At 60.3% G+C, this 114,980-nt stretch carries 80 protein-coding genes and 37 pseudogenes (1 of these 117 only partly in view); 68 read left to right on the top strand and 49 right to left on the bottom strand.

Annotation, left to right across the window (positions count from 1 at the left end; translation table 11 throughout):
• The 5 genes and pseudogenes from JEY66_RS43885 to JEY66_RS43865 form a co-directional block, all read right to left on the bottom strand.
• Positions 1 to 544 (bottom strand): annotated as a pseudogene (locus tag JEY66_RS43885) (DUF1419 domain-containing protein); it reaches 56 nt to the left of the window's first position.
• Positions 545 to 874: 330 nt separating this feature from the next.
• Positions 875 to 1,444: pseudogene (locus JEY66_RS43880) on the bottom strand (DUF3991 and toprim domain-containing protein); the annotation flags it as partial.
• A 23-nt stretch (positions 1,445 to 1,467) separates the two neighbouring features.
• On the bottom strand, positions 1,468 to 2,307 hold the full coding sequence (locus tag JEY66_RS43875; protein WP_018273825.1) for an IS5 family transposase: 840 nt from the start codon (positions 2,305 to 2,307) through the stop codon (positions 1,468 to 1,470).
• 99 nt (positions 2,308 to 2,406) lie between these two features.
• Positions 2,407 to 2,700, bottom strand: a pseudogene (locus tag JEY66_RS43870) (hypothetical protein); the annotation flags it as partial.
• Between the two features lie 204 nt (positions 2,701 to 2,904).
• Positions 2,905 to 3,081, bottom strand: a complete 177-nt coding sequence (locus JEY66_RS43865) for a hypothetical protein (protein WP_018273826.1) — start codon at positions 3,079 to 3,081, stop codon at positions 2,905 to 2,907.
• 706 nt (positions 3,082 to 3,787) lie between these two features.
• On the opposite strand from JEY66_RS43865, the pseudogene JEY66_RS45750 reads away from it, so the two are divergent.
• Positions 3,788 to 4,044 (top strand): annotated as a pseudogene (locus tag JEY66_RS45750) (WGR domain-containing protein).
• A 79-nt stretch (positions 4,045 to 4,123) separates the two neighbouring features.
• On the opposite strand, the gene JEY66_RS43855 reads toward JEY66_RS45750, so the two are convergent.
• The gene (locus JEY66_RS43855; RefSeq protein WP_026193409.1) at positions 4,124 to 4,852 is read right to left on the bottom strand and encodes an autoinducer binding domain-containing protein; all 729 of its coding nucleotides are present in this window, start codon (positions 4,850 to 4,852) and stop codon (positions 4,124 to 4,126) included.
• Between the two features lie 402 nt (positions 4,853 to 5,254).
• Here JEY66_RS43855 and JEY66_RS43850 point away from each other — a divergent pair, with 402 nt between their 5' ends.
• The 14 genes from JEY66_RS43850 to JEY66_RS43785 all read left to right on the top strand — a co-directional run bounded on the left by JEY66_RS43850 (position 5,255) and on the right by JEY66_RS43785 (position 18,656).
• Positions 5,255 to 5,890, top strand: a complete 636-nt coding sequence (locus JEY66_RS43850) for an acyl-homoserine-lactone synthase (protein WP_018273828.1) — start codon at positions 5,255 to 5,257, stop codon at positions 5,888 to 5,890.
• 39 nt (positions 5,891 to 5,929) lie between these two features.
• Positions 5,930 to 6,499 (top strand): lysozyme family protein, encoded by a 570-nt coding sequence (locus JEY66_RS43845; RefSeq protein ID WP_026193410.1) that lies wholly within the window; start codon positions 5,930 to 5,932, stop codon positions 6,497 to 6,499.
• Positions 6,500 to 6,576: 77 nt separating this feature from the next.
• Complete coding sequence (locus tag JEY66_RS43840) at positions 6,577 to 6,873, top strand: TrbC/VirB2 family protein (RefSeq protein WP_026193411.1); 297 nt, start codon at positions 6,577 to 6,579, stop codon at positions 6,871 to 6,873.
• Entirely contained in the window at positions 6,873 to 7,211 is a 339-nt protein-coding gene (locus JEY66_RS43835) for a VirB3 family type IV secretion system protein (RefSeq protein WP_018273831.1), read from the top strand. Before JEY66_RS43840 ends, JEY66_RS43835 begins: the two co-directional genes overlap by 1 nt.
• Entirely contained in the window at positions 7,204 to 9,570 is a 2,367-nt protein-coding gene (locus JEY66_RS43830) for a VirB4 family type IV secretion/conjugal transfer ATPase (RefSeq protein ID WP_018273832.1), read from the top strand. The genes JEY66_RS43835 and JEY66_RS43830 overlap by 8 nt, the downstream gene beginning before the upstream one ends.
• Positions 9,567 to 10,289 (top strand): P-type DNA transfer protein VirB5, encoded by a 723-nt coding sequence (virB5, locus tag JEY66_RS43825; protein WP_018273833.1) that lies wholly within the window; start codon positions 9,567 to 9,569, stop codon positions 10,287 to 10,289. Before JEY66_RS43830 ends, virB5 begins: the two co-directional genes overlap by 4 nt.
• Positions 10,286 to 10,534 carry an EexN family lipoprotein gene (locus JEY66_RS43820; protein ID WP_018273834.1) on the top strand — a complete coding sequence of 83 codons (249 nt, stop codon included), beginning with the start codon at positions 10,286 to 10,288 and terminating at the stop codon, positions 10,532 to 10,534. Before virB5 ends, JEY66_RS43820 begins: the two co-directional genes overlap by 4 nt.
• 11 nt (positions 10,535 to 10,545) lie before the next feature.
• Complete coding sequence (locus tag JEY66_RS43815; RefSeq protein ID WP_018273835.1) at positions 10,546 to 11,532, top strand: TrbL/VirB6 family protein; 987 nt, start codon at positions 10,546 to 10,548, stop codon at positions 11,530 to 11,532.
• 345 nt (positions 11,533 to 11,877) lie between these two features.
• Positions 11,878 to 12,549 (top strand): VirB8 family type IV secretion system protein, encoded by a 672-nt coding sequence (locus JEY66_RS43810; RefSeq protein WP_018273837.1) that lies wholly within the window; start codon positions 11,878 to 11,880, stop codon positions 12,547 to 12,549.
• Positions 12,546 to 13,397, top strand: a complete 852-nt coding sequence (virB9, locus tag JEY66_RS43805; protein ID WP_018273838.1) for a P-type conjugative transfer protein VirB9 — start codon at positions 12,546 to 12,548, stop codon at positions 13,395 to 13,397. The genes JEY66_RS43810 and virB9 overlap by 4 nt, the downstream gene beginning before the upstream one ends.
• Positions 13,398 to 13,408: 11 nt before the next feature.
• Positions 13,409 to 14,554, top strand: coding sequence for a type IV secretion system protein VirB10 (gene virB10 / locus JEY66_RS43800; RefSeq protein WP_026193413.1), 1,146 nt, complete (start codon positions 13,409 to 13,411; stop codon positions 14,552 to 14,554).
• A complete protein-coding gene (gene virB11, locus JEY66_RS43795; protein WP_018273840.1) occupies positions 14,551 to 15,582 on the top strand; it encodes a P-type DNA transfer ATPase VirB11 in 1,032 nt (343 codons plus the stop codon). Before virB10 ends, virB11 begins: the two co-directional genes overlap by 4 nt.
• The gene (locus JEY66_RS43790) at positions 15,548 to 17,494 is read left to right on the top strand and encodes a type IV secretory system conjugative DNA transfer family protein (protein ID WP_209911848.1); all 1,947 of its coding nucleotides are present in this window, start codon (positions 15,548 to 15,550) and stop codon (positions 17,492 to 17,494) included. Before virB11 ends, JEY66_RS43790 begins: the two co-directional genes overlap by 35 nt.
• Positions 17,478 to 18,656: an LPD7 domain-containing protein gene (locus JEY66_RS43785; protein ID WP_080650466.1), complete on the top strand. Its 1,179-nt coding sequence runs from the start codon at positions 17,478 to 17,480 to the stop codon at positions 18,654 to 18,656. The genes JEY66_RS43790 and JEY66_RS43785 overlap by 17 nt, the downstream gene beginning before the upstream one ends.
• A gap of 370 nt (positions 18,657 to 19,026) precedes the next feature.
• Here the strand turns inward: JEY66_RS43785 and JEY66_RS43780 are convergent.
• Positions 19,027 to 19,320 (bottom strand): annotated as a pseudogene (locus tag JEY66_RS43780) (class I SAM-dependent methyltransferase); the annotation flags it as partial.
• Positions 19,321 to 19,437: 117 nt separating this feature from the next.
• On the opposite strand from JEY66_RS43780, the gene JEY66_RS43775 reads away from it, so the two are divergent.
• The 4 genes from JEY66_RS43775 to JEY66_RS43760 all read left to right on the top strand — a co-directional run bounded on the left by JEY66_RS43775 (position 19,438) and on the right by JEY66_RS43760 (position 21,323).
• Positions 19,438 to 19,716 (top strand): amidohydrolase family protein, encoded by a 279-nt coding sequence (locus JEY66_RS43775; protein WP_245376584.1) that lies wholly within the window; start codon positions 19,438 to 19,440, stop codon positions 19,714 to 19,716.
• Positions 19,701 to 19,865: a hypothetical protein gene (locus tag JEY66_RS43770; RefSeq protein ID WP_244439256.1), complete on the top strand. Its 165-nt coding sequence runs from the start codon at positions 19,701 to 19,703 to the stop codon at positions 19,863 to 19,865. Before JEY66_RS43775 ends, JEY66_RS43770 begins: the two co-directional genes overlap by 16 nt.
• Before the next feature lie 18 nt (positions 19,866 to 19,883).
• Positions 19,884 to 20,306, top strand: a complete 423-nt coding sequence (locus tag JEY66_RS45650) for a Rieske (2Fe-2S) protein (RefSeq protein ID WP_018273849.1) — start codon at positions 19,884 to 19,886, stop codon at positions 20,304 to 20,306.
• Between the two features lie 876 nt (positions 20,307 to 21,182).
• On the top strand, positions 21,183 to 21,323 hold the full coding sequence (locus JEY66_RS43760) for a MobA/MobL family protein (protein ID WP_244620954.1): 141 nt from the start codon (positions 21,183 to 21,185) through the stop codon (positions 21,321 to 21,323).
• 493 nt (positions 21,324 to 21,816) lie between these two features.
• On the opposite strand, the gene JEY66_RS43755 is transcribed toward JEY66_RS43760, so the two are convergent.
• A protein-coding gene (locus JEY66_RS43755; protein ID WP_086023025.1) for an IS3-like element ISRj2 family transposase occupies positions 21,817 to 22,946 on the bottom strand; the annotation gives its coding sequence in 2 pieces (ribosomal slippage) (positions 21,817 to 22,694 and positions 22,694 to 22,946; 1,131 coding nt in all).
• A 1,105-nt stretch (positions 22,947 to 24,051) separates the two neighbouring features.
• On the opposite strand from JEY66_RS43755, the pseudogene JEY66_RS43750 reads away from it, so the two are divergent.
• A pseudogene (locus JEY66_RS43750) lies at positions 24,052 to 24,241 on the top strand (IS66 family transposase); the annotation flags it as partial.
• Positions 24,242 to 24,813: 572 nt separating this feature from the next.
• On the opposite strand, the pseudogene JEY66_RS45645 reads toward JEY66_RS43750, so the two are convergent.
• Positions 24,814 to 24,987 (bottom strand): annotated as a pseudogene (locus tag JEY66_RS45645) (transposase); the annotation flags it as partial.
• A gap of 251 nt (positions 24,988 to 25,238) precedes the next feature.
• Between JEY66_RS45645 and JEY66_RS43740 the strand changes: the two are divergent.
• On the top strand, positions 25,239 to 26,438 hold the full coding sequence (locus tag JEY66_RS43740; protein WP_141382228.1) for a hypothetical protein: 1,200 nt from the start codon (positions 25,239 to 25,241) through the stop codon (positions 26,436 to 26,438).
• A 349-nt stretch (positions 26,439 to 26,787) separates the two neighbouring features.
• Here the strand turns inward: JEY66_RS43740 and JEY66_RS43735 are convergent, their stop codons facing one another.
• The 4 genes and pseudogenes from JEY66_RS43735 to tnpA (JEY66_RS43720) form a co-directional block, all read right to left on the bottom strand.
• Positions 26,788 to 27,519, bottom strand: a complete 732-nt coding sequence (locus tag JEY66_RS43735) for an IS4 family transposase (RefSeq protein ID WP_390894020.1) — start codon at positions 27,517 to 27,519, stop codon at positions 26,788 to 26,790.
• Positions 27,520 to 27,566: 47 nt separating this feature from the next.
• Positions 27,567 to 28,329 (bottom strand): annotated as a pseudogene (locus JEY66_RS43730) (IS6 family transposase).
• Positions 28,330 to 28,618: 289 nt separating this feature from the next.
• Positions 28,619 to 28,768, bottom strand: a pseudogene (gene tnpB, locus JEY66_RS43725) (IS66 family insertion sequence element accessory protein TnpB); the annotation flags it as partial.
• Entirely contained in the window at positions 28,765 to 29,160 is a 396-nt protein-coding gene (gene tnpA, locus JEY66_RS43720; protein WP_018273744.1) for an IS66-like element accessory protein TnpA, read from the bottom strand. The gene tnpA (JEY66_RS43720) and the pseudogene tnpB (JEY66_RS43725), both read right to left, overlap by 4 nt.
• Positions 29,161 to 29,322: 162 nt before the next feature.
• Here tnpA (JEY66_RS43720) and tnpA (JEY66_RS45640) point away from each other — a divergent pair, with 162 nt between their 5' ends.
• From tnpA (JEY66_RS45640) to JEY66_RS43700, 4 genes are read left to right on the top strand one after another with little or no spacing between them, the layout of a single operon-like run.
• On the top strand, positions 29,323 to 29,745 hold the full coding sequence (tnpA, locus tag JEY66_RS45640; RefSeq protein ID WP_018273743.1) for an IS66-like element accessory protein TnpA: 423 nt from the start codon (positions 29,323 to 29,325) through the stop codon (positions 29,743 to 29,745).
• Positions 29,742 to 30,098 (top strand): IS66 family insertion sequence element accessory protein TnpB, encoded by a 357-nt coding sequence (tnpB, locus tag JEY66_RS43710; protein ID WP_018273742.1) that lies wholly within the window; start codon positions 29,742 to 29,744, stop codon positions 30,096 to 30,098. Before tnpA (JEY66_RS45640) ends, tnpB (JEY66_RS43710) begins: the two co-directional genes overlap by 4 nt.
• Before the next feature lie 50 nt (positions 30,099 to 30,148).
• Positions 30,149 to 31,444 carry an IS66 family transposase gene (locus JEY66_RS43705; protein WP_026193390.1) on the top strand — a complete coding sequence of 432 codons (1,296 nt, stop codon included), beginning with the start codon at positions 30,149 to 30,151 and terminating at the stop codon, positions 31,442 to 31,444.
• On the top strand, positions 31,441 to 32,091 hold the full coding sequence (locus JEY66_RS43700) for a UPF0149 family protein (protein ID WP_063712394.1): 651 nt from the start codon (positions 31,441 to 31,443) through the stop codon (positions 32,089 to 32,091). The genes JEY66_RS43705 and JEY66_RS43700 overlap by 4 nt, the downstream gene beginning before the upstream one ends.
• 839 nt (positions 32,092 to 32,930) lie before the next feature.
• Here JEY66_RS43700 and JEY66_RS43695 read toward each other — a convergent pair.
• Complete coding sequence (locus JEY66_RS43695; protein WP_026192128.1) at positions 32,931 to 33,995, bottom strand: IS630-like element ISRj1 family transposase; 1,065 nt, start codon at positions 33,993 to 33,995, stop codon at positions 32,931 to 32,933.
• 207 nt (positions 33,996 to 34,202) lie between these two features.
• Complete coding sequence (locus JEY66_RS43690) at positions 34,203 to 35,120, bottom strand: TauD/TfdA dioxygenase family protein (RefSeq protein WP_018273739.1); 918 nt, start codon at positions 35,118 to 35,120, stop codon at positions 34,203 to 34,205.
• Between the two features lie 241 nt (positions 35,121 to 35,361).
• Here JEY66_RS43690 and JEY66_RS43685 point away from each other — a divergent pair.
• Positions 35,362 to 35,619: pseudogene (locus tag JEY66_RS43685) on the top strand (transposase); the annotation flags it as partial.
• A gap of 239 nt (positions 35,620 to 35,858) precedes the next feature.
• Here the strand turns inward: JEY66_RS43685 and JEY66_RS43680 are convergent.
• Positions 35,859 to 36,908 (bottom strand): IS110 family RNA-guided transposase, encoded by a 1,050-nt coding sequence (locus JEY66_RS43680; protein ID WP_018273737.1) that lies wholly within the window; start codon positions 36,906 to 36,908, stop codon positions 35,859 to 35,861.
• Between the two features lie 72 nt (positions 36,909 to 36,980).
• Here JEY66_RS43680 and JEY66_RS43675 point away from each other — a divergent pair.
• The 4 genes and pseudogenes from JEY66_RS43675 to JEY66_RS43660 form a co-directional block, all read left to right on the top strand.
• Positions 36,981 to 37,727 (top strand): annotated as a pseudogene (locus JEY66_RS43675) (IS3 family transposase); the annotation flags it as partial.
• Between the two features lie 597 nt (positions 37,728 to 38,324).
• Positions 38,325 to 39,344 carry an IS110 family RNA-guided transposase gene (locus JEY66_RS43670; protein ID WP_018273734.1) on the top strand — a complete coding sequence of 340 codons (1,020 nt, stop codon included), beginning with the start codon at positions 38,325 to 38,327 and terminating at the stop codon, positions 39,342 to 39,344.
• Positions 39,345 to 39,580: 236 nt separating this feature from the next.
• Positions 39,581 to 40,751, top strand: a pseudogene (locus JEY66_RS43665) (IS3 family transposase).
• Positions 40,752 to 41,759: 1,008 nt separating this feature from the next.
• Complete coding sequence (locus JEY66_RS43660; protein WP_026193388.1) at positions 41,760 to 42,551, top strand: YopT-type cysteine protease domain-containing protein; 792 nt, start codon at positions 41,760 to 41,762, stop codon at positions 42,549 to 42,551.
• Between the two features lie 571 nt (positions 42,552 to 43,122).
• On the opposite strand, the pseudogene JEY66_RS43655 reads toward JEY66_RS43660, so the two are convergent.
• A pseudogene (locus tag JEY66_RS43655) lies at positions 43,123 to 43,242 on the bottom strand (IS5/IS1182 family transposase); the annotation flags it as partial.
• A 23-nt stretch (positions 43,243 to 43,265) separates the two neighbouring features.
• Positions 43,266 to 44,861, bottom strand: coding sequence for an IS66 family transposase (gene tnpC / locus JEY66_RS43650; RefSeq protein WP_209911844.1), 1,596 nt, complete (start codon positions 44,859 to 44,861; stop codon positions 43,266 to 43,268).
• Between the two features lie 528 nt (positions 44,862 to 45,389).
• On the opposite strand from tnpC (JEY66_RS43650), the gene JEY66_RS45250 reads away from it, so the two are divergent.
• The 3 genes and pseudogenes from JEY66_RS45250 to JEY66_RS43640 all read left to right on the top strand — a co-directional run bounded on the left by JEY66_RS45250 (position 45,390) and on the right by JEY66_RS43640 (position 46,670).
• Positions 45,390 to 45,689 carry a recombinase family protein gene (locus JEY66_RS45250; protein WP_026193387.1) on the top strand — a complete coding sequence of 100 codons (300 nt, stop codon included), beginning with the start codon at positions 45,390 to 45,392 and terminating at the stop codon, positions 45,687 to 45,689.
• Positions 45,640 to 46,227, top strand: a pseudogene (locus JEY66_RS43645) (recombinase family protein); the annotation flags it as partial. The gene JEY66_RS45250 and the pseudogene JEY66_RS43645, both read left to right, overlap by 50 nt.
• 98 nt (positions 46,228 to 46,325) lie before the next feature.
• Positions 46,326 to 46,670, top strand: coding sequence for a recombinase zinc ribbon domain-containing protein (locus tag JEY66_RS43640; RefSeq protein ID WP_157183492.1), 345 nt, complete (start codon positions 46,326 to 46,328; stop codon positions 46,668 to 46,670).
• Here JEY66_RS43640 and JEY66_RS43635 read toward each other — a convergent pair.
• The gene (locus JEY66_RS43635) at positions 46,556 to 48,241 is read right to left on the bottom strand and encodes an integrase catalytic domain-containing protein (protein ID WP_018273729.1); all 1,686 of its coding nucleotides are present in this window, start codon (positions 48,239 to 48,241) and stop codon (positions 46,556 to 46,558) included. The two genes, JEY66_RS43640 and JEY66_RS43635, sit on opposite strands and share 115 nt — an antisense overlap.
• A gap of 171 nt (positions 48,242 to 48,412) precedes the next feature.
• On the opposite strand from JEY66_RS43635, the pseudogene istA (JEY66_RS43630) reads away from it, so the two are divergent.
• The 3 pseudogenes from istA (JEY66_RS43630) to JEY66_RS43620 form a co-directional block, all read left to right on the top strand.
• Positions 48,413 to 50,003, top strand: a pseudogene (istA, locus tag JEY66_RS43630) (IS21 family transposase).
• Positions 49,912 to 50,633: pseudogene (istB, locus tag JEY66_RS43625) on the top strand (IS21-like element helper ATPase IstB); the annotation flags it as partial. The pseudogenes istA (JEY66_RS43630) and istB (JEY66_RS43625), both read left to right, overlap by 92 nt.
• Before the next feature lie 144 nt (positions 50,634 to 50,777).
• Positions 50,778 to 51,191, top strand: a pseudogene (locus JEY66_RS43620) (IS66 family transposase); the annotation flags it as partial.
• A 94-nt stretch (positions 51,192 to 51,285) separates the two neighbouring features.
• Here JEY66_RS43620 and JEY66_RS43615 read toward each other — a convergent pair.
• Positions 51,286 to 52,728, bottom strand: coding sequence for an IS4 family transposase (locus JEY66_RS43615; protein WP_018273693.1), 1,443 nt, complete (start codon positions 52,726 to 52,728; stop codon positions 51,286 to 51,288).
• 595 nt (positions 52,729 to 53,323) lie between these two features.
• Here JEY66_RS43615 and JEY66_RS43610 point away from each other — a divergent pair.
• The 5 genes from JEY66_RS43610 to JEY66_RS43590 all read left to right on the top strand — a co-directional run bounded on the left by JEY66_RS43610 (position 53,324) and on the right by JEY66_RS43590 (position 59,285).
• The gene (locus tag JEY66_RS43610) at positions 53,324 to 54,349 is read left to right on the top strand and encodes an aldo/keto reductase (protein WP_018273692.1); all 1,026 of its coding nucleotides are present in this window, start codon (positions 53,324 to 53,326) and stop codon (positions 54,347 to 54,349) included.
• A gap of 156 nt (positions 54,350 to 54,505) precedes the next feature.
• Complete coding sequence (locus tag JEY66_RS43605) at positions 54,506 to 54,706, top strand: hypothetical protein (RefSeq protein WP_141382175.1); 201 nt, start codon at positions 54,506 to 54,508, stop codon at positions 54,704 to 54,706.
• A gap of 41 nt (positions 54,707 to 54,747) precedes the next feature.
• Positions 54,748 to 57,483 (top strand): non-ribosomal peptide synthetase, encoded by a 2,736-nt coding sequence (locus tag JEY66_RS43600; protein WP_018273690.1) that lies wholly within the window; start codon positions 54,748 to 54,750, stop codon positions 57,481 to 57,483.
• Between the two features lie 145 nt (positions 57,484 to 57,628).
• Entirely contained in the window at positions 57,629 to 58,270 is a 642-nt protein-coding gene (locus JEY66_RS43595) for a nuclear transport factor 2 family protein (protein WP_018273689.1), read from the top strand.
• Positions 58,271 to 58,511: 241 nt separating this feature from the next.
• A complete protein-coding gene (locus tag JEY66_RS43590; RefSeq protein WP_080650491.1) occupies positions 58,512 to 59,285 on the top strand; it encodes a 3-oxoadipate:acetyl-CoA acetyltransferase in 774 nt (257 codons plus the stop codon).
• Here JEY66_RS43590 and JEY66_RS43585 read toward each other — a convergent pair.
• Positions 59,282 to 59,662, bottom strand: a pseudogene (locus JEY66_RS43585) (integrase core domain-containing protein); the annotation flags it as partial. The gene JEY66_RS43590 and the pseudogene JEY66_RS43585 overlap by 4 nt on opposite strands.
• A gap of 172 nt (positions 59,663 to 59,834) precedes the next feature.
• On the opposite strand from JEY66_RS43585, the gene istA (JEY66_RS43580) reads away from it, so the two are divergent.
• The 4 genes and pseudogenes from istA (JEY66_RS43580) to JEY66_RS43565 all read left to right on the top strand — a co-directional run bounded on the left by istA (JEY66_RS43580) (position 59,835) and on the right by JEY66_RS43565 (position 64,059).
• On the top strand, positions 59,835 to 61,376 hold the full coding sequence (istA, locus tag JEY66_RS43580) for an IS21-like element ISFK1 family transposase (protein WP_209911842.1): 1,542 nt from the start codon (positions 59,835 to 59,837) through the stop codon (positions 61,374 to 61,376).
• 18 nt (positions 61,377 to 61,394) lie between these two features.
• Positions 61,395 to 61,970 (top strand): annotated as a pseudogene (locus tag JEY66_RS43575) (ATP-binding protein); the annotation flags it as partial.
• 254 nt (positions 61,971 to 62,224) lie between these two features.
• Complete coding sequence (locus JEY66_RS43570; protein WP_198390667.1) at positions 62,225 to 63,238, top strand: tyrosine-type recombinase/integrase; 1,014 nt, start codon at positions 62,225 to 62,227, stop codon at positions 63,236 to 63,238.
• Positions 63,235 to 64,059 (top strand): site-specific integrase, encoded by an 825-nt coding sequence (locus JEY66_RS43565; RefSeq protein ID WP_080650455.1) that lies wholly within the window; start codon positions 63,235 to 63,237, stop codon positions 64,057 to 64,059. The genes JEY66_RS43570 and JEY66_RS43565 overlap by 4 nt, the downstream gene beginning before the upstream one ends.
• Before the next feature lie 35 nt (positions 64,060 to 64,094).
• On the opposite strand, the gene JEY66_RS43560 is transcribed toward JEY66_RS43565, so the two are convergent.
• Positions 64,095 to 65,224, bottom strand: a protein-coding gene (locus tag JEY66_RS43560; protein ID WP_209911838.1) for an IS3-like element ISRj2 family transposase whose coding sequence is annotated in 2 segments (ribosomal slippage) — positions 64,095 to 64,972 and positions 64,972 to 65,224 — 1,131 coding nt in all. Because the reading frame shifts where the segments join, the coding sequence is not laid out codon by codon here.
• Positions 65,225 to 65,576: 352 nt separating this feature from the next.
• Between JEY66_RS43560 and JEY66_RS43550 the strand changes: the two genes are divergently transcribed.
• Together JEY66_RS43550 and istB (JEY66_RS43545) are read left to right on the top strand one after the other, a co-directional pair.
• A complete protein-coding gene (locus JEY66_RS43550; RefSeq protein WP_018273679.1) occupies positions 65,577 to 66,602 on the top strand; it encodes a tyrosine-type recombinase/integrase in 1,026 nt (341 codons plus the stop codon).
• Positions 66,603 to 66,723: 121 nt separating this feature from the next.
• Positions 66,724 to 66,990 (top strand): annotated as a pseudogene (gene istB, locus JEY66_RS43545) (IS21-like element ISFK1 family helper ATPase IstB); the annotation flags it as partial.
• Between the two features lie 97 nt (positions 66,991 to 67,087).
• Here istB (JEY66_RS43545) and JEY66_RS43540 read toward each other — a convergent pair.
• The 6 genes and pseudogenes from JEY66_RS43540 to JEY66_RS43515 all read right to left on the bottom strand — a co-directional run.
• Positions 67,088 to 67,582, bottom strand: a pseudogene (locus tag JEY66_RS43540) (DDE-type integrase/transposase/recombinase); the annotation flags it as partial.
• 268 nt (positions 67,583 to 67,850) lie between these two features.
• Positions 67,851 to 68,096 (bottom strand): annotated as a pseudogene (locus JEY66_RS43535) (ATP-binding protein); the annotation flags it as partial.
• Positions 68,097 to 68,367: 271 nt separating this feature from the next.
• Positions 68,368 to 69,390 carry an IS110 family RNA-guided transposase gene (locus tag JEY66_RS43530; protein ID WP_026193373.1) on the bottom strand — a complete coding sequence of 341 codons (1,023 nt, stop codon included), beginning with the start codon at positions 69,388 to 69,390 and terminating at the stop codon, positions 68,368 to 68,370.
• A gap of 87 nt (positions 69,391 to 69,477) precedes the next feature.
• Positions 69,478 to 69,972, bottom strand: a pseudogene (locus JEY66_RS43525) (ATP-binding protein); the annotation flags it as partial.
• A 15-nt stretch (positions 69,973 to 69,987) separates the two neighbouring features.
• Positions 69,988 to 71,526: an IS21 family transposase gene (gene istA, locus JEY66_RS43520; RefSeq protein ID WP_018273674.1), complete on the bottom strand. Its 1,539-nt coding sequence runs from the start codon at positions 71,524 to 71,526 to the stop codon at positions 69,988 to 69,990.
• A gap of 194 nt (positions 71,527 to 71,720) precedes the next feature.
• Positions 71,721 to 71,867 (bottom strand): annotated as a pseudogene (locus tag JEY66_RS43515) (helix-turn-helix domain-containing protein); the annotation flags it as partial.
• Between the two features lie 66 nt (positions 71,868 to 71,933).
• Here JEY66_RS43515 and JEY66_RS43510 point away from each other — a divergent pair.
• Positions 71,934 to 72,335 (top strand): annotated as a pseudogene (locus tag JEY66_RS43510) (IS110 family transposase); the annotation flags it as partial.
• A gap of 73 nt (positions 72,336 to 72,408) precedes the next feature.
• On the opposite strand, the gene istB (JEY66_RS43505) reads toward JEY66_RS43510, so the two are convergent.
• The gene (gene istB, locus JEY66_RS43505; protein ID WP_018273672.1) at positions 72,409 to 73,176 is read right to left on the bottom strand and encodes an IS21-like element IS1631 family helper ATPase IstB; all 768 of its coding nucleotides are present in this window, start codon (positions 73,174 to 73,176) and stop codon (positions 72,409 to 72,411) included.
• Between the two features lie 4 nt (positions 73,177 to 73,180).
• Positions 73,181 to 74,920 (bottom strand): IS21 family transposase, encoded by a 1,740-nt coding sequence (gene istA / locus JEY66_RS43500; RefSeq protein ID WP_209911835.1) that lies wholly within the window; start codon positions 74,918 to 74,920, stop codon positions 73,181 to 73,183.
• Positions 74,921 to 75,026: 106 nt separating this feature from the next.
• Between istA (JEY66_RS43500) and JEY66_RS43495 the strand changes: the two are divergent.
• A pseudogene (locus JEY66_RS43495) lies at positions 75,027 to 75,662 on the top strand (IS110 family RNA-guided transposase); the annotation flags it as partial.
• Between the two features lie 242 nt (positions 75,663 to 75,904).
• Here JEY66_RS43495 and JEY66_RS43490 read toward each other — a convergent pair.
• Together JEY66_RS43490 and JEY66_RS43485 are read right to left on the bottom strand one after the other, a co-directional pair.
• Positions 75,905 to 76,258, bottom strand: a pseudogene (locus JEY66_RS43490) (transposase); the annotation flags it as partial.
• Positions 76,259 to 76,377: 119 nt separating this feature from the next.
• A complete protein-coding gene (locus tag JEY66_RS43485) occupies positions 76,378 to 77,247 on the bottom strand; it encodes an outer membrane protein (protein WP_041482989.1) in 870 nt (289 codons plus the stop codon).
• 435 nt (positions 77,248 to 77,682) lie between these two features.
• Here JEY66_RS43485 and JEY66_RS43480 point away from each other — a divergent pair, with 435 nt between their 5' ends.
• Complete coding sequence (locus JEY66_RS43480) at positions 77,683 to 77,880, top strand: ParA family protein (protein ID WP_245287121.1); 198 nt, start codon at positions 77,683 to 77,685, stop codon at positions 77,878 to 77,880.
• On the opposite strand, the pseudogene JEY66_RS43475 reads toward JEY66_RS43480, so the two are convergent.
• From JEY66_RS43475 to JEY66_RS43440, 8 genes and pseudogenes are all read right to left on the bottom strand, one after another.
• Positions 77,877 to 78,639, bottom strand: a pseudogene (locus JEY66_RS43475) (IS6 family transposase). The gene JEY66_RS43480 and the pseudogene JEY66_RS43475 sit on opposite strands and share 4 nt — an antisense overlap.
• Positions 78,640 to 78,690: 51 nt before the next feature.
• A pseudogene (locus JEY66_RS43470) lies at positions 78,691 to 79,212 on the bottom strand (ATP-dependent DNA ligase); the annotation flags it as partial.
• Positions 79,213 to 79,485: 273 nt separating this feature from the next.
• Positions 79,486 to 81,501 (bottom strand): squalene--hopene cyclase, encoded by a 2,016-nt coding sequence (gene shc / locus JEY66_RS43465; RefSeq protein WP_026193372.1) that lies wholly within the window; start codon positions 81,499 to 81,501, stop codon positions 79,486 to 79,488.
• Between the two features lie 780 nt (positions 81,502 to 82,281).
• Positions 82,282 to 82,527 carry a hypothetical protein gene (locus JEY66_RS43460; RefSeq protein ID WP_018273663.1) on the bottom strand — a complete coding sequence of 82 codons (246 nt, stop codon included), beginning with the start codon at positions 82,525 to 82,527 and terminating at the stop codon, positions 82,282 to 82,284.
• A gap of 321 nt (positions 82,528 to 82,848) precedes the next feature.
• Positions 82,849 to 83,586 (bottom strand): annotated as a pseudogene (locus JEY66_RS43455) (FAD-dependent monooxygenase); the annotation flags it as partial.
• A gap of 55 nt (positions 83,587 to 83,641) precedes the next feature.
• The gene (gene glyA, locus JEY66_RS43450) at positions 83,642 to 84,952 is read right to left on the bottom strand and encodes a serine hydroxymethyltransferase (RefSeq protein ID WP_018273661.1); all 1,311 of its coding nucleotides are present in this window, start codon (positions 84,950 to 84,952) and stop codon (positions 83,642 to 83,644) included.
• Positions 84,946 to 85,623, bottom strand: a pseudogene (locus tag JEY66_RS43445) (L-serine ammonia-lyase); the annotation flags it as partial. The pseudogene JEY66_RS43445 and the gene glyA, both read right to left, overlap by 7 nt.
• A gap of 884 nt (positions 85,624 to 86,507) precedes the next feature.
• Positions 86,508 to 86,846 (bottom strand): integrase core domain-containing protein, encoded by a 339-nt coding sequence (locus tag JEY66_RS43440; protein ID WP_080650449.1) that lies wholly within the window; start codon positions 86,844 to 86,846, stop codon positions 86,508 to 86,510.
• On the opposite strand from JEY66_RS43440, the pseudogene JEY66_RS43435 reads away from it, so the two are divergent.
• A pseudogene (locus JEY66_RS43435) lies at positions 86,839 to 87,305 on the top strand (helix-turn-helix domain-containing protein); the annotation flags it as partial. The gene JEY66_RS43440 and the pseudogene JEY66_RS43435 overlap by 8 nt on opposite strands.
• 371 nt (positions 87,306 to 87,676) lie before the next feature.
• Here JEY66_RS43435 and JEY66_RS43430 read toward each other — a convergent pair.
• Positions 87,677 to 88,806 (bottom strand): IS3-like element ISRj2 family transposase gene (locus tag JEY66_RS43430; RefSeq protein WP_085967151.1). Its coding sequence is split into 2 segments (ribosomal slippage): positions 87,677 to 88,554 and positions 88,554 to 88,806, totalling 1,131 coding nucleotides; the frame shifts between segments, so codons are not numbered across the junction.
• Between the two features lie 128 nt (positions 88,807 to 88,934).
• Between JEY66_RS43430 and JEY66_RS43425 the strand changes: the two genes are divergently transcribed.
• The 4 genes from JEY66_RS43425 (at position 88,935) to JEY66_RS43410 (ending at position 91,496) form a co-directional block, all read left to right on the top strand.
• Entirely contained in the window at positions 88,935 to 89,090 is a 156-nt protein-coding gene (locus JEY66_RS43425) for a DUF3768 domain-containing protein (protein ID WP_018273657.1), read from the top strand.
• 490 nt (positions 89,091 to 89,580) lie between these two features.
• A complete protein-coding gene (locus tag JEY66_RS43420) occupies positions 89,581 to 90,072 on the top strand; it encodes a hypothetical protein (RefSeq protein ID WP_080650447.1) in 492 nt (163 codons plus the stop codon).
• 51 nt (positions 90,073 to 90,123) lie between these two features.
• Complete coding sequence (ftsZ, locus tag JEY66_RS43415) at positions 90,124 to 91,260, top strand: cell division protein FtsZ (protein WP_018273655.1); 1,137 nt, start codon at positions 90,124 to 90,126, stop codon at positions 91,258 to 91,260.
• Positions 91,257 to 91,496, top strand: a complete 240-nt coding sequence (locus tag JEY66_RS43410) for a hypothetical protein (protein WP_026193370.1) — start codon at positions 91,257 to 91,259, stop codon at positions 91,494 to 91,496. Before ftsZ ends, JEY66_RS43410 begins: the two co-directional genes overlap by 4 nt.
• 343 nt (positions 91,497 to 91,839) lie before the next feature.
• Here the strand turns inward: JEY66_RS43410 and JEY66_RS43405 are convergent.
• Positions 91,840 to 92,352, bottom strand: a pseudogene (locus tag JEY66_RS43405) (transposase); the annotation flags it as partial.
• Between the two features lie 147 nt (positions 92,353 to 92,499).
• On the opposite strand from JEY66_RS43405, the gene JEY66_RS43400 reads away from it, so the two are divergent.
• Both JEY66_RS43400 and JEY66_RS43395 read left to right on the top strand, forming a co-directional pair.
• Positions 92,500 to 93,141 (top strand): hypothetical protein, encoded by a 642-nt coding sequence (locus JEY66_RS43400; RefSeq protein WP_141382222.1) that lies wholly within the window; start codon positions 92,500 to 92,502, stop codon positions 93,139 to 93,141.
• Between the two features lie 629 nt (positions 93,142 to 93,770).
• A complete protein-coding gene (locus tag JEY66_RS43395) occupies positions 93,771 to 94,352 on the top strand; it encodes a regulator of G-protein signaling domain-containing protein (protein WP_018273635.1) in 582 nt (193 codons plus the stop codon).
• 3 nt (positions 94,353 to 94,355) lie between these two features.
• Here the strand turns inward: JEY66_RS43395 and JEY66_RS43390 are convergent, their stop codons facing one another.
• The 3 genes from JEY66_RS43390 to JEY66_RS43380 form a co-directional block, all read right to left on the bottom strand.
• On the bottom strand, positions 94,356 to 95,624 hold the full coding sequence (locus JEY66_RS43390; protein ID WP_018273634.1) for an HNH endonuclease signature motif containing protein: 1,269 nt from the start codon (positions 95,622 to 95,624) through the stop codon (positions 94,356 to 94,358).
• The gene (locus JEY66_RS43385; protein WP_141382220.1) at positions 95,578 to 95,814 is read right to left on the bottom strand and encodes a hypothetical protein; all 237 of its coding nucleotides are present in this window, start codon (positions 95,812 to 95,814) and stop codon (positions 95,578 to 95,580) included. Before JEY66_RS43385 ends, JEY66_RS43390 begins: the two co-directional genes overlap by 47 nt.
• A gap of 349 nt (positions 95,815 to 96,163) precedes the next feature.
• Positions 96,164 to 97,075, bottom strand: a complete 912-nt coding sequence (locus JEY66_RS43380; protein WP_018273633.1) for an NF038122 family metalloprotease — start codon at positions 97,073 to 97,075, stop codon at positions 96,164 to 96,166.
• A 268-nt stretch (positions 97,076 to 97,343) separates the two neighbouring features.
• On the opposite strand from JEY66_RS43380, the gene JEY66_RS43375 reads away from it, so the two are divergent.
• The 4 genes and pseudogenes from JEY66_RS43375 to JEY66_RS43360 all read left to right on the top strand — a co-directional run bounded on the left by JEY66_RS43375 (position 97,344) and on the right by JEY66_RS43360 (position 100,586).
• Positions 97,344 to 98,687, top strand: a complete 1,344-nt coding sequence (locus JEY66_RS43375) for an IS1380-like element ISBdi2 family transposase (RefSeq protein ID WP_166342054.1) — start codon at positions 97,344 to 97,346, stop codon at positions 98,685 to 98,687.
• Positions 98,688 to 99,065: 378 nt separating this feature from the next.
• Positions 99,066 to 99,254: pseudogene (locus tag JEY66_RS43370) on the top strand (hypothetical protein); the annotation flags it as partial.
• Positions 99,255 to 99,416: 162 nt separating this feature from the next.
• Positions 99,417 to 99,590, top strand: a complete 174-nt coding sequence (locus JEY66_RS43365) for a ribbon-helix-helix domain-containing protein (protein ID WP_018273939.1) — start codon at positions 99,417 to 99,419, stop codon at positions 99,588 to 99,590.
• A 90-nt stretch (positions 99,591 to 99,680) separates the two neighbouring features.
• Positions 99,681 to 100,586, top strand: coding sequence for a helix-turn-helix domain-containing protein (locus JEY66_RS43360; protein ID WP_248887637.1), 906 nt, complete (start codon positions 99,681 to 99,683; stop codon positions 100,584 to 100,586).
• Positions 100,587 to 100,711: 125 nt separating this feature from the next.
• On the opposite strand, the gene JEY66_RS43355 is transcribed toward JEY66_RS43360, so the two are convergent.
• Positions 100,712 to 102,055, bottom strand: a complete 1,344-nt coding sequence (locus tag JEY66_RS43355) for an IS1380-like element ISBdi2 family transposase (RefSeq protein ID WP_018272321.1) — start codon at positions 102,053 to 102,055, stop codon at positions 100,712 to 100,714.
• Positions 102,056 to 103,413: 1,358 nt separating this feature from the next.
• On the opposite strand from JEY66_RS43355, the gene JEY66_RS43350 reads away from it, so the two are divergent.
• On the top strand, positions 103,414 to 103,620 hold the full coding sequence (locus JEY66_RS43350; protein WP_018273937.1) for a hypothetical protein: 207 nt from the start codon (positions 103,414 to 103,416) through the stop codon (positions 103,618 to 103,620).
• A complete protein-coding gene (locus JEY66_RS43345; RefSeq protein WP_018273936.1) occupies positions 103,617 to 104,075 on the top strand; it encodes a hypothetical protein in 459 nt (152 codons plus the stop codon). Before JEY66_RS43350 ends, JEY66_RS43345 begins: the two co-directional genes overlap by 4 nt.
• Positions 104,076 to 104,110: 35 nt before the next feature.
• On the opposite strand, the gene JEY66_RS43340 is transcribed toward JEY66_RS43345, so the two are convergent.
• Positions 104,111 to 105,240 (bottom strand): IS3-like element ISRj2 family transposase gene (locus tag JEY66_RS43340; protein ID WP_086023025.1). Its coding sequence is split into 2 segments (ribosomal slippage): positions 104,111 to 104,988 and positions 104,988 to 105,240, totalling 1,131 coding nucleotides; the frame shifts between segments, so codons are not numbered across the junction.
• A 98-nt stretch (positions 105,241 to 105,338) separates the two neighbouring features.
• On the opposite strand from JEY66_RS43340, the gene tnpA (JEY66_RS43335) reads away from it, so the two are divergent.
• The 4 genes from tnpA (JEY66_RS43335) to JEY66_RS43320 all read left to right on the top strand — a co-directional run bounded on the left by tnpA (JEY66_RS43335) (position 105,339) and on the right by JEY66_RS43320 (position 111,582).
• Positions 105,339 to 105,779 carry an IS66-like element accessory protein TnpA gene (gene tnpA, locus JEY66_RS43335; protein ID WP_035693717.1) on the top strand — a complete coding sequence of 147 codons (441 nt, stop codon included), beginning with the start codon at positions 105,339 to 105,341 and terminating at the stop codon, positions 105,777 to 105,779.
• Entirely contained in the window at positions 105,760 to 106,113 is a 354-nt protein-coding gene (gene tnpB, locus JEY66_RS43330) for an IS66 family insertion sequence element accessory protein TnpB (protein WP_018270214.1), read from the top strand. Before tnpA (JEY66_RS43335) ends, tnpB (JEY66_RS43330) begins: the two co-directional genes overlap by 20 nt.
• A 100-nt stretch (positions 106,114 to 106,213) precedes the next feature.
• Complete coding sequence (gene tnpC / locus JEY66_RS43325) at positions 106,214 to 107,812, top strand: IS66 family transposase (protein ID WP_018270215.1); 1,599 nt, start codon at positions 106,214 to 106,216, stop codon at positions 107,810 to 107,812.
• 533 nt (positions 107,813 to 108,345) lie between these two features.
• Positions 108,346 to 111,582 carry a C48 family peptidase gene (locus tag JEY66_RS43320; RefSeq protein ID WP_157183502.1) on the top strand — a complete coding sequence of 1,079 codons (3,237 nt, stop codon included), beginning with the start codon at positions 108,346 to 108,348 and terminating at the stop codon, positions 111,580 to 111,582.
• Between the two features lie 22 nt (positions 111,583 to 111,604).
• Here JEY66_RS43320 and JEY66_RS43315 read toward each other — a convergent pair.
• Positions 111,605 to 112,288 (bottom strand): annotated as a pseudogene (locus tag JEY66_RS43315) (IS110 family RNA-guided transposase); the annotation flags it as partial.
• A gap of 228 nt (positions 112,289 to 112,516) precedes the next feature.
• Here JEY66_RS43315 and JEY66_RS43310 point away from each other — a divergent pair.
• Positions 112,517 to 112,669, top strand: a pseudogene (locus JEY66_RS43310) (IS3 family transposase); the annotation flags it as partial.
• 311 nt (positions 112,670 to 112,980) lie between these two features.
• Here the strand turns inward: JEY66_RS43310 and htpG are convergent.
• Positions 112,981 to 114,857, bottom strand: a pseudogene (gene htpG / locus JEY66_RS43305) (molecular chaperone HtpG).
• Positions 114,858 to 114,980 lie beyond the last annotated feature (123 nt).

Here is a 114,980-nt window from a genome sequence, read left to right as displayed (position 1 = left end):
TCTCTGCCTCGGTGAGGTCGTCGAGCAGCTTCAGGACTGTGCCGCTCTGGCCGGCATAGACGAGTACGGTGCGGCGGCCGCGCATGCGGCCAGCGCTCGCCGGCGTAGCCGCGATAATCGTCATGCGTGCTCGACCAGATGTGCTCGAGCCGCTCGTCGCGCGTCATCGCGCGCACGGGCCGTGACTCGCGCTCGATGATCGCCGCCTTCATGCGCTCCGGCGACAGCCGATCGGAAAGATCGCAATAGCCATGGAACCAGCGCCGCCTTCCGTCGATGGCAAGCGCGAAGAAGATGCTGGTGACGCTGCCCGTCATGAATTCGCGCATCGCGAACATGTCGGCGCGCATGAACAGCGGTGGCAGGATATCGAGCATGTAGTCGTGCTCCCGCTCGTTGACTCAAACCACTCACCGGCGAAGAGATGTTGGCCTTCACCATCGGCCATCGCGGGGTCACCACGATGGCGGTTGAACAAGCGGTGCATCTCATGGCGCGTCGCGACGCCTTCCAAGACTTTGCGGATAATGGGTAAGGTGTGCATCGGCGGCTCCTCTTGGCCTAGCCGGACTGAAGCGCGAGCGATCCGCCTGATCTCTTCGTCACTTCAGCCCTTCATCACACCTCCTCGCCGGCCGCATCGAAGGTCCGGCGGGTCAAGGGCCGCGGAACGCGAGCGAAGCTTCACCCTTGATGCGCCGGCCGCGCATGCGGCAGCGCTCATTCCCATTTAATCTTCCCTCCCTCATTGTTCGATCGCCTTTTCCTTCGCTCAACGCCGAGGGATCAGAGACCCCACTCACGCGGTGGCCTTGGCGCGGTGCCACCACGCAGCCTGCGCGTCGCCCTTGCGAACCACATCAACAGGAAGCCATCAGGCCCTTAAATCCTCATTCCAGTCGCCGGCGCACGGCCGTAATCGGGCATACCGCGCACTTGCATCCGCGGCGATGGCACGAACACGGTCGGCGTAGATGTCGCCTTGCCGATTGTTGTCGGTTGCTGCCACGAGGTGGACGTTGGCGCGCTTGGCCAGGCCACGGATGGCTTCATCCGTTGCCGGGGACCAGCCGCCGCCAGTGCTGACATAAAGAGTGTCGGAACGCAGGTCCTCGATCGCGGCAAGGCTCATAGCGTCGATGGCCGCTTCAGTGATGCAGATCCGCTCGAACTCGGCTGGTCCGAAGCGGAATAGCTCCTTGGCGCCGTCCGTGGCGAAACCGCGCCATACAGGTCCACGCTCCTCCCAACCCGTGATCGCTCCGGCAGAATCGCGGTGCGCCGCCCACATGCTGCCCTGGGGGCCGTCTCTCAACCGATCGCAGGCGACGGCCTTCTTCAGGATGTCGGCCGGGAGCCCGCGCTCGCCGGTGAGATAGCGCCAAGCTGGCGAGCCGGGGCGCGGCCTGAAGCGATGTCCCCACCGCTCTACAATGGACGCAAGGGTCTTAGAGTCTGACTCAAAATTCATGACTTAACGTTGGCCGATCTGGCGATGCGGCGCAGCAGCTGTCGGGTTGATGCGACAAGGAGCCATGCTTCAGCCGAGGTGACGGAAGCCTCCCAATCCTTGGCGAGACGTCGGCAGCGGTTGAGCCATGCCAAGGTGCGTTCGACGACCCAGCGTCGGGCAACAATAACGAAGCCTTTTGCGTCATCCGGGCGTTTGACAATTTCAATCGTGGGCCCGTCGATTTTCCGGAGTGTGTGTTCAAGCTTTTCTCCGGCGCAGCCGCCGTCAGCAAACAAGTGTGCAATAGTCGGGTAACTCGCACACGCCAAAGTGACGACGGCCGGGGCACCGTCCCGATCCTGAACATTGGCCGGGTGCACGATGGCGCTCAGCAAATTTCCTTGTGTATCGGTGACGATGTGGCGCTTGCGACCTTTGATCTTCTTGCCCGCATCAAAGCCGCGTGGCCCTCCGCTCTCGGTCGTCTTGACTGATTGACTGTCGATGATCGCCGCCGTTGGTTGCGGCTCCCGTCCAGCAAGTCCACGCGCGATTTCAACCAAGGCTTCATTGATCAAATCCAACGCCCCGCTGTCGCGCAAGCCATAAGAATAGTACTGGACCGTCGTGAAGGGAGGAAAATCCTTCGGCAGAAGCGCCCATTGGCATCCAGTCGTCGCAATGTACTGGATCGCATCCCATACCGATCGCATGCAGGTCTTGCGCGGGCGACCGACCTTGCTCGGCCTTGGCATCAAAAGCTCGATCAAGGCCCATTCCGCATCCGTACAATCGCTTGCATAGCGGAGCTCTCGTCTGTCATGCTGACAGCGGGTGATTTCGGTCCAGGTCATCTGCTTCTCCGATGGCTTCGAACACCTCGAAGAATCACAACCTGCTGAAATCACCCAACTTTAGTTTCCGGTCGGCCTCTTAGGCTTTGCCGGGCGCTACCACGCTGGTGCAGCAGCAGGAAGGAAGCCAACCACATCAGCAACGCGCTCACATGCCTCGACGAAACCAAGGGCACCGAGGTGCGCGGCTAACGAAAACACGTCCCCTTTCGCCGGCGACAGGGGATCGAACCAGCCGCGGCCTTGGTGAATGACAATGACGATATTGCTCTCGCGGCGATATTTGATCGCGCGCCGGCTGCTTTCCTTGACGTCGACCTTCCAGCCGTCCTTCTCCAGCAGGGCGGCGCAGCCAACTTTTTTGCGCAGCTCTTCAATTTCTCTCTTGTCCATTTGTCTGCACCGGAGTCGCGCGGGCGACATCCGGCCCCTTCATCTGTTGGTCTCACTTGTTCCTAGCCTTGCGGCACATCCCCGACCGGCCGCGAAGCCTGCCGAATGCAAGGGCGCGCTGACCAACCGTCAGTCGCCGCATCATCGGCGCGGCGAAGCCTCCCTTGCAGCCGGCATGGCGCCAGCGGCAGCCGGTCACCCGGCTCAATGAGCCGGGCACCAGGGGGCGTATTCATGGACGATAGCGTCCTGATCGCCGTCGTATTCGCTGGAGACCATCACGCCGAATTCGCTCTCAGCCTGGAAAAGGATGACCGGCACCATCAGCGTGCGGCCCAGATCGAAGGCGTGGTTCTGAGCGAGGGTGAGATTGTGCGACATTGAAAGGCTCCCGTCTTGCGGCGGGGACCATCCCCGCTCGACAGGCGCCGAAGTGTTCGGGGGCGGCTGCGGTCACCTCGTAGGCGAAGCCGAAGAGGTCGCACGCTTGCGTAGCGAACCCCTTGCGGGTTGATCGTGGAAGGCCGCACCAGAACCAAGGAAAGCCCATTCGAGAGCGGGGTCGGTCCTTCACCGGAAGCATGGTGTGCCGAAGCGCACATGTTTCTTCCCGCGGATATAGTGTTGGTCTGATTGACACCGAGAACAGCCGCCGACGTTTTTTCCGGAGCGAAAGTGAATTTGTCCCACGTGAAGTTGCTGCGCGAAATTGGCGTTTCCGTTCGATGTCCTCAAGGCCATAGGCATCGCCTACATTTAGGGGTTAAAGCCAGACCGAATAGGCGGGAGCTTCCGATCGACTCAGCAGCTGTCTTGTACGGGGACTCGGGCCGTTTCGCGTCAGGGATGGCAGCCCGTAAGGGGGAAGACCCGCTCGCGCGGCTTCAGCGCAGCCTCCAGCCCGGCCCGCAGGGCGACGCCCACCTTCTTCGCAGTCAGAGGCGCACAACAGCCAATGCATTTTCCGAGACGGGTCGCGGAGCACCCTCAATGACTTTCATCACCGGTATTAAACTTCTGAATCGGGAGGCCTGATGGATTCGATAAATTAATTGGACGGCGATTTCGACAGTTGCGATTCTAGCGCATGTCCGAACTCACAGTGCCATACCTCGTGCTCCAACGTTGCGATCCGGCCCGCAATATGGCCAGGTTCTATGTACTCACGATCGAACCGACGCTGTTCGGTGATACGGCGCTTTGCGCGAATGGGGACGTCTCGGCCAACGCGGCCGCCGGCGGATGGATCTGTTTGCCGGGAGAGTTCAGGCCGTCGAAGAGCTCGACGCTTGGCTCGTACGCAAAACACGCTGTGGCTACGTACCAAAGAGTCCCGCGCCCTAGGTGCCAACGCCCAGTCTCCCAACCTGATTGAACAGTCGATCTTGGGCACATCTTACAAGCCGGACGGCTGTTTTGCGCATTACGGGAGCAATCCCTGCCGAAACGCGAGCGCCACAGCGTGCGGGAGGGTTAATGCAGCAAGATTTCGCCTGGCATTGTCCAGATGAAACTTCACACCCCGCGAGCTAACACCGAGGAGCTGGGCAATATCCTGCATCGTCTTGCCATCGGAGACCCAGGCGAGACACTGCCGCTCGCGTTGAGTCAGAGGGCAAACGATCTCGCCTGCTGCCGAGGTGCGTCCAATCCTGGCGCTCACATGCGCATGATAGGTGAGACCCACCATTTCCAACATCTCTTGGGAGGCCTCAATGAAACGATCAAGTCCCAGGCTGCGCTCGTCGACCGCAAGCGTAAACGCCGCGAACTGGTTTTGGCTCGAGGGAATGCGAACCGTCAGGCCGGTCCTGATCTTGAAACTCAGTGCATCGTCAAACAGACGGCGCTCTTTCGGCGACCTTGCGCTTCGCGCCTCACGGCCATCCCACAGGAATACTCGGCTCGTATTTCGCGGCTCCTGAAGAACGGGGTCGATGTTGTGATAGCCTTCCCGAAAATAGTGGCTAGTCCAGCTCTTTGGATAGGATGAGATCAGATTGGGGCCATTCGCGCGCTGACCAAAATAAGCGAACCATCGGAACCCCAAAGCATGCGCAGCTCGTTCCGCAACACGTCGAAAATCATCTTCTGTTTGGGCAGTGTGAAGACAATCGACAAATTCATCGCATGCTCTTTTGACATCTTTCATTGCGCCACTTCAGTCGTTTCTTAGTTCCCACAACGCGAATATTCTGACGATTCGCGTTTCACGTGCAGGTATTTATTGCTACGTTGCGGCAACTTTGCGGCACGAACAATTCGATATCGCGCTGTCGAAACTACAGCAGCAACGCGCACGTACGCCGGAGGAGAACAATCTCTGACTGCAGCCCTCAAAGCAAAATATTTTCTCCACTTGGTGGAACCCAAGGAATTTCATTCCCTGCGCTGTCAGACCTGCGCATCACGGAACTTATACATCGCCGCGCCATGCGAATACGGTTCGCGACCCAACAGATCCATAGCGCCCTGTCAGAACTGACAGCGCAACGCAGGGACCGTGGCTGCTTTCTTGATCTCGAAGCTGTGATTCGTAAGTTTGAGGTTAAGAATGAAGGTCATTGTGCGTAGCCGTGCGTCACTCCTGCACGACTCCGAACTAACGCTAGGAATGCATCGCCTGCGAAGGCGCGTGTTCAAGGATCGGCTCGACTGGGACGTCTCTGTCCGCGACGGATTAGAGATCGATCAGTACGACACCTTCGATCCGACTTATCTCCTGGCGCTTGAGAAGAGCTACGTTGTTGGTTGTGTTCGCCTGCTGCCCACCACCGGACGCAACATGCTGGCCGATACGTTCCCGGTGTTGCTGGATGGCAACCCGGCGCCGAGGGCGGCCACGATTTGGGAGAGCTCGCGCTTCTGCGTTGACACCAAGAGTGCGGCGGCAACAGTAGACAATGGTCTGCGCAAAGCGACTTTTCTGTTGTTCGCAGCCATGATCGAATGGGGGCAGCAGCACGATCTTCAGGCCATCGCAACGGTCACTGATCTGCGCATGGAACGCATACTGCGCCGGGCCGGATGGCATCTCGATCGCCTCGGCACGCCTCATCAAATCGGGACGACCAGCGCCGTCGCTGCATTGTTGCCGATCACCGAAGAGGCTCTCGGCGCGATCCGAGCGGCCGGGCAGATTTCGGGGTGTGCAATTGACGCGCCATCAAGCCTGGCGATCGCGGCCTAACATCGAACGTCCTCATCTCCCGACAAAAAGGCTCTCACAATGGATCCCGCTGCATTCGCGGCTCTGGTCGAACGATGCGCCCCGACCGCAATGGCTCGGCCGCTGACGGCCATCGTGCGGCAGGCGAGCTCGTTTGAGCCGCTACTCATTACAATTGAAGGGCGCAAGCCGATTCCTATTCAGGCCACTGAACGTGACGAAGCCATCCAGCTCGCGACCGAGGCCATCGCTAGCGGCCAGCAGGTCCGAACCGGTCTCGCCCAACTCGATGCTGAGGAAACAAAGAAGGCCGGGCTGACAGCTAGCACCACCTTCGATGCGTGCCAGCATATTGCTGGCCTCGGCAGATTGTTCGGTGTGCGACTGCAAGCGACGAACATGAAAAGCGCAGATCGCGACCAAGCGATCGCCAAGGTTGTCGCGAGCTTCGCGCCCAAGGCTTCCGGTCAAGTCTCCGAGCCCCGTGTCGAGCCGATGGCGACCGCCGGGCGTGATCGTCCCACCGGCGATACGACAATCAATCCACCCGCCGCCTCTGCCAGCGAGCGCCGGCCCTGGGACGTCTATCGCTCGGGACTAGGCACGTCAGCCTTTGTTTACGAACGATGAGAACGCCGTCTTTTCCTCTCAACTCAATGCTGAGGTCCGGGCTGGTGTCCGGCTGCAGTGCCAATCGGAGCCGTGCCATGACTTCTCCTCTAAAACAATCCGCTGCCTTGCTTTGCATGGGGGCCGTTCTCAGCATCGCGTTGGTTGAGCCGGCGCTGGCGCAGACCGCGAACATCGAAGGCGTGCTGCAAAACATCGTCAACATGCTGACCGGCAACGTCGCTCGGCTGCTGGCGACGCTGGCGGTCATCATTGTCGGCATCGGCTGGATGTTCGGCTATCTCGATCTGCGCAAGGCGGCCTATGTCGTGCTCGGCGTCGCCATCACGTTCGGCGCCTCCGAGGTGGTCTCGACCTTGACCGGGGGGCATTGATGATCGAGGCCACCCGTCTCACGGAGGACACCTTATTCCTTGCCTGTACGCGGCCCGCCATGGTCGCTGGCGTCACCATGGAGGCTATGGCGCTCAACGTGATGTTTTCCTGCATCCTGTTTCTGGCCGCTGGGAGCATCGTCTACGGCCTGGTCGCGATCCCAATCCATGGGCTTTGCCGCATCATCTGCCGGCACGACCCTAACATGTTCCGGATTCTGCTCGCCTGGATCGAAACCCGCGGGCGCGCGCGCAACGCCACATTCTGGGGCGGCTCGTCCTGCACGCCACTTAGACTCCTCCGGCGATATCGAACGAGGGGCCTCGGCTATGCGTAATAGGGCGCTTAAAACCCGGGAGATCGAGCCCGAAGCCTACCTGCCGTTCGGCCGGCATGTCACCGATACGGTGATCAGTCTTACAACCCGCGCCCTGCTGACGGTGATCCGGATTGACGGCACGTCGTTCGAGACCGCCGAGACATCGGATCTGAACGATCTTCATGGCAAGCTCAATCTCACCCTGCGCAATGTTGCAGATCCGCAACTCGCGCTCTGGACCCACTTGGTGCGCCGCCGAACGTCGGTCTACCCGGACGGTGCCTTCCGATCGACCTTTGCGGCGGGACTTGACGCACAATATCGCAAACGGCTTCAAAAAGAGGCGCTGTTTCGCAACGATCTCTATCTCACCCTGGTCTGGCATCCCGGCCGCGCCGCCACCGATACGGCGGCCGCCTTCTTTCGGCGGCTCGGCCGAAGCGCCGCGAATGCCGCCGAGGTGGACAGCGGGGCGCTGAAACGTCTGGACGATGCAACGCGAGATATCGTCGCGGCACTCGACCGCTATGGCGCCCGTGCGGCCGGATTGTTTGAGCGCGACGGCATCACCTTCTCAGAACCGATGGAGTTGCTCCACGCGCTCGCCTCCGGGGAATGGATTGCGATGCCATTGCCGCAAGGGCCGATCGGCCAGGCACTCTATTCAAACCGCGTCATCTTCGGCCGTGAAGCCCTCGAGATCCGCGGCGCCGGCGGGTCGCACTTCGCTGGTATGTTCGGCCTCAAGGAATATCCGGCGTCCACCCGGCCTGGCCTGTTGAACGCCCTTCTTTCCGCGCCGTTTGAGCTCATCGTCACGCAATCATTCGCGTTTTTGGCGAAGGCGGACGCCAAGACGGTTCTGACGCGCAAACAGAACCAATTGGTCTCAGCCCAGGATCCTGCCGCCTCGCAAATCGACGAGCTCTCTGACGCACTCGACGACCTCGAATCCAACCGGTTCGTGCTTGGAGACCATCACCTCTCGCTCCTGGTCTATGCCGATACGCCGTTGCAGCTGCAGCATCATATGAGCGTGGCACGGCGCGCACTCGCCGATGCGGGAGCCGTCGTCGCACGAGAAGACCTTGGACTTGAAGCCGCCTACTGGGCCCAGCTTCCCGGGCTGTTCAAATACCGGGCACGCACTGGCGCGATCAATTCAAGGAATTTCGCTGCGTTCTCGCCGTTCCACACCTATCCGACCGGACAGCCTGCGGGCAACCACTGGGGACCGGCGGTTGCGATGCTCAAGACCGCGTCCGGCGCGCCCTTCTATTTTTCCTTTCATTATGGCGACCTCGGCAACACCTTCATCTGTGGCCCTTCAGGGTCGGGCAAGACCGTCGTACAGAACTTCCTGCTGTCGCAGGCGGAGCGGCTTGGTGCGTCTTACGTCTTCTTCGACAAGGACCGAGGCGCGGAGATTTTCGTCCGCGCCGCCGGCGGCACCTATCTGACGCTCCACAACGGCGCCCCGACTGGCTGCGCGCCGCTCAAGGCGCTGGAGCTGACGCCAGCAAATCTTTCCTTCCTGGGCGAACTGGTCCGGAAATTGGTCACGCCAGACGACCGCCCACTGAGCGTGATCGAGGAGGAACGCATCGATTCGGGGCTGCGAGCGCTCGGTCAACTGCGGCAGTCGGAACGATCGTTCGGGACGCTGCGAGCTTTTCTCGGCCAGCAGGATCGCGAGGGCATTGGTGCGCGGCTCGAGCGATGGTGCCGGGGCGCTCCCTTCGGCTGGGTGCTGGATGGCGATCACGACGCCATCGGCCTCGACGCCCGGTTCATTGGTTTTGACATGACCGATCTCCTGGATCATCCCACCGTGCGCACGCCACTCATGATGTATTTGTTTCATCGCGTGGAGCGCCTGATCGATGGCCGGCGCCTGATCATCGACATCGACGAGTTCTGGAAGGCGCTTGGGGACGAGGCGTTTCGTGATCTCGCCAACAACAAGCTCAAGACCATCCGTAAGCAGAACGGCGTCATGGTGTTCGGGACGCAGTCGCCACGCGACGCGCTGGCCTCGCCGATCGCGCACACCATTGTCGAACAATGCCCGACCCAGATCTTCCTGCCGAACGCGCGGGGAACACGATCGGACTATGTCGACGGCTTCCATCTGACCGACACGGAATTCCGCCTGATCAAGGAGGAGCTCGCCCCCGAAAGCCGGCGCTTCCTGGTCAAACAAGGCCACAACTCGGTCGTGGCGGAACTCGACCTCGGCGGTTTCGACGACGCGCTCGCCGTCTTGTCCGGACGCACGGAAACCGTCGAGCTGCTCGACCGCATTCGCAAGCAAGTCGGCGACAACCCCGCGCAGTGGCTGTCGGTGTTTCACGCGGAGCGGAGGAAGGCCCAATGATGGTTCAGCGCATGCCGGCGGCTCTCGCCTGCCTCTCGGTTGTCACCCTTTTGATGGCCTCACCGGTCGGGGCCGAGATCGTATTCGACCCAAGCGTGTACGCGCGGCAGTTCGAGCAACTGACCGAACTGAAGAAGCAGGTCGACACCCTGACGTCGCAGCTCAAGGTCGCGCAAGACCAGTTGAGCCAAGCCAAGCAGCTCTACGACAGCTTCAACAAGCGGACGAACGCCAACGACATCGGCGCGCTCTTGAACACGCCACAGTTCCGCAAAGTCTTGCCCCAACAGTTCTCGGACATTGAACGTCTCGTCGCGGGGCAGGGCGGCGGCAACTTCGCCGACGCCATCAATCATTATCTATCGCAGAACCGCGCTTACGCCGGCAACAGCGGCAACTCGTACTACCAGAGCGAGCTCGATCGTATCGCCCGGCAGACGGGTGCGAAGCATTCAATGGGCCAAGCGGTATACGACACCGCCTCGCAGCGCATTGATGCGCTTGAGGAGCTCAGAGCACGCATCAGCTCGGCTACCGACGCCAAGGAGACCCTCGATCTGTCAGCACGGCTGCAGGCCGAACAGGCGCTGCTGCAGAACGACGTGCTCCGGATGCAGGGTCTGGCGATGATCCAGCAGGCCCGCGTGGACATGGATGGACAGCGGGAGCGGGAGAAACAGCGACAACTGGTCGATGAGATCAAGGCAGCCCTGCAATGAAGACGATTACTTCTATTCCGCTGTTGCTCGCCGCAACCATCAACCTCACGGGCTGCAACGAGGCCGACACCAGTCGTCCACCGAAAACAGTCGGCTGGTTTTTCGAACATCGCGACGAGCTTGCCGTGGCTCTCAAGGCGTGCCGCGACAACCCGGGTGAACTCGCAAAGACGCCAAACTGCGTCAACGCAAATGAAGCCCGCAACAAGGTCACCGTCCAAGAAATGAAAGACGCCCTGAGATAAGGATTGCCGCGATGGCCGTTAATGTCTTCGACAGCTTCTTGAAAGAGTTCGAGCAACCGATCACGGCATTTGTGTCGACCTCGGTTTCGAATCTTGCCTCCTACATCGATGGTCCGCTGCGCACCGCCGTGATGCTCTACGTTATCCTCTACGGTTTTGCTGTGATGCGTGGAGCGATTTCCGAGCCGATCATGGAATTCGCCTGGCGAGCGACGCGGATCGTGGTCGTGGTGCTACTGGCGACGAATTCCAGCGCTTTTCAGCAATACGTCACGAGTCTGTTCTTTGACTCTTTGCCGAAGGAGATCGGCAATGCGTTGGCGGGCTCTGGAGTGAATACCAGTTCCGGCGCTCCGTTCGATCAGCTTCTGTCCAAAGGGATTGACGTTGCCAACAAGATCTACGACCAGGCCGGCCTGACCAACATCGCGCCCGCACTGATTGCGGCCATTCTCCTGGTCTTTGTGGCCGTCGGATCGTTCCTGCAATTCGCAATTCTGCTCTACGCCAAAGTGGGTCTTGGCGTCGTGATCGCGCTCGGCCCGGTCTTCATTGCGCTGGGATTATTTGAGGCGACCCGCCCGTTTACAGAGGCCTGGCTACGGCAGGTCGCCAATTTCGTGATCCTGCTGGTGCTGGTGGTCGCTCTGGTCGGGCTGATGCTAACTACCGTCACCGGCTTCATCGACAGGTTCGCGGCAAACGCGGGAACGGCGGGCGAGCTGGTGGTCGCCTCGGTCGCCATCAGTGCCGTGCTGGGGCTGTCCGGATACATCGCGCTGCAATTGCCGATCATCGCAGGCGGTCTCGCCGGCGGTGGGGCGTCGCTCGCAAGTCGGTTGGTCACAAGCCCATTGATTGCCAATGCCACCGCCGCAGCCGGGGGGGCATATGCCGGCGCGCGCTGGTCGGCCAGCCGGGGTCTCGCGGCGATGAGAGCTGGTCGGCAGGGCGGCAGTATGCGGCGTACACGCTCACAGGGGACTACGGCCGCGTAAGCAATAGTTGCCGGCATCAGGCGACAGAAAATAACAGGGGCATCAGAATGATGTGGCGACGACTGTTCATCATTTGCGTCATTGCATGGCAGCTTGGCGGCTGCGCGAACTGGTCAAAGGGGCCGCCGTCATGTGATGGCCTGGCTCGGCGGCCGCTCAACCGCTCATTGTGGGACTGGGAGTCCGGCGCGCCATCAGCGACACCCGAGCCACCGGCTTCGCCGTCTGCACCCATCATCCGGAAGGGCGAAGCCAACCCGTCCGCAGCCTCGGCCCCTCTCGCCGCGTCCGGCCGCTGGGCCAACATTACGGCCTCTTACCACGCCTGCGGCAAGGAGGCCTGAGATGGTCGGGCATGATGACCTGAAAGCCTACTTCGACAATGCGCGGCGATGGGAACAGGATCTGCTGCTGTCGGCCCATCGCTCGCGGCGAACAGCGTGGGTGGTTGCCGCGGGCGCCAGCGCCTTGGCGATCGCCTCGGTCGGAGCGGTCGCAGCGCTGGCGCCGCTAAAGACGGTCCAGCCATTCGTCATCCGGGTCGATAATGCCACCGGCATTGTGGATACCGTGTCAGCTCTCAATTCGACTCCCGCGCGTTACGACGAAGCCGTCACCAAGTATTTCCTTGGACGTTACGTTCGCGCACGCGAGGGTTACAGCTACCCGGAAGCCGAAACCAATTTCCGCACGATTTCGCTGCTTTCAGGGCAGAGCGAACAGGCCCGCTTCGCAGCCTGGTACCGCGGCTCCAATCCCGAAAGCCCGCAAGTTGTCCAGGGCCGCTTCGGAGTCGCGACGGTGCGCATCAAGGCGATTTCGCTGCTCGCCGACAACGTCGCGTCTGTGCGTTTCATGAAGGAGAGCCGCAAGGGCGAGGAAGTCCATGTGACCCATTGGGTCTCGACCCTAACCTTCACTTACGCCAATGCGCCGATGTCGTCCGCCGACCGTCTGATCAATCCCCTCGGCTTTCTGGTTTCGGAATATCGCGCCGATCCGGAGTTCGTGCCATGAAACGTTTCGCGCTTTTGATGACTTTAGCCCTCGGCTTTGCCGGGCCCGTACTGGCGCTGCAGCAGCCAGCGCCGGGGCAACACGATGCGCGCGTACGCACTGTGACCTATGATCCAGCCAATGTGGTCCGCCTAAATGGCGTCATCCGCGCCTCGACCCAGGTCGTGTTTGCCGATGACGAGGAAATCGCGCATGTCGCGATTGGTGATGCGATCGCATGGGAAGTTGCGCCGGCGGGTTCGATCCTGTTCCTCAAGCCGCGCGAAAAGCACCCACCGACCAATCTGCAGGTCGTCACCACTCGGCCCGACGGGCGCAAGCGTTCCTATCAATTCGAGCTGTCGATCGCCGAGACGACGCTGGCGGACAGTTACTTCGTCGTCCGCTTTGCCTATCCCGGTGACGAGATCGAGCGCCGGCGCGTCGAGGCAGCTGCCCGGGGCGCCGAGCGGGAAGGCGCGCTGATCGACCAGACGTTTGACCTGCACCATGCGTATGGTGCCCGCAACTGGCGTTTTTCGGCCCAAGGCTCGGTCGACCTCGAACCCGAAGCCGTCTTCGACGACGGCAAGGAGACCACGTTCCGCTTCGCAGGCAATCGCGAGATCCCGGCGATCTACCTGATCAACTCGGATGGCTCTGAAAGTCTCGTCCCTAAGGATGTCCGAGGCGAGCTCGTGGTGGTCCACGCCACGGCTCGCGAATTTCGACTGCGCAAGGGCGACATCGTGCTCTGCATCTTCAACGAAGCGTTCGATGCGGTCGGCGTCAATCCCGGCACCAACACCACGAGTCCCTCGGTCGAACGGCGGGCGAAGAGGTCATCTCCAACCCTTAAGGCACGATAGGCGGGCGCAACATGACCGAGCATGAGAATGAGACGCTTGCCGGCGAACGTGGCATTACCCCGGTGGGAGGAGGGGACAATGGTCGAACAGCGATGCTCAAACGCGGCTTCGGTGCGCTCGCGCTCACCGCATTCGCCTTCCTGATCATCTGGGGGACTTGGAAAAGCGACAAGCCGGTGAGCGAGTCCGCCCGCAAGCTCATGATCCGCCAGGCGGCCGCCTTCGAGCCGGCCGCGGAGCCACCTGCCGCACCCATCACCACCGCGTCCATTCCGGTCGCACCCATTGCTGCCACACCGGCGGCCTCCGTGCCCGCCGCGGATCAGATGCTCGAAAGCGCGCGGCGCGCGCCAGTGCTTGCCTATAACAGGCCGCTCGCATCGGGGCGACCGCCCCGTGATGGCCTGACCGCAAGCGGTCCCGTCGATCCCTATGATTTTGGGCGGGCCGAGCCACGCAACGAGCTTGCCGATAAGCTGAAACCCACGCCAATCGAAGGCGTGCGCGCAGCCCGACTTCCCAATCGCAATCTTTTCGTCACCCAGGGCACGTCGATCCCTTGCGTGCTCGAGACCGCGATGTCCTCGGATGTGGCGGGGTTCGTCTCCTGCGTCGTGTTGCGCGATGTGATGTCGGATTCCGGCAACGTGGTGCTCATGGAAAAGGGCACGCAAGTCGTCGGGGAATATCGCGGCAATGTCCAGCGCGGCTCCAAACGGATGTTTGTGCTATGGGCTCGCGCCAAGACGCCGACGGGTGTGATCGTGGCGCTGGCCTCACCCGCCACCGATGCGCTCGGCCGCGCAGGGTTCGACGGCGACATCGACACGCATTTCTGGGAGCGCTTCGGCTCGGCGCTGTTGCTGTCGATCGTCAGCGATGCCTCCTCGATCGGGCGGCAGCAATTGCAAGACGGCTCGATCCAGATCAACAACACTGCTGGTGCGAGCAACACCGCCGCCGGCATCGCGGTCGAGCAGTCCATCAACATCCCGCCGACGTTGAACAAGAACCAGGGTGAGCTCGTGAATATCTTCGTCGCGCGCGACCTCGATTTCTCGTCTGTCTACCAACTCAAGCGGATCGAAAGCCGCACCCAGATTCTCGACCGTACCCTCCCCGGAGGCATTGTGGGCCCGGCTGTGGTGACGAAATGAGCGCAGGCGCATCGGTCAATCACGATGGCGGACGGTTGGTGCTGGCGCGCTACCTTGAGCCGCTGGCGCCATACCTCGCCGACAACACTCTCACTGAAATCATCGTCAACCGTCCAGGCGAGGTTTTCGTGGAGGGGCCTGACGGTTGGACCCGGCATGAAGCCGCAGCCCTCACCCAGACTTACCTCTCACATCTTGCAACCGCGGCCGCCAGTCACACCCGACAGGATATAGGGCCGGAATACCCGTTGGTCTCGACCAGTCTCATCGGCGAGCAGCGCTGCCAGATCGTCGTGCCGCCCGCGGTCCCCGCGGGCACGATCAGCCTCACGATCCGCAAGTCCTCGACATTGACCATGAACCTGGACGCCCTTGAGCGGGTAAAGTTGTTCGATGAGGTCCGCTCCGCGAGTGACGAGCTGGACGCCGACGAGCATCGACTGCTCGCCCTGAAGGAAGCCGGCCAATGGCGCGAGTTCCTTAAGCTTGCGGTGCGCACCCGCCGCAATATCCTGATCTCGGGGGCGACGGGTTCCGGCAAGACCACACTGTCCAAGGCACTGATTGCTGCGATCCCGGCGCACGAGCGCCTCATCACGATTGAAGACACCGCCGAGCTCGTCATCCCCCATCAGAATTGCGTCCGGCTCCTCTATGCCAAGGATGGGCAAGGTGTGGCCAAGATCGGCCCCCGCGAACTGCTGGAATCGTCCTTGCGCATGCGGCCTGACCGCATTCTGCTGCAGGAGCTGCGCGACGGCACCGCCTTCTTTTATCTCAGGAATGTGAATTCGGGGCACCCAGGATCGATCACGACAGTTCATGCCGATAGTGCGCGCCTTGCCTTCGAACAGATGACCTTGTTGGTCAAGGAAAGCGCGGAGGGACGTGACCTTCATCGCGACGATATCCGCTCGCTCTTGCTGCATCTCGTCGACGTCGTCGTCCAGATGCAGAAGCGCGACGGCCGTTACCGCATCTCGGAAATCTACTATGACCCCGTTCGCAAACGCGACCACGCCCATTAGGGCGGTGCAGGGCACGGCGCTTGCGTTTGCCGCTGGCGCAGTTTTCCTGCTGGTCGCCTCGAACGTTCTGCTGCTCGGGCTCAGGCTTCACGATGGCGGCTTTCACTGGTCGGAGATCGCCACAGGCTGGCCGCGTTATGGCGCGGACCCGCGCTTCGACCGTTGGCTGACGCTGTCGACCCTCACTGGTCTGATTGTGGTCTTTGGTCTGCTCGGCGCCATCCTCCGGCATCGTCCGCCACCGCTTCACGGCAAGGCCAGCTTAGCCTCCGAGCGCGAGATCAAGGCCGCCGGCCTGCGGTCCAAGGACGGTCTGCTGCTCGGCCGCAAAGATGGGAAAATGCTCTGCTTCGGCGGATCGGAACATGTCCTCCTCTATGCTCCGACGCGTGCCGGCAAGGGAGTTGGCTATGTCATTCCAAACTTGCTCAATTGGCCGGATTCGGTTGTTGCGTTGGATGTGAAGAAGGAGAACTGGGATCGCTCAGCCGGCTTTCGTGCGGCGCACGGGCAGGAGGTCCATTTGTTCGACCCGCTCGACGAAAACGGTCGCACCGCGCGCTATAATCCGCTTGGCTATGTGCGCAGCGATCCAGCCGACCTCTACGACGATCTGCAGCGGATTGCCGTGATGCTGTTTCCTGCCGAGAGCCGCGGCGACCCGTTCTGGTTCGAGGCGGCTCGTTCGGCCTTTGTGGCGATTGGCGGCTATGTTGCGGAGACGCCGGGTTTGCCATTGACGATCGGCGAAACACTGCGTCAGCTATCGGCCACACAGGATCTCAAGGCCCACTTCGACAGGATCATCGCCGACCGCAAGGCGGGTCCTTCACCGCTGTCGCGGCACTGTATCACGGCGTTGAACGACTTCCTCGCCGCCTCCGAGAACACCTTGAACTCGGTCCGCAAGACCGTGACGGCTCGGCTCGGTCTCTGGCTCAATCCCCGCATCGACGCCGCAACCTCGACTAATGATTTTGACCTGCGGCAGCTGAGACGGCGGCCCATGTCGATCTATCTCGGGGTGACGCCCGATAATCTCGACCGCATGGCGCCGCTCCTAAACCTGTTTTTTCAGCAGGTGGTCGATCTCAATACCCGCGAACTACCCGAACAAAACCCCAAACTCAATCGCAAGGTACTGCTATTGCTGGACGAATTCCCGGCGCTGGGCAATGTCAGCGTGCTGGCAAAATCGGTCGCCTTCATCGCCGGATACGGCATCCGCCTTCTCACCGTAATCCAGAGCCCGGCGCAGTTGCGGGCCATCTACGGGATTGACGCGGCCCGCAACTTCATGACCAACCACGCCGTCGAGGTCGTGTTTGCCCCGAAAGAGCAAGACGTGGCGAATGAACTCTCGGAGCGTATCGGCTACGACACCGTGAAAGCGCACAGCCGCAGTGGACCTAAGGGGCTTGCGATGCGCTCGACCAGCGAGACAGTCTCCGAGCATCGTCGCGCCCTGATGCTGCCGCAAGAGCTGAAACTTCTTCCGAAATCCAAGGCCTTTATCCTCGGCGCGGGTATTCCACCCATCATTGCCGACAAGATCATCTATTACGAGGACAAGGCGTTCCTGCAGCGATTGCTGCCGGCCCCGGTCCCGGAATTGCCCAAAGGGCGCTCAAATGCACTGCTCGACGCCGAACTCAAGGAGCTGCGCTCCGAGATTGCCGAGCTTCGCGCCGTATTCCGGGCTCGGCCCATGACCGACGACGATGTGGCCGACCCCTCCACGATTCCCGACAATGCCTCCTTCGACTTTGGTGACGTGAATGTCGACCTCGAAGGTCTCTCCGAAGACGACATGAAGGCCTGGACCCTGAACTACATCGATGCCCAGACCATCCCGCCGGCGCGACGGTCCGGCCGCAAGAAAAACGAGCCGCAGCATGAACGACACGCGTGACGAAAGCTGGGACTTCAGCCTTAGCCGGCAACATCGCACGGGGCGCGGTCCCGACGCGGACCGGGGAGGGGAGGACTCAGCAGCCAACTCAGCGCCGAGCGACAAGCCAGACGCTGCGACGGTCCAGCACAACCCATTGCCTGATCGTATCCGCCGCAAATACTATGTAGTGGCCAACGAGTCCGGCAAAGAAGGGCCGCACGGCGAAGCGCGGTTGTACGCGGATGAACGGGGCGAGTATCTCGCATTCAAGGTCACAGAAGATCGGCTGGTCACGCGGCTGGCCGCCGCCGAGGTCATCCGCGACATGGTCAATGTAGCGCAACATCGACAGTGGGACGCTCTCCACGTCCGCGGCTCCGTGGAATTCCGGCGCGAGGCCTGGCTTGAAGCCGGCGCGCGCGGTATCGAAGTCCAGGGTTATCAGCCGACTGTTCTCGATCGGCAGGCACTCTCCGATCGGCAGGAAGCCTTGGACCGAACACATCGACATACGCACGAGGTGGAGGTTCGTTCGGGTTCTGACAAAGACCGGCGCGGGGAGCGACTTGACTACGACAGAGGTGTCTCAGGACAATTGATCGAGGTCAGCCGGGCACCCTATCGCAATCGTGACGATGCCGAGACATCCGCCTACCTAGTCATCGAGCTTGACAACGGTCGGCAACATCAAGTGTGGGGCGTCGGGCTGGAACAGGCAACCGCCGATAGCAGGGCAAGACCCGGCGATCGCATCCAGGTGCGCAGGGATGGTGTCGACCGCGTCGCCAAAGACATCAAAGTCATAGACGCCGCGAGCGGGAGTGCGCGTATCGAACGACGGCAGGTGCCGCGCAACCGTTGGCGGGTGACGGCAGAGAAATTCCGTGCGGCAGATCGAAAGACAGCCGCACGTGATCCCGACCTCGCCGCAGCGCAATCACAACTCGTAGTCATTGAGAAAGCTTTAGAACGGGCATTTCCCGATGATAAGCGCGCCCGTCATAGCATCGTCGCAGCGGCCCGAGATCGGATTGCAAAACATCTACAGCAGGGGCGTTCGTTTCATCGAGCGTCAATCTTCGAACCCGCTCAAGACCAAGACCGATCCGGACGCGAAAAAGGTGACGCTCACCATAACCAGAATAGCGAGCGTGTTAGAATTCAGGAACGAGAACGCTGAAGCCGGCGACGGGGCCGTGGGAACGCTTTAGTCCCTTCGGTTCATAGAAGCTTAAATCCTGTCCCCGCCCGACCGCACTGACTTCTGCTGACCGTTGTCTGTATTCAACGTCAGCTGGACCGGCATTCCCCCGCCCCATATGTGATTGTGACGCGAGTGGCAGGGACGAAGATTCAATGCGTACAAGGTCTGAGAGCATGCGAGGCCGTCATTATGAAACTTCAGGGGCCTCGCCGCCATTGTCGCGCGGACCTACCAGACGAGTCCATCCAAAGCCGACTTCGGGCGGCAAGCAGAGTTGCGTCGATGTCTTCGAGGGGCTTGTTTGCCCCCGTGGGGAGGTCGACATGAAATCGGCGCCGGGGACCTTTCAGGGCTTCACGAACCGATAGGCAAAGCGATCGGTCTCGCCCTTCGTCGAGGGATCGAGCACCTTGATCGAGTGCGGATCGTCCTTGTTCGCGAGCATGGTGCTTTCCGCGTCCAGTACGAAGCCGGCCGCCTCCACCTCCTCGCGAACGGATGCAGACTCAATCCGATGCAAAGACTGGGCGTCGCTCGTGCCCGCCCCGACGGCGGCGGCGTCGGCCACGATGACGTAGGACTCACTGGGCTTCAGCCGCTCGTAGACAGTTCGATTGAAGTGGGCCGCCGTCGGTTTGCGCATCTGGTCCATCTCGACGAGAAGGAGGTGCACATTCTCGCAAGCACCGGTACCGGGATGGCGCATTGACTGCAATCCAACTGACGCCTCGGCTCCGGCGTCGCGCCCGCCGACGCGATGGCGCGCCTCGGTGGTGCCGTCTCGCTCGGTGTTGACGGAGCAGCCTCCAATGAAGCGCCGGATATGCTCTGCGAAATGCACAGCGCCTGGCACACCCACCGCGCAGTGAAGGGTGCGGGTGTCGTGACGGCCGAGGATGTCGTCCGCTGGGCGACCGCGGGCGGTGCCCGCGTGCTCGGCGTGCCCCATGTCGGCACGCTGGCGCCCGGGCAACAGGCCGACATCGCATCTTTAGTCTTGATGAGCCCTGGCACTTCGGCATGCACGACCCCTTGATTGCGCCGGCGACCTGCGGCGGCTCGCCCAAACTCCGCTATCTCCTGGTCGGCGGACGGATCGTCGTCGAGGACGGGGCCATTCCGGGGCTCGATCTGCAGACGATCAAAGCCGATGCCGCGCGCGTAGTCACGCGCCTGGCCGCCTAAGCTCGGGGGAACACCATCATGTTGAGCACCAAGCAGCCCGTGTTGCGCCGGTTCTGGTATGCGCTGATGCCGGTCGATCATCTCAAGGACGGGCCGAAGCCGTTCACATTGCTCGGCGAGCCGATCGTCCTGTTCCTCGATGCCAACGGCGAGCCCGCCGCGCTCGAAGATCGTTGCTGCCATCGCACCGCAAAGCTGTCGAAGGGCTGGTGCAACAACGGCAATATCGTCTGCGGTTATCACGGCTGGGAATATGATCGCGACGACGAGCTGTTGATGATCCCGCAATTTCCATTCGAGCAGCCGATCCCCGACGCGAAGGCGCGTTCATTCCGTGCCAAGACGCGATACGGCTGTGTATGGGTTGCCGTTGACGAGCCCTTGAGCGATATCCCTGATGTTCCCTCGTGCGCATGGGTAACGAGCGCGTACGTGCGATGATGGAATCGGTTGCCGCCGGAGCTGAAGAACTGAACTTCGGTGCGCGAAGTTTCCGAGGCGGATGATGCTCGGCTGCCTTCGAAAGCATGCCTGCGTCGATGCGGCCGACCGGCTGCCCCGCATCGGCCATCACACCACGTAACAAAGTTTGCAAATGCTGCGTCATGCGGTCGATCTGCTCCGGCGCCATCGACTGGCATCAAAATGCCAGCGGAAGCTCCCATCCAGAGCGCAAACCTCAAAGGTCAGCAAATCGCCGCATAGGGCTGGGCCAGCTCTGTGGCTCGTCATCAGATCGCCAGCGACGCGCCATCGCTGATTCCAAGGAAGTCGGGCGATCAGGTGAAGACGAACCGCCAGGACGTCATTTCCCTCGCCCGGCGCTTGAACCTGACGTTACGTCACGTCGTATGGAGATTGGCCTCTGGGCTTACAACGCGCGTCGGTCCACACATGCAGCCAGACCAACCTTCAACAACTAAGGGGTTCAAACGATGCTATTCTTCTTTTTGCTGTCGATCGCTTTCGCTGTCTTCGGCACAATTTACACCGTCAGCGCATGGCTCTCCCGCCGCCCGCGCAGCCGCAACTTCGTTCGTCCGACACAAACGCCTAAGCGGAGAGCGTTCTAAACTGACAATCAAGCAAGGTACCTCGTTGCGATACTCTCGATAAGGGAAAATGCCATTGTTGCCTCCTCCTGAACATTCCAGTTCGTGGTCGAGCGGGTGCTGTCGCGTGGCAGGTCGCGGACTGAGTCTATCACAATAAGCCGGGCAATCCGCATGTCCACCTCATGACGACGCTGCGGCCTCTCGGACGGATTCGGGCCAAAGCGGGTCCTGGTCATCAGTGAAGACGGGGCAGCCGCTGCGCATGAAATCCGGCAAGATCGCCTACCGGCTTGGGGCCGGCGCCAAGCAGGAGTTCCTCGAGCAGCGCAACGCTTGGCTCGACCTGCAGAATCAGCATCTCGCCCTGAACGGCCACGAGATTCGTGTCGATGGACGGTCCTAGGCCGAGCGCGGGATGGACGTCCTGCCGACCACCCATATCTGCGTCGCGGCCAAGGTCATCCAGCGCCGGGCAGAGCGCGAGGGACGTGATCCCAAGCTCGAGCGGCTGCGTGTCTTTGACGAGAACCGGGTCGAGACGTTGAGGCGGATCCAGTGTGAATCGACACCGAACATTGCCCCCGCACGCGCGAAGTCAATCAGGCACCACTTGGGACGCCGATCGGCGTCCGGACCCCACGCAGATTCACACCGTGACTCACGATCGTCTGAAATCTCTGCTCACGATCCCGCGAAACATGCAAGCTCCTCCGAATCGCTTGATTGCGAGAGCTCGACGATAACGGAGCTAGAGCTGGCCCCGGTTGTTTGGACAGCGCCCCGCTGGATTTAAGTGGATTCCTGCCGGGTTATGCTGAACGCGGGGCTTTACGGTTTTGTCGTTGCGTCGGGAGGGCGTAGCCCGACCAGAGCGACGACAAAACCGTCGGCGACGGTCATGCGGCCATCACCATAGCTTGCGTGCCGAAGTAAGCCTCGTCGGGCGTGCGCCCGTCAAGGCTCGAGTGAGGGCGTCCCTGATTGTAGAAGGCCAGATACTTGGCAATTGACGCTCGCGCCTCGGACACGCTGTCGTAGGCGCGGAGATAAACTTCTTCGTATTTGACCGTGCGCCAGAGCCGCTCGACAAACACGTTGTCGCGCCAGGCGCCCTTGCCGTCCATGCTGATGGCGATCTTCGCGTCCAGCAGCACATCGGTGAACTCGAGGCTGGTGAACTGGCTGCCCTGATCCGTGTTGAAAATCTCGGGCCTGCCGTGCTTCGCCAACGCCTCCTGGACCGCTTCGACGCAGAAGGCCGCCTCCATTGTGATCGAGACGCGATGGGCCAGGACCCGTCGGCTGAACACATCGACGACCGCCGCGAGATAGACGAAGCCACGCCGCATCGGAATGTAGGTGATGTCCATTGCCCACGCATGGTCGGGCCGCTCGATCTTCAATCCGCGCAACAGGTACGGGTAGATCTTGTGACCCGGAGCCGGCTTGCTCGTGTTCGGGCGACGATAGACCGCCTCGATCCCCATGCGCTTCATCAGCGTCGCGATGTGGCGGCGACCGGCGTATACCCCCTCCCGCCGCAGCAACGATCGCAGCATACGCGCTCCCGCGAAGGGATAATCGAGATGCAGCTCATCGAGCCGACGCATCAAGGCAAGGTCCTCGGCCGAAACTGGCCGAGGTTCATAGTAGACCGTGCTGCGAGCCAGCTTCAGGACCTTCGCCTGGCGCACGATAGAAAGATCATGACCGCGGTCGATCATCGCTTTGCGCTCAGCAGGCCCGCCTTGGTGAGCGCGCCGGACAAAAAATCGTTTTCCAACGCCAGCTCGCCGATCTTGGCATGTAACGCCTTCAAATCGACCGGCGTCTCGGCCGATGTCTTGTCATGCCCAAACACGCCGGCGGCGCCTTCCAGGAGCTGGTTTTTCCAGATCGTGATCTGGTTCGGATGAACATCAAACAGTTGCGCCAGCTCCGCCAGTGTCTTGTCTCCTTTGACCGCAGCCAAAGCAACCTTCGCCTTGAATGCCGGAGAATGCGTCCGGCGGCTCTTCTTCGTCATCTTCGCTCCTGATTCGCAGCAAGAATCCTCGCCGCTGTCAGGCAGAAAATCCACTCAAGCTACTGTCCGAATTTGCGGGGCCAGCTCTGCTGTCTGCCCCGAGCGCCGACCGCAATTACGTGATCGTTTGCAAATTTTGGACGCCATGGACTGACTTCCGTGGGCGGGACCACCATCTCTTGCGTCCCGAGACCGCCTTCGATGAACAAAGGGGCAATGGTGGCGGCGGCGTCCAGGTTGAAGGCGTGTTGTCTTACTTCATCAGGCGACTGGAGTGGCGTCGTCGGTAGGAGCCCCTTTTTGCTAAGTGAACCGATCAAGGCACCAGGAGCTGATCGGCCATGATCCCATCCCAGGCCGGCGATATGTGTGAAGTCTTCTCTAAAAGTCCTCCGCAGACACGCCGGCCTGCATGTCAACGGCGAGGTCTGACAACTGGCCTGGCAGATTCAGGTGGTTCGGCGCGTCGTTCAAGATGACCGTAGATGATGGCTCGGCCCTCGCAGCCCGCGATGGCGCCATTGCCTGTGTCCTCCCAAGGGTCCCATCCTGGTTGGTTGGAAATTGAAGGCATCATGGTCTCCGCGATATTGACCTCGGCGCTGCACCGGCGGATCGGAGATCCCTACGGGGCACTATCCGCGTCACTGATCTAGATCAAGTGACAGGCATCGCGTTTGGCTGGTCCTTTTCATTTCCACAACAGGGACCAAGACTTCGCGGCCCATCTCGCACGACTTTCCTCAAGTTCATGATCCGCGGGCTGAACGGAGTTCGACATATAGGTGACCCGATCGACCAGTGAATAGCTGGATAATGCTGGCGGCCCTTGCCGGCGCCCGTGCCATCGCCGAGCATGAAGCTCGACGGAAGCCTCAAGACCAACAAAACAACTTGGGAGCCGTGAAAAGAAATCGAGAACCTTCGCACGGGCAAGCTTCTTGCGAACGATCTCCCCATCCTCTGTGATCCAGTGGATTTGGAACCAACTTTTTGAGATATCCAGCCCAATTGTCATCATAGGCATAGCTTGTCCTCCTTGGGGGTACTCTCGCAGCTTATCAGAGCGGGGACCGTCCATCTCATTATGTGCGGGATGACCGGCGGTGGGCTGGCGCCGCCGGCTGTGGTCTATTACGCCTCGAGCGACCGACGGGGCGCGCATCCCCAGAAGCATCTGGCCGCCTTCGCTGCCATCCTGCAAGCCGATTGCTATAGCGGCTTCGAGCCGTTGTTCGACCCGCAAAAGAAAGCGATGCCGATCACGCCGGCATTCTGCTTTGCGCACCCTCGTCAATATTGCCGATCGCGAGTTCTGCCTTCACGAGCCAGCAGGCGAAGTGACGAGCAGAAGCCTCGTAGCCGCCCACTGTCAGGCAGGAATGTCCCTGCGCCCGTAGATCGGCCACAAACTCGTTACGAGCGGGGCGAGTTCGCTCGCATCCATGCTGCGCTGACAAATGCGGCGACTTTGTTTTGGCTTGGCCATCGTCGGCCTCCTCTCGTTGCCATTAAAACAGCGAAGGAGACCTCGAATTATGCTGAGTCAGAACCCTCCGGCTTCGGTGTAAGCTATTGATAGCAAGGAAAAACTGCGATCAGCTTACAGCCAACTCTGCATAATCACGTGCTCCACATAATTGCGGAAGTCGACTGGATGGCTGGCGAGGAACACCTTCACACCAAAGGGGATCATGCCGAACGGACCGCCCGGATCACCCGCTGCAAGTGCGCCTCGTCAACATCCACGCCGGCGCGCACGACCACCTCGCCAATCGCAATTTCGATCACTGCGCCTGCCACAGAAGCCACCACACCCTCGCAAACTCGAGGGCCGCGAGCGATAATGCCGCTCGGCCCGAGCATCACGGCGCCAGGCGAACAGCTGCGACGGGTGAATGCCGATCCGGCGGGCGATCGCCGATACGCTCGCGCCAAGCTCCAGCGCCTCTGTCACAACCTGCGCCTTGACCTCGTCCGACCAGCGTCGGCGAAGCTGACGCGGCGCTCCCTCAAGACGGTCGGCGACCGCTTCGATCATATGGAAGGTTCTAGTTCCAGAACTAGGCGCAGACATAGAAGCTCACATCGGCTCACAAACTCAGCAGCCGATAGCCGATCGCTCACCCACTCCGCCAGGCGGGGTCTCTTTGCTTTGAATTACCCACATCTGCCGCCTCAAGGCCGACACCGCTTTCTGTCATCGGAGGTCGTCAGCTTCTTGTAAGGTAAGCCCTCGCAATCTACCGGAATCAGAAGACCGGCTCTGCGGTTCTCAACGGGAGACGAGGCATGGATTCTATCGAGCGAGCTTTGGCTGCGCACAGCTTGCCAATAATCGTCGAAGAGGAAGAAATGCTGAGTTCGAGTACGGAAGCTTCCCCACCAGCCGGTCCAACGGACTCTCGCCAGCAGCGAAGCGCGCTGAGAATGGTCGAATCGTCGAACGGGGTGGACAATTCGCTGGGCAGTATGTCCCGGGAGTTCCGCGCGGTGCTGGCCGGGACACCGGAAGGTCTCCCGGATTCTCGCATGAATCGCCCCTATCGTGAGTCCGCGTTGGGTGACGGTCCTCGCCTTGTGCGCAACCCGTCACAGGGCCTCGCTAGCGACAGCTCTGAGGGCATTGTCAACCGCAACGCCATTTTAGATTCATCGGGCGGTTTTGCCTCAGAGGCTGACATTAACGATTATCGCCAGTGGTGCTTTGAGCGGTTGGCCAGCAGTAGGCAGGGAGCCCATCCACTGGCCTTGTCCGTTGCTTCGGCAGAGCGATCGCCGCTAGCGTTGCCTGACGATGCTCGCCGTGTGCCGCATGATGGGGCCCGTGAACCGACCATCCCAGGTCAGCAAGCCGCTTCATCGCCTTCCATCGGGCCTGGGCGCTTGGGGCGTCGAAGCGACACCATCGACAGTTTCGAGAACTTCATGGAGAGCCGAGACGACACTAGTGACAGCTTGAGTTTCGCTGCTTCAGAGGAGAACCTGCGTCGCCAGCGCACCCTCCTTGAGTTGGCTCGACTGGAGCCTTCCCGTGACAGAATACGCAGCGACGACCCAACGCTGCGCGAATTCGCCCACGCATTCGCGCTTCAGCGCGGCGAGCAACCTGGGCCGTCTGTTGTGGATCCGGCCGGCGAACTCGGCTTTCAGAATCAGGAAGCCGCCGGGCCATCGTCTTCCGCCGAGCCTTTACGCCATCGCCAGCGACTGGATCGCGCAGCAACAGGACCAATGAATAACTCCGGGAATCTGGATTTCGGGCCTGTTGTCGGCCCGAACTGGGTCCATCGTGATCAACCGGCACCTGATCCTCTGATCCGCCAATTGCGTGAGCGCGACTTGTTGCCAAGTTCGAGCCGGCGGCAGAGGAGCATCGACATCAATGGTGTGTCCTATACGGTCGTGAGGGGGCCGGGAGGACCGCGGGACATTCGCCTCTTCCGTAACCGGTATGTTCCGCCGCCGCAATCTCGTATCGCCACGCCGTGAGCAGCCCGCGCGGGCAACGCCTTGCACGCGGTGAGATACTGTGATCTGGCGGGGACTATCTCTACCGACCAACATCGAACCGGTCGCCGCGACCGAGGCAACATCATGGGTCGTTTAATCGCGCGAGGTCAATTTCGATCTTTCTTCGATCTCTGCATTCGTTTCGACGTAGCCGTGGCCGGTTGGCGCCCCGATCTTTGACCAAATGATCGAGAAGCTTGATTTCGGAATCCGTCAGCGCCGTTTGCGGCGGCGCATTCGGCGTGGAGCGATTGAGCATCGTCATCCAGAAGACGCGCGAGCTCACAATGCAGAAAACCGCGATCAGATTGACCAGACGCTCAGCGGTTCACAATTTCGAACCCTCCGCCTTGCAGCCCGATTTGAGGATCTTATGGAAGACTTCGATCTTCCACCGCAGCGCGTACCATTCGATCTTCTCGATGGCGTCCTTTCGCGATTGGACCGGGAGATCGGTGAGAACCTTCCACTCGATTTTCTTTCGCCGCTTCGGCGTTCCCCGCTCTTGAGCATGGATCACGGTCAGAGTGAGTGCGGGATATTTCTTCTGCTTGCCGATCGGCGGCAGAACTCGGAGCTTGCGGAAACGAATTTCGAGAAGTGCTTCATCCGGATCGCCTTTGTCGTTCTTGACCTTGATCCGGTGTAGGCCCTTGATCGTAACCTCGTCCATTTCATCGGCAATTGTATGATTGCCGTCCCCGGCAAGCCGATCAACGCAGGTTCGCACCAGGAAATGCGTTCCAATCTTCTCGGCCAGACAGAACAGCTCATAAATGTCGCTCTCGCGATCGCCGATATGAACGCATCGTCCGGGTGCAGCGAGAAGGTCGGACGCTTGCCGCAGATTTTCCAGCCAACGGACACTCTCCTTCTGTTCGATCGGAACCCGTGTCGGATTGATCTTGCGCTTCAGCGCCGTCGTCCCCTTGAACTTCTTGCGTGTCCAGAACTTGATTGCGGCCAGGCCGAGCGGAAGTCCATCGGTCGTCACGGCCAGGCTCGAATGCATCAGGATGCCGCACTGCGTGCGCCCCGCCGTCTTGCCCGTAAAGCCAATCAGATCCGGTTTCTCGCGCTTGAAGCTGAATTCCGGGCATCGTCAACTTAATCGACCGCCGAGCCGAAGGAGGCGATTCTCAAAGGTTCGAGATTCGGCGATAGCGCTTGTCGTGGAGATTTCGCGCCAAGTCGCAAAGGCTCGCTCGCGCGAAGCACGACGGAAGTCGGCGGTGACAGCTCCGGGATAGGGGATGTGGCAAAGGTTCGCGACCTGATCGTGAACTGACAGAAACCGTTGAGCCTGACGGGACGATTTGAAACGCTTCATGATCCGCTCGCGTCGCCGCGTCGGCTGATGAGAATTCTCGGCCCGATTGTTGAGAGCTTTGTGCTGGCGATGTTCGCCGTGAAAGCCCATCTTCGCCCTTGCAGCGCCGTACGAACGGAGCTTGTCCGTGATCATCACGCGCGGCGGCGTGCCGGCGGATTTCAAGAGCTTCTTCATGAGCCGCTGGGCAGCGCGCGAGTCTCTTCGGCGCTGGATCAAGACGTCGAGAACGAAGCCATTCTGGTCGACAGCGCGCCAGAGCCAATGTTGTTCGCCCGCGATCGAGATAACGACTTCGTCCAGATGCCATTTGTCACCGCGAGCGGGTGCGCGCTGGCGGATCCGATCGGAGAACGGCTTGCCGAATTTCCGTCCCCACTGGCGCACGGTTTCATAGGTCACGCCAATGCCACGCGCCGCCAGCATTTCCTCGACCATGCGCAAGCTTAAGGGAAACCGGAAATACAACCAAACGGCATAGCTGATGACTTCCGGCGAGAAGCGATGGCGGCGATAAAGAGGGTCCCGGGTGGTCGGCATGCCCGTCGTCAACCCCATCGGCCGCTCCAATTCGTTAACTTGACGGTACCCGTTGAGGCCCTCGATGCTGATCTCAGGCGAACCGAGCGTCATGCCGGCGCAGTAGCCTTCATCGAACATCCAGTTCGGAAGCTCGCGGGATAGCTCCGGTCGCTCGTGCGTGTAGATGCACGTCAAATCCTTGCCGCGCCGGAATGGCGACACCTGGAGCGTTCGCCCGTACAGCGGATGCCAAGGATACGTGATCGTCGCGGAACGAAAACCGTATGTAGAATGTCGAGAGTTGGCTGCGGCGACCGCGGAAGACAAACAAATGACCACTGAGCGGGTCTTTGTGCAGCACCTCCTGCACCTGGAGCGCTAACGACGGAAAGCCTCGGCGCATGTCCGTGTAGCCTGTCGCGAGCCACACTCGCGCGCCCGTCGGAACCGGGATCATCGGCGGACCAAAGCATCGAGAACGCGACGTAGCGCATCTCCATCAACGTCGCCATCGACCCGGATGCGGTGCCCGCTACCCAGATCAATCTCGATGATGCCATGGCTCTTCCGCCGACGCGCCGGCGCCAACGGCACTTCGGCCGCCTCCCGCGGCGGCACAGACGGCCCAATCTCGACCGGCACGAACGGCGCAATGCTCGCTGCACCATGCTTGCAAATCTCCTTACGCCACCTGAACAGTTGGCTCACATGAAGCCCGGCTACGCGAGCCACCTCGGAAACATTGGCGCCGGGTTCGAGCGATGCTGCAACAAGCCGCTCCTTCTCATCCTGTGACCATCGGCGCCGCCGCTCGACCGATGTGATTACCTCCGCCCTCGAAATCGTCATAGCGCTTCTCCTAGGATTACCCCTAGGACCTGCAGCGCTCGCGTTCGTCAAACAAGGCGGCCCTCAATGGAGGGATAGCGGTACGACGACCCCACCTCGTTTAGGTGGACGGGATGAGCGAGACTCGCGCGTGGATTTGACAACGCGAGGGACGCTCGTTCCATGCATCAAGACAGACATCAAGACGGGCATGATGCCGCCTCCTATCAGCGGATCGAGGTGATCACAGGGGAGAGGCGACGGCGCAGTTGGAGCGATGCGGAGAAGGCGCGGATCGTGGCCGAGAGTGCCGATCCGGAGACGAGCATTTCCGAGGTGGCTCGACGCAACGGGGTGAACCGGGGACTGCTCAGTGTGTGGCGGCGCCAGGCGCGGCTCGCGTCGAGCGAAGCGCCGCAGTTCGTGCAAGTCAGGCTCGAGGCCGCCGTCGAGGCGCAGCCGAACGCGATCGATAAGGCGCATGTTCTGACGGATCCGGCCGAGCGGATCGAGGTGATGATCGCGGGCGCGACGGTGCGCGTGCCCGTCGGCGTCGACGCCGCGACGCTGGAGCGCGTGCTGGCGGCGGTGAGATCGACGCGATGATCTCTTTCGGTCCAATGGTCCGTGTGTTCGTCGCGACGCAGCCGATTGACTTTCGTAAAGGCGTTCATGGCCTTGTCGCGCTGGTAGCGGAGGGATTAGGCGGCAAGCCCTACAGCGGTGACGTTTATGTCTTCCGATCGAAGCGATCGGATCGTTTGAAGCTACTGGTTTTTGACGGCTCGGGAATGGTTCTAGCGACGAAGTGGCTGGAGAATGGGGGCTTTGCCTGGCCACCTGTTCGCGAGGGTACGATGCCGGTGACGGGGGCGCAACTGGCGATGCTGATTGAAGGTCTTGCGGAGTGGTCGCGTGTGGTCCCGAAGGTGACGAAGCGGCCGACGAAGGTTGCCTGAAGCGTCTTGTTTTGCTGGCGATTGCGAGTGCGTTCGTGTAGCTCTGCGATATGGCGCTTCGCCCCGAAGATCTCCCCTCTGACCCTGCGGCTCTTGCCGAGATGGTGCTGGCTTTCGAAGGCGAGAACGATGATCTGCGCGCAGAGATCGCCACGTTGAAGAGCCTGATCTTCGGCGCACGATCGGAGCGCGCGGCGATCGTCTGCGCCGAACAGATCGCGTTTGATCTGGAACGGACCGCCGGCTCACAGCTCCCGGCCAATGACGACAAACCGGACGCGCCGCGGCCGGAGCGGCGCAAAGCGAAGCGCAACATCGGCGCGCTGCCGGCGCATCTGCCTCGGGTCGAGCGGGTGATCGAGCCGGCGTCCACGCTGTGCCCGTGCTGCACGGGTCAGATGCATCGGATCGGCGAGGAGAGCAGCGAAGCGCTCGATCGGGTTCCCGCGTGGCTGCGTGTGCTCCGCACGATCCGTCCAAAATACGCCTGCCGCTCCTGTGAGGGCCCGATTGTCCAGGCCCCGGCACCGGCGCGGCTCGTCGAGGGCGGCATGGCAACGACGGCGCTGATCGCGCATATCGCCGCGGCCAAATATGCCTGGCAATCGACGCTCTATCGCCAGACGCAGATCCTGGCGGGTCAGGGTGTCGTCGTCGACCGTCAGACGCTGGCGCGCTGGATGGGGAGCGCGGCGTGGCTGGTCAGGGGCCTCTACGATCTGCAACTGAAGACTATGCACGGCTTCGAGCGGCTGTTCTGCGACGAGACGCCGATGCCAGTGCTCGATCCGGGACGCGGCCGCACGAGGATCTGCCAGTTCTGGGCGCACGCGACGGACGATCGGGCGTGGAAGGGGCCGGCCGCGATCGAGGAGAGGATCCGCGGTCTCGATGCTGGGGAACGCCGCGCGACGCGACAGGCCGAGACGAAGCCGCTGATGGAGGCGTTGAGGGCCCGTCTGATCGCGGTGAAGGACGGGATCTCCCGCCGCTCGACGCTCATCAAGGCGATCGACTACATGCTCGAACGCTGGCAGGGCCTGACGACGTTCCTGGATGACGGGCGGCTCGAGCCGGACACCAACACGGTCGAACGATCGATCAGGCCAATTGCGATCGGAAAAAAGAACTCGTTGTTCAGTGGTGACGAAGGCGGGGGCGAGACCTGGGCGATACTCGCTTCGCTTCTTAACACAGCGAAATTGAATGGCCTCGACCCCGAGGCGTATCTCGTCGACGTTCTCGATCGCATGGTGAGCGGCGCCACGAAGACCAACCAGCTTCACGAACTTCTGGCCTGGAACTGGAAGGCCGCACGCGAAGCCGAAAAGCGGGCCGTGGCATGACGAAGCCGAAGCAAGGGCGGGGAACGCGAAAAGCACGCAAGACGACGATGGCGGACTATGCCATGTCGTTCGAACGGCTCGGGCAATGGATCAGCAAGCGCGCCAGGTCGCCGACGCTTCGGCATCCGCGGGCGACGTCGCTCTCCATGCTCGATGGCGCGGTGGCCGCGGTCGTCGCCGGGCCGGTCTCGATGGCGTCCGAGGAATGGGTGTGCCCGCTCCTCGGCGTAGATCCCGACGCCTTCAATCACGACACCGAGGAGTTCTCGGCAATCGCCGCCACGCTGATGCGCCACAACGCTATCAGCGAGACGCTGTCGACGAGACCGGAGAGCTTCGAGCCGCTGTTCGTGCGATCACCGGACGGCGAAGTCGACCCGCAGCCCTGGTGCATGGGCTTCTACGCCGTCATGAAGCTTCGGCTTCTCGTCTGGTCGCGGCTTCTCCCCCCGAATGGAACCGAACACCTTATGCTGCGGCCGATCTTGGTCCATTGCATCGACGACGCCGGTCGACCCTTGCTACCCCCGGCCCGGCGCACGCTGGGAACGCAGCCCATCATCCAAAACGCCTGGCGCAACATTCCAGCAACCGTCGAGGCCCTCCGGCAGTTCTGGATGCCTATACGCTTCAAGCGCGGTGCGTAGGCCGTCCGCACCAAGTCCGTGGCTCCGTGGGCCTCTCGTACCGTTTACAATGGAGGGATACGCAGCAGGTGTGGTTCGCCGGAAACCACTCCGATGTCGGCGGTAGCGGAAGCGGAGCTGGGTTGGATAGCGAACTTTTTCGACGGCATGTCATGATGACGGTGTCGCCCGGCGGCAGCGATGGGGGAGAGCAATCGTTCGACATAGGTCAGGAAGCGTCGCCATCCAGCGGACTGGTTAGACAAGCGGCGCGATTGCTATTCGCACTGTTTTCGTCGATGAAGACGAGGCGCTTAGGGTCAAGATCGACTTGCCCTTCGAACCACTCCTCACGCGCAGCATCTATCTCCGCGCCGTTGCTCGGTGGCGTGTGCTATCTTCTTTAAACGTGACTCTTCTGCGGTTAAAGAAGCGCAAGAGCGACGCGATGCCGGCCGATATTCTACGACGTTTCAAACGTTCTCGCATCCGGCGAGCGTGATATTTCGCGGTCATCGCCTCCACAATTAGCTGCGCGTGTGCTTCGATGCGCTGCGATTTGCGGTCGTAGCCCTGGACTTTAGTAACGAAATCGCCAACCCTGAGGCGACTGCGCCAACGGATCGCGCTGGCCGGGCTGACGCCAAAACGCTCGGCGCGCCTGTCGACAGGACAAGCCCCCGTCAATCGCAGCTACCACCCTTTGGTGAAGATCAACGGAAAGCACCTTGGTCATACATATGGCCCCTGCATCTGACTCGCGCCGTTTAAGGAATCACCTCAGATACATTCCGGTGGAAAAATGCTCCAGAGCAGCAATTTCGTTGAGCAAGCATTTCATTGGGGGCTAGTACCCGGAATCAGAGCTGAGTGATACGGCGGCCTTTGAAACGGCGTTGACGGACCTTTTTCTTGGTCCAGACGAAGGGCTCGGCTCTGTCGTTGTATGCGTTGACGTAGGCATCGATGTGTTCCTGAAGCTGCTTGAGGCTCGTGAAGGAGGTGCCGCTGAGCGACTGCCCCTGCAAGATGGAAAACCATACTTCGACCTGATTGAGCCATGACGCACTTGTCGGCGTGAAATGAAATTGCACGTTGGGGTGGGCCTTGAGCCAGTCCTCGTTCTTTTTATGGGTGTTGAGGTTGTCGAGGATGACGTGAAGCTTGCGGTTCGGAAAAGCCGCGGTGACGCTGTTCATGAAATCGAGAAACTCGACGCGGCGCCGGCGTTTTGAATGGGTCGCGATGATCTTTCCGGTGGCGACTTCGAGCGCCGCAAACAATGTTGTGGTGCCATGCCGCTTGTAATCGTGGCTTTGGCCGGTCAAGGCGCGGCCATTGGGCAACTTCAGATAACCCTGCGCTCGCTCCAAAGCCTGGATCGAGGGCTTCTCGTCCACGCACAGCACAATGGCCTTCGCCGGCGGCGCGACATAGAGGCCGACAACATCGGCGGCTTTGGCCGTAAAGTTCGGGTCGTTGCTCTCGCACCAGGACTTGCGAGCCACCAGGTCAATCTTGTGGCTGCGCAGGAACCGCCAGACATATTGGACATCGACATCGCCCAGCGCCTCGGCCAGCAGGGGGCCGGTCCAGCGCGCAAACCCTTGCGGTGGCGGCTTATCCAGCAGCTTCAGAATCCGCTTGTCGGTCGTCTTCGTATAGATCGGCTGCTTGCCAGGCCGCGGCTTGTCTTGCAGCCCTTCAAGGCCATGGTCGGCATAGCGATGCCGCCAAAGGCTGACAATCCGCGGCTGGACCCCAACTTCCTTGGCGATCGACCGGGTGCTGCGCCCATCCGCCGCCAACAGAACTATCCGCGCCCGCTTCAAATCGCGCTGCAACGTCACCGGTGAGCGACAGCACGCCTCAAGCACCTTGCGATCTTTCCTCGAAAGGTGGACTTCTCTTGCTTCGGGTATCATCCCGACCTTGAATCACGACTCACGTTCCAAGAAAAGTGGGTACTAGATCACGCGGATGCGCAACTAAGTTCGGGCGCGCGCCGTGAGTTAATGAACTCGCGGGATTTTGGATCAAAACTGTATTCTTGAAGTGCCGTGGTTCGGATACATTCATGCGAGGACATAGCTCACCAATTTCTACCGATTTTGTTGAAATTTGCGCATAAGCTAGACGACATTCCCTGACTGCTGCTTGACGCGCGCTACACTGCGCCGGCCGTTAACGCCGATGGGCACCTCACCGTCTATGGCCGCGCGACGGACAAGGCGAGGCTGGTCTCCGTAATCCTTGGCCGCATAATGCATGGTGGCTCGGTTGTCCCAGATCACAACGTCATCCTGCCTCCAATTCCAGCGCAGTGTGTTTTCGGGCGCGATGATGTGAGACTCGAATAAATCGAACAGCCTCTGGCCGTCATATTTCGGCACGTCAACAAAGCGTTTCGCATACATGCCGAGTACTAGCGCACGCTCGCCGGTCTCGGGGTGAACACGTACGAGCGGATGCTCGGTCTCGAGCCTCGCTTTAAGGACCTTTTCATAATGCTTCTTGTCAGCTTCGGTTGGCCGAGGAAATATAGCGGGATCGAACGCGTTGCTGTGAACAACCCAGAGGTCATCGGCAAGCCGCTGCAGCGGCGGCGGCAAATCGAGATATGCGGTCGTGGTGTTTGCCCATACCGTGTCGCCGCCGGTTGGTGGAATTACAACGCCTCGGAGCACTAAAATCTTGGGATAGGCCTCCATGTAGGCCATATCGATGTGCCAACAGTCAGCTCGGAGACCGCGCACCGCATCAATCTCGATCATCGAAATCGTTCCCTTGAGAGTACTCACCGTTGGAGTCGGTGGGAGAGCTTTCCCAAAGCGACACGCGAAGCGTTCCTGTTCGACGTCGTCCAGATGAGCCTGCTCGCGGAAGAAGATGACCTTGTATTCAAGCATCAGACCGTTGATCGCAGCGATGGTCTGCTCCGGCAAATCGCCCGACAGCTTGATATTCAGTATTTCAGCGCCTATACGCCCCGAGCGTTTGACGATATCGGCAGGTGAAATGACGCTATCGATCAAAGCCCGCTCACTCATGGCAGCATTCTCCAAATGGCTAGATGATTTGTTGGTCGTGTTGTTGTTTTTGGTACATACTGTTTCATGTCTCTATTTTCATTGCAGCTACCTTTCCTGGTGGTTGATCGTACCCATCAAAATGCAATGTGACCTGCCAGTGCGTATTTCCTCCAGAAGGGTGATCTGAGGCCGGCAAACTGGACCATTTTTGGCTAGAGTTGGCGCTGCATAAATCCCTCGGCTGGGAGGAGCGACGACGATGAAGGCCTCGAAGTTTTCGGACGCCCAGAAGGCGTTCATTCTCAAGCAGGGCAGCGACGGGGGCGCGGTGGCGCAGATCTGCCGCAAGGCCGGGATCAGCCAGGCGACCTACTTCAATTGGAAGAAGAAGTATGACGGTCTGCTGCCGACCGAGATGCGCCGGCTGAAGCAGCTCGAGGAGGAGAACGCCAAGCTGAAGAAGCTGGTGGCCGATCTGTCGCTCGACAAGGAGATGCTGCAGGACGTGATCCGCCGAAATGTATGGTCTGCCCCGCCTGTGCAAGGCTCTTGGGCGATCCGACCTCGACAGTCTGCGTAAATGTATCCGGCCTCTCGCGAGTGGGCTGCGGTTGCAGCCAGGCCATGATGAGATCAGCACGCCGCGTTCCCAGATAGCTAATCGGGCACTGGCCCGTTTTCGGCGAAGGGCTTACGCGGCGCCGATCAACCGTCTCGTCATCACTACCTCGAACCTCGCAGTCTGCTGCCCGGGCCCTACGGGAATGCGGGAAGCCGCCGCTCGTAGGTCGAGCCGGGCCGCGTGAGGATGACCCCGGCCACCCGCGCAATCTTTGCGGCCAGGGCCACAGTGACTTTGTTGGCATGCATGCGCTTCTCGAGGCCGGTCAACCACGAACCCAGGCGATCGGAAGTACGGTTCAGATGCATGACGCATGACCTTGCGCCGTGAATCAGCAGCCGTCTGAGGTAATGATTGCCTCTTTTGCTGATCCCAAGGAGGGTCGTCTTACCACCCGTTGAGTGTTCGCGAGGGACCAACCCAAGCCACGCGGCGAGGTCTTTGGCCCTTCGGAACTGACTAGCATTGCCGGCGCTCGCGACGAATGCCGTCGCCACCAGTGGGCCTATCCCGGGAACAGTCATGAGCCGCCGCGCTCGTTCGTCACTCGCCGCCAAAGCCTCGATTTCACGTGTGATCTCGGCGATGCGGTGCTCGACGTGCCCGAAGTCCTCGAACAGCCGACGAAGCGTGCGCCTCATCATCGGCGTCAGATCATTGCCCTCGTCGGTCAATACGCGAGGGAAGTCGGCTTTGAATTTGCCGATGCCCTGATGGATTGCGATCCCGTATTCGAGGCAAAACGCCCGCATTTGGCAGACGAGCTGAGTTCGCAGGGCAACCTTCTGATCTCGGATGCGGTGCAGCGCCTGGATATCGACCTGGGCTTCCAATTTGATCTCAACAAAGCGCATCGCGGGTCGGGTGGCGGCCTCGGCGATCGCTTCCGCATCGATGATATCGTTCTTGTTGGACTTCACGTAGGGCTTCACGAACTGCGCAGGAATCACTCGGACCACGTGCCCGAGCTGTTGTAACTTGCGTGCCAGCCATTGGGAGCCTGGGCAAGCCTCCATCGCGACGGCCGTACGCTGCGCGGCATCGAAGAACTGCAAAAGTGTGTCGCGGCGGAGCTTTACTTTTTGAATGACTCTACCGCCTGCGTCGGTTGCTACGACATGGAAAACATTCTTTCCGATATCGATGCCGAACACAGCGGCGGGCTGAGGCTTGTTGCGCAACATTTTCTGGTCCTTTCTCGGTCGAAAACTCGCCGCGCAGTATGCGCGGGTTCGGCGGGGCAGACCATCCCATTAGCTATGAGGCCTGGTCGGAAGCGCAAGCTCGTCGATGAGGTTTGTGGTGAGTGGCAGGTCTCGATCCGCAAGGCTTGTGAGGCCCTCGAGTTCGATCGATCGACCTACCACTACAAATCTCGCCGCTCCGGCCAGGCCGCCCTCGAAGCACGGATCAAGGAGATCTGCCATGTTCGCGTTCGCTACGGCTATCGCCGCGTCCACGTCCTGCTCCGCCGCGAGGGATGGCGTCATGGCCAGAACAAGACCCGTCGCATCTATCGCGAATTGGGCCTGCAATTGCGCAATAAATCGCCGAAGCGGAGGGTCAAGGCCAAGCTGCGCGATGACCGCAGGCCAGCGACGCGCGCCAACGAGACCTGGGCGATGGACTTTGTTCATGACCAGCTGGCAAATGGTGGCAAGCTCCGGGTGCTCACGATTATCGATATCTTCTTCCGCTTCTCGCCCGCCTTGGAGCCGCGGCTCACTTTCCGCGGCACCGATGTTGTCGAGGTGCTGGAAAGGGTTTGCAACGAAGTGGGCTTCCCGGCGACGATCCGCGTGGACCAAGGCAGCGAGATCGTGTCGCGTGACGTCGACCTCTGGGCCTACCAGCGCGGCGTCACGCTGAGCTTCTCACGCCCGGGCAAACCGACCGATAATGCTTTTATCGAAGCGTTCAATGGCCGCTTCCGGGCCGAATGCCTCAATGCCCATTGGTTCCTGTCGCTTGCGGACGCGCGGGAAAAGGTGGAGACTTGGCGCGCCGGCCACATTCGAGCCTTGACGGCGGCACTCCGGATCAAGCCTACTTCACCTCGCCGCCTATTCGCATGGCGGCCTAACCCCGGCAGAGGCTCCACTTAGCCATTCCGGGTACGTCGTGAACCACGACTTACCCGATTTCTGTGTAGAGCGACTGCCGCTCGCAGCGCGACTTCACCTCGAAGATTTCGCGCAAGAGGCCGCCGGCCTGGACCCCGAGATCAACATAGCTATCCATCGAAAATGGTCTCAAGCGGTAGCTGCAATGACCCGTGCTTTGCCCCGGGAATGTCCTATAGCCGATAATGGCGCAATCAACAGAGCTGCCGAACGAAACGTTCCGCCCATAAAAAACGAGCCAAGGTGCTTGTCGCGGAAAATTCGTGTGTTGTTATCACCCTGTTCAAGAGCGCTGACCTTGCCCCACGGGCTTAATCCAGTTTGAAGTTCGCTCTGGCCCACGACAAGGACCAGAGCATGAAGCGCAGCCGCTTTTCGGAAGAGATGGGGTATTCGGTCCCGATCGCCTAACCTATTTGCTGCGCGGCACGTTTTGACTGACGATCATGGACCAACTCTATCCGAAGGAGAAACGTCATGATCTACGTCGGCCTCGATGTTTCGCTGAATTCCGTTGCGGTATGTGCGGTGGACGAGACCGGAAAGCTTATCCGGGAGGGAACGACGTTGGCGGACGCGCCATCGATTGTGCAGTACCTCGAACCATGGGCTGGTCAAGTTGAACGGGTGGGCCTTGAGGCAGGACCGACGTCAGAATGGCTGACCGCAAATCTAATCGAACTGGGGCTGCCGGCCGTCAGTATGGAAGCCCGCCAAGTTAAGGCGGCGCTTTCGGCCATGCCGGTGAAGACCGATCGGAATGACGCCCGTGGGATCGCGCAGGTGGTGAGAACGGGATGGTTCAAGCCTGTTCACGTCAAGAGCATCGGCAGCCAAAGGGCGCGGACGCTGGCCGCGGCTCGCAAGCATATCATCCGCTCCATCGCTGCCACAGAGCAAGTCATCCGCGGACTTCTGCGTCCGCTCGGTCTCAAAGTCGGAATCGTCTCGCGGACTCTGTTCGCGGCGCGAGTTCGTGAGTTGGTCGGCGATGACGCCTTGCTGGAGGCGATCATGAATCCACTGCTTGCCGGACGCGAAGCGCTGATGCGGGAGTACGCCCGACTGCATCGTCTGGTTCTGAAGGCCGTGCGCAGTGACCCGGCTTGTCGGCTCTTGATGACGATGCCAGGGATCGGCCCGGTCTCTGCATTGACTTTCCGCTCCACTGTGGACGATCCCAGGCGATTCCTGCATTCCCAATCAGTCGGCGCCTATCTCGGGTTGACGCCCCGGCGATACCAATCTGGCGAGGTTGATCGGGTGGGACGGATCACAAAAGTCGGAGATGGAGAGACGCGCACAGCCCTGTTCGAAGCTGCCAACGTCGTTCTCAGGCCATCAACCCGATGGTCTCCGATGAAGGCCTGGGCGGTGCGTGTTGCCCACCGGCAAGGAAGCAAGCGTGCGAAGGTCGCGCTGGCCAGAAAGATGGCTGTCGTCCTTCACCGAATGTGGGTTGATGGAACCGAATTCCGATGGACGGCGGTGGCGTAAGGACGCCATCGTCATCCCAAGAGACGCCCGTCGCGGGGCGTGGGGATGGTCGAGTTCGTATGATCTGTCGTGGCGTCCGCCCTCCAGGTCGGGTGACTACGCCGAAGAGCTTGAACCGACCATTCAACCGAATCCCATCGTGTGGCGGCTTTGCCGACCACGAACAGAAGCAAGGTACCCGCGGCACGCGCTCTTAAGGGATTGACAAAAGCAGACCGAATACAGAAGCAGACCGAATACAGAAGCAGATCATCGGGATTTTGAAGGAGCACGAGGCCGGCGTTTCGGTCGTCGATCTGTGCCGCAAGTATGGCGTCAGCGACGCCAGCATCTACAAATGGAAGGCCAAGTTCGGCGGGATGGATGTCTCCGAGGCCAAGCGGCTGAGGACGCTGGAGGACGAGAACACGAAGCTGAAGCGGCTCCTGGCCGACGCCATGCTGGACAACGCGGCGCTGAAAGACCTCCTGGGAAAGAAGTGGTGACGCCCGCCGGGAAACGGAAAGCTGTCGTCCATCTGCGAGAGGCATTCGGGATGAGCGAACGGCGGGCGTGTAAAGCCATCGGCTGCTGCCGCATGACGATGAGATACCGGACGACCCGGGCTGACGATGCCAGCATTCGCCAGCGCATGAAGGCGATTGCCCATGAACGCCGCCGCTTCGGCTATCGGCGGCTGCATGTTCTGCTCAAGCGGGAGGGCTATCTGATCAACCACAAGAGACTCTTCCGGCTCTATCGGGAAGAGAAGCTGACGGTACGCCGCCGTGGCGGCCGCAAGCGAGCGATCGGGACCAGGGCGCCGATGCTGGTTCCGATAACGCCGAACGACAGGTGGTCGCTCGACTTTGTGTCGGATCAGCTGACCTGCGGCCGCCGCTTCCGCATCCTGACCGTCATCGATGATTGTGCCCGCGAGTGCCTGGCCCTGGTGGCCGACACCTCGCTCTCCGGCATCCGCGTGGCGCGGGAACTGGACCGGCTGACGATCGAGCGCGGCAAGCCGAAGATGGTGGTCAGCGACAACGGCAGCGAACTCACCAGCAACGCGATTCTGACATGGGCGGATCACAGCGGCGTCGAATGGCACTACATCGCGCCGGGCAAACCTATGCAGAACGCCTTCATCGAGAGCTTCAATGGGCGCTTGAGGGACGAACTCCTGAACGAGACGTTGTTCACGTCTCTGGCCAGGTTCGCATGGCTCTCGGATGCTGGCGGGCCGATTACAACGACACACGCCCACACTCGCAGCTCGGATGGAAAACCCCGTCCGAGTTCGCCATGACCTATCACCCGCGCCGGGATCTGGCGCTGCGCTATGCTGAGGGCTCCGCGCCAGCTCCCGTCGCTACCACCGCCCAAATGGGCAAATCCAACGACCGGGGCGAACTCAGGAATGGATAAAATTTGGGGGCAAGGTCAATCGTGATCTTAGTGACTGACGGCGCCTTTTCATCAGAAGTGACGACCGTGACCAATTCGTGTTTGCAGTCCCAGCAGTGTCAAAGATGCTGGACTTCGTGCGCATTGACCCGTTCATGCCCACTCGCGGTGGCTAGCACACAGCGAGGGCATTTTTTCGCGATGTCGCAGTGAGATTGGCGCCATGTCTATAAACCCTTAGGTGGTTTCTAGAAATTATCTAAGCGATGGTCCGCTAGTTGGGAGACGAGCAGCGCCAGGATTATCCGGGTGTCCGCTCCGGAGCAACATTCCGAATTCAAGCTTTATGGCCGAATTCTCCTGCTGGTCGAGACGATATTTATCTCGCACCCAACTGAAGCAGCGCGGGCGCTGCCAGAGAAGTTAGCGGCGGTGACCCGGCGCTGGCGGTGTCCGCAAGCGCTATCCATACCACGCGCGCCGGCAACTCCAACGGCTAGCCAACGCCTCAGCTTGCGACACTGACCTGCCCGCAGGACAGCCCCGGGCTTGCCGCCGGATTGTATCCTCCGAAAGACCCGCGGCGCACCTACCAGGATTGGTTGGTCACCATGCCGCCCGCGTCTGGACCCTCACCGCGCTGGGAAGGCGGGCGCAGATGGGTGGTTAGCCCTGAAAGGAGACGAGGCACACGTTGGCGCTGGACGCAATCCACGGTGCGTCGACAGAGTGCGAGACATGGCGACCGTATCCTCAACGCTCCGATGATCTCGTCATGGACAATGAATCAGGCTCGCGGGTCCGTGGCGAGCGCGTTTTTCAACAGCCTGCTGGGTCGAAACTCCCTTGCATCGCCCGAAAACTGACCTTGACTCTGTAAGATGTTGAGGCCGCGCAAAGGTTGCTTTCTAAGCTCGGCAACACCTACTCGTCAGCTCGCCGTCAGCTTGCCCGATCATCATTCGCAGCAGGGCCTAAGCGGCCCTAACTCACTGCGACGAAACGTACGGCAAGGGAAGGCCAAACGCCATGTACAACCGAATCAGTGATTCATCCACAGGTGCTAGCCAACCTTACGAACCGAGCCAGTCGGTAAACAGCGACAGCTTTAAGGAAAAGCTTGCCGATCTCGCGCTGCAGATGGACCTGCCGCACGGGGATCTGCCCGATGAAATGGGGTGCTGCGCCAGTAAGCCATATGCCTCGGATCCAGCCACCCCCAGCGCATCCTCTCCAGCGAGGCCGAGCACCTCCCTTTTCCAATACCGCACGGCCGAATTGCCGCAGGCGAATGCAGATAACATCTGCGTTGGGCTGACCGCAGGGTGGCTCAGCAATCTCCCGAACAGCCCGAGATCCCGAATGAATGCGCTAGTGCCCGGATCGGACGGGCACCACTCAGCGGCTCGGCTCCAGGAGCAGTATGAGGAGCTCTTGAAATCGTCGCGAAACGAGGGAGCGGAAAGTTCTGACGCCAATTTTAAGGCAAAAGCCACCGTGTTGAAGGACGGCGCGGGCTTGGAGGCATCCAAGAAAGGGAACACATACACGTTCGGCGATCCTACGAGCTTCTCGAGCATGCTGCACAAAATCACCGATGATGGATCGAAGTATCTGCTCAGCTTGGGTTTCGCCGAACGTGCAAGGCACTCGGTTGCGACATCGGCGTCGAACGGAAGCACGACGCTCTTCGATCCTAACTATGGAGAATTTACCGTTCCATCAGGCGAGATGGGTGCATTGTTCGAAAGTCTTGCCAATCGTTACAGGAACCCTAATGGGCTGCATTTGTCGACAATCACCACACAAAAGATACGATGACGCCGGGCGAGCCTGATGCGGGCTTGCCGTTCGGTCCGTAGGCGAACAGGATCGGAATTCTGGACAGCAAGACTTGAGGCCCGCTTCTAGGATACGGCCGGGGTTGTTTCAGCGAGCTCGATCGTCATGTCATGCGCTCCGGCAGCGGATGGCGGCGCCTTGATAGCCCCAGATCGGGCAGACTATGGTGCAGCCGGCGCGGTTCGGCTCAGTGATGACTCGCGTCGCCCCAGATCAGCACGTTTCTGTCTGCCTCGTCGTTCGAGCGCGGGATAGGCACGCGTAATGGCCGTCGCGGCTTTCGCGGTCGGCATCCGAGCAATTTCATTCAGTTAGCAGACCGGCTCACTTTCGACGTGTGCCAATATGCGAGAATAGAAGGTGAGAGCGATTGTCGTTGCGGCCGCGTCGCTGGCGGCATCGTCCCGCATTCGCTGAGAGCAGGCGATTGATGGACCATGTTTCCGCGGCCCGCCTGCCGAGTAGCATCCATGATTTGCCCTCATCTGCGCTTTAACTTCGAACGACGACGAGGCAGCAACTCCTCGGATGGTCTAGGTGGTGTGCACACTTATCGCCGCCATAGGATGGTGGCCGCGAGAGCGACAACGGCGCGGTAATTTCGAGCGGTCTTTTCAAAGCGGGTGGCGACGCGGCGGAACTGCTTGAGTTTGGAGCAGCAGCATTCGACGGTAAGCGGCAAGCTGAGGCCGTTCAGGCGGCGTGGTTCCATGGCATAAGCGCGTCGATTTTGCTGCTCGGCCAGCCGTTGGCAATGCGCTGAAGCGTTAGGCTAAGCCAGGCGAACGGATCGACGTTGTTCATTTTCGCTGTCTGCAGCAGTGTCGCGATGGTTGCCCAGGTTCGTCCGCCGCCGTCGCTGCCAGCGAAGAGGCTGTTCTTTCTCGTAATTGTTTGCGGTCTGATGGCGCGTTCGACGATGTTGGAGTCGAGCTCGATGCGACCATCGGTCAGGAATCGTTCGAAGATGGCACGGCGCGAGACGGCATAGCGGATCGCCTCAGCCAGTTTTGATTTGCCGGAGATCCGACGCAAGGTCTGCTGCCAGAGATCGAAGAGATCTGCGACGATCGCCGCGGAGGCTTGCTGGCGCGCGGCAACGCGAGTGTCGGGGCTTTGACCGCGCATCGTTTTCTCGATCTGCCAGAGCTTCGCCATCCGCTCGACCGTCGCCGTTGCCACTTCTGAGCTCCCTGCAACATGCAGCTCGTAGAACTTGCGTCTGCAGTGTGACCAGCAGCCAGCCAATGTGATGCAATCATTGCCGCGATCGGATCGCGCGAGCTTGTTATAGGCGGCATAGCCATCCACCTGCAGGATTCCGCGATAACCATTGAGATGGCGGACCGCGCATTCACCGGAGCGGCTGTCTTCGAAGCGATAAGCCACCATCGGGGGACCGTTGCGGCCAAACGTTCGATCATCCCTGGCATAGGCCCATAAATGGGCCGTCTTTGTCGATCCGGAGCCCGGAGCGAGCGTCGGCAAAGTGGTTTCGTCGGCAAAGACCCGTTCGGCCTTCTTGACCTCGCTGAAGACGTAGTCGGCCACGATCTCCAGCTCGAAGCCGAGCTTGCCCATCCATTGCGCCATCAACTGGCGGTCGAGTTCGACCTTGTCGCGGGCGTAGATAGCCTCCTGCCGGTAGAGCGGCAGGCCATCGGCATATTTGGCGACGGCGATCTGGGCCAGAAGCGCTTCCGTCGGAATGCCTGCTTCAATGATGTGGGCCGAGGCCGGCGCCTGGATCACGCCGTCCGCGTTCTTGAACGCGTACTTGGGACGGCGCGTGACGATCACACGGAACTTCGCCGGCACCATATCCAGGCGCTCCGACACGTCCTCGCCGATCAGCACTTTCTGCTTGCCGGCATGCTCAGCCAGCTCTTCCGGCTCAATGACAGTTTCGATCCGTTCCAGATGGGACGCAAAGCCCTTGCGCCGACGCGGTGCACGCTTGCCATCCGCCTGCGCACGCCCCTTGCGGACCTGGGCCTTGATGGCGGCGATGCCGGTCTCGATCTCCTCGAAGACGAAGGCCTGCTGTTCATCATCGCCGTTCGCCGAGCCGAGCTTTTCCGATCGTCGGCCGAACCGGGCGCGGTCGAAGGCCTTCAGGATCTGCGTCAGCCGCTCAATGCGCGCATCCGCGTCGGCGTTGCGCGCCTTCAGATCGGCGACTTCGCTCTCCAGGGCATCGGCGCGGGCCGCTTTCTCGGCCATGGCAAGTACCATGGCCTTCAGCGTCTCTATGTCATTCGGGAGGCTGAGATCGGGCGGCGGCGTCATTGACCCGACCAGAGCACATTTTGCTCCGTTTCTCTTGCCCTTTCAGCTCATTGATTCACTTCGCCGCAGCGCTTTTACCCAACAATCTCCGGCGGCTTGACCGCCGCGGTCCGGACCCGCTTCCAGTCCATCCCATCGACCGAGGGGATTGAGGAATGTCCCCAATAGTGAGTCTGACGAATCATTTCCGGAGGTGATCGAAGTTCGGGACCCCCACCATCCATTGTACGGCCGCTCATTTCGAGTGATCAGGAAGATCGGCCAGCGAGGCCGAGGCATTCCCGCTTCGTATGAAGTTGAGTTTCGCACGGGAAGCAGCCTCCTAATTCAGGCAACCGCAATCGAATATTATGGACAAGAAGCAAATCAGATTAAGCTGAGTATGGAGGCTCTACTCGAGCTTCTATCGACAGCGGATTGTTCCGAGGCACATGAGCATGGATCCAGCCGATCTTTGGTCGACGCTGACGCCCGCGCTCCGACGCCAGATCGTCGAAGACGTCGCCGCGATTTTGGCGGAGATCCCTCATGAAGTCCGAGTTGGTCACACCAAGCCACTTGGCGCGCAAAGCCGTAGTCTACATCCGGCAGTCGACGCCCCACCAGGTCGTAAGCAATCAGGAGGGCCTGCGCCTTCAATACGCGCTTCGCAAGCGCGCCCGCGAACTCGGATGGCGTGAAGCGGCCATCGACGTGATTGACGCCGATCTCGGGTTGAGCGGCGCGTCTACAGCGCATCGTAACGGCTTCAAAGAAGTCGTTGGCCGTCTTGGCCTGAGTGAAGTGGGGCTCGATCCTGTCGATCGACGCGACTCGCTTGGCGCGTAATTGTACCGACTGGTATCCGCTCCTGGATATCTGTGGTCTGCGTGGCTGTCTGATCGCCGACCGCGATGGTGTCTATGATCCGGGCACTCCCAACGGACGGTTGCTTCTCGGGCTGAAAGGTTCGATCTCCGAGCTTGAGCTACATACGATCCGCAGCCGGCTGACCGCCGGCCTGCTGGCTAAAGCCGAACGCGGCGAACTTGCGGTTATGCTGCCAATCGGGCTGATGCGGGACCCGAGCGGCGTGGTCGTTAAGGATCCCGACATAGCCGTGCAAGGGCGGCTCGGTCTCGTCTTCCAGCTGTTCCTGCAATTGCGCAGCGTTGCCAAGGTGATGCGGGCGTTGAACGAGCGTGACCTCGAACTGCCACGTCGTGATCGGCATGGCGATTTGTGTTGGACCCGCGCGACGCTGGCTGCGGTGGCGGCCGTCTTGAAGAACCCCGCATATGCGGGCGCCTTCGTCTATGGACGAACCCGCTTCCAGCCGCCGAAGCGGGAGGGCGCCCTGCCGCAAAAGGCTCCGCGGCCGATTGAGGAGTGGCGGATCGTCGTCAAAGATCGATATCCCGCCTATATCGACTGGCCAATTCATGAAAAATCCGAGCCGTCATCAGAGATAACCGAGCCGAATACATGCGCATCAAAACCCGAGGCGCGCCTCGCGATGGCGAGCTTCTGCTCCACGGCATCGCCTGGTGCGCACGATGTGGCCATAAGATGTACGTCCGCTACAAGGGGGGCGGCGAATATGTATGCAATCACCCGCGTACCCAGGAAGGCCAGCCAACCTGCCAACACATCCGGGCCGACCGTTGTGTTTCGGCATGGAATAAGGACCCCGCGTATTGCCGCATCTGCGAATGTTACCCTGATGGCGCCGTTGCAGCGGTCGATGCGATGTCGACTGATTGGCCGCGCCAGGTTGCTTTCCAAGCTTGCTCGGTGGGAGGGGCTGTGGGCGGGTCGGGCCCTACATAGCCCGAGCCGTCCACAACCCCGGACAATGGGGCAGCGGTGGTGGCGTCGCCGAGCGACTCCTCCGCGACCAACTGCTCGGCAGCCCTCCGTCTAAGCGCCCTCAGCAGACGCTGCACGATCGAATGCTGTCTCGTCCCGAACTCCTCGGGGTGTTTCTCGCTCAGCCGGCCGACGATGGCGAGTGCAGTCAGCTGCGGCTGCTCTGCGAGCCAGGCTTCGATCGCAGCAAGATGCGGGTCGAGCTTGGACGGCATGCGAACCCTGGTCTTATAGGGCCGACGGCTTCGCCGGTGCGTGGCACGCGGCTCGCCGGCCGTCACCGTCTTGCCGAGCGTCTTCGCAAACGTCGCCGCGGTCGCCGGCGCGGTGCTCGTGCAAGCGCGTTGCAGGCAGCGCGCCTGTCCGGCACGACGATCGACGCGATTGCCGAGTTCGTCCTGGGTTGCGCGAATCTCGGCCAACAGCGCGACCGGATCGAGCGAGCGATACTGATCGCGTAGCCGCCGCTTTACAGCCGCGGTCACCTTGGGATGGGCCAGCGCGCGCTGATAGGGCGTCAACGGAGCATGATAACGCTTGATCACTTTAGCCCCTTCGCGACGCTTCTCCTTCAGCTTGAACGACGGCTGGAAGAAGTTGACGTAGAGCCGTGCCGCAGCATAAAGGCGGCCCATCATACGCGCCGTCTCGACGCCATCGAAGCGGCCATAGCCCATGAGGCGGCGGACGACGGCACCATTCTTCTGCTCGACGAACGCCTGATCGTTCTTCTTATAGGCACGCGAGCGCGTCACCTCGAGCTTCTGTTGGCGGCACCCTGGCACGACGACATCGTTCATGAAGGCGCTGTCGTTGTCGAAGTCCACGCCGCGCAAGAGCCAGGGGAACAGGCTCTGTGCGCGGTTGATCGCCTCGGCAACCAGCGAGCCATCCCGCGTCAGCAACGGCAGGCACTCCGTCCAGCCCGTGGCGATATCGACCATCGTCAGGGTCTGGATGAACGAGCCAGCCACCGACGTGCCGCCATGGGCGACCATGTCGACCTCGCAGAAGCCCGGCGGCGGGCTGTTCCAGTCATTGAAGGTGCGGATCGGGACCTCGCGCCGGATTGCCGAATGGAACCCGGCACGGCGCCGCCTGCCGCCGCTCGCCGCGATCTTCACATCGACGAGCAGGCGATCGATGGTGGCGGCGCTGATAGCCAGAACACGGTCACGGTCCGACTGGCCAAGCTGCAATCGGCCATGTCGCTCAAGGGCAGGCAGCAAGGTCGGGATCATCACCTTGAGCCGCTTGCCGCACACCCGATCCGACGCCTCCCACAGCGCAGTCAGCGCGTCCTTGATCGTCGCGCCATATCTGCGTCTTCGCTTTCTTGTTGCCTCGACCTCGCCCGGTCCAACCGCCTCGCGTCGCCTGAGCGCGCGCACCGCATGCTTGCGATGCCAGCCAGTCGTCGCGCACAGCTCGTCGAGGATCCGTCCCTTCTCCGCTCGTTTGGCCGATCGGTAACGCTCCGTTACCACCGACACCACCTCGCGCCGCGCGCCCATGCTGATCTTTCCCGCCATAGACGCCACCGAACCAATTCGATGGCACCGACCCAATCATCGGCGAGAAGTTGTCCAGTAACATTCTGGGTGAGGCAATGCGCCCCGTTTTCGGGGTGATCGGCATCCAATCGGGACCCCGGGATAAGGGTCCACAGTGGCTTCCATCGAGTCATGGAAGCCGAGGTTGGGATGCTGGTGGTGGAGACGATTGGTAAGATCCGTCGCGCCTACTTTGTTGATGGTCGTCCGATCAAGGCGATCTGCCGAGAACTTGGCGTATCGCGGAAGGTGGTTCGCAAGGTCATTCGTTCTCAAGCGACGGAGTTCCGGTATGAGCGCGAGACACAGCCGCTCCCGAAGATGGGTCCCTGGAGTGCCGAGCTTGACCGGTTGCTGGCAGGGAATGAGAGTAAGGCGGCGCGGGAACGGCTGACGCTGATCCGGCTATTCGAAGAGCTTCGCGGCCTCGGTTATGCCGGCGGCTATGATGCGGTTCGTCGATACGCACGACGGTGGAGCAAGGAACGCGGCACCTCGACAGCGTCGGCGTATGTGCCGCTGAGCTTTGCCCCAGGCGAAGCCTACCAGTTCGACTGGAGCCACGAGGTCGTCCTGCTGAGCGGCACCACGGTGATGGTGAAGGCTGCGCATGTTCGGCTCTGTCACAGCCGCATGCTGTTCGTGCGGGCCTATCCGCGAGAGACGCAGGAGATGGTGTTCGACGCCCACGACCGGGCGTTCGCCCTGTTCAAGGGCACCTGCAGCCGCGGCATCTACGACAACATGAAGACCGCGGTGGAGACGATCTTTGTCGGTAAAGGCCGTCTCTACAATCGCCGCTTCCTGCAGATGTGCAGCCACTATCTGGTCGATCCGGTCGCCTGTACGCCAGCGTCGGGCTGGGAGAAGGGTCAGGTCGAGAACCAGGTCGGGCTGGTCCGGGAACGCTTCTTCACGCCGCGGCTGCGGTTCAAAACCCTCGACGAGTTAAACGCCTGGCTGCTCGACAAATGCATCGCCTACGCCAAGGCTCATCGCCATCCGGAGCTGACCGATCAGACGATCTGGGACGTGTTCGAAGCCGAACGCCCCAAACTCGTTCCCTATGCCGGCCGCTTCGACGGCTTCCATGCGGTGACGGCATCGGTCTCGAAGACCTGCCTGGTGCGCTTCGACAACAACAAGTACTCGGTCGCAGCCAGCGCAGTCGGACGACCGGTCGAGGTTCAAGCCTATGCCGATCGCATCGTGATCCGTCAGGATGGACGTATCGTTGCCGAGCACCCGCGATCATTCGGTCGCGGCGAGACGGTCTACGACCCTTGGCACTATGTGCCCGTGCTGGTGCGCAAGCCCGGTGCCTTGCGTAATGGCGCTCCCTTCAAGGACTGGGTGCTGCCCGCAGCGATTGAGCGTGTACGGCGCAAACTCGCCGGTGCCGACGATGGCAATCGACAGATGGTCGACATCCTCAATGCGGTGCTGACAGACGGATTGCCCGCGGTGGAAGCCGCCTGCGCCGAGGCGGTCGCTCATGGCGTTCATTCCGCCGATGTCGTTCTCAATATCCTGGCCCGTCAACGTGAACCCGCCCCACCGGCCAACATCATGACGCCGGCCGCACTGACGCTCCGTCATGCACCGATCGCCGATTGTGCCCGCTACGACAACCTCCGGAGGACCATCTGATGGAACGAACCCAAATCTTCGACCTCATGGGCGAACTCAAGCTCTACGGCATGAAGGCTGCCTTCGACGAGATCATGGCAACTGCCGTTAAGCGCCAGCACGAACCTCAGCGCATTGTCGGCGACCTGCTCAACGCCGAGATCAACGAGAAGCAAGCCAGGTCGATCAAATACCAGCTCACCATTGCCAAGCTGCCGCTCGCCAAGGACATCGCCGACTTCCAGTTCGACGGCACGCCGATCAATCAGACTCTCGTCAATGATCTCGCTGACGGCGGCTTCATCGCCCAACAACGCAACGTCGTGCTGGTTGGCGGCACCGGTACAGGCAAAACACACCTGCCATTGCCGTCGCCAGAAGTTGCATCCGCAATGGCGCTAGAGGACGCTTCTACAACGTCGTCGACCTCGTCAACCGGCTCGAGACCGAAACCCGCAACGGTCGGCAGGGACGGCTCGCCGAGCATCTGACCCGCATGGACTTCATCGTCCTCGACGAGCTGGGCTATCTGCCGTTCGCGCAATCCGGCGGTCAGCTCTTGTTCCATCTCATCAGTCGGCTCTACGAGCGCACCTCAGTCATTGTCACCACAAATCTTGCGTTCGGCGAATGGCCGAGCGTGTTCGGCGATGCCAAAATGACCACCGCGCTACTCGACCGATTGACCCATCACTGCGACATCGTCGAGACCGGCAACGACAGCTGGCGATTCAAAAGCCGCGACGATGTTCAAACAACCCGCGCTCGCGCCGTCTCCGCAACCCCGACCAGCTCCGACGACCCGAGCGCTACCAGCAGAGCACGCCGATCAAAGGGGTCCCTTTTGGAGGCCGATAGGGGGTCCCAGTCAAACGCCGATTGACAGCTGCTCGACGACATGCACGCGTGGCTGCAGCTCGAGCGAGAAACCCTCTCGCGATCCTCCGAGGTCCTGAAGCCCATGAATTACATGCTCAGGCGCTGGGCCGACTTCGCCCGATTCCTCGACGATGGCAGGATCTGCCTCAGCAATAACGCCGCTGAAAGAGCGTTGCGCGGCATTGCCTTGGGAAGGCGCAACTGGACCTTCGCCGGCAGCCTGCGCGGCGCTGACCGCGCCGCCATCATGCTGACGATGATCACGACCTGTCGCCTGAACGACGTCGATCCCAAGGCCTGGCTAGCCGACGTCCTAGCCCGTATCGCCGATCTTCCTGCATCGCGTCTGCACGAACTGCTGCCCTGGGAATGGAAGCTTCTGCGCCAAGTGGGCAACCCCGACGATCAGCAAGCCGGCTGATCCTTCACCCAACGCTGTCATACAGCTCGCCACGCCCGCGCGCATGCGTCTATCAGGCGGCCTTCGTCGTCTTACGATTACCCACATTTTTGAGTCAGAGTTTTGCTCCCGTTGCGATATCGATAAAGCGCGATAATCCGCGCCACATGATCAGATTCCCTGGTGGCGGATCGTTGGCGCGGGCGAGATAGCCGCCGAGCCTGGCGATCTTGATGAGATAATGCGACAATGTCTTTCGTTGTGTGCTGGCTGGATTCTTGTCTTTGACGAGCTGATCAAGCAATTGGATTTCAGCTTTGGTCAGCGCAAATTCCGGTGAGGCATTTGGCGCTGAACGATTAAGCATCGTCATCCAAAAAATGCGCCAGCTCACAATGCAAAATACCGAGATCAGATTCGTCAATCGCTGAGCAGTCCGCAGTTGCGAGTCCTCTGCCCGACAGCCGGATTTCAGTATCTTGTGGAAGACCTCGATCTTCCATCGCAGAGAATACCATTCGAGTTTCTCGATCGCATCCCCGCGCGATTGCACCGGAAGATCGGTCAGGAGTTTCCATTCAATCTTCTTTCTGTTCTTTGGCGCTCCTCTTTCATCAGCGTGGATCACTGTCAAAGTCAAGGCTGGATACCGCGACTGCTTGCCTGTCGGTGGCAGAATACGGATTTTACGATACCGGATTTCTAGAACAGCCTGGTCTGGATTGCCCTTGCTATCCCGGACTTCGATCCGGTGGAGACCTTTGGCCTCGTCCATTATCGTTGCAACGGTATGATCGCCATCGCCTGCCAGGCGATTGACACAGGTCCTTACCAAGAAATGCGTTCCAACCTCTTGGGCGGCGCAAAACAATTCATAAATATCGGCCTCACGATCACCGATATGGATGCACTGCGATGGCTTGTCGAAAAGCTCCGTGGATTGCTTGAGGTTCTCCAGCCACCGAATGCTCTCCTTGGTTTCAATGGGGATCCGTGTCAGGTTGACCTCGCGCCTGAGTGCCGCGACCCCTCTGAATTTCTTTCTGGTCCAAAATTTCACGGCGCTGAGCCCGAGCGGAAGGCCCTCGAGGGTCACCGCAAGGCTCGAATGCATCAATATTCCGCATGTCGTGTACGTTTGGGGTTTTCCGTCCAATCTTCGAGAGTTGCTCTTGGGGATGCGCTTAATCATCCCGATCAGATCCGGGCGCTCCCTTTGATAGGTGAATTCGGTCGTATCATGCAGGACAAGAAAAGGCCCTTTCGCAGCCGCGATACGTTCCCGCGTCGATTTAAAATGACGAGATAGGATATCGGCCTCGCTTACTCGTTCATTGGAGAAGAAACGATAGGCCGCCTTAGTATTCGCCCAGTCTTGGCAAACCATCGGAATGCTCTGTCCGATGTCTCCACCAATCTGCTTTAGCAGCATGCGAAATCTCTCGCCAAGTCGAGCGTCCTGGAATTCGCACAGCGCAGCTTCACGGTCAAACCAGGTCACCGCGTCAGACGCCAACCGATGCGCCTTCTCATCCCGGGCGCGTGAAGTCAGTCCCATAGAGCACCAATCAGGTGCCCATCAAAGAATCACAAGCGATTCTGGCGACTCAAGTTTTTCGGCTCACTGCACCTCAAAAAATGTGGGTAATCGTAAGCTTCGTCGTATGCGTACAATTTGTCTCATGGGTGCTGACGAGGAACAGCTGCTCAGTTCAGCAAATTGAGCGGCATGAAGTACCTCTGCAGCCCGTCTATATTGGGTCGCGTCAGTAAGGTAACTAACAGCTAAGAACCTATCAGTCTCATCTGGCATCGGTCGCGCTTAAACGCTTAGCGTGATAGCAACATGGCTACAGGTCGCCTCGCGGTGTCATCGCAGCGGAGGCAATTCACATCCGGCACAGTGCGCAATCGGGACCTGTGTTCATGCCCGGAGGGGGCAGACACGGATGACGCCTAAATTCAGGTGCGCCGACTTGTTGCAAGCTGCTGGCCTCACTGGAACATACAAGGCTCTCTTGTTTCAGTGGCTTGAAGACAGGTAGCACCAAATAGGTACCTACAATGAGACCGATGAGCGTTTCGAATCGTCAGACAAAAGACGTAATAAGCCCGGAGCCTAATAAGGAGCGCAAAAGAGAAAAAGTAAAGGGATGAAGCTGGTCTTTGTTGAAGCTCTGGACAGTCGAGTATCAAGCATCGGATTCGGCTCCGCTTCGCTTGGTTCGCGCATTGGTGTTCGCAAGGGGCTCAAGACGCTCGAACGCGCATACGAGGCCGGAATAACCTGGTACGATGTAGCGCCTTCGTATGGCGACGGGACGGCTGAATCGATCTGTGGCGAATTTGTATCCAGGAAGCGTGATAGCATCTACGTCTGCACAAAGGTCGGCATGCGCCCGACGAATACGTCCGCCGCCATGCGAGTGCTCATGCCGTTGGCACGAGCCGCCATTACGACATTTCCTGCGCTCCAAAGGTACGTCTACGGAATGCGGCCCGCGCCATTCAAGGTGCCGCTGTCCGGGGAGCTGATAACTACAAGCGTCGAGGAGAGCCTGAGGCGTCTTCGCACGGACTATGTCGATGTCCTTGCCCTGCATCGACCAACCGCCGAAGAAGTCGTTCGCGAGGATATCGTCCGGGCGGTGGAACGCGTGATCCGGGATGGGAAGGCTCGTGCCGTCTCGATCGCGGGAGATATCGAGGCAGGAATGAGAGGTCTCGATGAATCGTTACCCTATCGGCTTGTGCAGATCGCTAACGGCCTGTTCATGCCGAACCTCGAGAAATTGAAGGAGCGCGCGCTCCCGGGCAGAACGTTTGTAACGTACGGGACATTCTCGTCCCTCAATCGACTGGTCGCAAGAATAAATGCGCAGGAGGAAATCTCGAGGGCGCTTCACGACCTCGGGTACCGTGGCAATCCCGCTGAAGTCGCTGCCACATTTGTTGTGGACTACGCGTTCGCAACAAATTCAGCCGGAATCACGCTGTTTTCGATGCTTCACAAGGAGCACCTCGATTTCAATCTGTCGCGACTAGGGAATCATCTGACACGCGAGCAGCTCGATCCCGTCGTTGCCGCCCTCCTGGAGGGAGTGCCGAGGGCCGATCCAATGCCGCACTCGCCGCTTTCTCAAAAGAAAGGAGGATCCCATCACGTTTCGCGAGAATAGGGGATTTCGAGTCATGTGGATCATCATCAACGCTCTTTATGAAGAGTACTGCCAGGCAGTTTTGGACGAGATGCCGCGGGTCGATGCGGTGAAGTAGACGGCTGTCTAACGCCTTTTGGCCCACCGATGGTGGTCATCCGGAATCGGGAGGGTGACATGACGGCATTGGCTACTCGTATTATTGCCAAGGCGTCGGTCGAGGCGATTGCTGAGATTGAGACGCTCGTATCGCTCGCGCTGTTCTGCTTCGGCGGCCTGCTCGTGTCGGTGAGCATCACCGGCTCGCAAGGCGATCTTTCAGCCGAAGACACGCTCATCATGCAAACGAATGATGTTTACCCGATACCATTCAATTAACCTTTCGTGCCACCTCACGTATTCTTGGTACGGAGCAATGCATGGCGACACGCGGTGCAGAGCTGGATGCTCAGATGCCTTTGAAGGTGTTGGAAGACTCTGACGCTGGGATAGTCCGTTTCACACCTCGGTCAGGCGAGAGTGTTGTCAAAGGCATCGAGTGGAAGACGGTACCGGAACGGCTTCTGGATGATGGCGGCCCAAAGACTGCCTTCGAGGCGCTGCCGCTCGAATTTTCCAGCGTGCCAACGATCGAACATCTGGGCCGCATCGTTGAGCGTTATGCTGACAAGATCTGCATTGACGACGGAAAGCAGCAGCTCACATTTGGACAACTTCATGCGGCGGTGGTTAAGTTAGCCAAAGTCCTCTCGGCGCATGTACCTCCGGGGCAAGCGGTTGGCTTGCTGATGCCGAACTGCATCTGGGGTCCCGTTGCGATGCTCGCCTGCATGGCGGCGATGCGACCGTGCATTCCGCTCAACTATCGCGATCCGAACGGCCGGAACCTGGAATTCTCGACAGACGCAGCCCTTGCGACCCTAGTCGGCTGCGGGCCGAATGCGGCGGCAGAGTTCGCGCATATGCGCTGGATCGATATCACAGACGTCCCGGATCCGGGGAATGACTCCGCCGTCCCGCCACTTCCAGGCTCTGTCGATGACCCGGCCCTGATACTCTACACATCCGGAAGCACGGGCCGTCCGAAAGGTATCGTAAATAGCCAGCGCGCGCTTCTCCAGCGCGTATTGCAGTATGTGAACTCCGCTCATATAGCCGCGGACGATGTCTTCTTCCCGTTAAGCGGACCTGCCACGATCGCGGGCTGCAGGGAGATGCTGACTTCGCTGTTAATCGGCGCAAAGCTATTTGTTGTGGACATCGAAACCATTGGTCTTGGCGGCACGCGCCGAGCGATCGCATCGGAACGCGCGACGGTCATCTATTCCGTTCCGACGCTGCTCCGCGCGATGATCTCTGCAGGACAACGCGACGAATTCCAGTCGGTGCGAATTCTCAGGATTGGCGGCGAGAAGGTCCTGACGGCCGACATTGAGTTCTTTCGCCAGGCGATGCCGTCCGACTGCTATGTTCAGATCGGCTATTCCTCCACGGAGACCACCGGCTCTCAGTGGTTCCCCCCGGCCCGATTTGCCGACGCGGCCGTCACGGCGCCGGCAGGCTACCTGCTGCCGGGGATTTGTTATGCTGTAGTCGACGGCGATGGCGCTTCTGTCCCGCAAGGCGAGTGCGGCGAGCTTGTGATATCCAGCCCCTTCGTATCGCTTGGGCGATGGGAAAAGGGTTCGTTGGTTCCGTCTCGCATCGATCCCAATGACCATACACGCCGAATACATGCCACGGGTGATCTCGTCTTTCTTGATGATCAAGGAGTTATGCATGTCGTCGGTCGCAAAGACCGGCAGATCAAGATCAACGGAAGACGCCTTGAGCCTGCCGAGCTGGAGGTTGCGGTCCGTAAGATCCGTGGCGTCGCCGACGCGGTCGCCCTCGTCTCGGCGGCGGGCGCATTAGTGGTCTTCATCGCTCTTGACGCCGACTCCGGCATTGAATTTCCAGGCGCGATTTGGCAGTTCATCCGCAACGCCGTCCCGGCCTCGCTTCACCCCAAGCGGCTGCACCAAGTCGCGAACATCCCGCGCCTCGGAAGCGGAAAGGCTGATGCGGTCAGCTTGCTTGCCCGCGATGCGGCGCTTGCGGAGAGTCCTCCTGTCTTGCCGGCACCTCATTCAGCCGATGACTCGCGTCATGCGAAATTGGCCGTTGAGCAGATCTGGAGAAGGGTCCTCAACACACGGAACGCGGCGGGCCGATGGGATGAAGCGGGAGGCGATTCCCTCAGCCTTCTCCGTTTTGTGATGGAGTTGGAAGGTCTGGTCGGCAGGCAGCTTGATCTTAAGGCGTTCACCATAGACGCCGATGCCGACCGCATGGCTGCGGCAGTGACAGACGCGCTCGGGCAGAACACGGATCCCGATCTTCTCCAAGCAACCCGGCCACCGCTGTTTCTCGTGCCCGGTTCAATCGGATATGGTCCCAGCCTGAGCGCCTTCGGCGCTACATTTAGCGGGATTGCTCACGTCAACACGATCAGATATCCGGATCTCGGTGCGATGATCGCCGGGCAATCAACGATTGCGGACATGGCAGCGTACGCCATGGATCAGATCCGCCAAATCCAGCCCAGCGGCGACGTCAGACTCGTGAGCTATTCGCTTGGCGGCGCGGTTGCTTTCGAGATCGCCAGGCAATCGATAGCCGAGGGCAGGACGGTCGCGTTCTTTGGGGTATTGGACACCAATTTGGGAAGTGAGCGAGGCGGTTTTGGAGAAGCGATCAGCAGACTCGTTCAACGGATCTGGGATCACAGGGTCACCGTCTATAGAGTGGCGTGCCGTTCTCTTTCCAAGGCAATCATACGCCCGGGTCGGGGGCAGCTACTCGCGCGCGTTCTCGAGCGCAAGATATGGAAATATTTCCCGGCCACCCGCTTCATGCTTAAACTTGAAGGCGAGGAAGTTCTGCGCATGCGAGCCTTCCGAAACTGGACCAAGCAAGCTCATCATCAACTGCCGATTGCCGGGACAGTGTTTTCCTGCAGACGCCCGCGCCTCTCTCCCCGGCTCGGTTGGGATCGGCTGGTCGAGCAGCTCGAAGTCATTCCCATCAGCGGTGAACATCTGAACCTAATGATCGAGCCACACTTATCGATCAATCAACCGCTGATCGAGCGAGCTCTGATCGCGACCTACTGAAAACCTGCGGTCGGCGAATCGTACTCATGAAAGGGACAAATCTTTCGGCGATGCTGATTATGAGGGTTATTTCAGTTGAATGACGACGCGGGCGAGCTGGTCCTACGTGATCTGTTCTTGCAAATAAAGAGAGGAGGAAGTTTCGATGGCAGTCACAGAAGAGCTCATTGATCGCCTGGCTATCAGGGATCTTCTTGAAAACTGGACCGTGTGGCGCGACGCGGCCGATTGGGAGCGATTGAGCACGGTCTGGCATGAGGGGGGACGAATGATAACCACCTGGTTCCAAGGCACCGGTGACGAATTCATCAAGGTGAGCCGAGAACGATTCAATGGCGGCGTTCGCATCCTGCATTTTTTGGGAGGCAGCTCCATTGATATCGCAGGTGATCGCGCAATTGCGCAGACAAGAATGAGAATTAGCCAACGCGCCAAAGTGGAAAGCGTAGTTTGTGATGTCGTCTGCACGGGACGCTTTTACGATTTTCTTGAAAAGCGAGCGGAACGTTGGGGCTTTGTTCTACGCCAGCCGATTTATGAAAAAGATCGTATTGACCCCGTTGATCCGACGGCGACGTTAAAGCTCGATTGGACGCGATTGATGAGCTTCCCCGAGGGATATCGCCACCTTGCCTACCTGCAGGTAGGCATCGGTTATTCGGTCAAGGCCGACATGCCGGGCCTGACGGGGCCGGAAGTCGATGCGCTTTATATTAAAGGCGCTCATTGGCTGAAGGGCGAATCAATCGAAGTGATCGACGCCGAGACGCCGCGCCTCGCGGCTTAGCCGCTAGCGCAGCTGCCATCCTTCCGGGGTGCTCATGCAATCGGGTTGTCTACCAACCTTTGCCTTCGAGAGTGATCTTTGGGTCGGAGACGGTGAACCAATTCGGCGAAGAAGCAGTCGCGTTAGCTATGGGTGATCTGGACATGTTGCCACTCGATGCCTCGCAACTAGCTCCCGGGAGTATTGTCGCCGACGTAATCACGCATGAGACGAAACTGCTAATATGTGTTGTGGGATGACGATGACCACGCCTTGCATCATTACGGTCGCCATCACCGGCTCACTCCCGCAGAAGTCCGACAACCCGGCGGTGCCCATAACCGTTAGCGAGCAGATCGAGTCGACGCAGGCGGCTTTCGAGGCCGGCGCCACCTTGGTCCACGCGCATATGCGCAAGGACGATGGTTCACCCACATCCGACCCCGAGCGCTTTCGAAGGCTGGTCGAGGGCCTGCGTAAGCACTGTCCCGGCATGGTCATCCAGCTCTCGACGGGTGGCCGCTCCGGCGCCGGGCGCGAGCGTGGTGGCATGATCCCGCTCAAGCCTGATATGTGCTCGCTTTCCACCGGCTCGTGCAACTTCCCGACACGGGTCTACGAGAATAGCCCTGACTTGGTGGAGTGGCTCGCATCCGAGATGCGCACGTATGGTGTGAAGCCCGAGATCGAGGCATTTGATCTGTCGATGATCTTCAAGGCCGTCGAGATGCAAAAAGTCGACAAAATAAGAGGTTCGCTGCACGTTCAGTTTGTGATGGGCGTGAAGAACGCCATGCCGGTCGATCGCGAAGTATTCGACTTCTACATTGCCACGCTGAAGCGCCTCGCCCCGGACGCGACCTGGACGGGCGCTGGCATTGGGCGCGACCAGATCACGCTCAATCGCTGGTCGCTTGAGCTGGGCGGCCACTGTCGCACGGGTCTTGAAGACAATGTGTGTCCGTCGGCAGATGATTTGAGACTGATCAGGCGTTTCGAGAAGGGAGGCTCTGGCTCATCAGGGGTTAGAGTTTAAGCGGCCTGCAGTTGATGCTGCAAGCGGCGGTTTGCGATGGTTGTACGCTTGATGCGTTCACGCTCGGCGAGGATTATCTCCCCCCTGCCGAAGTAGACGTCAGCCGGCGTGAGGTTGTTCAGGCTCTCGTGATAGCGGACGTTGTTATAGTGCTCGACGAAGGCTTCGATCTGCCGTTCGAGATCGCCGGGCAGGTAGTAGTTCTCGAGTAGAATGCGGTTCTTCAGAGTCTGGTGCCAGCGTTCGATCTTTCCCTGAGTTTGAGGATGATACGGCGCCCCGCGCACATGCTCGATGCCCTTAACCTCAAGCCACTTGGCCAGATCGCCGGCAACGTAAGACGAGCCATTGTCTGAGAGAAGCCTTGGCCGGTGCATGCGCGTTTCGCGTGATCGTGAGCGCGGATTTCAGGGGATCGTGAGCAGAGATTTCAGACGATCGTGAGCAACGATTTCGCGGGATCGTGAGCAAGGCTTTCGGAGCCTTGCAGCGCTTCGGCCGACAACTCAACCGGCTTAGGGATGACCTCGTGGTTAACGAGGAAGTCCAATGCCTACCCAGAGATTGTCGATGCGCCGGATCAAGGAAGTCCTTCGGTTAAAACATTTTCAAGGCCTGCCAGAGCGGGCCATCGCGCGGAGCGTGGGCGTCAGCAACGGCGTTGTGCACAGCTACCTGAGCCGCGCCCGCTCTGCTGGGTTGAGCTGGCCGCTTCCGGAGGGAATGACCGATGAAGACCTGGAGCTTTTGCTTTTCCCGGCCCCACGACCAGCGTCTCAGAGCCCGCAGCGGCCGGTGCCCGACTGGAGCTACATCGATAAAGAGCTCCGCCGGCGCAACGTAACCCGTCGCCTGCTCTGGGAGGAGTATCGCGCCGTTAATCCCGACGGTTTCGGGTACACGTGGTTCTGCACTACCTACGAGGCCTGGAAGGGGCGGGTCCGACCTTCGATGCGGCAGATTCATCTGGGCGGCGAGAAGGTGTTCGTGGATTTCGCCGGCGACACCATCGACATCGTCGATCCCCTGACCGGGGAAGTGCAGCCGATGAAGCTGTTCGTCGCGGCGATGGGCGCTTCGAACTACACCTACGCCGAGGCCTGCCCCAGCGAGAGCTTGGCCGACTGGATCCGGGCCCACGTCAACTTGTTCACGTTTTTGAGCGGAACGCCGACGTTCGTGGTCTGCGACAACCTCAAAGCCGCCGTCAGCAACCCCGACCGCTACGATCCCGGCCTCAATCGCACTTATGCCGAGATGGCGAGCCATTACGGCACGGCCATTCTCGCCGCACGGCCGCGGCGCCCAAAAGACAAGGCGAAGGTCGAGGTCGCGGTGCAAATCGCCCAGCGCTGGATTCTGGCCCGGCTGCGCAATCAGCGCTTCTTTTCCCGGGCCGAGCTCAACGCCGCCATCAAGACACTCGTCGACGAACTCAATGCTCGTCAAATGCGTGGCTTCGGCTCAAGCCGCGCCGAACTGTTTGCCGAACTCGACAAACCCAAGCTAACCCCGCTGCCAGATCAGCCTTATGCCTTCGCACGCTGGAAGCGCTGCCGCCTCGCTCCCGATTATCATGTCGAGGTCGACGGCCATTGGTACTCCGCGCCGTATCGTCTGATTGGCGAGCTGGTCGATGCCCGTATCGACGATCGGACGGTCGAGATCTTCCACAAGGGCCAGCGGATCGCCAGCCATGCCCGCGCGCCCAACCGACGCGGACACACCACCGTCGCCGACCACATGCCCAGCGCCCATCGCCGCTACGGCAAATGGACCCCCGCCGCGGTGATCGCCGCCGGCGAGCGGATCGGTCCTTCGACAGCAGCGTTTTTCCAGGCCGTGATCGACGCCCGGCCCCATCCAGAACAAGGCTTTCGAACCTGCCTTGGCATTCTGGCGCTCGTCAAAAGCTACGGCGCCGAACGCCTCGACGCAGCCTGCCGGAGGGGCATCCTCATCAAGGCGCGCTCCGTCGCCTCGATTAGATCGATCCTCCAGAACGGCCTCGATCGCACGTTCTTCGACGAATCTTTCGAGCACCAGCCCCTGCGCCACGGCAACATCCGCGGACGCGACTACTTCCACTGAAGCAAGGAGAGACCCGGCATGCTTAACCACCCAACCCACGAACGGCTGATCGAGCTTGGCCTGACCGGAATGGCCAAGGCCTTCGAGGAGCAGCGCCGATCGCCCGATCTCGAAGCCCTGCCGTTCGAAGATCGCATCGGCCTGTTGGTCGACCGCGAAGCCGCCGAACGCGACACCAGGCGGCTCACCACGCGCCTCAAGATCGCCGCACTGCGCCAGACTGCTTGCGTCGAGGACGTCGATCTGCGCACCCCGCGGGGCATCGACCGCGCCGTTTTCGCCAAACTCGTCGAAGGTCGCTGGATCGATCGCCACGAGAATTTGCTCGTCACCGGGGCAACCGGCCTGGGCAAAAGTTGGTTAGCCTGCGCGCTCGGCCACAAGGCCTGCCGCGACAACCGATCAGTCCTCTATCATCGCGTTCCAAGGCTGTTCGAGGCGCTCGCGCGCGGAGACGGACGTTACGCCCGGCTCCTCAAAAGCCTCGGCCGCGCTCAGCTTCTGATTTTGGATTTATGTGCAGCACGCAGTGATGTGGAGCGATCTAGATTCTCCCCGCTATTAACAGCCGCTTCGACCGTCCCTACTCAACATAACTGACGACGGTAGCGTGGTTCTCTCTCGTTCATCCGAAGGAGGCAACCATGCTCGAACACTTATTCCGGAAGGTTCACGCGGGTTACACGGCATCGCCCAATGGCACTTTGTTGGAAGATTTCGCTACTTGGCTCATCTCGGCTGGCTACGCCCGATCTACGGCCTGCCACCACGTACGAGGCCTAAAGGAAGCTCTCGACCGGATGTGTTCAGCGCGGCTTGATTGCGATACCGGCGTTTCAGGACGGTTCTTGTCGCAAGCATTTGCCCCCGCGTCATTGCAAGGCACCCGACGCGCCGTTGAACGTTTTCTCATCGCGAGGCGGCTGTTCGTCAAAGAAGCAGTACCCGAGCCGTTCTCAGCACTTCTTGGTCGCTACAGACGGTATCTATCGGAGGTGCGTGGCCTTACCGGCGCGACCCTGGAACAGCACATCGCAACAGTGAAGAGCTTGCTCGCGTACGCTTTGCCAGCTGGCGCCCCGCTGCATGCGTTGTCAGCTGCCACAGTCGATCGGTTCGTAATGACCAAAGCGCGGCGCATTAAGCGACAAACCCTACAGCACGTTGTCGCTCGCCTCCGCGCCTTTCTTAGGTTTTGCTTCGACCACGGCGAGATTCGGCAACGGCTCGACGCAATTGACGCGCCGCGCGCCTACCGAGGTGAACGACCGCCTCGAGCTCTGGCTTGGCCGCTTGTAAAGCGGCTGCTGCGCTCCATCGACCGATCGGAGCGGCTTGGCTGGCGAGACTATGCGATCCTCCATTTGATGGCGCATTACGGCCTGCGGCCCTCCGAGATCATCGCACTGACGCTTGGCTCAATCGATTGGGATAGCCGCACGCTCCGCGTCAAGCAGTGCAAGACCAGATCAGATCTGGCGCTTCCTCTAGCCGAACAAACCATACGCATCCTCAGGCGCTATCTGCGCCGCGGCCGGCCCGGCGGGGCGCACCGCGAACTTTTCCTCCGCGCAAGCCCCCCGGTCGGTCCCCTCACGCACTACGCCATAGGCGATCTCTACCAGAAGCGCGCACGTCAGAGCGGTCTGCCGCTGCAGGATACATCCTCCTACTGCCTGCGCCATTCGTTTGCGATGCGTCTGCTCGATCGTGGTGTCGGCGTCAAGGTGATCGGTGATCTGCTCGGCCATCGAACTCTGGAGAGCACCTGTGTCTATCTCCGGCTGCAGACCGGGGCCCTGCGAGAGGTCGCGCTTCCTCTGCCAACGGCGACCATCGGCATCGAGGAGGACGCGGCATGAGCGCGACCTTATCGGCGATCCCGTTCAACCAAGTGGTGGACCGTTATTTGCAGAGGCAACGTTCACTCGGGCGCGGCTATGTTCATGAGGAGCGCGTAATCGACGCTCTGCGTCAATTTCTGGAGAAGAACACCTGTACTGACCTCGACCAAGCGCTCTTCGAGGGATGGTGCGTGTCACAAGGTCATCTTTCTGCAAACACGAGGCGCAATCGCCAGCGTATCGTGCGCAACTTTTGTCTCTATCGTCAGCGTACCGAGCCAAGTTGCTTCGTTCCGGATATCAATCGCTTCCCACGTCGGAGCCCCCATGCACCGCCGGTCATCTTTGGGGCGGCCGAAGTCGCCAGGATGTTGGCCATAGCCGATCATTTGGCTCCGACGTCAAGTTCGCCGCTGCGGCCAGCGGTGATGCGACTTGCCGTGGTCCTGCTCTACACCGCGGGGCTCCGTAGGGGCGAGCTGCTGCGTCTCACCTTGGCCGACGTCGATGCCCGCCATGGCATTTTGCACATTCGTGCGTCGAAGTTCCACAAGTCGCGGATCGTCCCGTTGTCGCCGGATGCCTGTCGGGAGCTGAGGTTGTACCTCAGGAAGCGGTTGCGATCACCTCTGAGCCATTCGGCGGATTCACCCTTGCTTTGCAATACCAAGGGGTGCGTGCGCGGCTACACAGGTACCGGCCTGCGGGAAGGAGTCCAAACGCTATTCAGAGCTGGCCCCGGTTGTTTGGACAGCGCCCCGCTGGATTTAAGTGGATTCCTGCCGGGTTATGCTGAACGCGGGGCTTTACGATTTTGTCGTTGCGTCGGGAGGGCGTAGCCCGACCAGAGCGACGACAAAATCGTCGGCGACGGTCATGCGGCCATCACCATAGCTTGCGTGCCGAAGTAAGCCTCGTCGGGCGTGCGCCCGTCAAGGCTCGAGTGAGGGCGTCCCTGATTGTAGAAGGCCAGATACTTGGCAATTGACGCTCGCGCCTCGGACACGCTGTCGTAGGCGCGGAGATAAACTTCTTCGTATTTGACCGTGCGCCAGAGCCGCTCGACAAACACGTTGTCGCGCCAGGCGCCCTTGCCGTCCATGCTGATGGCGATCTTCGCGTCCAGCAGCACATCGGTGAACTCGAGGCTGGTGAACTGGCTGCCCTGGTCCGTGTTGAAAATCGCGGGCCTGCCGTGCTTCGCCAACGCCTCCTGGACCGCTTCGACGCAGAAGGCCGCCTCCATTGTGATCGAGACGCGATGGGCCAGGACCCGTCGGCTGAACACATCGACGACCGCCGCGAGATAGACGAAGCCACGCCGCATCGGAATGTAGGTGATGTCCATTGCCCACGCATGGTCGGGCCGCTCGATCTTCAATCCGCGCAACAGGTACGGGTAGATCTTGTGACCCGGAGCCGGCTTGCTCGTGTTCGGGCGACGATAGACCGCCTCGATCCCCATGCGCTTCATCAGCGTCGCGATGTGGCGGCGACCGGCGTATACCCCCTCCCGCCGCAGCAACGATCGCAGCATACGCGCTCCCGCGAAGGGATAATCGAGATGCAGCTCATCGAGCCGACGCATCAAGGCAAGGTCCTCGGCCGAAACTGGCCGAGGTTCATAGTAGACCGTGCTGCGAGCCAGCTTCAGGACCTTCGCCTGGCGCACGATAGAAAGATCATGATCGCGGTCGATCATCGCTTTGCGCTCAGCAGGCCCGCCTTGGTGAGCGCGCCGGACAAAAAATCGTTTTCCAACGCCAGCTCGCCGATCTTGGCATGCAACGCCTTCAAATCGACCGGCGTCTCGGCCGATGTCTTGTCATGCCCAAACACGCCGGCGGCGCCTTCCAGGAGCTGGTTTTTCCAGATCGTGATCTGGTTCGGATGAACATCAAACAGTTGCGCCAGCTCCGCCAGTGTCTTGTCTCCTTTGACCGCAGCCAAAGCAACCTTCGCCTTGAATGCCGGAGAATGCGTCCGGCGGCTCTTCTTCGTCATCTTCGCTCCTGATTCGCAGCAAGAATCCTCGCCGCTGTCAGGCAGAAAATTCACTCAAGCTACTGTCCGAATTTGCGGGGCCAGCTCTATTCCAAGTCGCCGACGTTCGAGGCCCCGACGGGCGAACCCCGCGGGTGCATGACTTTCGCCATAGCTTTGCGGTCGGATCGCTGTTGCGATGGTACCAGCAAGGGGCGGATGTCCAATCCAATCTGCCAAAGCTTGCGATGTACATGGGGCACGTCTCAATTGTTTCGACTGCCTATTACCTCCGCTGGATTCCACAACTTTCTGCTGCGGCCAGCGATCGGCTCGAGAGGCATTTCGGCCACCTCATCACAGGAGGTGCCGCATGAGATCCCAAAGACCTAACGAGCTCGGCAAGAGCATCGAGCGCTTCTTCCGAGAGTATCTGCCGACGCTCCGGGGTACCAGCCGACACACCATACGCAACTACCGGGATGCGCTCGTTCTGTTCCTGCGCTTTACTTCGTCGCAAACGGCCAAGGCTATCGAGGATCTCGATCTCGTCGATTTCACGGCGAAGCAGGTTCAGGACTTCCTGGCGTTTCTAGAGGCTGAGCGTCACAATGGAGTAGCCACTCGCAATGCGCGGCTGGCGGCGCTGCATACGTTCTCTCGCTTTCTCGCAACCGAACAGCCCGCCTATCTCGCCGAACTGCAGCGCGTGCTAGGCGTACCGTTCAAACGCGGCGCGCGAAGCAAGCCGATCGAATACCTTGAGCCGCAGGAAGTAGAAGCGTTGCTCAAATCGATCGACCGGTCCACAGAACGGGGCAAACGCGACTATGCCTTGTTCGCATTGATGCTCAACACGGGAGCCCGTGTTCAGGAGATCCTCGATCTGAGGCTGTGCGACATCCGCACTGATCCTCCTCATCAAATCCGGCTGCGCGGCAAGGGCGACAAAACGCGATTGTGTCCAATTTGGCCGCAAACCGCACGACTTCTGCAAGAACTGTCGAACAGTGATGCTCATTCGGGAGGCCGCGACGCTCCGCTGTTCGTGAACCGCCAGGGCAGCAAGTTGACCCGCTTTGGCGTTCGTTACCTGCTCAAGAAGCACATCACGGCCGGAGCAAACGCAACCCGCACGCTGCAGCAGAAGCGGATCCATCCCCATTCCTTGCGGCATACGACCGCCATCTTTCTCCTGAAGGCGGGAGTTGACTTCGCGACCATCAGCCAATGGCTTGGGCATTCGTCGCTGAACACAACCATGACCTATGCAGGGGCGGACATCGATCTAAAACGCCAAGCGCTTATGCAGGTGTTCCCCGAGATCCTCGCACCGCCTCGCGCTGGGCACGTCTCTTCTGCGGCGATCAACATTGTTGATTGGCTTAAGAGGCTATGACCTACAGGGTAAATTATGTGGAGTTGGGGCTGTCAAAAACCGGACCAGCGCCGATTGTCAACCCTCAACTCCACATCACTGCGTGCTGCACATAAATCCAATCACGTTGAGCTCAACGTGATTGGATGATTGGGGACTATCGGTGCTCACCGCCGCGGAACGCCGCGATCTGCTCGAAATCCTCGAGGACCGCCATGGCCGCGCATCCACCATCGTCACAAGTCAGCTCCCCGTGGACACCTGGCATGGAGCCATTGGGGACCCCACGGTCGCCGACGCCATTCTCGATCGCCTCGTCCACAACGCCCACCGCCTCCAGCTCACCGGAGAAAGCATGCGAAAACGCAGCGCCAAAACCATCACCCTTGACGGCCAACCAGAACACTGACTCTATCTCCCATCGGCCGTAGCGGGCTGCTCACGATCGTCTGAATTCAGTGCTCACGATCGCGCGAAATCGATGCTCACGATCCGTGAAATCCGCACCGGTGCACGACGGTGATGCGATCTAGGCCCGAGGCCGACAGCGCCAGGTCGAGGGTTGCAGTAACGTCATCGACGCACATCGTGGCACAGAGCTTCCAGGCCACGATGTAGCGCGAGAAGTCGTCGAGCACGGTCGAGAGATAGTACCATCCCCAACCGGTGATCTTGAGGTAGGTGAAGTCCGTCTGCCACAGTTGGTTGATGGCGGTGGTCTTATCCCTGAACTCGTTCGCCGCCTTGATCACAACGTACGCTGGGCTGGTGATGAGATCATGCGCCTTCAGCAGCCGATAGACCGATGCCTCCGAGACAAAATATTTCCTCTCGTCGGTGAACCGTACCGCCAGCTCTCGCGGCGACAGTTCTGGAAGATCCAGCGCCAGGTCGATGATCTGGCGGCGGACATTGTCCGGGATCCGGTTCCAGACACGGTCTGGTCGGGAACGGCGGTCATCCAGCGCCCCAGGGCCGCCTTCACGGTATCGGTCATACCAGCTGCGCATTCCAGGGATGGTGATCAGGTGTTCCAGGCGATGGTGATCACGGATTCCAGTGATCGCGATCAGGTTCGGAGACGAACACGGCTGACGATTGCATCTGGGCTGGAAATAGCCTCCTCGTCAAGGTTGGCGGGTTGGTTTGGAGATCGTCCCGGCGGTCCATGGGAGGGCCCCGTGCGCGGCGCGAAGTGCCGCCACGAGCGACGGAGCGACGCGCGCGGGAGGGGCCTGTGGGCCGGCGGGGCGATCGCGCGTGAGGTGCTCACGGTTTTTTCTTTTCGCCGGCCTGACGGCGCAGGCTGTCGCCTTTGAGCTCGATGCGGTGCGCATTGTGAATGATGCGGTCCAATATCGCATCGCCGAGGGTGGGATCGGCAATGACGTCATGCCATTGCGACACGGGGACCTGACTTGTGGTCAACAAGGACCCCTTGTCGTAGCGATCATCGACGATCTCAAGCAGATCACGGCGCTGGTCGGCGGTGAGCGGTTCGGGTCCCCAGTCGTCGTATGTGGACGGCCTCTGATGGCAAGCACAATTTGGCACTTCGAACGACTTGGACGGCTGCGATCGTATGTCCGGCCTTTAGCGCGGATCATATCTCCGCTGGCCCTGATGAAGTCCGACAACCAGGGGGTCACATCAAGGATGCGAGCTTTAAAGCTCACACGACTGGTCGGGTTTTCCTGGTTTTCGGTGGCGACCGTTGTCTTTCATCATGCCTTTCTTGCACTTACCAAGCTTATAACTCTTCGATTCGGATGCGGCTGGCCGACACTCAAGGTTTGGCGAACATCTCGGTGCGGAAGCATTCTCCGGTTTTCATCATTGCCCAGATGATCCGAGCAAGCTTGTTGGCGAGGGCGACGGTCACAAGCCGCGCCGGCTTTTTAGCCAAAAGCCCGACAATCCAGTCGCGCAAGCCGCCGCGGCGTTTTTCCACAACGTTTAGAAGCGATGTTGCTCCGAGAACGAGTAGCTTCCTTATATATCGATTACCCGCCTTGGTGATGGTTCCGAGAGTTGGTTTACCCCCGCTCGAAATTTGCCTGGGCGTCAGACCCAGCCAGGCAGCAAAATCCCGTCCCGAATGGAATACGCTTGGGTCTGGTACACTGGCTGCAATTACCGAGGCAACAAGCTTGCCAACGCCGGGAATTTCTTCGAGCGAACGGCTCGTCTCGCTGAGCGCGTGAGCCTTGGCGATCTCGCTCTCCAAATCATCGAGCGCGCTTCCGAGCGCATCAATTTGCTGACCGAGAACCTTCGCGGCCAAGACAGCAGCGTCGGGAAGAGTCGCGTCGCCTTCTGCGAGGCCTAAAAGCTCGTCGACGCGGCCGCTGCCCTTGGCGACGACAAGACCGAATTCGGCCAAGTGGCCGCGTAGAGCGTTCACGCTCATCGTTCGCTGTTTGACCAGCAGCTCGCGTGTCTTGTGCAACATCAGGGTCGCTTGCTGATCAGCGCTCTTGATCGGCACAAAACGCATGGCAGGACGCGAGACCGCTTCACAGATGGCTTCCGCATCGACGGCATCGTTCTTACCTCGTTTGACATAGGGCTTTGTGTAGGCCGGCGGCATCAGAGAAACATCGTGTCCCATGGCCTTCAGTTCGCGCGCCCAATAGTGCGCTGAACCGCAAGCCTCCATGCCAATGCGGCACGGCTCGATCTTCAAGAAGAACTCGCGCATCGTCCGGCGCGTCAGCTTGCGCTTTACGGCTGGTGCATCCTCACTAGACAGCGCATGAATCTGAAAATAGTTCTTGGCGAGATCAACGCCTATTCTGATAAACTTCATCTCGGACGGTCTCCCTTCTTTGTGGCGCTCTGGCGACCACGCCTTGGCACTATGATGCCGTTGAGTGAGGCCGTCCACACCATCAAGGATGAGGAGATTGACGCGCTCCAGGGCCGCGATCAGGCGCGCCAGACGGCCTTCGCCGCGCGCCTGGGCGAGATCGGCGAACAGGCGGGATGTTCGCTTGTAGAGGACGGAAAAGCCGTCGCGGCAGGCCTTGTTGCCGAGCGCGCAGGCAAGCCAGGACTTGCCGGTGCCGGTTGGGCCGACAATGACCAGGTGGTTGCTGTCACGGATCCATTGACAGGTGACGAGGTTCTGGAAGAGCGAACGATCGAGACCACGGGCGGTGCGATAGTCGACGTTCTCGATGGTGGCGGCTTGACGGAGCTTGGCCCCGGTCAAGCGGCGCGTGAGGCGGCGGTTGTCGCGGGCGGTGACCTCGCGATCGACGAGGAGGCCGAGCCAATCGGCGTGCGGCATCTCGGCCGCCTCGGGATTGTTCTGCAGTTCGACGCAGGTATCGGCCATGGCGGCGAGGCCGAGTGCGCGCAAGCGATCGACGGTGGGGTGAATGAGCATGCTGATCTCTCCTGATCAATTGTAATAGCTGCGGCCACGGATGTTGGTGTGGAAGAGGATGGGCGCCTCCTCGGCGGGAGGAGCAGTTCTGTCAGTGCCGTTCTTGAGGATGGCGGCGACCGATTTGCACGAACGGGCGTTGAGCAGGAGGGCCCGGGCACAAGCGGCATCGACGCGTTCCTGGCCGTAGCGCTTGACCAGCCCGAGAATGCCGATGGCCGAGCGGAAGCCCTGTTCCGGATGTGGCCGCGATCGCAGGATGACGTCGATCAGCGTCTGGGCATCGGGACCGACCTTGGCGGCTTCCGAACGAATGCGCTCAAGGGTCCAGTCGCGATAGCGGCGATGCGAGCTCGGCATATGCTCGGGAATCGTGGTCGGGCGATGCGGCAAGGTGCTGCGCAGATGCGACGCCACCCGCTTGCCGCGGAGAAATATCTCGACGGTCTTTTGGGTGATGCGGGCCTCAACCTCCTGATGAACGAGGCTGTGAGGGACGCTGTAGTAATGCTTGGCGATCTCGACGTGATAATCGAGGTTGACCCGGCAGCGCTTCCACTCGGCATACTCGTACGGTTCATCCGGCAAGGGGGTGAGCGCCGGATGATCGAGCTCTTCGAACAGGTCGCGCCGACTTCGCCCCCAGCTCCGGAGAGGTCGATCGTTCAGCTCGACAAGGAGGCTGTGGATCGCCTCGTTGAGGGCGGCGAGCGAGAAGAAGCGGCGGTTGCGCAGACGCGCCAGAATCCATCGCCCGACGATTTGGACCCCGACCTCGACCTTGGCTTTGTCGCGCGGCCGATACGGCCGCGCCGGGACGATGGCGGTGCGGTAATGGCGGGCGAGATCGGCATAGGTCCGGTTGACCATCGGCTCGTGAAAGCAGGCCCGGGTGATGCCGGCCTTCAAATTGTCGCTCACCGTCTGCCGGGCCACACCGCCGAAAAAGGCAAAGGCCCGAACGTGCGAGGCGATCCAGTCCGGCAGGCTCTGGCTGAGGCTGGCCTCGGCGTAGGTGTAGTTCGAGGCGCCGAGCACGGCGACGAAGATCTGCGTGCTGCGCACCTCACCCGTGAGCCCGTCAACCACCTCCATCGTGTGGCCGGAATAGTCGACGAACAGCTTCTCGCCGGCGACGTGAACCTGGCGCAGGGTCGGTTTGAGGCGGCCGGCCCATTCCTTGTAGCGTTCGCAGAACCACGAATAGCTGAAGCTGTCGGAGCTTGCGTCGCAATACTCCTCCCACAACAGCATCAGCGTGACGTTCGGGCGCCGCAGCTCGCGATGCACGAGCGCCCAATCCGGCTGCGGACGCTCGTCGCTGGGTCGATCGGAGGGTGGCGGATACAGGCGGTTCTCGAGCCGGGCATCGTCATCCAGCTCTGGCCGCAACGGCCAGGTCAGGCCGGCGCGGCGGGCTCGATTGAGGTACTTGCTGACCGTGCCCTGGGCCAAGCCGAGGTTGCGGGCAACGGCGCGTTGCGACATGCCGACGCTGTAGTGCAGGCGTAGAACTTCACGAATGTGGCGCATGGACAGTCTCTCGGTCGGCATCTCGATCCTCTGCGGTTGGGCAAAAGACCAAGGTAGCCGGGTTGCAGACTGTCAGCGGTGCGCGCCTCCCCATTGCCCCCGATCATGATCGCTGGAAATAGCGATCACGATCGGGTGGAAACGGTGATCACGATGCTCTGGAATGAGTGATCACGATGGCCTGGAATCGGTGATCACGATCGGCTGGAACACGCATACCAGCGGTAGAACGTGGCGCGGGGGATCCCGAGCTTGTCCAAGGTGCGCTTGGCCGGCAGATGCGATTGCTCGACCAGCTGGATGATCTCGGCCTTCTCGGAGGCGGGATACCTCATGCCTCGTCCTCCCCATCTCCGTTCATACGTTATGGAATGGCCCGCCCCTCCATCGGAGTGTAGGGTCGCCGACGTACAAAAGGAGGAACGGAAATGGATATTGCAGTGCTTGGTATCGATCTTGGCAAGAACTTCTGCAGTGTCGTCGGGCTCGATGCGTCTGGCGCAGTCGTGGTGCGGCGTAGCGTGAGGCGCGAGACGCTGGTTGCTCTTGTGGCGAAGCTTCCTCCGTGCGTCGTCGGGATGGAGGCGTGCTGCGGGTCTCATCATCTGGGCAGGTTGTTCGCCGCCCATGGTCATGATGTTCGGCTGATGTCGCCCGAATATGTCCGGCCGCACGTCAAAGCGCAGAAGAACGACGATCGTGACGCCGAAGGGATCGCGGAGGCAGCGACGCGGCCGACGATGCGCTTTGTAGGACTGAAGAGCCAGGACCAGCTCGACATGCAGACGCTTCACCGATCCCGGGACCGGCTGGTCGGTGAGCGGACAGCCCCGCGGGTCACTTCAAATTCCTCCGGGTGTGGTCAGTCAAATTCCTCCACCCGCGAGGCAGGACAAGGGACTGTTAGTTTGAGTTTGTTTCCCGGGCAAGAGCTTCAGCGGCTTCTTTGAGCCGATAGCTGCGTCCGTCGAACTCAAGCAGATGGCAATGATGCATAAGGCGATCGAGGATCGTCGTGCTCATAGTGTTGTCCCCAAGGTGTGCCCCCCAATCCTGCACGACGCGATTGGAGGTGACGATGACGCTGCGGCGCAGTTTGTAACGCTGATGGATCAGGGTCTGCAGCAAAGTGCCGGCGTCGTCGGGGATGGCGCGTGCGAGGAATAGATCGTCCAGCACGAGGAGATCGCAGTCGATGATGGTTCGCAGCCGGACCTCGCGTTGTGCCGGAGAGTTCAGGGCGTAGCGGTGGAAGAAGTCGTCGGTCTCAAGATACTGGACCTTGTGGCTTTGCAGGATCGCCTGATAGGCAATCGCCTTGGCGATGTGCGACTTCCCGGTGCCAGGTTTGCCAACAAGCAGAGCGTTCTCGCCAGCGGCAATGAACGCCAGGGTGTGGAGCTGGAAGCAGGTCTGACGTGGCAGTTTGGGATTGAAGGACCAGTCGAACTCGGCGAGCGTCAGCTTTTCGTCGAGCCCGGATTGCTGGTATCGCCGCTCGATAAGACGGGACTGACGACGGTCCAGTTCATCCTGCAGGATAAGGGAGAAGGTCTCGAGGAAGGGCTGGTTGGCGCCCTGCGCCTGGAGCACGCGCGTCTGCAGCGTGTCGCGGACACCCGACAGGCGCAGCTGTCGTAGGCAACGCTCAATTTCCGGCATGGTCATCATGTGGCTAGGTCTCCAGTTTAAGGTGAGAAGGTGCAGCGGGAGCGCTCGTGGCGCCGGAGTTGGCCGGGGTTGCGCAGGCGACACGAGCGCGGATTGCCGTGGCGTGATCGTCGTGAGCCTCGGCCTGCCGACCATTGTCGTCGGCGTCGCGCCGCACAGCGCGGCTGAAGAGGTCGCCGTATTCCGCGGGGGTACGGATCAGCGGATGATCCTGGGTGAGCGGCGATGCCGGCTGTGGCGTCACTCCAACCTGCTCGATCGCCTGTTCGAACAACCGCTCGACGGTCGCACGCACGTGCTTGTAGCGGTAGATGCGGTTATCGATGGCGTGCGCGCAGGCCTGCTCGACCAGCCGCGCCGGATACTTCCGGCCCAGCCCGACAATGCCCCACATCGCGCGCTGTCCGGGGCGCCCTTCGGTGTCGAACACCTGCTGGCACAAGGCCCTGGTCTGCGGTCCGATGCGCTCGGCGCTCGCCAGCAGCACGGCGGTTTGCCGCGACGGGTTGAACGGCCGTTCGCTGGTCGGCAGGACGACAGAACCGGGGTGCGCCATCCGGGAATGAACACGCAGCAGCGCACGGGTGTGGCGATCACGGATCTCGATCGTGGTGGTGTAGATGCGCACGACGACCTGGCTGCCGATCGGCGCGGGCCGCGCGGCGTAATAGCTGTTGTCGACGCGTACGGTGGTGTCGTCGCAGACAGTCCGGACGACTTCGGTGAAGATGCGGAAGGGAGCGACAGGCAGCGGCCGCAGGTGCGGCTTCTCTTCCTGGAACATCGCCTCGACCTGACGGCGCGTGCTGCCGTGGATGCGTTTGGAAGCCCAGTTCTCCTCCCAGTGCCTCAAGAACTCGTTTTGCGCCTCCAGCGTCTCGAAGCGCCGTCCGGCCAGCGCAGTGCCCTGGGTATGTTGAATCGCATTCTCGACGCATCCTTTCCGATTTGGATCGGCCACGCGCGCGGGATCGGCGACCACGGCGTAATGAGCCAGCATCGCGCTGTAAATCGGGTTGAGCTGGGGCTCGTACAAATCCGGCTTGAGGACGCCTTCCTTCAGGTTGTCGAGCACGGCATAGCTGGGGACCCCGCCAAAATACCGGAACGCCTCTTCGTGGAGCTGCGCCCAGACTTGTTGGCTGGACTTCCAGACTACCCGCCGGAAGCTGCGCCGCGAGTAGCGTAGCGTCATCACGAACAGGCGGGGACGACGGTACCGCCCGCTCTTCGGATCAACCGTCGGCGCGCCCTCGCCATAGTCGACCTGAGCTTCCTCGCCGGGGAGGAACTCAAGACGATCAAACTGCTCAGGATCAGCGTGCCGCAACCGGCGCACAAACCGCTTGACACTCTGGTAGCTGGACGGAAAGCCAAATTGATCAACCAGGTCCTGGTAAATCGCCTGCGCGTTCCGCTTCAGCCGGACCTGTTCTTCGATCCACGTCCGATGCGCTTCGCAAGCCGAACGGGCCAGGCTGCTGGTGACCGTCGCTTCCGGTCGGGGTGGAGGAATTTGGCCGTCCGCGCTCACCGAGCCGGTGGTCACTTCCCCGGGGGAATTTGCCTCCGCACCGGCCCGCAGCGCCTGATAACGCCGGATCGTCTTGCGATCGACACCCGTCAGCCGGTGAATCTCGCGCTGGCTGGTGTTGCGATCAAGTAATGTAAGTACGGTGCTTTGCAGATGTCGCTTCAAGACGTTCAACTCCCCGGCCCCTTGCTGGCTAAAGGGGTCGAACATAAACGTCCTGCCTGACCGGCTACTGCTGTTCAGCGGCGCTGACGGCGATCATCAGGTGGGGGAGTTTCAAGTGACCATACCGGGGGATTTTGACCGACCCACGGGGACAGCACTGATCAACCAGCTGCGCTCGATTCTGCTTGAGCGCGGCCTGGTCGCGCCGCAGGGCAAGCAGAAGCTTGAACAGTTCCTGGGCGTACTGATGGACGAACAGGGCGGAGAGGGATTGAGCCCGCGGATGATCGCGCTGGTCGCCGACGCGCGCACGCAATGGGCTGAGCTCAACCGTCGGATTGCGGCTTTCGACGCGGAATTTGTCCGTTGTGCGAAGGAGAACGAAGACGCTCGCCGGCTGACCACGATCCCCGGCATCGGCGTGATTGTGGCAACTGCGCTTGTCGCGGCGATTGGACGGGCGGAGCTCTTTGATCGGGGCCGCGATCTTTCGGCCTGGCTTGGCGTGGTCCCACGTCAGTTTACCACCGGAGGCAAACCGAAGCTGCTGGGAATTAGTAAGCGCGGTAATACATATCTCCGCAAGCAGCTGATCCATGGAGCGCGCGCGGCGTTGCCCCATATAGCTGAGCGGGACACGCCGCTGGGACGGTGGGCGAAAGCGCTCATAGGGCGCGCCCATCACAATGTCGCCGTTGTCGCTTTCGCAAACAAGCTCGCCCGGATCGCCTGGGCGGTGCTGAGAAACGGAGAGCGCTTCACGGATACTAGGACCATGGCGGCTTAGAAGGTTTGGCGGTCCGGCCAAGTGTCGGGCTGTCGCGGATGTTTGCGAGAGGGTGACGACGAGATGGCCTGACAGTCGAACGGCGCTTCGGAAGCCTGGTCAAAAAGATGGCGGCTCAATGCCGGACGCTTTATGAGGACCGGAGCGCGCGTATCTCCATCATGGCCGGAAGCTACGCTTCGAGGCCGGATACGTTGACGCAGACTGATCAGTGTCAAATTGCAGACCCCCTTGCAGACGGGGCGGGCCATACGTTTTTTAAGCAAGCGGTTCTCCAGGGTGAGATCGGCCACGACCTCCTTCAAGGCGGTGGCCTCACGACGAAGGTCCTTCACCTCGCCGGACGTCGCGGCGCGGGCCGTGTCGCCTGCCAACCGGCGCTTGCCGGCCTCCAGGAACTCCTTCGACCAGCCGTAATACATCGAGGCGGCGATACCTTCGCGGCGGCAAAGCTCCGAGATGTTCTCCTCGCCGCGCAGCCCTTCCAGCACGATGCGAATCTTCTCTTCCGCCGAGTACTGCCGGCGGGTCTGACGCCGAATGTTCTTCAGCACTTGCTCTGCCGGTGCTTTATCCGGCCCGGATTTCTGTTTCATCTTCGCTCCTTGCGGCTACGATGAACCAGAAATCCTCCCTCCGTGAAGACCCTCAATTTGTCTCATGGGTGCTGACGAGGAACAGAAGAAACAGAACTGCAGATCAAAGCTCCTGCCTGTCAGAAGTGGTAGTTTACGCCAACCCGGATCGTATGAAGCTGCTGCTTGAAGGAGACGGGCGTCGTGACGCCAACAGCGAGGGCACCAGGCGCACCTTCGCCCGTCTGCACACGGCCCGCTACCGAAACCGGCAGCCTTGCGTCTTGCCTGCCGAAATCGAAGTAGTCATACTCAAGTTTGGCTGACCAGCCGGGCAGGAAGGCATACTCGACGCCGGCACCCAATGTGCCGCCAAATAAGTTCTTGCTCGCTCTGCCATCGGCAGCACCGTTAGCAGCAAAGCCAGCCCCCAAGTTCGATGTAACGGCAAAGGACTGGTTGATGCCGATGCTGGAATCGGCCCAAGCCGCGCCGCCCTTGATGTAGACTAGGCCGCGGTCGCCCACCGTGACGCCGACCCGTCCGGTGATATCGGCAATCCATTTGGTGTCGTTCGTGCAGTTCAAGACGACAATGCAGCCATTGCGCCCCTTGATACCACTCCATAAAAAATCGCCTTCCACGCCGTAGACCATCAAACCGGAATGGAAGTTGTAACCGGCTTGTACGCCGCCGAGGAAGCCGTTCGTCTGCACCTGCGGCAATGGCACATTCAAATCGGCAGTGCCGCCGATGAGCTGGTTTACAGTCTGGTTGACGGGGGCGCCGATGAATGTATTGCCCACAGCGAGGTCGGTCTGGCTGGTACCCCAACCCGCGCCTACACTGCCTCCGATGTAACCTCCAGTCCAGCTGAAGAGAGGATAAACGGGAGCCGGTGCTTCGACGACAGGTGCCGCAGGCAAATCAGCAGCTAAACTTTCGCTGCCAAAAGCGATCGTTCCGAACGCAATGATGCCCGCGAGCGACAATTGCTTGTTGTACTTCATCCCAGCGTCCTCCTGCAGGGCACGCAAAATATTGCGTAGCTTGTCCCCAAGTTGTGATTAGCTCGATAGTTCGAGCTGGCAGGCAAATCACCTCTCCAATCTGGTAGGCGGCAGCATCTTGCTGCAACTGCGACAGCCGCTTCTTGCCGTGTCCATTCCAGAGAGGCGAGCAGGCTCTGCTTTCAAACTTGTACGACGGTGCTCAGCAATCCTTTCGCGAAGATCCGTGACACGGCCGAATAACGAACTATTTTACAAAGCCACGTCGTGGTGATTCTCGCGGCCCCCTGACGTTGGCCGACGTATTGCACCGCTGGGTCCCGATTTGGCTGCGATTTCCACGTTCGCTCTTGATGCGACCCACCATCGGGAAGGGTAGGCTAAATGTCGATGACTCGTGCGTTTCATGTCGTTGTCGTCCGGGACGCGTAGGAGATGTATGTCCTTGCTCTGGTCACCCAAAAAGGCGGAAGCGGCAAGCGCACGCTGGCGGTCGAAATTGCAGTCGCAGCGTTGGGGAACGGGGAGCGCGTCGCAATTGTCGAGGCGGATCCACAAGGCACGATTTCAAAATGGAAAGAGCGGCGCGGCCATCCCGATCCCCCGGTCGTTCGGGTGGCATCTTCAACTTAATCGACCGCCGAGCCGAAGGAGGCCATTCTCAAAGGTTCGAGATTCGGCGATAGCGCTTGTCGTGGAGATGTCGCGCCAAGTCGCGAAGGCTCGCTCGCGCGAAGCACGACGGAAGTCGGCGGTGACAGCTCCGGGATAGGGGATGTGGAAAAGGTTCGCGACCTGATCGTGAACTGACAGAAACCGTTGAGCCTGACGGGACGATTTGAAACGCTTCATGATCCGCTCGCGTCGCCGCGTCGGCTGATGAGAATTCTCGGCCCGATTGTTGAGAGCTTTGTGCTGGCGATGTTCGACGTGAAAGCCCATCTTCGCCCTCGCAGCGCCGTACGAACGGAGCTTGTCCGTGATCATCACGCGCGGCGGCGTGCCGGCGGATTTCAAGAGCTTCTTCATGAGCCGCTGGGCAGCGCGCGAGTCTCTTCGGCGCTGGATCCAGACGTCGAGAACGAAGCCATTCTGGTCGACAGCGCGCCAGAGCCAATGTTGTTCGCCCGCGATCGAGATAACGACTTCGTCCAGATGCCATTTGTCACCGCGAGCGGGTGCGCGCTGGCGGATCCGATCGGAGAACGGCTTGCCGAATTTCCGTCCCCACTGGCGCACGGTTTCATAGGTCACGCCAATGCCACGCGCCGCCAGCATTTCCTCGACCATGCGCAAGCTTAAGGGAAACCGGAAATACAACCAAACGGCATAGCTGATCACTTCCGGTGGGAAGCGATGGCGGCGATAAAGAGGGTCCCGGGCGATCGGCATGCCGCTCGTCTATCCCCTTGGCCGCTCCAATTCGTTAACTTGACGGTACCCTTCCAGGACCTTGTGGCTGAAGCCAGTGCCGACATGCCCGATGTAGCGCCATGCGTCGTCTTCCCGCACGGCGAGGACCAGGGCGCCGAAGAATGGCCTGGTGCGCCCGGGCGCCGTGAAGCCAGCGAAGACGATCAGCTTGTCGCGCGGCAGAATCGCCTTCAGCCGCTTCTTGCGCTCGAGGAGAGGCTGCTTGCGCAAGTCCACTGCATTCTCAAACATAAGATCGAAGGCGTAATACATGAGCTTCGCTTCATGGCGTAGCGCGTTTTGAAGCAGCTGGAAATGCGAGACGCCGTCCTTTCCGATCGCGACGAGCTCGCCGTCGATCATGGCGTCGCCCTTCGCGCCCTCCAGCGCTTTGGCGACTTCGATATAGCTGCGGCTGATGATCTTGCCGTTGCGGCTGTAGAGCGCAACCTTGCCCCGCCGGATTTCCGCGATCATGCGGAAGCCGTTGTACTTGTCCTCGAAAACCCAGCCGGGATCGTCGAACGGCGCGTCGGTAAGCGTAGCGAGCATCGGCTGCAGGCGCTCGGGGCGAACGTGGCCGCAACGCACGGTCCTCGCAGACTTCGACAGGGCGCTTGCGGATGCTGAGGCGCTGCTGAAGGAACGTCCCATCATCCCATCCCTGACCGATGCGCAGACAAAGCGCATGGCCGAAGCATTCTACGCAGCAAGATTGGCGAATGACATGCCTGCGTAACTTCTCGGTCCCTGTCTGGGCTGGGAACATCGAAACGCTCGGAGTGCCGCTGCGGGAGCTGGCGAGATACGGAAGCCGATCCAAGCTCACCTAGGAGGATTTGTCGCGATTCGCGCCAATGCGAGCAGCGGGAAGTAGTGTCGGTACATGTTGAAGCTCAACATGAAACCGCGTGATAGCTCCGTACCCTGCTGCAAGCGATTGGTCGAGTTGGTACGAGCGCCGATCCCATAGCCCGGAAAGCCCGTCGCCGTATAGTAATCCTCGTCCCAAGTTCCATCGCTCTTCTGGGTTGAGCAGAGATGCTCGACACCATTCCGAAGCGCCGCGTTGATTTCGGGGCTGGCATTCACAGAGAGCAGGCACATAAGGCCCCACGCTGTTTGCGACGGCGTGCTTGGTCCCCGTCCTCGAAGCTCAGGGTCCATGTAGGATGCGCAGGTTTCACCCCATCCTCCGTCGTCATTCTGCCTCGATAGGATCCAAGCAATGGCGCGCAGTACATAGGGCTGCGTCATGTCCTCGCCTATCGCTTTTAACGCCGGCAGAACGGCAGCGGTGCCGTAGATATGATTGACGCCCCAGCGACCGAACCAGCTTCCAGCTTCTTCTTGCTCGCTTCGGATGTAGTCTAGAGCGCGACGAATAGCGGGGTGGTTCTTGTCATACCCGAGCGCCGCAAAGGCTTCGATAACGTGGCCTGTGACGTCGACGCTTGGTGGATCAATTGCCTCGCCGAAATTACAAAATGGTATCTTTGAGATAATTTCCTTGTCGTTGTCTTTGTCGAAAGCAGCCCAACCGCCATTGCGGCACTGCATGGCCAACGTCCATTCGACGCCCAACTCAATCGCACGTTCAACTCTCGGCCGCAGTTCGCCGATCGTTGATCGTAGCTTTCCGAGAACAAGGAGAGCAACGGCAGTATCGTCAACGTCGGGATAATGGTTGTTGGCGCGTTCGAAGGCCCACCCGCCAGGGCGCACATTCTTAATCTTGATAGCCCAGTCACCGGGGACGAGAACCTGCTGATTGAGAGCCCATTCCAGCGCCTTGCGAACTTCGGTCTTGTCTGAAGATACTCCTGCCTCGTGGAGCGCAAGAATTGCTAACAGAGTATCCCATACTGGAGATTCACTCGCCTGAATATGAGTGGCGCCATTTCGCTCATAGCTCCAGTGTGTGGTCAGCGCGCCGATCGCCTTAGACACCACCGGGTGGTCCATGGTGTACCCCTCGTTAATCAGCGCGATCAATCCATATATCCAGGGGGGTTGGATACCTCCCCACCCACCATCCGCATCTTGATGCCGGATCATCCATTCAAGGCACAGCTTGATCGAATTCTCACGGAAGGGGATCAGCTTCAGCCTCTGCGCCTTGTGAAGGCCGCGATCAATCTTCAAAAAGAGCCATTCTAGCGAGAAGGTGCGCGCGCGCTTCGCCGGAATCGAAAAGTCGAGATCCTCGTAGGTACATGGAAACAGCTCTTCGAGTTTGCTGCCGCCGGGGAGCGGCCGAACAGGGGTCCGTGCCGCGACGACGGTGAGAGGCACCATGGTCGCACGAGCCCACTGAGCGAAATTGTAGATGTTGAATGGAAACCAAAGCGGCAATCGAATAATCTCTGGGGGCAGATTGGGCGTATGCTCCCAAGGCCAAACGCCCACCATAGCCAGCCAATACCGCGTGAACACGCGGAGGTTTCTAATCGCGTCGTGCTCCAGGATCCATGCACGAGCGCGAACCAGTTCGTCGCAATTGGGATCAAATCCCTTGGCCCGCAGTGCTGCGTAAACCTCCACAGTCGAGTTGATATCGCCATCCGGGGCGCCAGGGTATGTTCCCCAGGATCCATCGGGCCGCTGTCGTTGCAGCAGAGCCCCGATGACATCTTTCTCAGATGGTAACTCGAAGCCAACAATATAGCTGGCCAGCAACCACTCAGCCTCGATGGTCGAATTTGACTCGACCATACCGACCCAGAATCCAGACGAATCTTGAGTTTCCCACAGCCAATCGATCGCCGCCTGGATCGAGCGAGACAGTCGATCGGAGCGAGGTCGAACGATCGTGGAGTTTTCTAAGAGGCTGAGAGTCATTGTGTTTTCTGAGATGTGGTTGCGCGAGCTGTACACTTAGAGCATGAAGCGAGAGCTCTCAAGAGAGAAGCTCCATTGGCACTTAACCGCCGGATTGCGCCGCTTGAGTTCAATCCGCAAGAGAGAGCCCGGATCGAAGGTCGGACAAGCTCGATGTGCCCTCCGACGATCCCACCTTCGCCCGGCGGGCGGTCGGTGAAATAGGCCCTGCTCAGCCGACGAGCAGGATGGGAGACCGACGCTTGATCACTCCGAAGGTGAGCAGATCGTAGCTGTTGCAGAAGCTCTTGAGCGAGAATTCCCAGCGGTCGCCATTGGCATCGATCAATGGGTGCGAACCGTCTCCGCAAGCCGCGCTCGCCTACGAACGGGAGGAGGGACGCCGCGCGCAGGAACGGGCGAGGGAAGAGGCCGCCAGGCAGAAAGAGCGTGAGCGTCGTCAGCAGGCGGTCGACAAGGCGCAGGCTGCGTCAGAGTCGTCGCCGGCCACGACGCTGCGACCGATGCCGTCGGTAGCGCCAGTTCGACGCAAGCGGGAACGCAGGCGACGCCAACGCGGCGCTGTCCGCCAACTTCAAGCGAACGCGTCGTAAGAAACGTCAGTCGGTTAAAGATTAACCAGCGATTTCGGAGCTTTCGGGAAATAGGAATATATTCCATAATCTATGTTATGCGAACGCAGATAGTTAAATAGAATCACCTGGATAGCGCTGCTAAGCTCCATAACACAAATGATCAAGGATCTAGAGAGCTTCTATTCCAGCGGGGTGCGTATCCGCCCTACGCGATCTCGACGGCATCAATATTCTGGTTGAATGAGACCCCATCGGACTGCCCTGCTCGTCCGCGACCGCGCCGTTGTCGATCGGCGCGATCCTGGTCTTTGCGCGCGATAGCCAGTTTTGCGGTCAGCTTGCCCCAGGTCTCGGCGTGGCCGTCCAGCTTGTCGCGGATCGCGTCTGTCCGCGCCACTTGGAAGCTGAGACCCGGCGACAGGCCATCGGAGGTGATGATACGGTGGATCATCCCCCTGCGTTCTTCGCCGGCGCGCGCCGCTCATCATAACCTTCATTATGGAATATTCGAAAGCGAAGTTTGTACCAGAATCGCAGCTGCCAAGGACTGTCCAGCTTGACTCCATGTTCAGGTCGGAAAGAACTGCCGCCGGAAAGTCTCTAAGATTTTCAGTTGCAATCGTCGCGGCTTGCGTCCTGGTCGCCGCAGCAATCACGTGATGATGGCCGGGATCGGGCAGACCCGCCGCAACCGGCAAGAAGCTGTCAAAATTTGTAACCATGGCGTCTTCAAAGGCAGCTTCCATGCTCGCGCGCGCCCGCTAGGCGCGCGCCGTCGCATACGTGCATTGGTCATCAAGCTGGCACCGTCCAGTGTTTCCGCGAAGAGCCCCTCGCAGAATGCGATTGCTTCCTCCTGATCCATCGTCCCGAGCCCGTGCGCGTTGAACGCCTCTTCCGTGGTCTCGACGATGAACGTCGAGGTCTCGTTGTCGAACCTGTAGATGTGCGCCTGAAACCAGCCGTGCTCGGTCTTTTCGAAATCGAAGGTGAATGCGTCGAAAGCCTTCTTGGTGCCGAGCCAAATGAAACGGTTCGGGCGCACCACCATGTCGGGCCTAAAATGATCGACGTAACGATCGCGGATCCGTGAATTCACGCCGTCGCAAGCAACCACGAGATCGGCATCGGTGAACTCGAGATCGGAGCCGACCTCACGCTGGAATACCAACTCGACTCCCAAAGCTTCGCAACGCTTCTGCAAGATGTTCAATAGATGCTTACGCCCGATACCGACGAAGCCATGGCCAGAAGTCCTTTGGCGCGTGCCCTTGAAGACGAGTTCGATATCGTCCCAATGATTGAATGCACCCTCAATCTCGTCGGCGCTCTCCGGATCGGCAGCCTTCATTGCCTCCATCATGGCGTCGGAGAAGACAACTCCCCAGCCAAAGGTGTCGTAGGGCCTGTTACGCTCGACCACCGTGATCTGATGTTGCTGGTGCCGCAACTTCATCAGCAGGCCGAAATAGAGCCCAGCCGGCCCTCCACCGATACAAACTATCCGCATGACACCTCGCTTCGCACGGCGCATCCGCCTGTCGCTTAAGCTTCCGCCTCGGTACTCACCTTGCCTGATACACAGGAAATGAAGCCGTGAGTTCCGCGACCTTCGCTTTGGCAGCCGCTTCGACTGCAGCAGCCGTACCGTCGTTCGAGGCCGACACCGCGTTGAGTACGGTTGCGATCAACCGCCCCACGGTTTCGAATTCATGCCTGCCGAAGCCGCGCGAGGTGGCCGCCGCCGTGCCGAGCCGGATCCCGGAGGTCACGGTAGGCTTCTCCTGATCGAATGGGATGCCGTTCTTGTTGCAGGTGATGTTGGCGCGGCCCAGCGCCGCTTCGGCGGTTTTACCGGTCAGGTTTTTGCCCCTGACGTCGACCAGCATGAGATGGTTGTCGGTCCCGCCCGATACGATGGAGAACCCCTCCGCGACCAATGCCGCCGCCAATACCTTGGCGTTCTCCACGACGTCGCGAGCATAGACGCGGAATTGCGGGTCAAGCGCCTCGCCGAAAGCGACCGCCTTTGCGGCGATCACATGCATCAACGGACCACCCTGCAGGCCGGGGAAGATGGCTGAGTCGATCTTCCGTGACAGCTCTTCGTCATTGGTCAGAATGAGCCCGCCGCGGGGTCCGCGCAGCGTCTTGTGGGTGGTCGAGCTGACCACATGTGCATGTGGGAAAGGCGAAGGATGAACGCCGCCGGCAACCAATCCGGCAAAATGCGCCATGTCGACGAAGAGATAGGCTCCGACCGAATCCGCGATCCTGCGAAATTCGGCGAAATCCCAGAACCGCGAGTAAGCCGAGCCTCCCGCGACGATCAATTTCGGGCGGTGTTCGTTCGCGAGACGCTCGAGCGTCTCCATGTCGACGCGATGGTCGTGCTTGCGCACGCCATAGCTGACCACATTAAACCACTTGCCCGACACGTTCGGTTTGGCGCCGTGCGTCAGATGGCCACCCGCGGCGAGGTCGAGACCCATGAAGGTGTCGCCGGGCTTCATCAGGGCCATGAACACGGCCTGGTTGGCCTGGCTCCCTGAATTCGGCTGCACATTGGCGTAGGCGCATCCGAACAGCTCCTTGGCGCGCGTGATCGCGAGATCTTCGGCGACGTCGACGAACTGGCAACCGCCATAGTAGCGCCGACCGGGATAGCCCTCTGCATATTTGTTGGTCAGGACCGAACCTTGTGCCTGCAGCACCGCATGAGAGACGATGTTCTCGGACGCAATGAGTTCTATTTCATCGCGCTGGCGCCCGAGTTCGCTCGCGATCGCGGCAGCGACGGCAGGGTCCGTGTTGGCGATGTCGTCGGTGAAGAACTTATCCATCAGTACATGGTTCATCGAAGATTCCTTCAGCATTCCGAGAGATTGACCGCGAGGCCTCCCAGCGAGGTCTCCTTGTACTTGGACTGCATATCCTTGCCGGTCTGGCGCATGGTCGCGATTACCTTGTCCAGTGATACGACATGAGAGCCGTCCCCTCCGAGCGCCAGCGAGGCGGCGCTGATCGCCTTGACGGCGCCGAAGGCGTTGCGTTCGATGCAGGGAATTTGCACCAGACCGCCAATCGGATCGCAGGTCATGCCGAGATGATGCTCCATGCCGATCTCGGCGGCGTTCTCGACTTGCCGGTTCGAACCGCCGAGCACGGCGGCGAGACCGGCCGCGGCCATCGAGCAGGCGACGCCGACTTCGCCCTGACAACCGACTTCCGCTTCCGAGATTGATGCATTGAGCTTGAACAGCGTACCGATCGCACAGGCCGTCAGGAGGAAGTTGCGCATCGCCTCGGGTGAGGCGTCGCAGCAATGGTCGCGAAAATAGCGCAGCGTCGCCGGAACGATACCAGCCGCACCGTTGGTCGGCGCCGTCACCACACGCCCGCCGGCGGCATTCTCTTCATTGACGGCGATGGCATAGAGGCTGACCCAATCCATCACCTCGTGCGCGGAGCGATTGTTCGAACCGAAGGCGGCGTCGAGCTTGCGGCGCAAATTTGGCGCCCGTCTGCGAACATGAAGTCCGCCGGGGCCGTTCTCGATCGTCCTGAATCATCATGCAGTGTCGCAACGTCCGAACTATCCTCCGTTTCTTCACACTTGGATCGCCGGCAATGGCCGTGCGGCCCAGGTATTGCTCTGCGACGGACCGGAGTATGGGTACTTCGAATGCCTCAAGCCTAGACCTGCCGGCGAGCCACGGCACCGGGTCATGTGTCTGGACTCCGAAAACGAGTTGCGGCGCAATCCAGCGTGCAGAGATGGGCTCTACGCCCCTTCCCGGTCTCAGCATCGATGTCGGCAGCGGCCTTGGCGCTGGACCTCGTACTCGCATGGAACAGCGGCGATCAAATACATCGCTTCCGAACGCACAGCTCGGAGATATTCTCCTCGCCACGCAGACCTTCCAGCACAATGCGGATCTTCTCCTCCGCAGAGTATTGCCGACGCGTTTGGCGTCGGATGTCCGTCAGCACTTATTCTGCAGGCGCTTTGCCCGGTACGGATTTCTGCTTCATCTGAGCTCCTTACGGCTACGATGAACAGAAATCCTCCCTTCGTAAAGTCCCTCACTTGGTCTCAAGGGGGCTGACGGGGAACACGTCAAATTCGATAAGTCGATGGAGGCGATCGATACTGTGGCGGCCCCGGTTGGGAAGTCGCGTGGAATTATGCAGGCCGCCGAGTAATTCGCCGGACTGGTCTCCGGGGACGTACGTTTCCGGAGACCGCATTTTCATTTCTTTCATTGCGCCATTAGGCCACTATCTGCGCCCCAGGCGCTTCGACGGCGTTGCTTTCAAGATAAGGTCTGTCTGTTTCCTTATCAGTCAGCCAAATTGCAGTGACAGGCATGGACTGCACCCCTCAAATGAGACACGACAATCTCGGTGACGGCGCGGTCGCCACGACGGTTATCGTGCTTTGTTTTGCGCGAACGCGGCTTCGAACTCAAGGGGCGATTGGTAGCTGAGCGCAGAGTGCAGGCGTTCTTTGTTGTAGACGTCAGCAATGAAGCTATCGATCCGGCGACGCGCGTCCCGGATGTCGGAGAACGCCTTCCCGTTGACCTCTTCAGCCTTGAGCGTCTTCATGAAGCTTTCAGCCTTGGCGTTGTCGAAGGGGTTGCCCGGCCGGCTCATGCGGATCGTGATGTCACGATCCGCCAGAATTTGGCGATAGGCTATTAATGCGTATTGGGCGGATTCAATCGGTCGTCGCAACACTCGGAGGTTTGAGGCGGCGATGAACATTGTAAGGCGCCGATCGGCCCAATCAGAACGAGCCCCATTGCCATCGCCAGGACGGCCGTCTGTTGCAGGACGCAATGAACAGAATAAATTTTGGCGGGCGATTGCCGCTAAGTAGCGAAGATGCTGCGCTGGAAGCGGGATTGTCACAACCTGTCGGAGGCAGATTATTCCGAAAGCGGGCGGCATGCCACCAGCGATGTTCAGATCTTGGCAAATGCGCTCTCCGGGCGGTACCACTCGTTGGTTGAGCGCGAGGAGATCGCACTGCTCAAGGTGCAGGGCCATTCCATACAGGAGATTGGACGTCGCCTGGGGCGGGCTGCTTCGACAGTCTCCCGTGAACTGCGGCGCAACGCGGCCACCCGCGGCGGCGGGTTGGAGTATCGGGCAACAACTGCCCAATGGCATGCGGATCGATCCGCCCGCCGGCCCAAGCCGATTAAGCTTGCGCTCAATGCAACCTCGGTGGCGTAACGGTGGAGATATCCGGCCGGTTAAACGCCCTGTTGGGCGAAAAAGCTTTCCCAAACCAAGTCAAAGGGGTGTGGGGGAAAGATGGTAGCGGGAGAGGGACTCGAACATCCCTGGCCTTGATCTTGTGGGCGGTAGCCTTGTTGTCGCCTGGAACCGCAAATGCGCACACCCAGGACGTCTTGCTCAGCTCGAGCGCCACACAGCACACATAGAGCTGGCCCCGGTTGTTTGGACAGCGCCCCGCTGGATTTAAGTGGATTCCTGCCGGGTTATGCTGAACGCGGGGCTTTACGGTTTTGTCGTTGCGTCGGGAGGGCGTAGCCCGACCAGAGCGACGACAAAACCGTCGGCGACGGTCATGCGGCCATCACCATAGCTTGCGTGCCGAAGTAAGCCTCGTCGGGCGTGCGCCCGTCAAGGCTCGAGTGAGGGCGTCCCTGATTGTAGAAGGCCAGATACTTGGCAATTGACGCTCGCGCCTCGGACACGCTGTCGTAGGCGCGGAGATAAACTTCTTCGTATTTGACCGTGCGCCAGAGCCGCTCGACAAACACGTTGTCGCGCCAGGCGCCCTTGCCGTCCATGCTGATGGCGATCTTCGCGTCCAGCAGCACATCGGTGAACTCGAGGCTGGTGAACTGACTGCCCTGATCCGTGTTGAAAATCTCGGGCCTGCCGTGCTTCGCCAACGCCTCCTGGACCGCTTCGACGCAGAAGGCCGCCTCCATTGTGATCGAGACGCGATGGGCCAGGACCCGTCGGCTGAACACATCGACGACCGCCGCGAGATAGACGAAGCCACGCCGCATCGGAATGTAGGTGATGTCCATTGCCCACGCATGGTCGGGCCGCTCGATCTTCAATCCGCGCAACAGGTACGGGTAGATCTTGTGACCCGGAGCCGGCTTGCTCGTGTTCGGGCGACGATAGACCGCCTCGATCCGCATGCGCTTCATCAGCGTCGCGATGTGGCGGCGACCGGCGTATACGCCCTCCCGCCGCAGCAACGATCGCAGCATACGCGCTCCCGCGAAGGGATAATCGAGATGCAGCTCATCGAGCCGACGCATCAAGGCAAGGTCCTCGGCCGAAACTGGCCGAGGTTCATAGTAGACCGTGCTGCGAGCCAGCTTCAGGACCTTCGCCTGGCGCACGATAGAAAGATCATGATCGCGGTCGATCATCGCTTTGCGCTCAGCAGGCCCGCCTTGGTGAGCGCGCCGGACAAAAAATCGTTTTCCAACGCCAGCTCGCCGATCTTGGCATGTAACGCCTTCAAATCGACCGGCGTCTCGGCCGATGTCTTGTCATGCCCAAACACGCCGGCGGCGCCTTCCAGGAGCTGGTTTTTCCAGATCGTGATCTGGTTCGGATGAACATCAAACAGTTGCGCCAGCTCCGCCAGTGTCTTGTCGCCTTTGACCGCAGCCAAAGCAACCTTCGCCTTGAATGCCGGAGAATGCGTCCGGCGGCTCTTCTTCGTCATCTTCGCTCCTGATTCGCAGCAAGAATCCTCGCCGCTGTCAGGCAGAAAATCCACTCAAGCTACTGTCCGAATTTGCGGGGCCAGCTCTCATCGACCGTATCAATGTTCGTTGTCATTGGAGAGCTCCCATGTTGATCACCGAAGTGATCATCAATGAGGGCACGATTCGGCGCCACTCGCTTCATAGGATCTACTACGACAAGGTGGTGAACCGTTCTGAAGATCCCGGCGACCCGGAACGTACGACGCGCGTGCTCACGCTCATGCTTGCGGCGGAGTACTGAGCCCCGAGATCGACGGCGGCATCGAGCCGACGTTTCTTGAGGTAACCGACGCCGAAAGGCCAAGAGAGGGGTGCCGCGTCAACGCGCGAGGCACGGACCTTATCAGTCTCCCTTCATGACACAACGGAAGAAGCACCTAGCGGGTTGGTCGCCCGTTGCGGGGAATCTTGGTAGGCCGCGACTTGCGGCCTGATGCCGTAGAGCCCAACCAGTGCGGATTTACTCGGACGATCTTTTTGTCCACACCCTCGCTTCATTGCGAGGGTTTTTTCCTGCGTGAACGCGGGTAATCAGAAACCATATTGACTCCGCATGATACGCGCCCATCCCGCGTTAGCTAAAGGAGAGGCGTACGGGGGAATGAAGATTGCTCCCGCCCGCGCGTAGCCGGAAGATCGGTCTGCTCGCGCGTTAAGAATCTCTTAACCATGACGGCCTAGCCTTTGGCGATCAGCGCACACTGCCCGGTACGCTCCCAGGAGGACAGCCGATGCCAATTGAGAGGCTGACCTATATCGCTCTTGCTGCCCGCCTGAAAATCTCGCCAGGGGCCGCTCGTTCGCTTGCCAAGCGACGCCAATTGCCGCGCTCACTTTCACACGATGGCAACGCGTTGGTGTGCGTCGATCTCGCCGAAATGCGGCATAAGCCGCGGCGAACCGGTGGTCGACAGCCAAACAACGCCCTGCGAGCGGAAAGTATCCTGGCGTTGCAGGCAGAGATCGCGCGGCTCGAGGCGACGGCAGCTGGTCATCGGGCGGTTTTCGAGCGCGAGCGCGAGCGCGCCGATCGCCTAATGGCTGAGGTGCTACGGGCGACTGCTGAGGCTTCGGCGGCCAAGGAGATGACGGCGCGGCTTGAAGGCTCTCTGCGGACCGCTGTCCAAGCTGGCGGCTCGATCGACGGCCACGGACGAGCCGGTTCCAGACTTGGCCATCTAGCCGCGGACTTGGTCAAAGCAGATCGCAATGCTTGGAGGTAGCATTTCGAGTCATCTCATTCCCAGCTTACCGGCGCAATCGTGAGGCCGAAAATGACCAACATCACCGATGTTCGCGGGCTGAAAACGCGCATTATCGTGTTCGGGGTCGGCGGCGCCGGCGGCAATGCCGTCAACAACATGATCGCGGCCGGCTTGCAGGGTGTCGATTTCGTCGTCGCCAATACAGACGCACAGGCGCTCACGATGTCGAAGGCCAAGAGCCGCATCCAGATGGGTACCCAGGTGACTAAAGGACTCGGGGCCGGCTCGCAGCCCGACGTCGGGTGCGCCGCGGCCGAAGAGGCAACCGATGCCATCCGTAATCATTTGACCGGCGCACACATGGTGTTCGTTACCGCCGGCATGGGCGGCGGCACCGGCACCGGAGCGGCGCCTGTTATTGCCAAGACTGCACGTGAGCTTGGCATTCTAACCATTGGTGTTGTCACAAAGCCATTCCAATTCGAGGGCCAGCGCCGAATGCGCCTTGCCGAAGCCGGCATCGCGGATCTGCTGAAAACGGTGGACACCCTGCTGATCATTCCAAACCAAAACTTGTTTCGAGTGACCAACGAGAAGACCACCTTCGCCGAAGCTTTCGCCCTGGCCGACCAAGTGCTCCATTCGGGTGTGGCCTGCATCAGCGACCTTATAGTCAAGGAGGGCTTGATCAATCTCGATTTTGCCGACGTTCTCTCGATCATGCGCGAAAAGGGCAAGGCGATGATGGGCAGGGGCGAGGCTTCTGGCCCATCGCGTGTGCTCAAGGCCGCCGTAGCCGCGATTTCCAATCCATTGATTGAGGACCCCTCGCTCAAGCGAGCCAGTGGCCTCATCATCTCTATTACTGGCGGCAAGGACCTGACACTGTTCGAGATCGACCAAGCCGCCAGCCGCATTCGCGAAGAGGCAGACCAGGATGCCAATATCATCATCGGCGCCACTTTTGATGAGCAGCTGGAAGGTACGGTGCGCGTCTCGGTGGTGGGGACCGGCATTGATAATCTCGGCCAGGCGCAACCAGCGGAAAGCGCGGAGAGCTCCCTTTCGGAACTCGCCGGCCGGCCGCGCAACGATAGCCCTCGCGTCTCCGACATATCGAGCATAGCAGCACGGTTGTCGCCGCCATTTAACCGCCGACCGCCAGCTTCCCCGAAGGGAGATCGGCAACACCGATCTGGAATATGAAGGCAGCGCGGATTATTAGACCGCCCAGCAAAATGGAATGGGACACATCAAGGCTTTGGGCCACGGGACGGGCCTATCTTGATAACGATGATCTGTCTTTCAAGGAAATCGCTTCGCGGGTCATTGAGAGCGCAACCGTCATCAGCAATCGGATCAGGCCCTATGACGATGCTCCGCCCGGCGAGGAAGACGGGCGACAGATCATCTTTATCGTTAATCGCGCGTTTCAGGGCTGACCTCCTCGTCGCGCCTTCCTACGAGCTTACGAAGGTCCTTCGGAACGGCCTTTCGGAGCTGATAGATACCGGTTCTCGGATGCTTCCACGGACGGTCCATTGCAGGCGGCATTGTACCGCCCATTCCAATCGGGTAGCGCCAAGCCTTTGACATTGCTAAATTGATCAGAAACTAGCCCGTCCTATTCGTGAGAGTGCGGCTTTTGGGCCCGATTGATGCGGCCGCACATCTTGTCTGACGAGGCGCACAGGATTGCCTTCGGCTTTTCACCGCCTGACGACCCGTACTTTGCAACGCGCTTGAGGGATAGGTTGGGCGAACGGGGGGCGGACGCCCCGCCGGTCAAGGACTGAGCGGCAGCAGCGCGCCGGGCAAGCCGCGGATCAGGTCGGCTTCGGGACATGCCGCGGCAAACGCAAGGCGAATGCGGCTCGTGGTCTCGACCACACGGGCAGCGAGTTTCAAGAGCCGAAGACGCAGCGTCGCGAACTCGGCAGCGGCCAATTCCCGGACTTTGGGAATGGCCTCGCGCACGGTCAGCATCAGCCAATAAGCGGCCGTATGGAGCACGAGACGGACCTGGTTGGCGAGCGCCGAACGGCAGCTGGTGCGGTCGGAGGCGAGCTGTGTCTTATGCAGCTTGATCAGATTCTCGGCTTGGCCGCGCGCGCAATACAGGCTGTCGTAGATCCACTCGGCCGAGCCGACATCGAGGCTGGTGACGACGAAACGGATGTCGAGGCCGAGCATCGTCGCCTCAATACGGGCGACAGTGCGCCGTTCGCGATCCCAGGACTTTGCCTTGTGGCGGGTCTCGGTATAGCCACGCAGAACCGGCAGGTTCTCGATGGCGCGTAAGGAAAACGCCCAACGCCCTCGGATCCCACCTTGCGTACTCGGCGAAAACTTATCGCCGAACTTGGACTACCGGGAGGCAATTTCAGCGGCTCCCGCCAAGTGTAATACCTGCGTAGGTGTTTTTAGTGTTCAAGGAGCGCAGTCATGACGCTTAAGATTACTTTCGTCAAATTAGCGACGAACTCCGAAAACGGAGTGACTGGTGATCTAACTCTACTAGAAGGCACAACGGTCATAAAACAATCGACCGCTTTTTCTGGCGGCAATTCATTCAATCCGATGGACGATGGCAAATACCGTTTGCGACTCGACGTTAGTGGCGGTGAAGAGACGAACCAAGCGAACACTGACGGAACGCTGAAGCCATTCTTTGGTATTCAGAAAGTCGGCCGGGCCGTGCAGGACGATCAAGGTAATTCCTACAACATGCAGGTCGAGTGGGGCACGATTCGGGCCCGCTTGAATCCAACGGGCGGAACCGATCATGGCGACTACATCCATGGAAAGCAGCGGGCAAAAGATTGGACGCACGGCTGCATATGCGATCGATCCGAGGTCATCTTGAATTACCTGTGGGACCTAACATCGCCGCCAGCCGCTATCGACGTGATTGTTTCTGGTGGTGAGAACTTCGACTTGGAGAGTTTGATAAAGAAGAATATCGCGAAGAGATTAGGTCCGGATAGTAAGGTCATCCGCCCCCTAAAAAGAGGTAGAGGCAAACCGGTTAGCCCATCAACTTTTACCGCGTGGAGAACAACTCATTTCACCGTTCGACAGAAATGACGGCCTCCGAGTTCAGGGTGCCTGAAAAGCGATTTCGCCGTTTCCCAGGTAATCCTTCTGTCTACTCATTGGCAATGAAACCGTTGCTGGGCAGGAATCTAGTAAGATGCGACGTGCACTTCCAAGGGACGAAAATCCTCTGCGATGAGATCGGGGCCGACACATCGGAACCGGATGCCTATTTTGCCGCGGTCGACGACGTATGACCTTAGCGTGCAACAGTATCTTCCGCGCGGTGATGAACTTCGGCTGGTTTAACGCGATGGTGAAGCTGCGCCCTTATTCAAGGTGCGAAGTACTTCGTTGAAGGTGACAGTGTTCGAGGGTGGCAAAGCGCCGCATCAAATTCCACCCCATCCCGACGTTTGAACGGCTCTACAAGAGCGAACGCGCGGACAAGGTTTGGCCGGCCGAGCTCCAACAGCAATTCATCAACACCGCGCGCCTTCAGCACCACGGCCCGCCCACGTCTTGGTCGGGTCGCGGAGGCTGCGAAACTTGACTAAGACCGAAGGTGGATGCCTTGCCTTCGCCCGGCTTGAAGCCCAGCACCTTGATCTCGGCCTCCAGTTGGAGACGCTTTGCGCCGAAAACGGCCAAGTTGGCTTGGGTGTATAAAGGGGCGGGAAATGGACAAGGATCTCAAGGCCAAGGTCACCGGCAAGGCTGACGTCTACCTGCATAACCATCTCGCGAACTCAGCTTACTGGTTCAAACGCCAGATTGAGAAGAAGATCGAGTCAGGCGACAGAACCGGCATAGCCTTCGACTATCTCGCCTGCGCGACCTCGATTGCGTTCACCAACGAGGCGCACATCAATTTCTTCGGCATGAAGTGCGTCAAGGGTTACGTCGAGCGCGACCCGATCGAGAGCAAGGTCGCCGTGGTGTTCAACGCCTTCAAGATGCCGATCGTCTGGGAGACCCGGCCGCTGAGTTCATTCCGGGCCATGAAGAACCTGCGAGACACCCTCGCCCACGGCAAGCCGGCGGAGATCCGGTACGACAACGTGACCAGCGCAACGCGCGATCAGCAGAACATCATCGATAATCTGAAAGCCGACTGGCAGAAGGCGCTGACCCACGAGCCTATTATGACGGCCTACAAGGACATGGACGACCTGTTCAAGCAGCTGCTGGAGAAATCCGGCCTCAAGCTGTTCGATACGATCGAGCAGACCAACTACACCATCAGCCTGATCGAGAAGTAAGGCTCACTCCTCGTCGTCATCATCGTCATCGTCGTCCAGCCAGGAATCGTCGTCCTCGTCGAAGTCGTCGACTCGATAGACACCCGCGCGATATGGGAAGCTGGCGTATTCCCGCGTCTTGAACCCGGAGAACCCCATCGCGATAGCGAGGACGGTCCCCTGTATCCGCAATTTGCCCCCTTCAGACATGGTCGTGCCAACCCGGATCACGCTGCTCACGTCCACGGTGCCGGAAACCCAACGACCGTGAGCTGAAGATGACGTGGCCTCGAACCGGTCGAGCGTGAACTCCACGCTCACGCTGTTTGCCTTCCTGATGCCATCAGTGGTCTGCCCAGGACCCTTGTCTACCGAGTTCTGTTTCGCGAAGCTGTGCAGGCCTTGCACCAGGATGAAGTCGCCGGGCTTGAGTAGAGCCGACAGCACGCCTCTCTCCAGGTCGTCGGAGATATTGGCGATGGTCATCTTCTCAAGCGTGGCGTGCAGGACGTCCCGGACGTAGGCATAGAGAACGGGGCCGTAGCCGTCATTGTACATCCAGCCGGTATCGAGGTTCCGGGGCACAAGAAAGCCATTTCTGTCACAGAGCTGCTGCCTCTTGGCTACCTCGAAAGCGTCGAGATCACTGAATTTCACCTTGTTCTGCACGGCTAGGTTGAAGAGCCGCTGGTGATTGAAGTAGACCCACGCGTCATGATGCTGGCGCGATTGATCGAGGATGGCCTCGGCATCCATCTGGGCAATGTCAGATTCCCACCGCTGCTTGAAGCCGCGGAGAGCCGCTTCATCGATGTTCTGCGTCAGCTCGCTCTTAGTATGGACCTTCGCGTGATCGAGCGTGCAGAGGACGGACAGATTGTCCATCCCGTGATCGCGCGTTTCGGACCATTTCCTGATGTGATGGACAATCACGCCACGCTTCTGCTTTCGGCAGACACAGCATGTGAAGCGGTTGGCATACAACACCTCGATCAGATTCTTGGGAGGTACAGGCGGGCGGCCGCTTCCCAGGATATTGTGAACGACTAGCTTGTTCAGCCCAAGCTTCATCAGCTCAGCGCGGGTCATCTGCTTGAGCTTGGTGACCGTGTGGCCAGCCTCCCTGAGCTTTAAGGCCTTGGTCGTAGCGACGCCGAGGCTAATTAGCGCAAGGTCGGTCCTGTTGGTGCCGCTATCAGGCTCTGCCCTCATGCCGGGCTGCTGTCGGTCGATCCGGCTCACGCGGCTATTCCTGATCAAAAATGCGTCGGGCTTCAACTTCAGCGACTTCATCTCTTCCCGCATCCAGCGCGGTGCCGAGCCCCTGCCCGACCAGGTCAGCTTTGCGGTCTTTCTTGCTGCGATGGGTTGGCTTCGGCGTTGCCCGCGTGCGCATCACCCCAGCGGCGGTATCTTCCAAGGCAGCGAATCGGCGCGGCTCGCTCTGGTTCATCATGAGAACGGCGGGCTTTTTCTTATACACGATGCGGGGCTTCGAGCGTGCACTTCATGTCGTTCACGCCGAGCCATGAGGCCGAAAATGACCTTGCGGCCTACTTAGGCTTCCGGCGGCGGCGTCCACGGCTTCTCCTTTCATGCTGCAACTTCAAGCAGCCTTCAGCTCTAAAGATGTCTTGTCAGGGAGACCGGCCATTCCTGCTTGAGCTTTTCGGCGCGAACGAAACCTCGCGTTTTATATTTGGTCGTGCATCGGCATCATAGTCGTTATGCCACTCGCTGTCAGGCCGCTCGGCTATTCGTCAGGGGCCCCCGAGTTCGCCATGCGTGCTTTGACGCGCCCGAGGTCGTCCGTGCTCCCATTGCGGCCAAACTCAGGGCAACTCAACGCAGTTCGCCCCGGGCGCTGAGCAATCAAATACCGGACCCGGCAGCTGACCCGGTTTGTAAAGGATGGTGATGTCTGACGGAGTCCAGCCCATGTAGAAGAACGCAAGAATATCGTTTCCCGATAGGCCATTGAATTCTTGTGGCGCGAAGGTCGGATCCATTATTCCAATGTTTTGACCGTCGCGCCAGTGGCTCCCCTGCGAGTCGCAACCGTTCTTTTTGCCTTTCGAATACTCGACAAACTTGTTACAGCCACCAGCAAGGACACAGGTCTTGCTATTCGGATTCATGTCGATAGGGCTTGTAAAGAAATACTTCGGCACGTCGCAGGTTGGCTCACGCTCATCTGGTAGCCACGATATCGAGGGACGGCCAGTAGTCAGGCTCTCATCGGAGTGCCTATAAGCGTCCAGGAGGGTCGGAACTTCGCTCGAATCGACTCCGCTTACAAATCCCAATGCGTGACCCACCTCGTGAACGATTACAGAGAAGAGGCTATAGGTATTGGGAATTCCTTGAAATTCATCAAAGGACCAAGCGAAGCTACTCGAAAACGTGATCGCGGAATCCTCCGCGCCATCATTCGGATTAAGAAGCCCTAGGGCTTTCGCATTCGCCCTCGTTAATTGTAGTTGCGATACAATTCGGACTCCCCCGGTGCTGAAAAGCGAAATCGTGTCATCCACGGGATGAAGCTGCATGAGCTTAGCTTCAAAGTTTGTCTTGTTCAGAAGTTTTGAACGAACCGATTTATAAGGCATCATAACAGTGTCACGGGACGCTTGCGCCAAGATGCCACTGGCGAGCGGCTGATAATCGAAATTGATGTGGACGGTAATGTCTTCGGTAAATTGGCAGTTGTAATAATTACTGACCGACTGAAGTATATTGGTCACCTCTGCAGGCAATCCGTTTCGATAGTGAAAGTATATCTTCAGCCACTTCAAATTACACGCGAACCGAGCTGAAGAAACCGTTGGACTGATCGCGTTTTGTGCAAGACCCTCGCGCGGCGCTCCCGGCACGAAAAACGCAAAAACTAACCCGTCTTATTCGTAAGAGGCGCCCGAGAGGCTGGCGAGCGTGGTGTAAAGCGCTGATGCGGCGTAGGATTCGGTTGCGAAGCCAACCCCATCACCTCCAACCGCGAACGCCACGCCCGCCATGACCGACGATACGATTCCGCCCTTCTCGTTTCCAGCCATTCACGCCAAGAAAGTCACAGCTGCCTTCGATGGTGGGCGCCTAACCTCGAACGGGGGCGTGATGCTTCTGGCGATGGCCGAGCGGCGTCTCGGCTTGGCCGACAATCTGGCCCGGGTGTTCCCGGATCGGCGCGATCCGACGCGGGTCGTGCACAGCCTTGTCGATATGTTCCGCGCGCGCATGTTCGCGATCTGCTGCGGCTACGAGGACGCCGACGACCTCGATCATCTGCGGTCCGATCCCGCATTCAAGCTGGCCTGCGGACGGCTGCCGGACACGGGCCGCGATCTGTGTTCCCAACCGACGCTGTCGCGGCTGGAGAATGCGCCGCGCCTGCGCGACGTGATCCGACTGACCTACATTTTGGTCGACGCATGGATGGATAGCTACCCGCGCGAGCCGGCATCCGTCACGCTCGACATCGATGATACCTGCGATGTCGTCCACGGCCATCAGCAGCTCTCGCTGTTCAACGCTCATTATGACGAACGCTGCTTCCTGCCGATCCACGTCTACGACACGGAGAAGAGCCGTCCCGTGGCGGTCGTGCTGAGGCCCGGCAAGACGCCGGGCGGCGTCGAGGTGCGTGCCCTTCTGCGCCGCCTGGTACGGCATATCCGGACGCGGTGGCACAACACGCGAATTACGTTCCGTGGCGACGGGCACTATGCCCGGCCGGAGGCCATGGCGTGGTGCGAGACCAACGGCATCGACTACATCTTCGGTCTGTCCGGTACCAAGCCTCTCGCCAGAAAAGTCGACGAGGTCGCCGACGACATCCGCACCCGACGCGCCATCGAGAACCTGCCGGTTCTGCGTGGCTATACCGAGACCCGCCACAAGGCAAAGTCCTGGGATCGCGAACGGCGCACTGTCGCCCGTATTGAGGCGACGATGCTCGGCCTCGACATCCGTTTCGTCGTCACCAGCCTCGATGTCGGCTCGGCCGAGTGGATCTACGACAGCCTGTATTGCGCGCGCGGCCAAGCAGAGAATCTGATCAAGCTGCATAAGACACAGCTCGCCTCCGACCGCACCAGCTGCCGTTCGGCGCTCGCCAACCAGGTCCGTCTCGTGCTCCATACGGCCGCTTATTGGCTGATGCTGACCGTGCGCGACGCCATTCCCAAAGCCCGGGAATTGGCCGCTGCCGAGTTCGCGACGCTGCGTCTTCGGCTCTTGAAGCTCGCCGCCCGTGTGGTCGAGACCTCGAGCCGCATTCGCCTTGCGTTCGCCGCGGCCTGTCCGGAAGCCGACCTGATCCGCGGCTTGCCAGGTGCGCTGCTGCCGCTCGGTCCTTGACCGGCGGGGCGTCCGCCCCCCGTTCGCCCAACCTATACCTCAAGCGCGTTGCAAAGTACCGGTCGTCAGGCGGCGAAAAGCCGAAGGCAATCCTGTGCGCCTCGTCAGACAAGATGTGCGGCCGCATCAATCGGGCCCCAAAGCCGCACTCTCACGAATAGGACGGGCTAAAGCAATCACCTTCATAACCTGCACGAGCAATCCTCCTGCGATCCAAGGCGCCTTAGATATCATTTAAGACTTCCGGCCATTATCAATGGCCTTCGTTGAGTATGCAACCCTGCGTAGCTACTATCTTTCTTGGCAGCTCGACCGCCGCACCCTCGCCGTCCAACTTCGGTAGAGATCCGATCTGCTCATACCTCTACCGCGCTCAGCAACCGGGTGGAGCGGTTCTTCAACAGGATCAAACAGTGCCGTCGCGTAGCGACGCGGTACGACAGGCTTGCGCCAACTTTTTGGATTACAGCTCCCGCGATCTCGCACAGAGCCGCTCACTCGGCCGGTCGTGAAAGCCTTATTGGAGACCGGCCGGCACAAACGAACGACATGCAGGCCGCCGCTTAGCGAATAGGAGTAACGGGCGTGTTTGTCTTGCATCGCCCGGCGCGACCTATTGACGTCCTGGCCATATGGAGCTATTGAAAAATGCAACATCACCGAAGTGTACAAGCCGCCCGGCAATCCGCCCGGCGGTTTTTTTTGCGTCTAAATCATGGAGAAAATCGAATGCATAGAAACAAGGGTGGCCGGCCGCCCGTGCTGGAGAATGGCATCACCACCAGCTTTGTGATGCCGGAGGCGCTCAAGTTCGAGATCGATCGCGTCTCGAAAAGTCAGGGTCGATCTCGCAGTGACTTCGCCCGCGAGGTTCTTGAGAGGGCCGTTCGCGACGCGACGTAAACACCAACTCACAGCGACGTTAAGCAAAGCAAAAGCCCCAAGGCGCGCCAACGCCAAGGGGCTTAATCAGTTCAACAATCACGAAAGACTATGACACACAAATCCCGCGAAAACAATCGCACCGACAGCAATACCAACTCCGTCATCACCTCGCCGGACGGCGTGCGAATCCAGATCACGGCCGGCAACAAATGGAAGTTCAATCGCGCCGTCCAGCGTGATGTCACGGGACTCTATTCGAGGCTCCAGAAAGACATCATGACGATCCTCATCGACTCGACGAATGAGGGTTTCGGTAGCGAGCGGTCGAAGTGGGGCTACGCTTATCCCGGATTCGATCGTCTGGCGGCCGAATGCGGCTGCACTCGCCGCGCCGTCATCGAGAACATCGCTAAGCTGGAACAAAAGAAAGCCCTGACCGTAAAGAGGTCCGCCGGGCAGCGCGCATCCGGCAAGAAAGACCGGGGTGGCGGAGGCGGCCGGAACAAATCCAACATGTACTTCCTCCACGGATGGAATGAGTTTGGCCGAATTGAAAACGGTGAACGGGAAACGGTGAACCGCGATCACTGTTCTGAGGAAACGGTGAACGGCGCACAAGAAACGGTGAACGCGACACATGAAACGGTGAACGGCACGCACGTAAACAGTGAACCCGGTTCACCCGACTCTTCTTCTTACCCCGCTTCTGAACCCATCTTCAAAGACACACACACCGGCTGCCGCGCCGATAGCCCTCTGACCGGTGATGAGCCGATGGAGACAGCAGTGCCGGTAAACTATCGCAACATGTCGCAACGCGAACGCTTCGAGTTCCTGAAGAGCGTTTGGGGTACATTCGGTGCGCGCCCTGGGGAAGATGAGTCTGTGTGGCACCAATTTCGAGCCGTTGAAGCGATGGATCATCGCACAGGCGCCGGGGACTTCGTCATGATGCTTCAGGACATCGACCTAGCCCGTCCTATTCGTGAGAGTGCGGCTTTTGGGCCCGATTGATGCGGCCGCACATCTTGTCTGACGAGGCGCACAGGATTGCCTTCGGCTTTTCGCCGCCTGACGACCGGTACTTTGCAACGCGCTTGAGGGATGGGTTGGGCGAACGGGGGCGGACGCCCCGCCGGTCAAGGACCGAGCGGCAGCAGCGCGCCGGGCAAGCCGCAGATCAGGTCGGCTTCGGGACATGCCGCGGCAAACGCAAGGCGAATGCGGCTCGTGGTCTCGACGACACGGGCGGCGATTTTCAAGAGCCGAAGACGCAGCGTCGCGAACTCGGCAGCGGCCAATTCCCGGACTTTGGGAATGGCGTCGCGCACGGTCAGCATCAGCCAATAAGCGGCCGTATGGAGCACGAGACGGACCTGGTTGGCGAGCGCCGAACGGCAGCTGGTGCGGTCGGAGGCGAGCTGCGTCTTATGCAGCTTGATCAGATTCTCGGCTTGGCCGCGCGCGCAATACAGGCTGTCGTAGATCCACTCGGCCGAGCCGACATCGAGGCTGGTGACGACGAAGCGGATGTCGAGGCCGAGCATCGTCGCCTCAATACGGGCGACGGTGCGCCGTTCGCGATCCCAGGACTTTGCCTTGTGGCGCGTCTCGGTATAGCCACGCAGAACCGGCAGGTTCTCGATGGCGCGTCGGGTGCGGATGTCGTCGGCGACCTCGTCGACTTTTCTGGCGAGAGGCTTGGTGCCGGACAGACCGAAGATGTAGTCGATGCCGTTGGTCTCGCACCACGCCATTGCCTCCGGCCGGGCATAGTGCCCGTCGCCACGGAACGTAATTTGCGTGTTGTGCCATCGCGTCCGGATATGCCGTACCAGGCGGCGCAGATGGGCACGCACCTCGACGCCGCCCGGCGTCTTGCCGGGCCGCAGCACGACGGCCACGGGCCGGCTCTTCTCCGTGTCGTAGACGTGGATCGGCAGGAAGCAGCGTTCGTCATAATGAGCGTTGAACAGCGAGAGCTGCTGATGGCCGTGGACGACATCGCAGGTATCATCGATGTCGAGCGTGACGGATGCCGGCTCGCGCGGGTAGCTATCCATCCATGCGTCGACCAAAATGTAGGTCAGTCGGATCACGTCGCGCAGGCGCGGAGCATTCTCCAGCCGCGACAGCGTCGGTTGGGAACACAGATCGCGGCCCGTGTCCGGCAGCCGTCCGCAGGCCAGCTTGAATGCGGGATCGGACCGCAGATGATCGAGGTCGTCGGCGTCCTCGTAGCCGCAGCAGATCGCGAACATGCGCGCGCGGAACATATCGACAAGGCTGTGCACGACCCGCGTCGGATCGCGCCGATCCGGGAACACCCGGGCCAGATTGTTGGCCAAACCGAGACGCCGCTCGGCCATCGCCAGAAGCATCACGCCCCCGTTCGAGGTTAGGCGCCCACCATCGAAGGCAGCTGTGACTTTCTTGGCGTGAACGGCTGGAAACGAGAAGGGCGGAATCGTATCGTCGGTCATGGCGGGCGTGGCGTTCGCGGTTGGAGGTGATGGGGTTGGCTTCGCAACCGAATCCTACGCCGCATCAGCGCTTTACCCCTCAGACGCACTCTTACGAATAAGACGGGTTAAGTTGAAGAAAGATTGAGTGACTCCCGATCATTTCTGTGCCGAAACGTGGAGTCGCGGTCGTGCCGCGTCCAAAGAAACCGGCGCGAGCGGCCTATTAGACGCGGTAGGTGATCAGCCTCCGAAACGAGACTATCAAGCATGAAGAGATCGAGCGCGAGGCAGAGGTTTTATTTGTGTTGAATTCTTGCTTCTCGATAGTGGTCTGAAATCGTATCATCGGTCATGGCGGGCGTGGCGTTCGCGGTTGAGGTGATGGGGTTGGCTTCACAACCGAATCCTACGCCGCATCAGCGCTTTACACCACGCTCGCCAGCCTCTCAGGCGCCCTCTCGCGAATAAGACGGGTTAGAACGTGGAGTTGACCAGCGCGAACCGGTCGACCGAACGAAGGTCATGTCCTTTTCCGAGTATCTGGACGACTGGTTGTCATGTCAGGCCGATCAGCCCGCCCGCTCCGCGCCCCATGAACGGCCGGAGCCCAAGGTCGGCGGCATCGATTGGGCGAATGATCCGCCGTTCTAAGCTGCTGATCAAAGCGAGGGACCGGCACTCCAACAGGTAGCCGGTCCCACTCAACATTGAACCCATCCATAGGCCGCACACAGCGCCGTGCATGCGCTGCCGTGAGATGACCGCTACGCGACAGCGGACACGGCTCAAAACGCACGGGTGACCACTACAGACGATTTACGGACCTGCGGAACGTGGTGCCGGTACCAGCGGCATGTGGTGCCGGTACCACCGGAATCTCTTTCCGGTAGCACCGGAACGTGGTGCCGGTACCACCGGAACGACGTGCCGCCTAGCCTATCAATGAACCAACACTGAACCCATCAATGAAACGAAAGAGAACCGAGTCCAAACCTCTTTCGATCGGTCGCAGAGCCGACGTTGAGGCAGATGGTGGAGATGTTCGATCGCCCGGGCCTTGCCCGATCCATAAAGATCGGATTTGCATGCCTCGGAGGCGGATGATGCAAAATACCCATGTTTTGTAGGCTAAATCGCTCATCTGAAAGTCCCTGTAAATCTCTGACATTGCCTCGCAGAGAGTTGGAGCTTCCAACACGAATTGACAGCGGCTGAATATGTGAGTACAAGAGTGCATAGCTTGCGCGAAGGCCGTCTCGGGGATCCACCCGGGCGGCCTTTGCGATTCTAGCCCCTCTCAACACGATCGCACCGACAATTCGCCTGGACCGCTCACGCGGTGCGCCGGGCCGATATCCGTTTGCGAAGGAACCAACATGATTGATTTAGACCGCGCTAGATTCGAGCGCACCCGCACGATTGGCGTCGTGCTGCCCATTTCCCTCGCCGATGCCATCGAGCAGCGGGCGAAATCCGAGTTGATCGCCAAATCCTCTTGGGTGCGTCGCGCGCTCTTGGCCGCATTGGATAACGCCTGCCCGAGCGAGGAACCATCTGTCCTGAAGGACGGTGCCAGCAAATGAGCGTCCTGATGGTCAAAGGGCAGACAAACGCCAGCGTCGTGCTGAAAGGGCTGCTTCAACAACATGGTCTGCCGGACCTTACCGCTGAAGGCGTAGACGCCTTGTCAGCGAAGTTCGAAACCGGAATCGTGATCGGCCACGGTGTTGTGTCGTTTGAGGGCAAGCCGCTGATCGATGCCCTGCGAGCACTTCATGCCGACGCGGATGCGGGCAAGCGTTTCTTCGCCAGTAGCCAGCGAAGCCAAGATCAGCCTGCCGGCAATCTGACCGACCGCTACCGCGCGGAGGTCGCCGCGAGCCGGAAACAGGCCCGCATCACTGATGCCGTTGCTCGATACACCGGCAGAGCTGGCCCCGGTTGTTTGGACAGCGCCCCGCTGGATTTAAGTGGATTCCTGCCGGGTTATGCTGAACGCGGGGCTTTACGGTTTTGTCGTTGCGTCGGGAGGGCGTAGCCCGACCAGAGCGACGACAAAACCGTCGGCGACGGTCATGCGGCCATCACCATAGCTTGCGTGCCGAAGTAAGCCTCGTCGGGCGTGCGCCCGTCAAGGCTCGAGTGAGGGCGTCCCTGATTGTAGAAGGCCAGATACTTGGCAATTGACGCTCGCGCCTCGGACACGCTGTCGTAGGCGCGGAGATAAACTTCTTCGTATTTGACCGTGCGCCAGAGCCGCTCGACAAACACGTTGTCGCGCCAGGCGCCCTTGCCGTCCATGCTGATGGCGATCTTCGCGTCCAGCAGCACATCGGTGAACTCGAGGCTGGTGAACTGACTGCCCTGATCCGTGTTGAAAATCTCGGGCCTGCCGTGCTTCGCCAACGCCTCCTGGACCGCTTCGACGCAGAAGGCCGCCTCCATTGTGATCGAGACGCGATGGGCCAGGACCCGTCGGCTGAACACATCGACGACCGCCGCGAGATAGACGAAGCCACGCCGCATCGGAATGTAGGTGATGTCCATTGCCCACGCATGGTCGGGCCGCTCGATCTTCAATCCGCGCAACAGGTACGGGTAGATCTTGTGACCCGGAGCCGGCTTGCTCGTGTTCGGGCGACGATAGACCGCCTCGATCCCCATGCGCTTCATCAGCGTCGCGATGTGGCGGCGACCGGCGTATACCCCCTCCCGCCGCAGCAACGATCGCAGCATACGCGCTCCCGCGAAGGGATAATCGAGATGCAGCTCATCGAGCCGACGCATCAAGGCAAGGTCCTCGGCCGAAACTGGCCGAGGTTCATAGTAGACCGTGCTGCGAGCCAGCTTCAGGACCTTCGCCTGGCGCACGATAGAAAGATCATGACCGCGGTCGATCATCGCTTTGCGCTCAGCAGGCCCGCCTTGGTGAGCGCGCCGGACAAAAAATCGTTTTCCAACGCCAGCTCGCCGATCTTGGCATGTAACGCCTTCAAATCGACCGGCGTCTCGGCCGATGTCTTGTCATGCCCAAACACGCCGGCGGCGCCTTCCAGGAGCTGGTTTTTCCAGATCGTGATCTGGTTCGGATGAACATCAAACAGTTGCGCCAGCTCCGCCAGTGTCTTGTCGCCTTTGACCGCAGCCAAAGCAACCTTCGCCTTGAATGCCGGAGAATGCGTCCGGCGGCTCTTCTTCGTCATCTTCGCTCCTGATTCGTAAGCGCTCCTTTCTACGCACCTATGCAGTTGAGCGCGGGGATGGGATGAGGTGTCCACCATGAACGAGGTGGACACCATCGATGATCACTCCAGAAGAACTTTTGAGACTTGAGACGGTCGGCGTGTTGCGCAATGGGCGGCGTCGCTATGATCCGGCCAGCAAACAGCGGCTGGTCGAGGCCTGTCTGCAGCCTGGCGTGTCGCTGGCGGGGCTGGCGTTGCAACACGGCGTGAACGCGAACCTGCTGCGCAAATGGGTGGCCAAGCGACAACGTCAGAACGGGGATGGCCAGCCGGAGGCGCCGATTGCGCCAGCCTTTGTTCCGGTTCGCGCGCCGTCGCCGTCGCCAACTCGATCTGCTGGCGCGATCGCGGTTTGCGCGACGGAGCGATCCTGTGCAGGGCGGCTGACGGCATCGATGCCCAACGGCGTGACGCTTTCGCTGGAAGGCGGCGACGCGCAGTTGCTGTCGGCGGTGATTGAAGCGCTGGGGCGTTGCGATGTTCCGGCTGGCGTCTGATCTTCGGGTCTACCTTCACCGCGAACCGATTGACTTCCGGGCGGGCATCAACAGCCTGGCGATCGTGGTCGAGCAGTCGATGGGGCTGGATCCGTTCCAGCGCGCGGTGTTCGCGTTCTGCAATCGTCGCCGCGACCGGATCAAGCTGCTGATTTATGACCGGTCAGGATTTTGGATGCTGCTGAAGCGGCTGGAGGCCGACAGATTCCACTGGCCCCGAAGTCAGGAGGCGGTGCTGACGCTGACGACGGAGGAGCTGCACTGGCTGCTTGACGGCATCAACATCGCGGCGGTGCGTCGTCATCCGGTGCGGCAATATCACAGCGTGGGCTGAGCGTGTTCGATGCGGGCGGCGTCATCAGCGCTATCGGATGACGCCGGCCACCGCATGGAACTCGGTTGACGCGGCGGCATGACTTCGATTCAAGACTACGATGAGTCGCAGGCCCACGACGCACGAGCTGGAAGCCTTGATCGCGGCGCACGCGGCCGAGCTCGCGGCGCTGAAGGCGGAGAACGAGAAACTCGCGCAACGCGTCCTGCATCTTGAGGAGCAGTTGCGCCTGGAGCGCTTGCGCCGCTACGCGCCGAAGAGCGAAAAGCTCAAGGAGCGCATCTTCAACGAAGCCGAGCAGGCCGCCGCTGAAAGCCGGGACGACGACGATGTCGAGGCGGTCGCCGTGCCGGACACGGGATTGCCGGAGGCTCCAAAGCCGGCACCGAAGACACGCGGCCGCAAGCCGCTGCCTGACGATCTGCCGCGCCAACGCGTCGAACATGATCTGGGTGAGGATCAAAAGGACTGTCCGTGCTGCCGCAATCGGATGCATCGGATGGGCGAGACCGTCACCGAGCAGTTGCACGTCGAGGTGAAGGCGTCGGTGCTGCAACATGTGCGGTTCAAATATGCCTGCCGTCACTGCGAGCGCACCGCGCTGAACACCCCGATCGTGACCGCGCCGATGCCGGCGCAGCCGCTGCCGGGTAGCGTCGCCACGCCATCGACGCTGGCGCTGGTGCTCGCCAACAAATACGTCGACGGCACGCCGCTGTACCGTGTGGCGGACGCGCTGGGGCGCGCCGACGTCAGCATCAGCCGCGGGACGCTGGGCAACTGGGTGATCCGGGCGAGCGAGTTGCATCTGCATCGGGTCTATGACGCGCTACAGCAAAAGCTCAGGTCGCAGCCCCTGGTCCACGGCGACGAAACCTGGGTCCAGGTTCTGAAAGAGGACGGCCGGGATGCGCAGGCCAAATCCTTCATGTGGGCCTATCGCAGCGGCCAGGACTGCGCGCAGCCGGTCGTGCTGTTCGATTACCAGCCCGGTCGCGGCCAGGAACATCCTCAGGCCTTCCTGGCCGGCTATCGCGGCTTGTTGATGAGCGACGGCTATGACGCCTGGGGCACGCTGACAGGCGCGACCCATCTTGGCTGTATGGCGCATGCGCGCAGGAAATTTACCGATGCGCTCAAGGCCAGGAAGACGCCCGGCGGTCCGCCATTGCAGGCGCTCAAGTTCTTCGAGGCGTTGTATGAGGTCGAGAGGGTGGCGCGCCAGACGCCGCCCGACGACGAAACGCGCGCCGCATACACCTTGCGGCTGCGCCAGCAGCATAGCCTGCCGGTATTGGCCGCCTTCCGGACCTGGCTCGACGACCAGGCGCCGAAGGTCCTCCCCGAAAGCTTGACCGGCAAGGCGATCGCCTATGCGCGCAACCAATGGGATTATCTGACCCGTTACACCAGTGACGGTCTCGCCCCGATCGATAACAATGTTCTGGAGCGCGACATCAGGCCGTTTTGCACCGGACGAAAAAGTTGGCTGTTCAGCGACACCGTTGCCGGCGCCAAGGCAAGCGCCGTGATCTACAGTTTGGTGCTGACATGCCGGGCATGCGGCGTCGATCCCTATGCATGGCTACGTCACGCGCTCACCGAATTGCCCCAGCGCGCGCCAGACGCCGATATCGAAGATCTGTTGCCGTTCAACTGCACCGCTCAAAAAAACCTGCCAGCTGAGAATAGCGGCTGACGTTCGAACGCTCAGGTCAACCAAGCCGTTCCGATGACACTGCTGGGGCCCGGCGTCACGCGACGCCGCGGCCAGCCGCGCGCGTAGCCTGTGCGGTAAAATACGCGCTTACCCTGATTCGCAGCAAGAATCCTCGCCGCTGTCAGGCAGAAAATCCACTCAAGCTACTGTCCGAATTTGCGGGGCCAGCTCTGTCATTCCGAACACTGAAAGCCACGCCGCCTGATCAGGCCGCGTCACCCAAAATCAGCCACAGCTCACCTGAAGGTCAGCCTGGCGAATGCGCCTTCGGCGCCCGCGACGAGTTTCATCTCGCCGCCATTGTGCAGAACCTCAACACAATGGTGCTTCGTCTACTCGGTCCGCCACCAAGAGGAGCCCCTGCGGTGTTCGCCGTCAGGGCCTGTGAGACAAACTGAGGGATTTTGCGGAGGGATATGGCGCGACAATCCTGATTGCCGCTGCCATGCGCCGTTCCGCCGCGTAACCGAGTAAGATACCTGCTTAGATGATTCTGTAGATGCGAGGCTAGCGTGGACCGACACAATTATGACCCAACCAACGTAACAGCTTCGTCGCAGGTGCAGCACGACCTGTTGCAGGAGCAGCAGGCGGGCCAAGCCGGGCAAGAGGCCTTTGAGCAGCAATTGCACGAGGCGCGCCAGGCCGATACCGCGATGCCGGACCGCGGGACCCCTCCCAATGTGTCTAGCGACGGCCAGCAGTCCCCGGTCGAACCGATAGGTGCACTCGCCGGGAGCAACCTTCTGCCAAGCGAGAAGGTTCTCATCAAAGATGGGCATGACACAGCTGAGTTGAGACCAACGAACAGGCCGAGGACCCCAGACTATCCGCAAGCCGTTGCCATTGAGCGGCAGCTGAGCGAGGTCGCCAATTCAGTTGGAGGTGGTGGAGCAATGCCTGGCGCCTCGGCCCCGCAGCCGGCTCAGTTAACTCTGGTTTCAATAGCGGGCACAAAAAGGAAACAGCCTCTTTATTCCAAGGATGCTCTCGTTGTTTTGGGGTTTAGGGAGGCCCTCATCGAGGGCAAGCTCGCCGAATCCTTCGTCCAGAGGATTGTAGGTCCTCTTCTTAGCTTTGGCCGCTGGCTCTGCGTAAATAACAAGATGGGCATTGTTGCTCGGCTAGACAACAATTCGCTGACCGATGGCGGTGATGTGTTCCAGCACAACGGAAACAGTGATCTCATATTGGCACTAGACCATCTCCGGACCTGGCGGTCGACGGGGCGCGTTCCCCGTCCAGCTCCCGTGCGCAAGCGCCAAAAAGCATCCACTGTCTATCCCCATGTGTCTGGGTGCGACCGGGAGCTTATCAGGGAGGTGGCTCAGGGCGTTATTGCAAGTCGGAAGCTGAAAGACGCGGTGGCTAACGGTTATACGCGCAATCTTAACAGGTTGGCGAATGATCTCGGGGAGCGCGGTCTATCGCTTGACGGGAGTAGCGACGCTTTCTTGCTCGCCCATGCTAAAGAAATCTTCAAGGGTGATAAACTCATGCGGGCCGCGGTGGGGGCGCTTAGAGAACATCGTGCCCCCAACGCTCCGGGCGCTTCATCTATTGGTGGGCGCCCACCGCTTCCTCCTGCCGATGGTGACGAAGGGCTTATTAAGGGCGCCATAAGCCACGCCCTTGAGAGCAACAAGTTGAGTTCGACTACCGCCCAGAGTTACGATTGGGCGCTTCGCAAATTCTCCCGAGAGCTAGGGCTTGACGGCGATTCGCTTTCTGCACTCGATCACGTAGCCCTACGTGCCAACGCGGACAGATTGTTTCGCAACGTCGGGTGGAAAATGGTCTTGGACGGCGGGCTGAAAGCGCTTCGTGAGTATCGTCAGGCGAAGGCTTCAGGCCCCTCGGTGGAGGGGGCTTCGGGCGCAGGCGGCTCTCAGCAGGGCGCAGGTGAGGCTACCCAGTCGCCGATGGTAGACGTCGATCCCGAGGAGCTTCGGCAGCTGTTGGATGATGAGGCCGACGAGCCGCCGATCATGGCTGACGATCCAGAGCTTCTGCCACCGGAACAAGAGCTTCCGGAGGAGACTCAGGGACCGCGGGATCATCAATCCGGCCCCTTGTCGGCTCTCGAGCCAAGCGTGCGCGACGACCATGCGCCGGAGCCCGCAGAGTCCTTTCCTGACTTGAGCGGACACCGCGACCTCCAACAGGCCGCGCACGAGCTGATGGGGGCGCTTGAGTGGAGCAACTTCCTGCCAAGCGAGGAGGTTCTCATTAACGATGAGCATGGCACAGCGGAACTGAGACCAGCGAAGAGGCCCAGGACTCTAGATAATCCGCAAGAGGTCGCAATTCAGGGGATGCTGATCGGAAACGGCAATTCAGGCGGCCGCGTGCTGATGCAGGCCCCCATCCACCAGGTGGGCGCACGGCCATGGGACGCCGCCGCGCAGCACAGTGCTCCGCAGGAAGCTGTCAGTTCGCCAGTGGTCATTCCAGCGGAAAATTACGATCAGGATCTGCTTTGGGGGGGCGCGGACGAGGCCGCCTCACCGCCGTCTCGCGAGACAAGCGCGAGCCATCCCCAGGCACCGGATTCCAGAGAGGCCGTCCATCCCCTTAACTGGCCGCACAATCACCAAGGCGCCTTGGACGAGATGACCGGGCGCAATCTCCTGCCGAGCCGGCAGGAGGGCCGGATTGAGGCAATGGTTCATCCGAATCCGTTCGAGTTGCGTGACGACCTCGTCCCGACGCCTGACTTTCGGCCGCTGTTTGCCGGGACAGTACCGGGTCATCACCAGGGCGATCGACAGCCCGGTTCACCGCAGGGGCTTTCTCCGGTGCCAGCCTCCTCGGACGATGAAGCTTTGGCGTGCGAGGAGTTGTCGCGGCGGCAGATGCAAGAACCGGCCTCACCATCAACCGGCAGGGCTCCGTCAGACATCTACGGCGGTCTTGAATCATTGGTTGATCTGACTACGTTCACGCCGTCCGACTTGCGCGACGATGCTCACTTTGCGCCAGCGCCCTCTGCCAGGGCTCGCTCAGACAACTATGGTGCTCTTGATCCATTCATTGATCTGACTGCGCCCACACTGTCCCCATTGCGCGACGATGCTGTTTCTGTGCCGGTGTTTCCGAGCACATCCGCCGATGCTCAGATCGTGGCGTTGAATCCGACAGCCTCGTCCCGCGGGCTGGTGCTCGACGACGAGCAATGGCTGGGCGACGAGCATATCCTCAGGGATTACCAGCTTCTGGAGCAGGATTTGCTGAGGCACCCTCTGGATATCCCCACCCTGGATATCGCCGCCCGGACGCGGTTGGTGGATCCTACTGTGGCCCATAATCTGCTGCGCTCTCCCAACGATACCGTCGTGGAACTCGCATTGCAGCGCATCGTCTATGATGACAACGGTAATGATACAGCCGACTTCCTGTTCCTGCCAGTGAACGACGCCGATCCTACAGATCCTCGTTGCCAAGGGAATCATTGGTCGCTGCTGTTCGTTGATCGTCGCGACCGGAACTCGCCGATTGCCTATCACTACGATTCCGTCTGGGGATTCAACGAGACGTCTGCAGACCATCTGGCAGGAAGGCTGGGCCTCCCCGGCGACTCGGTGCAAGCCGGCATGGCCCAGCAGCAGAACGGCTGGGATTGCGGCGTCTTTGTCGTGGACGGCACGCGAGCGCTGGTTAGGGGGTTGGTGGCAGGCCAGCGAGGCCTGCAGAACCTTAGCAACCTCAGCGTCAGTCGGCCGGCACTGCAAACCCGACTGAGGGGCTGATAAGGGGTCAACTGCTCCTAACAAACAGATGCTCGGCGCGGTAGCTCCCGGTGAGCGCCTTCGCGATCGTCTCGGCACTGGAGTGGCAACTGTAGTGGCGCAAGCACGCCAGCGCCTCGGGATCGCGCTCGCCGGCAAGGATCGCGCGTATGATACGCAGGCCGGTCGCGCCGGTGATGTCGGCGACGACGTGGTGGAGCTGAAGATTCATCTCCGTCAAGGCCTTCTGCATATGCTGGATGTGTGAGGCCGCGTACTCCAGCAGACGCTCGCGCTGACGCACGCAGGCTCGCAGCTCGGCAATCTGCCCTTTGGGCCGAAAGCTGGCCCGCAGCAACCCGAATGAATGGAGCCGCTGCAGCCATTGCGCATCGCTGACATCGGTCTTGCGCCCCGGCACGTGCTTGGCATCGCGCGCGTTGACAAGAAACACGTTAAATCCCCGGGCATCGAGAAGCTCGAAGATCGGAATCCAGTAGACGCTGGTCGATTCCATGACGACAGTCTCGACGCCGCATTCAGTAAACCAGTCGACTAGCCGATGCAGATCAGCCGTGAAGGTACCGAAGCTGCGGACTGGCTCCGGTGCGCGATCTGCCCTCACGGCTGCCATGTGCATAGTCGCTCCGACGTCGATGGCAGCCGCGTCCGGGTGCACCATCTGCATCTTACCTCCGTTCTTCGACTTCGATCTTTTGGGGTTCATCTCTAATCCTCCTGCTGACGGCGGCGGAAGGGCTGGGCTGCGCTATTCGTCAGATTCCTAAACGGGATCGCCGGATGGCGTCACCACTCTCAAGTGCGCGACAACCCATGGACCAGGTTTTTTAACGGGGTCGCGTGCCACCAAAATCGTATCGGCCGCTCCCTCCCGGTCGGCAATCTAGCGCCGGTCCGTTTCTATCCCACAGGGGGAGCGCAGCGCCGCGCATAGTTTTTTAGAAGGAGCGCTCACCAAGGCGGGATTGCTGAGCGCAAAGCGATGATCGACCGTGAGCACGAGCTGTCGATCACCAGGCAGGCGGAGGCTTTGAACATCAGCCGCGGCAGCGTGTACTACCTGCCGCGGCCGGTGCCGGACATCGACCCGAAACGGTCTTCGGCCATGCCGGACAGCGGCTCAACTTAATGCTATAAGCGTTGAGCTTCCTAAGATGCTGTCAAAACGGGCAACTTGCCTGAGCGCAGCCGAGACCTGCGGTCAATTGCCCAACGACGTTATCTGAATGCCGCACTGTCTGACATTTACCGTATTCCTCCGGCGGCGGCCGTCTTGTGAAGTTCGAGCGTCTTTCTGAGGATGTGACCTTATGTATGGTCCGGCCGTGTGTTGCGAGAAGATTCGTCGAATTGGCGGCGGCGGTCTTGCATCTATCCACCCGGAGGCACGTGTCTGGGCTACCTACCGAGCCCCTGCAGCACCAGCCGGTTCAGCCTTGCTGCAAAGGCCGTCGCGTGCTCCGGCAGTTCGCCGTCCAGGATCTGCGCCTGTTCGAGCAGAAGCAGGCTGAGGTCGTCGACGGCCTTGGAGCCGGCCTCTGCCCTGATAATCGCCGCCACCACCGGATGGCGCAGGTTGATCTCGAGGATCGGCTTGGTGCGCATGCCGCGGTTCTGCTGCGACAGAATGCGCTCCAGTTCGCGACTCGGGCCGTCAGTGCCTGCGACGAGGCAGGAGGCGGAGCTGGTGAGGCGCGTGGAAGCCTTGACGTCACTGACGCGCTCGCCGAGCGCGGCCTTGATCAAGGCGATGGTGGCCGCTTCATCGGCGGCCGGCTCGTCCTCCTTCGCCTCGTCCGTTTCGTCGACGCGCGGGATCAGGTCGAGATTGAGGTCGCCCTGGCTCAAGGACTTCAGCGGCTTGCCCTCGAACTCCGATGGCATCGAGGTCCAGAACGCGTCGACGGGATCGGACAGCAACAGCACCTCGATGCCGCGCGCGGTGGCGGCCTCCAGCGCGGATTGGATTTCAGTCGCTCGATGCTGTCACCGACGAGATAATAGATCTCGGTCTGGTTCGGCTTGAAATCGGCGATAATCTGCTTGAGCGAGCGCTTCTCGCCTGACGTGGTAGTGAAGCGCGACAGCGCCAGCAGCTTTTCGCGACGCTCGAAATCCTCGTAGATGCCTTCTTTCAGCACCGCGCCAAAAGCATCCCAGATCTTGGCAAAATTCTCCGGGTCCTTCTCGGCGAGGCTTTCGAGCTCGGACACGACGCGGGTCGCCACGGCTTTGCGGATCTGCGCGAACTGCGGATTGTTCTGGAGCATCTCGCGGGAGATGTTGAGCGGGAGATCCTCGCTGTCGACGACGCCCCGGATGAAGCGGAGGTAACCCGGCAGCAGATCGGCATCATCGGTGATGAAGACGCGGCGGACGTAGAGTTTGACGCGGCCCTTGCGATTCGGCTCGAACAGGTCGAACGGCTTCGTCGACGGTGCGAACAGCAGCACGGCGTAGGAGTGGCGGCCCTCGGCGCGGTAGTGCAGCGTGATCGCGGGATCGCCGAAGGCGGAAGCGATCTGCTGATAGGCCTTTTTGTAGTCGTCTGCCGTCAGCTCGGATTTCGAGCGCTGCCACAGCGCGCTTGCCGAATTGATCTGGCGCGGCTCGCCCTCACCGGGCACAAGCTCGATGGGAAACAGGATGCTGTCGGAATAGGCACCGACGATGCGCTCGATCTCGTAGGTCTCGAGATACTTCTTCGCGTCGTCCTTCAGGTGCAGGACGATCTCGGTGCCGCGCGCCACGCGCGCTGCGTCCTCGTCGCTGGCGCGGGCGATCTCGAATCAGGAGCCGCCGGAGGACGTCCAGGTCCAGACGTCACTCTCGCCGGCGCGGCGGCTGATCACGACGATCTTCTCGGCGACCATGAAGGCAGAATAGAAGCTAACACCGAACTGGCCGATCAGGCCGAGGCCGTCCTTGGCCTCCTTCAGCTTCGACACGAACGCCTTGGTGCCGGAGCGGGCGATGGTACCGAGATGGTCGACCAGCTCCTGCCGCTCCATGCCGATGCCGTTGTCGGCGATCGTCAGCGTATTCGCCGGCTTATTCGGAATGATACGGACCTTCAGCGCCTCGCCCTTGCCAAGTAATGAAGGGATCGCGATAGCCTCATAGCGGAGCCTGTCGCAGGCATCCGACGCGTTCGAAAGAAGCTCGCGCAGGAAGATGTCGGTCTCCGAATAGACGGAGTGCACCATCAGGTGCAACAGCTCGGACACCTCGGCTTGAAAGGGCTGCGTATGCACAGCCGTATCTGACGTCGTCATGCATTCACCGGATCACAATTGGGTAAGGGGAAACCCGGATATAGCGCAGAAATACGATGGATCAAGAGTCGTGATGGGACTGTTGACCTTTCCCGCCTGTGGCTGGAGGTCGGCCGAGGCCCA

The organism is Bradyrhizobium elkanii USDA 76 (genome assembly GCF_023278185.1).
Classification (GTDB): Bacteria; Pseudomonadota; Alphaproteobacteria; order Rhizobiales; family Xanthobacteraceae; genus Bradyrhizobium; species Bradyrhizobium elkanii.
The sequence above is the reverse complement of the archived record's forward strand: the minus strand, read 5'-3'. Positions and strand labels throughout refer to the sequence as shown.

What these genes read in the sequence shown, in the direction of transcription:
- JEY66_RS43875 (WP_018273825.1), bottom strand. Translation starts at nt 2,307, where the DNA reads ATGACCTGGACCGAAATCACCCGCTGTCAGCATGACAGACGAGAGCTC.
- JEY66_RS43865 (WP_018273826.1), bottom strand. Translation starts at nt 3,081, where the DNA reads ATGTCGCACAATCTCACCCTCGCTCAGAACCACGCCTTCGATCTGGGC.
- JEY66_RS43855 (WP_026193409.1), bottom strand. Translation starts at nt 4,852, where the DNA reads ATGAAAGATGTCAAAAGAGCATGCGATGAATTTGTCGATTGTCTTCAC.
- JEY66_RS43850 (WP_018273828.1), top strand. Translation starts at nt 5,255, where the DNA reads ATGAAGGTCATTGTGCGTAGCCGTGCGTCACTCCTGCACGACTCCGAA.
- JEY66_RS43845 (WP_026193410.1), top strand. Translation starts at nt 5,930, where the DNA reads ATGGATCCCGCTGCATTCGCGGCTCTGGTCGAACGATGCGCCCCGACC.
- JEY66_RS43840 (WP_026193411.1), top strand. Translation starts at nt 6,577, where the DNA reads ATGACTTCTCCTCTAAAACAATCCGCTGCCTTGCTTTGCATGGGGGCC.
- JEY66_RS43835 (WP_018273831.1), top strand. Translation starts at nt 6,873, where the DNA reads ATGATCGAGGCCACCCGTCTCACGGAGGACACCTTATTCCTTGCCTGT.
- JEY66_RS43830 (WP_018273832.1), top strand. Translation starts at nt 7,204, where the DNA reads ATGCGTAATAGGGCGCTTAAAACCCGGGAGATCGAGCCCGAAGCCTAC.
- virB5 (WP_018273833.1), top strand. Translation starts at nt 9,567, where the DNA reads ATGATGGTTCAGCGCATGCCGGCGGCTCTCGCCTGCCTCTCGGTTGTC.
- JEY66_RS43820 (WP_018273834.1), top strand. Translation starts at nt 10,286, where the DNA reads ATGAAGACGATTACTTCTATTCCGCTGTTGCTCGCCGCAACCATCAAC.
- JEY66_RS43815 (WP_018273835.1), top strand. Translation starts at nt 10,546, where the DNA reads ATGGCCGTTAATGTCTTCGACAGCTTCTTGAAAGAGTTCGAGCAACCG.
- JEY66_RS43810 (WP_018273837.1), top strand. Translation starts at nt 11,878, where the DNA reads ATGGTCGGGCATGATGACCTGAAAGCCTACTTCGACAATGCGCGGCGA.
- virB9 (WP_018273838.1), top strand. Translation starts at nt 12,546, where the DNA reads ATGAAACGTTTCGCGCTTTTGATGACTTTAGCCCTCGGCTTTGCCGGG.
- virB10 (WP_026193413.1), top strand. Translation starts at nt 13,409, where the DNA reads ATGACCGAGCATGAGAATGAGACGCTTGCCGGCGAACGTGGCATTACC.
- virB11 (WP_018273840.1), top strand. Translation starts at nt 14,551, where the DNA reads ATGAGCGCAGGCGCATCGGTCAATCACGATGGCGGACGGTTGGTGCTG.
- JEY66_RS43790 (WP_209911848.1), top strand. Translation starts at nt 15,548, where the DNA reads ATGACCCCGTTCGCAAACGCGACCACGCCCATTAGGGCGGTGCAGGGC.
- JEY66_RS43785 (WP_080650466.1), top strand. Translation starts at nt 17,478, where the DNA reads ATGAACGACACGCGTGACGAAAGCTGGGACTTCAGCCTTAGCCGGCAA.
- JEY66_RS43775 (WP_245376584.1), top strand. Translation starts at nt 19,438, where the DNA reads ATGGCGCGCCTCGGTGGTGCCGTCTCGCTCGGTGTTGACGGAGCAGCC.
- JEY66_RS43770 (WP_244439256.1), top strand. Translation starts at nt 19,701, where the DNA reads ATGCACGACCCCTTGATTGCGCCGGCGACCTGCGGCGGCTCGCCCAAA.
- JEY66_RS45650 (WP_018273849.1), top strand. Translation starts at nt 19,884, where the DNA reads ATGTTGAGCACCAAGCAGCCCGTGTTGCGCCGGTTCTGGTATGCGCTG.
- JEY66_RS43760 (WP_244620954.1), top strand. Translation starts at nt 21,183, where the DNA reads ATGAAATCCGGCAAGATCGCCTACCGGCTTGGGGCCGGCGCCAAGCAG.
- JEY66_RS43740 (WP_141382228.1), top strand. Translation starts at nt 25,239, where the DNA reads ATGGATTCTATCGAGCGAGCTTTGGCTGCGCACAGCTTGCCAATAATC.
- tnpA (WP_018273744.1), bottom strand. Translation starts at nt 29,160, where the DNA reads ATGACGATTTCGAGGGCGGAGGTAATCACATCGGTCGAGCGGCGGCGC.
- tnpA (WP_018273743.1), top strand. Translation starts at nt 29,323, where the DNA reads ATGCATCAAGACAGACATCAAGACGGGCATGATGCCGCCTCCTATCAG.
- tnpB (WP_018273742.1), top strand. Translation starts at nt 29,742, where the DNA reads ATGATCTCTTTCGGTCCAATGGTCCGTGTGTTCGTCGCGACGCAGCCG.
- JEY66_RS43705 (WP_026193390.1), top strand. Translation starts at nt 30,149, where the DNA reads ATGGCGCTTCGCCCCGAAGATCTCCCCTCTGACCCTGCGGCTCTTGCC.
- JEY66_RS43700 (WP_063712394.1), top strand. Translation starts at nt 31,441, where the DNA reads ATGACGAAGCCGAAGCAAGGGCGGGGAACGCGAAAAGCACGCAAGACG.
- JEY66_RS43695 (WP_026192128.1), bottom strand. Translation starts at nt 33,995, where the DNA reads ATGATACCCGAAGCAAGAGAAGTCCACCTTTCGAGGAAAGATCGCAAG.
- JEY66_RS43690 (WP_018273739.1), bottom strand. Translation starts at nt 35,120, where the DNA reads ATGAGTGAGCGGGCTTTGATCGATAGCGTCATTTCACCTGCCGATATC.
- JEY66_RS43680 (WP_018273737.1), bottom strand. Translation starts at nt 36,908, where the DNA reads ATGTTGCGCAACAAGCCTCAGCCCGCCGCTGTGTTCGGCATCGATATC.
- JEY66_RS43670 (WP_018273734.1), top strand. Translation starts at nt 38,325, where the DNA reads ATGATCTACGTCGGCCTCGATGTTTCGCTGAATTCCGTTGCGGTATGT.
- JEY66_RS43660 (WP_026193388.1), top strand. Translation starts at nt 41,760, where the DNA reads ATGTACAACCGAATCAGTGATTCATCCACAGGTGCTAGCCAACCTTAC.
- tnpC (WP_209911844.1), bottom strand. Translation starts at nt 44,861, where the DNA reads ATGACGCCGCCGCCCGATCTCAGCCTCCCGAATGACATAGAGACGCTG.
- JEY66_RS45250 (WP_026193387.1), top strand. Translation starts at nt 45,390, where the DNA reads ATGAAGTCCGAGTTGGTCACACCAAGCCACTTGGCGCGCAAAGCCGTA.
- JEY66_RS43640 (WP_157183492.1), top strand. Translation starts at nt 46,326, where the DNA reads ATGCGCATCAAAACCCGAGGCGCGCCTCGCGATGGCGAGCTTCTGCTC.
- JEY66_RS43635 (WP_018273729.1), bottom strand. Translation starts at nt 48,241, where the DNA reads ATGGCGGGAAAGATCAGCATGGGCGCGCGGCGCGAGGTGGTGTCGGTG.
- JEY66_RS43615 (WP_018273693.1), bottom strand. Translation starts at nt 52,728, where the DNA reads ATGGGACTGACTTCACGCGCCCGGGATGAGAAGGCGCATCGGTTGGCG.
- JEY66_RS43610 (WP_018273692.1), top strand. Translation starts at nt 53,324, where the DNA reads ATGAAGCTGGTCTTTGTTGAAGCTCTGGACAGTCGAGTATCAAGCATC.
- JEY66_RS43605 (WP_141382175.1), top strand. Translation starts at nt 54,506, where the DNA reads ATGACGGCATTGGCTACTCGTATTATTGCCAAGGCGTCGGTCGAGGCG.
- JEY66_RS43600 (WP_018273690.1), top strand. Translation starts at nt 54,748, where the DNA reads ATGGCGACACGCGGTGCAGAGCTGGATGCTCAGATGCCTTTGAAGGTG.
- JEY66_RS43595 (WP_018273689.1), top strand. Translation starts at nt 57,629, where the DNA reads ATGGCAGTCACAGAAGAGCTCATTGATCGCCTGGCTATCAGGGATCTT.
- JEY66_RS43590 (WP_080650491.1), top strand. Translation starts at nt 58,512, where the DNA reads ATGACCACGCCTTGCATCATTACGGTCGCCATCACCGGCTCACTCCCG.
- istA (WP_209911842.1), top strand. Translation starts at nt 59,835, where the DNA reads ATGCCTACCCAGAGATTGTCGATGCGCCGGATCAAGGAAGTCCTTCGG.
- JEY66_RS43565 (WP_080650455.1), top strand. Translation starts at nt 63,235, where the DNA reads ATGAGCGCGACCTTATCGGCGATCCCGTTCAACCAAGTGGTGGACCGT.
- JEY66_RS43550 (WP_018273679.1), top strand. Translation starts at nt 65,577, where the DNA reads ATGAGATCCCAAAGACCTAACGAGCTCGGCAAGAGCATCGAGCGCTTC.
- JEY66_RS43530 (WP_026193373.1), bottom strand. Translation starts at nt 69,390, where the DNA reads ATGAAGTTTATCAGAATAGGCGTTGATCTCGCCAAGAACTATTTTCAG.
- istA (WP_018273674.1), bottom strand. Translation starts at nt 71,526, where the DNA reads ATGCCGACCGAGAGACTGTCCATGCGCCACATTCGTGAAGTTCTACGC.
- istB (WP_018273672.1), bottom strand. Translation starts at nt 73,176, where the DNA reads ATGATGACCATGCCGGAAATTGAGCGTTGCCTACGACAGCTGCGCCTG.
- istA (WP_209911835.1), bottom strand. Translation starts at nt 74,920, where the DNA reads ATGTTCGACCCCTTTAGCCAGCAAGGGGCCGGGGAGTTGAACGTCTTG.
- JEY66_RS43485 (WP_041482989.1), bottom strand. Translation starts at nt 77,247, where the DNA reads ATGAAGTACAACAAGCAATTGTCGCTCGCGGGCATCATTGCGTTCGGA.
- JEY66_RS43480 (WP_245287121.1), top strand. Translation starts at nt 77,683, where the DNA reads ATGTATGTCCTTGCTCTGGTCACCCAAAAAGGCGGAAGCGGCAAGCGC.
- shc (WP_026193372.1), bottom strand. Translation starts at nt 81,501, where the DNA reads ATGACTCTCAGCCTCTTAGAAAACTCCACGATCGTTCGACCTCGCTCC.
- JEY66_RS43460 (WP_018273663.1), bottom strand. Translation starts at nt 82,527, where the DNA reads ATGATCCACCGTATCATCACCTCCGATGGCCTGTCGCCGGGTCTCAGC.
- glyA (WP_018273661.1), bottom strand. Translation starts at nt 84,952, where the DNA reads ATGCTGAAGGAATCTTCGATGAACCATGTACTGATGGATAAGTTCTTC.
- JEY66_RS43440 (WP_080650449.1), bottom strand. Translation starts at nt 86,846, where the DNA reads ATGTTCATCGCCGCCTCAAACCTCCGAGTGTTGCGACGACCGATTGAA.
- JEY66_RS43425 (WP_018273657.1), top strand. Translation starts at nt 88,935, where the DNA reads ATGTTGATCACCGAAGTGATCATCAATGAGGGCACGATTCGGCGCCAC.
- JEY66_RS43420 (WP_080650447.1), top strand. Translation starts at nt 89,581, where the DNA reads ATGCCAATTGAGAGGCTGACCTATATCGCTCTTGCTGCCCGCCTGAAA.
- ftsZ (WP_018273655.1), top strand. Translation starts at nt 90,124, where the DNA reads ATGACCAACATCACCGATGTTCGCGGGCTGAAAACGCGCATTATCGTG.
- JEY66_RS43410 (WP_026193370.1), top strand. Translation starts at nt 91,257, where the DNA reads ATGAAGGCAGCGCGGATTATTAGACCGCCCAGCAAAATGGAATGGGAC.
- JEY66_RS43400 (WP_141382222.1), top strand. Translation starts at nt 92,500, where the DNA reads ATGACGCTTAAGATTACTTTCGTCAAATTAGCGACGAACTCCGAAAAC.
- JEY66_RS43395 (WP_018273635.1), top strand. Translation starts at nt 93,771, where the DNA reads ATGGACAAGGATCTCAAGGCCAAGGTCACCGGCAAGGCTGACGTCTAC.
- JEY66_RS43390 (WP_018273634.1), bottom strand. Translation starts at nt 95,624, where the DNA reads ATGAAGTCGCTGAAGTTGAAGCCCGACGCATTTTTGATCAGGAATAGC.
- JEY66_RS43375 (WP_166342054.1), top strand. Translation starts at nt 97,344, where the DNA reads ATGACCGACGATACGATTCCGCCCTTCTCGTTTCCAGCCATTCACGCC.
- JEY66_RS43365 (WP_018273939.1), top strand. Translation starts at nt 99,417, where the DNA reads ATGCATAGAAACAAGGGTGGCCGGCCGCCCGTGCTGGAGAATGGCATC.
- JEY66_RS43360 (WP_248887637.1), top strand. Translation starts at nt 99,681, where the DNA reads ATGACACACAAATCCCGCGAAAACAATCGCACCGACAGCAATACCAAC.
- JEY66_RS43355 (WP_018272321.1), bottom strand. Translation starts at nt 102,055, where the DNA reads ATGACCGACGATACGATTCCGCCCTTCTCGTTTCCAGCCGTTCACGCC.
- JEY66_RS43350 (WP_018273937.1), top strand. Translation starts at nt 103,414, where the DNA reads ATGATTGATTTAGACCGCGCTAGATTCGAGCGCACCCGCACGATTGGC.
- JEY66_RS43345 (WP_018273936.1), top strand. Translation starts at nt 103,617, where the DNA reads ATGAGCGTCCTGATGGTCAAAGGGCAGACAAACGCCAGCGTCGTGCTG.
- tnpA (WP_035693717.1), top strand. Translation starts at nt 105,339, where the DNA reads ATGATCACTCCAGAAGAACTTTTGAGACTTGAGACGGTCGGCGTGTTG.
- tnpB (WP_018270214.1), top strand. Translation starts at nt 105,760, where the DNA reads ATGTTCCGGCTGGCGTCTGATCTTCGGGTCTACCTTCACCGCGAACCG.
- tnpC (WP_018270215.1), top strand. Translation starts at nt 106,214, where the DNA reads ATGAGTCGCAGGCCCACGACGCACGAGCTGGAAGCCTTGATCGCGGCG.